This is a genomic window from Alteromonas sp. DYW1 (assembly GCF_059752595.1).
In genome coordinates this window covers 1,095,757-1,180,000 of sequence record NZ_CM186038.1, presented here as the reverse complement: position 1 = coordinate 1,180,000, position 84,244 = coordinate 1,095,757, and the positions used below count along the sequence as shown (strand labels likewise).

General features: G+C 45.8%; 77 protein-coding genes and 1 rRNA gene (2 of these 78 running past the window's edge). 23 read left to right on the top strand and 55 right to left on the bottom strand.

The window, feature by feature from the left end; all coding sequences use genetic code 11:
• Together AC121Z_RS05265 and pssA are read right to left on the bottom strand one after the other, a co-directional pair.
• Nucleotides 1–401 (bottom strand): 16S ribosomal RNA (locus AC121Z_RS05265); it reaches 1,132 nt to the left of the window's first position.
• A gap of 382 nt (nt 402–783) precedes the next feature.
• Nucleotides 784–1,608 (bottom strand): CDP-diacylglycerol--serine O-phosphatidyltransferase, encoded by an 825-nt coding sequence (gene pssA, locus AC121Z_RS05260; protein ID WP_498127243.1) that lies wholly within the window; start codon nt 1,606–1,608, stop codon nt 784–786.
• Nucleotides 1,609–1,904: 296 nt separating this feature from the next.
• Between pssA and xdp1 the strand changes: the two genes are divergently transcribed.
• Together xdp1 and AC121Z_RS05250 are read left to right on the top strand one after the other, a co-directional pair.
• Nucleotides 1,905–2,720 (top strand): exosortase-dependent surface protein XDP1, encoded by an 816-nt coding sequence (gene xdp1 / locus AC121Z_RS05255; protein WP_498127242.1) that lies wholly within the window; start codon nt 1,905–1,907, stop codon nt 2,718–2,720.
• Between the two features lie 103 nt (nt 2,721–2,823).
• Nucleotides 2,824–5,613 carry a tetratricopeptide repeat protein gene (locus tag AC121Z_RS05250; protein ID WP_498127241.1) on the top strand — a complete coding sequence of 930 codons (2,790 nt, stop codon included), beginning with the start codon at nt 2,824–2,826 and terminating at the stop codon, nt 5,611–5,613.
• Between the two features lie 8 nt (nt 5,614–5,621).
• Here the strand turns inward: AC121Z_RS05250 and clpB are convergent, their stop codons facing one another.
• The 3 genes from clpB to rluD all read right to left on the bottom strand — a co-directional run bounded on the left by clpB (nt 5,622) and on the right by rluD (nt 10,001).
• Nucleotides 5,622–8,204, bottom strand: a complete 2,583-nt coding sequence (gene clpB, locus AC121Z_RS05245) for an ATP-dependent chaperone ClpB (protein ID WP_498127240.1) — start codon at nt 8,202–8,204, stop codon at nt 5,622–5,624.
• A gap of 80 nt (nt 8,205–8,284) precedes the next feature.
• Nucleotides 8,285–9,028 carry a peptidoglycan editing factor PgeF gene (gene pgeF, locus AC121Z_RS05240; protein ID WP_498127239.1) on the bottom strand — a complete coding sequence of 248 codons (744 nt, stop codon included), beginning with the start codon at nt 9,026–9,028 and terminating at the stop codon, nt 8,285–8,287.
• Nucleotides 9,021–10,001, bottom strand: coding sequence for a 23S rRNA pseudouridine(1911/1915/1917) synthase RluD (rluD, locus tag AC121Z_RS05235; protein ID WP_498127238.1), 981 nt, complete (start codon nt 9,999–10,001; stop codon nt 9,021–9,023). The genes pgeF and rluD overlap by 8 nt, the downstream gene beginning before the upstream one ends.
• Nucleotides 10,002–10,148: 147 nt before the next feature.
• Here rluD and AC121Z_RS05230 point away from each other — a divergent pair, with 147 nt between their 5' ends.
• The gene (locus AC121Z_RS05230; protein ID WP_498127237.1) at nt 10,149–10,910 is read left to right on the top strand and encodes an outer membrane protein assembly factor BamD; all 762 of its coding nucleotides are present in this window, start codon (nt 10,149–10,151) and stop codon (nt 10,908–10,910) included.
• 183 nt (nt 10,911–11,093) lie between these two features.
• Here the strand turns inward: AC121Z_RS05230 and AC121Z_RS05225 are convergent, their stop codons facing one another.
• Genes AC121Z_RS05225 through AC121Z_RS05215 form a run of 3 tightly spaced genes read right to left on the bottom strand, consistent with a single transcriptional unit; the run spans nt 11,094 to nt 12,986 of the window.
• Nucleotides 11,094–11,756 (bottom strand): ChrR family anti-sigma-E factor, encoded by a 663-nt coding sequence (locus AC121Z_RS05225; protein ID WP_498127236.1) that lies wholly within the window; start codon nt 11,754–11,756, stop codon nt 11,094–11,096.
• Nucleotides 11,749–12,363 carry a sigma-70 family RNA polymerase sigma factor gene (locus AC121Z_RS05220; protein ID WP_498127235.1) on the bottom strand — a complete coding sequence of 205 codons (615 nt, stop codon included), beginning with the start codon at nt 12,361–12,363 and terminating at the stop codon, nt 11,749–11,751. The genes AC121Z_RS05225 and AC121Z_RS05220 overlap by 8 nt, the downstream gene beginning before the upstream one ends.
• Before the next feature lie 53 nt (nt 12,364–12,416).
• Nucleotides 12,417–12,986: an LON peptidase substrate-binding domain-containing protein gene (locus tag AC121Z_RS05215; RefSeq protein ID WP_498127234.1), complete on the bottom strand. Its 570-nt coding sequence runs from the start codon at nt 12,984–12,986 to the stop codon at nt 12,417–12,419.
• A gap of 154 nt (nt 12,987–13,140) precedes the next feature.
• Here AC121Z_RS05215 and AC121Z_RS05210 point away from each other — a divergent pair, with 154 nt between their 5' ends.
• From AC121Z_RS05210 to AC121Z_RS05185, 6 genes are read left to right on the top strand one after another with little or no spacing between them, the layout of a single operon-like run.
• Complete coding sequence (locus tag AC121Z_RS05210) at nt 13,141–13,560, top strand: nuclear transport factor 2 family protein (protein ID WP_498127233.1); 420 nt, start codon at nt 13,141–13,143, stop codon at nt 13,558–13,560.
• Nucleotides 13,557–14,297 carry an SDR family NAD(P)-dependent oxidoreductase gene (locus AC121Z_RS05205; protein WP_498127232.1) on the top strand — a complete coding sequence of 247 codons (741 nt, stop codon included), beginning with the start codon at nt 13,557–13,559 and terminating at the stop codon, nt 14,295–14,297. The genes AC121Z_RS05210 and AC121Z_RS05205 overlap by 4 nt, the downstream gene beginning before the upstream one ends.
• Nucleotides 14,294–15,559, top strand: coding sequence for an NAD(P)/FAD-dependent oxidoreductase (locus AC121Z_RS05200; protein ID WP_498127231.1), 1,266 nt, complete (start codon nt 14,294–14,296; stop codon nt 15,557–15,559). The genes AC121Z_RS05205 and AC121Z_RS05200 overlap by 4 nt, the downstream gene beginning before the upstream one ends.
• A gap of 10 nt (nt 15,560–15,569) precedes the next feature.
• Complete coding sequence (locus AC121Z_RS05195) at nt 15,570–16,298, top strand: DUF1365 domain-containing protein (RefSeq protein WP_498127230.1); 729 nt, start codon at nt 15,570–15,572, stop codon at nt 16,296–16,298.
• 5 nt (nt 16,299–16,303) lie between these two features.
• Complete coding sequence (locus AC121Z_RS05190) at nt 16,304–17,566, top strand: class I SAM-dependent methyltransferase (RefSeq protein ID WP_498127229.1); 1,263 nt, start codon at nt 16,304–16,306, stop codon at nt 17,564–17,566.
• Nucleotides 17,563–18,024, top strand: coding sequence for an EVE domain-containing protein (locus tag AC121Z_RS05185; RefSeq protein ID WP_498127228.1), 462 nt, complete (start codon nt 17,563–17,565; stop codon nt 18,022–18,024). The genes AC121Z_RS05190 and AC121Z_RS05185 overlap by 4 nt, the downstream gene beginning before the upstream one ends.
• A gap of 20 nt (nt 18,025–18,044) precedes the next feature.
• Here the strand turns inward: AC121Z_RS05185 and AC121Z_RS05180 are convergent, their stop codons facing one another.
• Entirely contained in the window at nt 18,045–18,995 is a 951-nt protein-coding gene (locus tag AC121Z_RS05180; RefSeq protein WP_498127227.1) for a flagellar motor protein MotB, read from the bottom strand.
• A gap of 2 nt (nt 18,996–18,997) precedes the next feature.
• On the bottom strand, nt 18,998–19,762 hold the full coding sequence (gene pomA, locus AC121Z_RS05175; RefSeq protein ID WP_498127226.1) for a flagellar motor protein PomA: 765 nt from the start codon (nt 19,760–19,762) through the stop codon (nt 18,998–19,000).
• Between the two features lie 253 nt (nt 19,763–20,015).
• Between pomA and AC121Z_RS05170 the strand changes: the two genes are divergently transcribed.
• The 3 genes from AC121Z_RS05170 to dxs are packed head-to-tail and all read left to right on the top strand — an operon-like array spanning nt 20,016 to nt 23,056.
• Nucleotides 20,016–20,300, top strand: a complete 285-nt coding sequence (locus AC121Z_RS05170) for an exodeoxyribonuclease VII small subunit (protein WP_498127225.1) — start codon at nt 20,016–20,018, stop codon at nt 20,298–20,300.
• A complete protein-coding gene (locus tag AC121Z_RS05165) occupies nt 20,293–21,189 on the top strand; it encodes a polyprenyl synthetase family protein (protein WP_498127224.1) in 897 nt (298 codons plus the stop codon). The genes AC121Z_RS05170 and AC121Z_RS05165 overlap by 8 nt, the downstream gene beginning before the upstream one ends.
• Before the next feature lie 4 nt (nt 21,190–21,193).
• Nucleotides 21,194–23,056, top strand: coding sequence for a 1-deoxy-D-xylulose-5-phosphate synthase (dxs, locus tag AC121Z_RS05160; RefSeq protein ID WP_498127223.1), 1,863 nt, complete (start codon nt 21,194–21,196; stop codon nt 23,054–23,056).
• Here the strand turns inward: dxs and AC121Z_RS05155 are convergent.
• From AC121Z_RS05155 to lpxD, 10 genes are all read right to left on the bottom strand, one after another.
• Nucleotides 23,045–23,530, bottom strand: coding sequence for a phosphatidylglycerophosphatase A family protein (locus AC121Z_RS05155; protein ID WP_498127222.1), 486 nt, complete (start codon nt 23,528–23,530; stop codon nt 23,045–23,047). The two genes, dxs and AC121Z_RS05155, sit on opposite strands and share 12 nt — an antisense overlap.
• A complete protein-coding gene (gene thiL / locus AC121Z_RS05150; RefSeq protein WP_498127221.1) occupies nt 23,520–24,491 on the bottom strand; it encodes a thiamine-phosphate kinase in 972 nt (323 codons plus the stop codon). The genes AC121Z_RS05155 and thiL overlap by 11 nt, the downstream gene beginning before the upstream one ends.
• A gap of 4 nt (nt 24,492–24,495) precedes the next feature.
• On the bottom strand, nt 24,496–24,918 hold the full coding sequence (gene nusB / locus AC121Z_RS05145) for a transcription antitermination factor NusB (protein ID WP_498127220.1): 423 nt from the start codon (nt 24,916–24,918) through the stop codon (nt 24,496–24,498).
• A gap of 1 nt (nt 24,919) precedes the next feature.
• Nucleotides 24,920–25,402, bottom strand: coding sequence for a 6,7-dimethyl-8-ribityllumazine synthase (gene ribH / locus AC121Z_RS05140; protein WP_498127219.1), 483 nt, complete (start codon nt 25,400–25,402; stop codon nt 24,920–24,922).
• Nucleotides 25,403–25,472: 70 nt separating this feature from the next.
• Nucleotides 25,473–26,573 (bottom strand): bifunctional 3,4-dihydroxy-2-butanone-4-phosphate synthase/GTP cyclohydrolase II, encoded by a 1,101-nt coding sequence (gene ribBA / locus AC121Z_RS05135; protein WP_498127218.1) that lies wholly within the window; start codon nt 26,571–26,573, stop codon nt 25,473–25,475.
• A gap of 36 nt (nt 26,574–26,609) precedes the next feature.
• Complete coding sequence (locus AC121Z_RS05130) at nt 26,610–27,272, bottom strand: riboflavin synthase (RefSeq protein ID WP_498127217.1); 663 nt, start codon at nt 27,270–27,272, stop codon at nt 26,610–26,612.
• A gap of 15 nt (nt 27,273–27,287) precedes the next feature.
• Nucleotides 27,288–28,415, bottom strand: coding sequence for a bifunctional diaminohydroxyphosphoribosylaminopyrimidine deaminase/5-amino-6-(5-phosphoribosylamino)uracil reductase RibD (gene ribD / locus AC121Z_RS05125; RefSeq protein WP_498127216.1), 1,128 nt, complete (start codon nt 28,413–28,415; stop codon nt 27,288–27,290).
• 18 nt (nt 28,416–28,433) lie between these two features.
• On the bottom strand, nt 28,434–28,883 hold the full coding sequence (gene nrdR, locus AC121Z_RS05120) for a transcriptional regulator NrdR (protein ID WP_498127215.1): 450 nt from the start codon (nt 28,881–28,883) through the stop codon (nt 28,434–28,436).
• 4 nt (nt 28,884–28,887) lie between these two features.
• On the bottom strand, nt 28,888–30,147 hold the full coding sequence (glyA, locus tag AC121Z_RS05115) for a serine hydroxymethyltransferase (RefSeq protein WP_498127214.1): 1,260 nt from the start codon (nt 30,145–30,147) through the stop codon (nt 28,888–28,890).
• A gap of 136 nt (nt 30,148–30,283) precedes the next feature.
• A complete protein-coding gene (gene lpxD, locus AC121Z_RS05110) occupies nt 30,284–31,312 on the bottom strand; it encodes a UDP-3-O-(3-hydroxymyristoyl)glucosamine N-acyltransferase (protein WP_498127213.1) in 1,029 nt (342 codons plus the stop codon).
• 631 nt (nt 31,313–31,943) lie between these two features.
• Here lpxD and ettA point away from each other — a divergent pair.
• The gene (gene ettA, locus AC121Z_RS05105) at nt 31,944–33,611 is read left to right on the top strand and encodes an energy-dependent translational throttle protein EttA (RefSeq protein ID WP_498127212.1); all 1,668 of its coding nucleotides are present in this window, start codon (nt 31,944–31,946) and stop codon (nt 33,609–33,611) included.
• 65 nt (nt 33,612–33,676) lie between these two features.
• Here ettA and AC121Z_RS05100 read toward each other — a convergent pair whose 3' ends face one another.
• Both AC121Z_RS05100 and radA read right to left on the bottom strand, forming a co-directional pair.
• Nucleotides 33,677–36,010, bottom strand: coding sequence for a fatty acid cis/trans isomerase (locus AC121Z_RS05100; protein ID WP_498127211.1), 2,334 nt, complete (start codon nt 36,008–36,010; stop codon nt 33,677–33,679).
• Nucleotides 36,011–36,031: 21 nt separating this feature from the next.
• On the bottom strand, nt 36,032–37,399 hold the full coding sequence (radA, locus tag AC121Z_RS05095) for a DNA repair protein RadA (RefSeq protein ID WP_498127210.1): 1,368 nt from the start codon (nt 37,397–37,399) through the stop codon (nt 36,032–36,034).
• Nucleotides 37,400–37,542: 143 nt separating this feature from the next.
• On the opposite strand from radA, the gene AC121Z_RS05090 reads away from it, so the two are divergent.
• Complete coding sequence (locus tag AC121Z_RS05090) at nt 37,543–40,050, top strand: PilZ domain-containing protein (protein WP_498127209.1); 2,508 nt, start codon at nt 37,543–37,545, stop codon at nt 40,048–40,050.
• Here the strand turns inward: AC121Z_RS05090 and serB are convergent.
• Nucleotides 40,044–41,150 carry a phosphoserine phosphatase SerB gene (gene serB / locus AC121Z_RS05085; protein ID WP_498127208.1) on the bottom strand — a complete coding sequence of 369 codons (1,107 nt, stop codon included), beginning with the start codon at nt 41,148–41,150 and terminating at the stop codon, nt 40,044–40,046. The two genes, AC121Z_RS05090 and serB, sit on opposite strands and share 7 nt — an antisense overlap.
• 68 nt (nt 41,151–41,218) lie before the next feature.
• On the opposite strand from serB, the gene AC121Z_RS05080 reads away from it, so the two are divergent.
• Nucleotides 41,219–41,869 carry an AhpA/YtjB family protein gene (locus tag AC121Z_RS05080; RefSeq protein ID WP_498127207.1) on the top strand — a complete coding sequence of 217 codons (651 nt, stop codon included), beginning with the start codon at nt 41,219–41,221 and terminating at the stop codon, nt 41,867–41,869.
• Here the strand turns inward: AC121Z_RS05080 and AC121Z_RS05075 are convergent.
• The 10 genes from AC121Z_RS05075 to rpoE form a co-directional block, all read right to left on the bottom strand.
• Nucleotides 41,852–42,643: a TatD family hydrolase gene (locus tag AC121Z_RS05075; RefSeq protein ID WP_498127206.1), complete on the bottom strand. Its 792-nt coding sequence runs from the start codon at nt 42,641–42,643 to the stop codon at nt 41,852–41,854. The genes AC121Z_RS05080 and AC121Z_RS05075 overlap by 18 nt on opposite strands.
• Entirely contained in the window at nt 42,616–43,257 is a 642-nt protein-coding gene (gene pdxH, locus AC121Z_RS05070; RefSeq protein WP_498127205.1) for a pyridoxamine 5'-phosphate oxidase, read from the bottom strand. Before pdxH ends, AC121Z_RS05075 begins: the two co-directional genes overlap by 28 nt.
• A 14-nt stretch (nt 43,258–43,271) precedes the next feature.
• Nucleotides 43,272–44,174, bottom strand: a complete 903-nt coding sequence (gene era, locus AC121Z_RS05065; protein WP_498127204.1) for a GTPase Era — start codon at nt 44,172–44,174, stop codon at nt 43,272–43,274.
• The gene (gene rnc / locus AC121Z_RS05060) at nt 44,171–44,857 is read right to left on the bottom strand and encodes a ribonuclease III (protein ID WP_498128154.1); all 687 of its coding nucleotides are present in this window, start codon (nt 44,855–44,857) and stop codon (nt 44,171–44,173) included. Before rnc ends, era begins: the two co-directional genes overlap by 4 nt.
• A gap of 42 nt (nt 44,858–44,899) precedes the next feature.
• Nucleotides 44,900–45,808 (bottom strand): signal peptidase I, encoded by a 909-nt coding sequence (gene lepB / locus AC121Z_RS05055; protein ID WP_498127203.1) that lies wholly within the window; start codon nt 45,806–45,808, stop codon nt 44,900–44,902.
• Nucleotides 45,808–47,604, bottom strand: a complete 1,797-nt coding sequence (gene lepA, locus AC121Z_RS05050; protein WP_498127202.1) for a translation elongation factor 4 — start codon at nt 47,602–47,604, stop codon at nt 45,808–45,810. Before lepA ends, lepB begins: the two co-directional genes overlap by 1 nt.
• A gap of 85 nt (nt 47,605–47,689) precedes the next feature.
• Nucleotides 47,690–48,172, bottom strand: a complete 483-nt coding sequence (locus AC121Z_RS05045) for a SoxR reducing system RseC family protein (protein ID WP_498127201.1) — start codon at nt 48,170–48,172, stop codon at nt 47,690–47,692.
• A gap of 4 nt (nt 48,173–48,176) precedes the next feature.
• Nucleotides 48,177–49,178: a MucB/RseB C-terminal domain-containing protein gene (locus AC121Z_RS05040; protein ID WP_498127200.1), complete on the bottom strand. Its 1,002-nt coding sequence runs from the start codon at nt 49,176–49,178 to the stop codon at nt 48,177–48,179.
• Between the two features lie 16 nt (nt 49,179–49,194).
• Entirely contained in the window at nt 49,195–49,794 is a 600-nt protein-coding gene (locus AC121Z_RS05035) for a sigma-E factor negative regulatory protein (RefSeq protein WP_498127199.1), read from the bottom strand.
• A 53-nt stretch (nt 49,795–49,847) separates the two neighbouring features.
• Nucleotides 49,848–50,426: an RNA polymerase sigma factor RpoE gene (gene rpoE, locus AC121Z_RS05030; RefSeq protein WP_498127198.1), complete on the bottom strand. Its 579-nt coding sequence runs from the start codon at nt 50,424–50,426 to the stop codon at nt 49,848–49,850.
• Nucleotides 50,427–50,802: 376 nt separating this feature from the next.
• On the opposite strand from rpoE, the gene nadB reads away from it, so the two are divergent.
• Nucleotides 50,803–52,491 (top strand): L-aspartate oxidase, encoded by a 1,689-nt coding sequence (gene nadB, locus AC121Z_RS05025; RefSeq protein ID WP_498127197.1) that lies wholly within the window; start codon nt 50,803–50,805, stop codon nt 52,489–52,491.
• Nucleotides 52,492–52,589: 98 nt separating this feature from the next.
• On the opposite strand, the gene AC121Z_RS05020 is transcribed toward nadB, so the two are convergent.
• From AC121Z_RS05020 to AC121Z_RS05005, 4 genes are all read right to left on the bottom strand, one after another.
• Nucleotides 52,590–53,489: a MaoC/PaaZ C-terminal domain-containing protein gene (locus tag AC121Z_RS05020; protein ID WP_498127196.1), complete on the bottom strand. Its 900-nt coding sequence runs from the start codon at nt 53,487–53,489 to the stop codon at nt 52,590–52,592.
• 2 nt (nt 53,490–53,491) lie between these two features.
• The gene (locus AC121Z_RS05015) at nt 53,492–53,920 is read right to left on the bottom strand and encodes a hypothetical protein (protein ID WP_498127195.1); all 429 of its coding nucleotides are present in this window, start codon (nt 53,918–53,920) and stop codon (nt 53,492–53,494) included.
• Entirely contained in the window at nt 53,907–54,158 is a 252-nt protein-coding gene (locus AC121Z_RS05010) for an FAD assembly factor SdhE (protein ID WP_498127194.1), read from the bottom strand. The genes AC121Z_RS05015 and AC121Z_RS05010 overlap by 14 nt, the downstream gene beginning before the upstream one ends.
• A 78-nt stretch (nt 54,159–54,236) precedes the next feature.
• Nucleotides 54,237–55,106 (bottom strand): substrate-binding periplasmic protein, encoded by an 870-nt coding sequence (locus AC121Z_RS05005; RefSeq protein WP_498127193.1) that lies wholly within the window; start codon nt 55,104–55,106, stop codon nt 54,237–54,239.
• Nucleotides 55,107–55,298: 192 nt separating this feature from the next.
• On the opposite strand from AC121Z_RS05005, the gene ygfZ reads away from it, so the two are divergent.
• Together ygfZ and AC121Z_RS04995 are read left to right on the top strand one after the other, a co-directional pair.
• On the top strand, nt 55,299–56,264 hold the full coding sequence (gene ygfZ, locus AC121Z_RS05000) for a tRNA-modifying protein YgfZ (protein ID WP_498127192.1): 966 nt from the start codon (nt 55,299–55,301) through the stop codon (nt 56,262–56,264).
• 11 nt (nt 56,265–56,275) lie between these two features.
• Entirely contained in the window at nt 56,276–56,758 is a 483-nt protein-coding gene (locus AC121Z_RS04995) for an FKBP-type peptidyl-prolyl cis-trans isomerase (RefSeq protein ID WP_498127191.1), read from the top strand.
• 27 nt (nt 56,759–56,785) lie between these two features.
• On the opposite strand, the gene AC121Z_RS04990 is transcribed toward AC121Z_RS04995, so the two are convergent.
• Entirely contained in the window at nt 56,786–57,331 is a 546-nt protein-coding gene (locus AC121Z_RS04990; protein WP_498127190.1) for a GspH/FimT family pseudopilin, read from the bottom strand.
• A gap of 149 nt (nt 57,332–57,480) precedes the next feature.
• Here AC121Z_RS04990 and nadE point away from each other — a divergent pair, with 149 nt between their 5' ends.
• Together nadE and AC121Z_RS04980 are read left to right on the top strand one after the other, a co-directional pair.
• Nucleotides 57,481–58,317 carry an NAD(+) synthase gene (gene nadE / locus AC121Z_RS04985; RefSeq protein WP_498127189.1) on the top strand — a complete coding sequence of 279 codons (837 nt, stop codon included), beginning with the start codon at nt 57,481–57,483 and terminating at the stop codon, nt 58,315–58,317.
• Complete coding sequence (locus tag AC121Z_RS04980; protein WP_498127188.1) at nt 58,318–58,656, top strand: P-II family nitrogen regulator; 339 nt, start codon at nt 58,318–58,320, stop codon at nt 58,654–58,656.
• 137 nt (nt 58,657–58,793) lie between these two features.
• On the opposite strand, the gene AC121Z_RS04975 is transcribed toward AC121Z_RS04980, so the two are convergent.
• From AC121Z_RS04975 to AC121Z_RS04920, 12 genes are all read right to left on the bottom strand, one after another.
• On the bottom strand, nt 58,794–59,279 hold the full coding sequence (locus tag AC121Z_RS04975; RefSeq protein ID WP_498127187.1) for a type IV pilin protein: 486 nt from the start codon (nt 59,277–59,279) through the stop codon (nt 58,794–58,796).
• A gap of 1 nt (nt 59,280) precedes the next feature.
• Nucleotides 59,281–63,372, bottom strand: a complete 4,092-nt coding sequence (locus AC121Z_RS04970; RefSeq protein ID WP_498127186.1) for a PilC/PilY family type IV pilus protein — start codon at nt 63,370–63,372, stop codon at nt 59,281–59,283.
• A 16-nt stretch (nt 63,373–63,388) separates the two neighbouring features.
• Nucleotides 63,389–63,952 carry a PilX N-terminal domain-containing pilus assembly protein gene (locus AC121Z_RS04965; RefSeq protein WP_498127185.1) on the bottom strand — a complete coding sequence of 188 codons (564 nt, stop codon included), beginning with the start codon at nt 63,950–63,952 and terminating at the stop codon, nt 63,389–63,391.
• Entirely contained in the window at nt 63,949–64,806 is an 858-nt protein-coding gene (locus tag AC121Z_RS04960; protein ID WP_498127184.1) for a PilW family protein, read from the bottom strand. The genes AC121Z_RS04965 and AC121Z_RS04960 overlap by 4 nt, the downstream gene beginning before the upstream one ends.
• Entirely contained in the window at nt 64,803–65,438 is a 636-nt protein-coding gene (gene pilV, locus AC121Z_RS04955) for a type IV pilus modification protein PilV (RefSeq protein ID WP_498127183.1), read from the bottom strand. The genes AC121Z_RS04960 and pilV overlap by 4 nt, the downstream gene beginning before the upstream one ends.
• A gap of 169 nt (nt 65,439–65,607) precedes the next feature.
• Entirely contained in the window at nt 65,608–66,552 is a 945-nt protein-coding gene (gene ispH, locus AC121Z_RS04950; protein ID WP_498127182.1) for a 4-hydroxy-3-methylbut-2-enyl diphosphate reductase, read from the bottom strand.
• A gap of 17 nt (nt 66,553–66,569) precedes the next feature.
• Nucleotides 66,570–67,031: an FKBP-type peptidyl-prolyl cis-trans isomerase gene (fkpB, locus tag AC121Z_RS04945; RefSeq protein ID WP_498127181.1), complete on the bottom strand. Its 462-nt coding sequence runs from the start codon at nt 67,029–67,031 to the stop codon at nt 66,570–66,572.
• Nucleotides 67,024–67,533: a signal peptidase II gene (gene lspA, locus AC121Z_RS04940; RefSeq protein ID WP_498127179.1), complete on the bottom strand. Its 510-nt coding sequence runs from the start codon at nt 67,531–67,533 to the stop codon at nt 67,024–67,026. The genes fkpB and lspA overlap by 8 nt, the downstream gene beginning before the upstream one ends.
• A complete protein-coding gene (gene ileS, locus AC121Z_RS04935) occupies nt 67,526–70,336 on the bottom strand; it encodes an isoleucine--tRNA ligase (RefSeq protein ID WP_498127177.1) in 2,811 nt (936 codons plus the stop codon). Before ileS ends, lspA begins: the two co-directional genes overlap by 8 nt.
• A gap of 23 nt (nt 70,337–70,359) precedes the next feature.
• On the bottom strand, nt 70,360–71,289 hold the full coding sequence (gene ribF, locus AC121Z_RS04930; RefSeq protein ID WP_498127175.1) for a bifunctional riboflavin kinase/FAD synthetase: 930 nt from the start codon (nt 71,287–71,289) through the stop codon (nt 70,360–70,362).
• 257 nt (nt 71,290–71,546) lie between these two features.
• Entirely contained in the window at nt 71,547–73,100 is a 1,554-nt protein-coding gene (murJ, locus tag AC121Z_RS04925) for a murein biosynthesis integral membrane protein MurJ (protein ID WP_498127173.1), read from the bottom strand.
• 39 nt (nt 73,101–73,139) lie between these two features.
• Complete coding sequence (locus AC121Z_RS04920) at nt 73,140–73,565, bottom strand: CBS domain-containing protein (RefSeq protein ID WP_498127171.1); 426 nt, start codon at nt 73,563–73,565, stop codon at nt 73,140–73,142.
• A gap of 199 nt (nt 73,566–73,764) precedes the next feature.
• Between AC121Z_RS04920 and rpsT the strand changes: the two genes are divergently transcribed.
• From rpsT to AC121Z_RS04905, 3 genes are all read left to right on the top strand, one after another.
• On the top strand, nt 73,765–74,028 hold the full coding sequence (gene rpsT / locus AC121Z_RS04915; protein ID WP_100643291.1) for a 30S ribosomal protein S20: 264 nt from the start codon (nt 73,765–73,767) through the stop codon (nt 74,026–74,028).
• 209 nt (nt 74,029–74,237) lie between these two features.
• Nucleotides 74,238–75,641, top strand: coding sequence for a M20/M25/M40 family metallo-hydrolase (locus AC121Z_RS04910; RefSeq protein ID WP_498127170.1), 1,404 nt, complete (start codon nt 74,238–74,240; stop codon nt 75,639–75,641).
• Between the two features lie 108 nt (nt 75,642–75,749).
• The gene (locus tag AC121Z_RS04905) at nt 75,750–75,929 is read left to right on the top strand and encodes a hypothetical protein (protein ID WP_498127168.1); all 180 of its coding nucleotides are present in this window, start codon (nt 75,750–75,752) and stop codon (nt 75,927–75,929) included.
• A 64-nt stretch (nt 75,930–75,993) separates the two neighbouring features.
• Here AC121Z_RS04905 and AC121Z_RS04900 read toward each other — a convergent pair whose 3' ends face one another.
• The 5 genes from AC121Z_RS04900 to clpX all read right to left on the bottom strand — a co-directional run.
• Nucleotides 75,994–77,883: a SurA N-terminal domain-containing protein gene (locus AC121Z_RS04900; RefSeq protein WP_498127166.1), complete on the bottom strand. Its 1,890-nt coding sequence runs from the start codon at nt 77,881–77,883 to the stop codon at nt 75,994–75,996.
• 188 nt (nt 77,884–78,071) lie between these two features.
• Entirely contained in the window at nt 78,072–80,450 is a 2,379-nt protein-coding gene (locus AC121Z_RS04895; protein ID WP_498127164.1) for a PilZ domain-containing protein, read from the bottom strand.
• 132 nt (nt 80,451–80,582) lie between these two features.
• On the bottom strand, nt 80,583–80,855 hold the full coding sequence (hupB, locus tag AC121Z_RS04890; RefSeq protein ID WP_100643286.1) for a nucleoid-associated protein HU-beta: 273 nt from the start codon (nt 80,853–80,855) through the stop codon (nt 80,583–80,585).
• Between the two features lie 319 nt (nt 80,856–81,174).
• Nucleotides 81,175–83,526 (bottom strand): endopeptidase La, encoded by a 2,352-nt coding sequence (gene lon, locus AC121Z_RS04885; RefSeq protein WP_498127162.1) that lies wholly within the window; start codon nt 83,524–83,526, stop codon nt 81,175–81,177.
• A gap of 125 nt (nt 83,527–83,651) precedes the next feature.
• Nucleotides 83,652–84,244, bottom strand: partial view of an ATP-dependent protease ATP-binding subunit ClpX gene (gene clpX / locus AC121Z_RS04880; protein ID WP_498127160.1) — the 3' portion only. The gene runs 682 nt beyond the window's last position; 593 of the gene's 1,275 nt are visible here — the last part of the coding sequence; its start codon lies off the right edge, out of view — the gene reads right to left on this strand; the stop codon is at nt 83,652–83,654.

Below are 84,244 nucleotides of genomic sequence, written 5' to 3'. Positions count from 1 at the left end.
ACACACGCGGCATGGCTGCATCAGGGTTTCCCCCATTGTGCAATATTCCCCACTGCTGCCTCCCGTAGGAGTCTGGACCGTGTCTCAGTTCCAGTGTGGCTGATCTTCCTCTCAGAACAGCTAGAGATCGTTGCCTTGGTGAGCCTTTACCTCACCAACTAGCTAATCTCACTTGGGCTTCTCTATAGGTGGGAGCCGAAGCCCCCTTTGGTCCGTAGACATTATGCGGTATTAGCCACCGTTTCCAGTGGTTATCCCCCTCCTAAAGGCAAATTCCCAAGCATTACTCACCCGTCCGCCACTCGTCAGCAACTAGCAAGCTAGCCCTGTTACCGTTCGACTTGCATGTGTTAGGCCTGCCGCCAGCGTTCAATCTGAGCCATGATCAAACTCTTCAATTGAATACTTGCGTCGTTTCTACGAATAGAAACTAAAAATAAATTGTCGTTGTGACACTCTTAACGAGTGCCCACACAGATTGTCTTGTTATAAATTGTTAAAGAACAAAGCAACTTTCGTTGCGACTTAAGGCGTCTTAGCGACTCTCCTCAAGCGGGATGCGCATTCTACATTGTCGCATCCGGGAGTCAAGCATTTTTTTGAAATTTTATTTTCAGCGATTTGCTTGAAACCCGCTTCAATTAAGGGATTGCGTCAAATCATTGGCGTTGCCGTTGATTTGTTTATTTCGTCTTCCCGTTGAAGCGAGCGCGCATTCTACAGACCTAACTTCTCAGGTCAACCGCTTTTTTTTAAAAAAGTTGAAAAAAAGCAACTGATTGTTCAGTCTTTGTTCTGTTCGTTGCTTTTTTGTGCCGTTTCATCGGTTTCTGCTGGCTTATCTGCACTTTCTAAGAAATCGGCATCTTCCTCGTGATCACCGACTACATCCTCAAGTGTCACTTTATCAACCGTTCTAAACGTGTTGATTGGACCAGCAAGTGCATATAAGGAAAAGACAACAAAAAGTACAAGCGCTGGCTCAGTAGCCACGACCACAAAGATCAACATAATAAGAAGTAGAGCAACGAATGGGACCTTACCGTGCCAATTCACTTCTTTAAAGGAATTATATTTGAAGTTGCTGACCATTAATAATCCACTTAGTCCGGTAATAATAGCAACAATAATCCCATAGTCAGTGCCAACAGCCTGATACTCAACGCCGACCCATACTAGCCCGGCGACAACAGCCGCAGCAGCGGGGCTCGCCAAACCTTGAAAGAAGCGTTTATCAGCAATCCCAACCTGCGTATTAAACCGTGCCAATCGCAGAGCGGCACCAGCAACGTATATAAATGCGGCTAACCATCCAAGCTTTCCCATTTCAGTTAGCCCCCAGTTATACGCAACTAATGCAGGAGCCACACCGAAGGAGACCATATCTGCCATAGAGTCGTACTCTGCGCCGAATTCGCTTTGGGTATTTGTAATCCGCGCAACGCGGCCATCCAGCCCATCAAATATCATGGCCACGAAAATTGCTACTGCCGCAGCTTCAAACCGCCCATTCATTGATGACACAACAGCAAAAAAACCCGAAAACAAACCGGCTGTGGTCAGTAAGTTAGGTAATAAATAAATACCTTTACGCTTGTTTTGAGACATAAACTCCTCTAGAAATACAACATAATTGACTTGAAAAAAATAGCGAGCTTCATCAATAATCAATAAAAAGAATGAGCTGAGCCAATTAGCAGCTAAACTATACCATAGCCAAAGGTGTTACCAATCAAATTGTTGTACTGCTGGGTAATAGCATTGTCAGCTTTCTTTACAAACAAAGATTTCCTCTATAACAGAGAATACCTAACTCTTTGTTTTAAAAGGGATTACCGAAATGGCACATTTATTGCTGTTAATAGAATTAGGTGTAAGTTTAATGATCGTTTTTGTAGGTAAAAATGAATAAATTAGCAAATTTGACAGTAAGTGCGTGTTTGATTTCATTATCTCAGTTCGTTACGGCAGCTGAAACATTGTGGGACTTTCGCACTGCAACTGTAGGTAATATTACTAACTCAATTTCGAATTATGGCAACACGTTTTCTATGTTGGATGCTTCCTCTGGTCTTTCAGTTGAAATCTCTGCTTGGTCTGACACTTGGGAAGTAAGCGGAGAAGACAACGTTCAATCTGCAACTTTAGATAACAACGCTTACGGTCTAATTGCGTATAATCGCAATTCAAATGATCATCATTACATCGATAATCGTCAAGATAGAGACGACACAGACATGATACTGTTCAAGTTTTCTGACGCAGTAAAGCTGTCAACGTTGTTCTTAAGTTCAAAGTACGGTGATTCAGATGTGTCCATTGCGGCGTTCAACGTTCTGCCTTCATTTACTGGCGGTCGTTCATGGTCTGATATTCTAAATGACTCAGTTAACGGGGCTGTTTTCAGTGCTAGCTATGCGGACTTGGCAACCTCAAGTTCATTGGCAGGTAACTCAACAATCACTGCAGCAAGTTCTGGTGCGAATGTACTCCCTGGCGCGTTAGTTGAAGCTAAATATTGGTTAGTTGGCGCATACAAAAGCGTTTTTTCAGCCGATGGTTGGTTCGGATCTCCATTCGGTGAAGGGAATGATGGGTTTAAACTCGCAGGCTTGACGACAACCAAGACAGAGCCAACGACGACTGTTTCTGAACCTGGTACGATTGGTGTTCTATTGCTCAGCTTAGTGTTATTGGGTATGCGCAGAGCCCGCAAATAAATTAATACTCTATTGAAAAAAGCCTCTCTATGAGGCTTTTTTTATGGATAATGAAAGGTATTGAAAAACAATTGATCAATATTTCTTCGTGAGGGACGACTACGTGAGAAAGTGTTTCTACGGTATTTTAATCCTCTTTTTAGCCGTTTTTAAGGTTAATGCACAAGTTGCCGACCTTTATGAAAGCGCGCTTGAAGAGTTTATGCAAAATAATGTAAAGGAAGCCTATATCCTATTGAAGTCTAAACTGCAAAGCGCTCCTGAACACCTCCCAAGCAAACTTCTTATGGGCCGTATTCTTTTGATGGACGGATTGTTTTACGATGCAATCGTCGAATTTGAAGATGTCCTTGCGGCAGGTGCGGATAAAAATCTGGTTTATTCTCCTCTGGCACGCGCCTATCTATTTGTCGGGCAGTATGACAATGTCATTGAACTCTACCGCGATAGATCAATTTCAGAAGTAACAAGATATGATATTGCTCTGGTGACTGGCTTAGCCTACATCCGCACCAATCAGCCGCAAAAAGCTGAACAACTTTACGTGCAATTGCGCCGTAAGTATCCATCTGACATTGAGCCAATTAATGCCTATGCTGCATTTCTTGTGTCAGAAGAACGATTTGACGATGCAGAGCAAATCTTGGCGCAAGCGAAATCATTAGATCCCTCTAATCCCGATACGCTCCATATTGAAGCACAAATCATGTCGAAACAGGACAGACAAAAAGAGGCTCTTATCCTTATCCAGAATGCGATTGACTTAGCTCCAGAAAATCCTGCTTACTTGCGCACTTATTCAGCGCTATTAGCGCAGTTAGAACGTTATGATGAAGCATTAACTATTATCGCTAAAGTGGAATCTGAAACGCCGGGCGATATCCAAAATCAATTGTTGAAAACTCGAATATTGGCGCTAACTAACCAAGTCAGTGAAGCCGATAAGCTGTTATTAGAAATAAGCAGCCAACTCAGTTTGTTGACAGATGAACAATTAAAAGAGCGTAACCATTTAAGCCTAATCACCGGCGTTGTTGCTTATATTAATCGGAACTACAGTTTGGCTAGTGCAGAACTGACTCGTTATACCAAAGAGCACCTACCAACCGCTGAACTACTCGGCATGCTAGCTAATTCTCTCGTAATGTCAGGATATCAAAAGGAAGCTATTCAAACTCTGGAAAGCCATATTGATACCGTTAAAAGTAATTTGGAAGTTGGGGCACTGATTTGCCGTCTGTACATTAACAGTGATCGTGCATTTAAGTGTGAACAACTCCTTACTGAGTTACACGAGATCCATGGCAGCAATGATCTAATCACATTGCTTACCGCACGCACGCTGTTAGCCCGAAATGAATATAAAGAAGCCGAAGAATTACTAAATTTGGGGATTTCCAATACAGCTTTACCGGAAGTCTTAGAGCTCAAAGTTCTACTACTTGCGAATAATCAGCAATATATTGAAGCGAGAGAACTCGCCAAGCAATTAGTTGCACAAGCTCCCACAACTGCCAACCAAAACTTGCTTGTCGATTTACTGCTTAGGACCGGCGCTCGCGATGAAGCTTCCCAAATTGTCGATCAGATACTAGATGCAGATATGCAGAACTTGCCGGCCCTCATAGCTAAAGCAAGGTTGCTGTCTCAACAAGAGCTAATCGATGATGCGATCAAGCATATTCAGCTTGCCCTTGAAATTGATAGGAATAATTTAACCGCCTTGGTGATTAGTGGGCAACTTCACTTTTTAAGCAAGAACTATCAAACAGCTATCGATGATTTGCTCCGTGCAAAGGTTGTGGCTAAAAATGACACCCGCGCAAGCGAACTGTTATTTTCTATTTACATGAGCACAGAGCAATACGACCTGGCATTAAAGGAAATAAACCAACTGTTAGCGAAGTATCGCTTTAACTATGACTATAGAGTGGCTAAAGCACAGTTATTAATTCAGCTGGACGATCTTGAGGAAGCACAAGAGCAACTCAACGTCCTTTACGGCTTGTTGACTGAAGATCCTGATCGATTAATCGCACTCAGCCGTTTGCAAATTGATGCGCTCGACTTTACCGGAGCAGAAAAAAGCTTACGTCGAGCAACCGATATCAATCCTGAAAACCGGCTGAGTGAACTCGAACTAGCTAATTTCTATATTCAACAATCGCGCTTAACCGAAGCAAAAGAAATTCTTAGCAAACCGCAATTTAGTAATAGCAACAGTCCGAATGTCTGGGTGCTTCAGGCCGATATCTTACGGAGTGAAGGTAAAACTGCCGCTGCATTTGATTTGTATAAACAAGCTTTACTTCAAGATCCCAGCTTTAAACGCCCAGCGATAGAAATGTTTGAGTTAAGCCGACAGGGGCAGCTGCGAAAGAGTTTCATTAACAGTATTCAGACTGTTGATAAACAAGCTGCCGACCCTTTTTTGCAGCACCTTCTCGCCGATTCGCATTTCATGGCTCAAGAGTATTCGAACGCTGAAGTCATATACCAGCGCTTAATAGCATCTGATTACCAACAGAACCTAGCTGCAATCTACAATAATTTGGCGTTAATTAAGTTGGAAAGTGACCTTGCGCAAGCCAAGACGTATAGTCAACAAGCAGTGGCTCTCGCCCCTAGAACTGCCGCTATAATTGACACACAAGGGTGGATTTTAAGTCTGCAAGGAAAACATTTAGATGCGCTGGACATGCTGAGAAAAGCGTATACGCTTGACTCTGACGATCCTGCCATCAATTATCATATTGCCGCGACACTCGCTGCAATGGGGCGCACCAGCGAAGCAGTTAGCCAAGTAACCAATGCGAGATTGTTGGAACGCCCTTCAACCTATCGTGAGAAAGCTAAGCAGTTGCATGAGCAACTGCTTAGCCAAACAGATTAGCTAAGTGATTACACACCGGTTGATGTAATAACCAATTCATCCGCTTGCATATCAACCCGTATAGCGCTATCCGGCGCGATGTCGCCGGATAACAATGCTTGCGCAAGCGGGTTTTCAATTTCGGTCTGAATTGCGCGCTTTAAAGGTCGCGCGCCGAAAACAGGGTCAAAACCCGCTTCAGCTATTTTATCCAACGCGGCTCCGGCAATCTCTAGTTTATAGCCTTTATCAACCAAACGCTGACGTAGTCCCGCAAGCTGGATAAGAGCGATAGACTTGATTTGTTCGCGACCCAGCGGATGAAACACCACAATATCGTCTACCCGATTAATAAACTCCGGTCTGAAGTGTTGCCCCACAACAGACATGACCATGGCTTTCATTTCATCATATTGACTCTCTTCATGCTTGTCTTGAATAATGTCAGAACCCAAATTAGACGTCATAATTACAACAGTGTTTTTGAAATCCACAGTGCGTCCTTGCCCGTCAGTGAGACGGCCATCGTCTAGCACTTGCAGAAGAATATTAAATACATCTGGATGCGCTTTCTCTACTTCATCTAGCAAGATGACCGAATATGGCTTGCGTCTCACTGCTTCAGTCAAATAGCCACCTTCTTCATAACCCACATACCCTGGGGGCGCGCCAACCAACCTAGAAACACTGTGTTTTTCCATAAACTCAGACATGTCGATACGCACCATCGCTTGCTCTGAATCAAACATAAAGTTCGCCAGCGATTTGCACAACTCCGTCTTACCCACACCGGTAGGCCCCAGGAACAAAAATGACCCTATCGGTCTGTTGGGATCAGCAAGACCGGCTCTGGAACGACGAATAGCATTCGATACAGCAGTAACCGCCTCATCTTGTCCAACAACGCGATGATGCAATGCCTCTTCCATCCGTAATAATTTGTCTCGTTCACCCTCAAGCATTTTAGACACAGGGATCCCAGTCCAGCGGGACAAGACCTCGGCGATTTCACTGTCTGTAACTTTGTTTTTTAATAGTTGGGTTTCGATACTTTCCTGCTCTGAAGCGCGTTCCAAACGCAACTCCAATTCAGGAATTCGACCATATTGTAACTCTGACATACGGCTCAGATCTGATGCGCGTCGAGCGATTTCCAGATCTAATTTGGCCTGCTCAAGTTCTGACTTGATGGATTGAGTGCCCTGCATGGCATCTTTTTCCTGCTTCCACACTTTATCAAGCTCAGCATACTTAAGTTCTAATTGTTCACGCTCAAGCTCTATCACCTCCAAGCGCTTGTGACTAGCATCATCGGTCTCTTTGGCGAGCGCCTGCTCTTCTAACTTCAATTGAATAATGCGTCGTTCTAAGCGGTCCATCTCCTCGGGTTTAGAATCCATCTGCAAGCGAATACTGGATGCCGCTTCGTCGATCAGATCAATGGCTTTATCCGGTAACTGACGGTCACTAATGTAACGCTGTGATAAGGTTGCAGCTGCGACAATCGCGGGGTCAGTAATATCAACCGAGTGATGCAGTTCGTAACGCTCTTTCAACCCACGCAAAATAGCAATGGTATCTTCCACACTTGGCTGATCAACTAGCACTTTTTGGAAGCGGCGTTCTAAAGCAGCATCTTTTTCTATGTATTGACGATATTCGTCAAGCGTAGTCGCGCCTACGCAATGCAGTTCGCCACGCGCCAATGCCGGTTTCAACATATTTCCTGCGTCCATAGCGCCATCGCCTTTACCCGCTCCGACCATGGTATGCAACTCGTCAATAAACAGAATAACCCGCCCTTCTTCCTTGGAAAGTTCGTTTAGTACTGCTTTCAAACGCTCTTCGAATTCGCCGCGATATTTGGCGCCGGCCACAAGAGCTCCCATATCAAGGGCAAGGACTCGCTTATTTTTTAGTCCTTCCGGAACCTCTCCGTTAACAATACGCTGGGCTAACCCTTCAACAATCGCAGTTTTCCCGACTCCGGGTTCACCAATGAGGACCGGATTATTCTTGGTTCTGCGTTGCAAGACTTGTACAGTGCGGCGAATTTCATCGTCACGCCCAATCACCGGATCTAATTTACCTTGCTCCGCTCGTTCGGTCAGATCTGTGGTATATTTTTCGAGTGCTTGGCGAACATCCTCAGCGTTTGGATCGGTCACTTTCTGTCCGCCACGGATTTTCTCTATGGCTTGATTTATTGCCTGTTCAGAAGCGCCCGCCTCTTTTAACAATTGTCCAAGTTTGCCTTTGTCTTGCAAAGCGGCAAGCACAAAAATCTCAGATGTGATGTATTCATCTTTGCGCTGCTGCGCAATTTTGTCACATAAATTAAGTAGCACTACGCTTTCTTTAGCCAACTGCACATCACCACCGACCCCATCAACGCGGGGTAATCGGTCTACAGCCTCGGAGAGAGCAGAACGCAAACTATTAACATTAACATTGGCATGTTCAAATAACGTGCGCAATACACTGCCCTGTTGGTTCAACAGTGCAGTCATTAAATGTACCGGTTCGATATATTGATGGTCGCGACCCAATGCTAATGACTGCGCATCGGATATCGCCAACTGAAATTTGCTAGTAAATCTATCTAAACGCATATGATATTCCTATAAACGTTTTATCACTTACTATCTATGTGGGTATTTATCTTAGTTTATTCAAGTTATTACTGCTAACTCTATGATTTATCTAATAACATGATAGCACTTACCATTCTACCGCAATTAGTTTGTCCATGGTGTCGGGCACGCCGATAGGAGAAATAGCTCGCTTCATCACAATAAGTACAATCAGAACAGCTGGAAATATTATTAATCCCCATCTCAGTGAGTTGATGGCGGGTAATTATCTCTAGGTCAAGCATCACTTTAGCGGCCATCTTCGATGTGTGCACGGCCCCAGTAATCGGTCTGAAATCACACGCATCTTGTTCATTTACTTCATAGTGACAGACTCGAATATGTGGCCCTATCCAAGCGAATATATCACTAGAGATTGAACTTGCAAACGCTGCTTTTACCGTGTTCTCAATAATCTTAGTGCGCAACCCTTGCAGACCTGCATGCACTGCCGCTACGGTAGTCCCATGCCTATCAGTAAGTAAGATTGGTACACAGTCTGCTGTCATTACTGCACACCCATACCCCGCTGCATGAGTGAAGGATGCATCTGCATTATTCAGTTGTGAAGGTAGCTCCAAAGCACGATTACTGTGCGTTTGTTCAAGCCAATGTAGCTTATCAGCGAAAGGCAATCGCCGCCGATTTTCAACAACTGCCATCGCGTCATCACCCACATGTGCACCTAGATTAAAACTGTGATACTGATTGCTGCTAACGCCATCATTTCGCGTCGAATAGAACGCCATCACGCCCTTGGGTAAGGACCAATTAGGTAGCCGAATAGAAGCCGATTTAATCATCTAAGCCGAAGATCTGGGTGTCAGCATCCAGCAATGCTAATAGTCCGCGCATATCGTCAGGTAGCGGTGATTGCCACGTCATCCATTCTTCAGTGATGGGATGATATAAAGATAATTGAGCTGCATGCAATGCCTGACGCTTAAAGCTGCGCAACCCATGGATCAGGCCATCATCCGCTCCTTTCGGCATCCGTGGGCGACCACCGTAAGCGGGATCTCCCACAATCGGATGTTTAAGATGCGCCATGTGTACACGGATTTGATGCGTGCGCCCAGACTCAAGCTTCAGGCGTAAATGCGTATGGGCACGAAATTTTTTGATTACGCGATAATGCGTGACAGCCGGCTTACCGGTTTCGCGGACGGCCATTAAAGTACGCTTTGTCTGATGGCGACCAATGGGTGCATCTACCATACCCCCCGCGACGAGAGTTCCCACCACTATAGCTTCATATTCTCGACTCATGGTTCGGGATTGTAATTGCTCAACCAAATGCGTCTGTGCTTCTAATGTTTTAGCAACGACCATTAAACCCGTGGTGTCTTTATCAAGGCGATGCACAATCCCGGCTCGCGGCACCGTATTAATTGAAGGTACCCTGGCTAACAGAGCATTTAAGATTGTGCCTGTTGGATTGCCTGCACCGGGATGAACAATTAGATCGGCTGGCTTATCAATAACCAAAATATGCTCGTCTTCAAAGATCACATTTAATGCGATCTCTTGCGCCTTATGAGTAACTTGCACGGCTATTTCTGCGGCAATCTCTATAGACTCGAAGCCTTGCAACTTATGTCGCGGAATGTCACACACTTCACCGTTGATAGTTACACACCCATCGAGGATCCAACTTTTCAGCTTAGAGCGTGAATATTCTGGGAACAAATTCGCAATTGCCTGATCTAAGCGAAGACCATGCACTGATAAATCTGTTTCTGCGGCTAGTTTAACCACAGACGTTTTTTCGTTCATAAAAACCTTAATGATGCCTTTGTTGCAGTATAACAAAAATCATTCTCAGAGAAGTGGGTTTATCGGTAGGAATTATGTGAAGCATTGCGGTAGAATACGTCGCAAAATTAATTGGCATGCTTAGAACATGTCAGATAGGAAGAGTTAATGAAGTATCAACGATTAGTATCGCTTGCATTTATTTCTGCAACGTTATTGCTTGGCGGCTGCAGTTCGTCGGACAACGAAGAGCAAATTATCGCCGCTGATCAGGGAGCCCAAGCCCTATACGATCAAGCTAAACGTCAGATGGATGCAGGTAACTTTGCTGGCGCAGCGACAACGTTAAGCACCTTAGATAGCCGATTCCCGTTTGGGCCATTGTCACATCAAGTGCAGCTTGACCTTATTTACAGTCATTATAAATCGGGTAAAGCCGAGCAGACATTGGCAACCATCGATCGGTTCATTCGGTTAAATCCAAATCACTCAGATATCGATTACGTGCACTACATGCGCGGGCTTACGAATATGGAATCGGACAATAACCTGTTCCAAGATTTATTGAATATTGATCGTACTGACCGAGATCCATCGAAGTCACGCGAGGCGTTTGAAGATTTCCGTCGCCTCATAGAGAAGTATCCAGACAGTAAGTATGCTGCAGACGCGCAAAAGCGGATGCTGTACATTAAGAACCGTTTAGCGAGTTATGAGATTGCAATCGCACGCTTTTATATGCGCCGACAAGCTTATGTAGCAGCCGCCAATCGCGGACGTTACGTCCTGGAACACTACCCAGATTCTAATCAGGTTCAACAGGCGTTAGAAATCATGGTCGCGAGTTATGACCAATTGGGCCTCGATGAATTAAAAGAGAACGCGATTAAAACATTGAAACTCAATTACCCAAACAGTGACTTTATTTAGATTCCGTTACTGATCAGTCGCGCATAGACACCGAAGCGAGCATTTATACTGTTTTGCGGCGTTACACGGGCTATCTGGCGTGTAATGCAATTTCGGTTTCCATATTCAACGAGCAATAAGGTTACAAAAATTCCAAGCCGTGGGTGTTTGGAGAAATAAAAAAAGCGTCTAATGACGCTTTTTTTATTTGAAAAATAATTGACTAAAAGGATTGAGCAAGCGCGCCAGCCCTGAGGTAAAGTGCAAAGGCTTGTCCACGATACTAAATACCAAGCATCCCTCTTCTGCTTCAGAAAATGGCGCATGCGTATGCTCGCCATTCAACGCAATGAAATCTCCCGAGTCATAATGTGAAATCCCGTCACTGAATTCGCCATTTATCACTAGTGTCAACTCAGAGCCTTTGTGTGTGTGTTCTGGCACGCGACCGCCTTTCTCCATATAGATGAAGTTAGCTACACCCATATCCCCTAAGTCCACAGGCGCTTGCCACAACTTACCGACTAATGACGACCAATTACCCGTATTTTTCACGTAGCGCTGCAATGCCCGCGGAAGCTTAAATGAACGACCATCAAGCTCAATCGAATCCACAATCGGCTCATGCGTTACGCGAAAATCACTGACCGGTTGCTCAAGGATGTTTGCCAACATCCGATTGAGTTTAGGATCGTCTTCACTGGCCGCAAACGCCTCATTCGCTAACAAACTATTCTCGTTGCGCGCCAACTCCATACACCGTGGGCACATGTCACAATGCGCAGATACGAGCAATGCATTTGCCGGCGGGAGTACTCCCTCTGCGAACTGGCGGATTTGTTCAAGATTTGGGTGAAAATTAATCATACTGCTTTATCATATCTTTCAAACGTTGTAATGCAAGGCGAGTACGCGATTTCACCGTGCCTAATGGAATATCCAATTCATCGGCAACTTCTTGCTGGGACTTGCCGTCGATATAGATGGCTTCTATAACCACCCGTTGTTTAACTGGTAATGAATCGAATAAATGACCCAGTTGCTCAAGCGTCATTTGCTCTTCTAAAGACGTTTCATTCGCGTCAGCCGTTTGTTCGCATAGCACTGGCCACAAATCATCAGAGCAAATATCTTCTTTGCGGTTTTGCAGCTTGCGCAACATATCGAAACGAATGTTTCGAGCGATAGTGAAAATCCAAGTTGAAGGCGATCCCTTCTCAGCGTTGAAAAGATGAGCTTTTTGCCACACATTCGACATTGTGTCTTGGACCAATTCCATCGCCAAGGCTTCATTCCCCATCTGTTTTAACGCATAAGAACGAAGACGCGGCGCGAAGTAGCCAAATATTTTGGCGAACGCAGTTTTACTGCGAGTGGCTGCTATCTCAACTAAATAGCCAGACATCTCTTCAGCACACTCGATAGGTTTGGAAGGTCTCGCGTCGCTCGATTCCACTGGAATACCAACTAGCATAATGACTCTCTTTTCAGCTTTTTGTATTAATACGCTAAATCAAGAGTAATGGATCAGTCTATTAATTGTCGCAGAAATTCGAGCACTTTGCTGCAATCTTTTTGAGCTAAGAATGCTTGCTTTTGCTCCGCTTCCACTGGCAGTAACTCTAGCCAGCGATGGATAACCCAAACAGGATCATTAAATTGTGGGGTTTGATAAAGGCCGTTGACTTCGGGATACTTGTCAAATATTTCCTTGAGCCGTACGTGCATAGGTTCAATATCTGCTGCTGGAATCTCTTCTTTCCAAAGGTCAATTGATTTGCACTCTCCTATTCGAAGACCGTCGGGTTCTGTGAGTATGTTACTTATCTCGACACATTCGAGTCCTTCGACTGTGATACCGAGCAACCCGTCCTCCAGAACATCAAAATCGATAATTTTGCTCTTCGTTCCAATGGAATATATGTGCGAATTATTATCTTTATCACCCTTTGCGTTGAGCATGCACACAACGAATTCAGAATTGGCTGCACACACCTCTTTTACCATGCGAATGTAGCGTGGTTCAAAAATTCTGAGCGACAAACGGCCTGCCGGAAGCAGATGCGCTGATAAGGGAAACAAAGGTAACGTTTGCAAGCTAGAGATACCTCAATCAAAACTAACTATTGGGCAATACGCAAATTAGGACGGCATGGATCGCATTGGGGATTTGATTAATTTTAATTAATGGCTTGATCTTCTTGGTACGGAATTTGGTAAAAAGAACAATCTTTTTATTTGAGTTTTTCGAATGCAGGCGATAGAAAAATTTTGTAATTTTTATCAACAACTTAAAAGCAGAGATATCTCAGGTTTAGCTGATGTTTACGCTCACAACATCGAATTTATCGACCCCATAGCGACTCACAATGGGTTTGATGCAGTCCAAAATTATTTTGCCAAGTTATTAAGTGGAACACGTTCATGTGACTTCACCATAGTGTCGGTCGACGCTGTGGATCATAATCACTATTACGTTACTTGGGTAATGCAATTTGAGTCAATCAAATTAAAGGGCAAGACAATTCAAGTGGAAGGGCTCACAAATTTAAAAACCGATGCAACTCACGTGACATACCATCGTGACTATTATGATATGGGAGAACTCGTGTATGAGCACATACCTTTTTTGGGTTACTGGATTAGAAAAATTAAAAGGCAACTGAAATGAGTAAAACCATGTTAATCACCGGCGCCACCTCGGGCATCGGCGAAGCGCTTGCAAAGTTAGCGGCCCGAAGTGGATACTCAGTGATCGCTTGTGGTAGAAACGAATCGAAGCTCACTGAACTGGCTCAATTAAACAACATTTCGACGCTTCAGTTTGACGTTACCGACGCCGCTCAAGCGCAAGAAAAGTTACATGCAATTAATTGCGACATTGCGGTGTTAAATGCCGGCACATGCGAATATGTAGACGTCGATGCGATCGAACCAGATATGTTTCATCGCGTCTTCGAACCTAATTTTTTTGGCGTTGTTAATTGCGTTGCTGCACTGCGCCCCAATTTGATGCGCGATGACCAATTGGTTATCGTCGACTCACTGGCTCGCTTGTTGCCTTTCACACGCAGTGAAGCCTATGGTGCTAGTAAAGCTGCTCTGCATTATTTCACCAAAAGTCTCGCCGTTGATCTTTCTCGTTCGGGCGTTTTTGTACAGTCAGTGTCACCCGGTTTCGTTGAGACGCCACTCACTGATAAGAATGACTTCGACATGCCAATGAAAATCAGTGTTGAAGAGGCTGTTGAAGACCTATTGCAAGGTATCGAAAAACGTCACGCATCAATCTACTTCCCTACACGATTTAGCCTGATGCTGAGAATGCTTAACCTACTGCCTGCATTTATTAAACATAAACTTTGTGTGGGTATGCAGAAAAACATGCGCCGTGGTGCGAAAAAATGACAAAAAATATCGCAATTATTGGGACCGGTATATCTGGATTGACGTGTGCTTATCTGCTCTCACAAAAGCACACCGTAACTGTCTACGAAGCGAATGATTACATCGGCGGACACACAGCAACCAAACAAGTCAATGTCAATGGTAATAATTACGCCATCGATACAGGATTTATTGTATTCAACGATTGGACTTACCCTAATTTTAACCAATTAATGGCGCGGCTGAAGGTTGAAATGCAGCCTACTGAAATGAGTTTTAGCGTTAAAAACGTTGCCGAAAATTTGGAATACAACGGTAACACCATTAATAGTTTATTTGCTCAGCGACGGAATATTGTGCGTCCAAAATTTATCGGTATGGTGCGCGACATTCTAACTTTTAATAAAGCCTGTAAAGCGCTTGATATAGATGCCGTCAGCAATACAACTACACTTTTCGAATTCATCGCGCAGCTGGGTCTAGGCAAAACGTTTACCGACAATTACATTTTGCCAATGTGTGCAGCCATTTGGTCGGCGTCAATAGAGCAAACCAAACAGTTTCCGTTGCGTTTCTTTTTGCAGTTTTTTAACAATCATGGTCTTTTGAATATTACTAACCGACCGCAGTGGTATACCCTAGTTGGGGGTTCAAGTCGTTACATCGAACCATTAATCAGCGGTTTCAAAGAGCGGATCTTACTCAACACGCCTGTAACGTCAGTTAGGCCTTGCACGCAGGGCGTTGAGATTATGACGGCAGGAGGCGAAATTGCAGTTTATGATGACGTTATCTTTGCTTGCCACAGCGATCAAGCCCTACAAATGTTATCAGCGCCAACGCAGCAGCAAACCAACATTCTTGGGGCAATTCCTTATGCAATGAACGAAGTGGTGCTGCATACCGACACTGCACTTCTGCCAAAACGTGAATTAGCGTGGGCTAGCTGGAACTATCTTATAAAAGGGACGCACAACGAAAGCGATAAACCTGCATCGGTTACCTATAATATGAATATTCTGCAGCGTATTCATACTGCGCCGGAAACGTTTTGTGTGACGCTGAACAACACCGCAGATATTGATCCAGCCAAAATACTTGGAACCTATCATTATGCACACCCGCAATTTGGTACAGATATGGTAAAAGCGCAACAACAGCGCAACGAAATCTGTGGTGTTAACGGTATGCATTTCTGCGGTGCCTACTGGTATAACGGTTTTCATGAGGACGGAGTGCGCAGTGCGTTGGACGTATGCGCTCGTTTTGGACTCACATTGTGAGGTTAGGCTAATGGAAAGCGCACTCTATGTTGGTGAGGTATTGCATCAACGTGTAATCCCTAAGCATCATGCCTTTAACTACCGAATATATCTATTCTGGTTAAAGTTGGACGAAGTCGACCTCGTTGCTCGGTCAGTCACTGGCTTTTCAGCCCGGCGCTTTGCTCCTGTTCAGTTTCGACGGAGTGACTATTTAGGCGACCCCACGATAACGTTGCGTCAAGCCGTGCTAAACCAATGCAGTGAAATCAGTGATGAACCCATCGAAGGCGACGTGTTTATGCTTGGCCAACTCCGTACCTTTGGTTTTTATTTTAGCCCAGTCAACTTTTACTTCATCCGAGCCCAGAGCGGTGAATTTACTCATATGTTGGCTGAAGTCAGTAACACCCCCTGGAATAAACGCCATCATTACTTGGTCGATCTAAAGACTCAACAGCCAACCAACAAGGCTTTTCATGTTTCCCCATTTAATCCCATGGATATGGTTTATCATTGGTCAGTATGTCAACCAGATAACGAGTTAAAGCTAAGCTTATCTTGCTTTAAGCAACAGCGACATTTCACCGCCGCTTTAAACATGAAAAAAATGTCATTGAACTCAAACAGTTTAATGCGCGTATTAGTCTCAATACCAAGCATGGCGTTAAAGACAGTGTTTGGCATTTATTGGCAAGCAATAAAATTGTTTGTTAAGCGAGTACCGTTTTATCCCTATCCCAAAAGTACGAAGGAATAACAAGCATGACTCATGGTGAACAGACCCTAGTTTTCGAAGATCAAATGAGTTGGGTAGACCGCATAGCAAAAAGTCTCTTTTTAGATGTGTTGAAGTCCCTACCACACGGACAAATTACGATTAAAGAGCGCGGAGTAGCGGTAATAACCTGTGGAGATAAAGCAAGTTCTCTGCATGCTGAAGTCAACATTGTTGACCCCAAGGCCTACCGGCATCTATTAATTGGGGGGAGCGTAGCATCCGGAGAAACGTTTACCGATGGCTTGTGGGAAACACCTAATCTAACTGATGTCATTCGGATTTTTGCACGTAACCTCGACACTTTAGATCAGTGGGAAGCAAAGTTCAGATGGCTAAGCTTACCGATGCTTAAAATAAAACATATGTTGCGCAAGAACTCTCAAACGCAAGCGAAAAAGAACATTGCCGCGCATTACGATTTAGGCAACAAACTGTACACCCGTTTTCTCGACGAAAGCATGATGTACTCAGCGGCGATTTATCCCGATGATGCTTGCTCACTAGCCTTAGCACAGCAGCACAAATTAAAGACTATTTGCGACAAACTACAATTAACAGAGTCCGATCACTTGCTAGAAATCGGTACCGGTTGGGGGGGCCTAGCGGTATTTGCGGCTAAACATTATGGCTGCAAAGTTACAACAACAACCATTTCAGAAGAACAATACGCTTATGCGCAAGCTTGGGTGGCTAAAGAAAACTTAGCGAGTCAGATAACGCTATTGAAAAAAGACTATCGTTTACTGGAGGGTCAATACGATAAGCTGGTTTCAATTGAAATGATTGAAGCGGTCGGCAAAGAATATTTAAATAACTTTTTTGCCAAATGCGCCGCTTTGCTAAAACGCGATGGCTTAATGGTGCTTCAGGCCATTACTATCGACGATAGACGTTATGACGACTACGCCCAAGGCGTTGATTTTATACAGAAACACATTTTCCCAGGTGGTTTTTTACCTTCACAATACATAATGAATAAGGCTTTGAAGGAGCATACTGACCTCATGATCCGAGACCTTCACGACATTGGTTTGGATTATGCTCGCACATTGAAAGACTGGTACCACGCCTTTCAGCGCAATCGCGAGGTGCTCCTGCATGATGGTTATGATGATCGGTTCATGCGTTTATGGCAATACTACATGAATTATTGTGAAGGTGGCTTTCTGGAGCGCACGATAAGCACTGTCCAATTAGTGCTGTCTAAACCCGCTTTTCAGCAAGGGATAACCCGTCAAGCACTATGAGATATTGGTTGTTTAAAACTGAACCTGACGCATTTGGGATCCAAGATCTAGCAACACAAACTGGCGGGAAGGCGACGTGGGATGGAGTGCGTAATTATCAAGCGCGCAATTTCTTGCGTGATGAGGTTAATGTTGGTGATACCGTATTTATTTACCACTCCAGTTGTAAAGAGGTTGGTATTGCGGGGCTAGCAAAAGTAACCCGTGTAGGATTGGTTGACGAATCGCAATTTGATCCTGAGTCAAAATATTACGATCCCAAAGCCACAACAGACAACCCACGCTGGTACATGGTAGAAGTGCAACACGTCAAAACACTGCAACAAGTGCTAGCCTTGCGCACGATTAAAGCAATGCCACACATCACAGAGCTGCCGCTAGTAAAAGCGGGGCATCGATTGTCCGTCATGCCGGTGAGTCAATCTGAAGCGCAACAGCTCTTGAACGCTATTAACTAGCCGATAGGTTTCCTTGCCAATTACCCGCTATTGTCTTCGCCTTCCAATACAGAAATAGGTTGCGACATGATGGGCTTACCTTGATTAATCACTATTTCTACACGCCGATTGCGAGAACGAGCATCGGCTTCATCGCCCTCAAGCAATGGCGCGGTATCTGCTTTCCCCACCACTGACATACGCGATTCATCAAACCCATTAGCCCGGCGTAATTCTTCAGCAACCGCTACCGCGCGTTGCGCCGATAAGTCCCAATTTGATCGATACAGCTCATTGGAAATCTGCTGACTATCACTGTGACCTGACACCTCAATTTCTCCTGGCATATCTGCCAACAATTCACCGATACTGCGAATAATCGGTATAAATTGCGGTTGAAGGAATGCTGAACCGGCAGAAAAGGAACCGTTCTCACGGATCCGAATGGTGATTTGCTGACCCAGCGATTCCATTTCTATAGATCCATCAACAATTTGTTTTTCTAATTGTTGTGCGACCTTCTTGAGCATTTCATTGACTTGTTCTTGACTGGCTTGCTGAGTTTGCTGTGCTGCCGATTGATCGGTTGCTGTTTGTTGCGCTTGCCCGCCGCGTTGTGTACCTCGCTGTTTCTGACGGCCACCTGCAGAATCTTCGTCACCTGCTTGAAACTCAAGCATTTGTTGAGTCATTTCAATGGTTTGCTGTTGAATATTTTCAATCGGCGTTGGGTCCGGACGTCCAGGTCTAAACTCCATTGCGATCACGCTGGTACCTTTTGGAATATCTTTAACTTCGATTTTATTTTGTACCCCAAAAGCAAACTTCATCGAACCTGCGATTTGCTTGAACTTGAGCACGTCCATTTCCGAGAACGCCAATAACAAGACAAAGAAACACATCAACAACGACATCAAGTCGGCAAACGTGCCCATCCACGGGGGCAGTCCCTCTGGGGGGCATTTGGGACATTCTTCTTCTTGGCTAGCCATACTTAATCTTCTTCACTTGGCTCAGAACGTTTGCTTGCTGCAAGGTAATTTTTCAGGATCCCCTCGATAACCCTGGGGTTTTGACCATCCGCTATGCCGACAATACCGTCAAGCACCAGCGATTGATTAAGCTTTTCTTCTTCAGCCCGGTTGCCGAGTTTTATTGCAATAGGTAAACAAATCACGTTGGCAAAAAACGCTCCGTACAATGTTGTCAACAAAGCTACCGCCATCGCAGGACCAATGGCTTTGGGATCATCCATATTACTTAACATCGCAACCAATCCTATCAAAGTACCGATCATTCCCATTGCCGGCGCCACATCTCCCATACCTTTGAAAATTCCCGCCCCAAACTCATGCCGCTGGGTTGTCATACTGATATCTTTGGCTAGCGTCTCACGGACCACATCAATGTCGTGGCCATCTACCAGCATATCTACCCCTTTCTGCATAAAGCTATTTTCTATTTCTGCTTCCTCGAGCGCTAAGAATCCGCCTTTACGTGCAGCATCAGCCATTTCGACAATCTTTTGAATGAGGTCTTCGGGCGCTTCGATTTTAAACATGAAGGCTTTGCCTGCGATTTTCCCTGCACCAAAAAACTGGCCCAAGGTAAATTGTGAGAGCACAACAAAGATAGTGCCGCCGAACACGATAAGTATTGAGGGGACATTGATAAACATACCCATATCGCCGCCCAGCACCATCGCCATAACAACGAAACCTATCGCGCCAATAATGCCTATGACGGTTGCTAAATCCACTTGCGACTCCTATGTTGCAACACTGATATAAGATTCTATGCTAGCCATTGTATCGACCAGTACAATAATTTCTATACTCCACTTGCTTAGGGCTTGGAGTTTGGTTCATTTGCACCTTCAGCTACCCCACATTTATACAATATAGCAGAGCCGCAGAACACTGGTTTTATTGTTGTTACTTTACCTTAGATGGCTAGTTTGCCCATGCGTCATCAAGTGGTTAGCAAGGATGGTTTAGATCAGCGTAAAAACGTTGACCCGCTATGTCTCGTTCGGTAAGGTTCGCCAATATTTTCAGACACGTGTGGATGACAAGTTGAGCAACTTTGAACAAACCATCGCAGAACTTGAACAAATTGTGAAAGATATGGAACAAGGTGACCTTCCCTTGCAAACAGCGTTGGAAAAATTCGAGCGCGGCGTGCAATTGACTAAAGAAGGGCAAGCCACGCTAGAAGCTGCAGAACAAAAAGTTAAAGTGCTGATGAACCAAAATGGCAATCAAGAACTCGGTGACCTAAATAGCAGCGATGAATAGCTCCCTTTCTGATTTCCATCATGCTGTGAGGCATGAAGTTGACGAATTTTTAAATCAGCAAATCGCTCAATTGCCCGAGCATGCACCGCAACTTAAAGCCGCGATGCAATATGCTCTGCTAGTTGGTGGTAAACGCATGCGACCATTGCTACATGGTATTATTGCAGATTGCATTCATGCCCCGCGGGCATGTGCAATTGCAGTTTCCGCAGCCATTGAGTGTATTCACGCATATTCGTTAGTGCATGACGACCTGCCAGCAATGGACGATGATGAATTACGCCGAGGTCAACCTACTTGTCATATCAAGTTTGATGAGGCTACCGCTATTTTAACCGGTGATGCATTACAAACGTTAGCCTTCGAAATACTTTCAGGGCCTGCAACTGCCCAATTATCGGATGCTCAACGTATCGATATCATTCGTTGTCTAAGTCAAGCATCAGGTTATCAAGGTATGTGCGGTGGTCAGGCGATGGACTTGGCGGCAACCAACACACGTGTTTCTACGGATTATTTAATCAAACTCCACCAGTTGAAAACGGGCGCTTTACTTAAAGCCTGTGCTATTACAGCAACGATGTTAGATGCTAATTTGGCGGAACGTGAACAGCAGGCGTTTGCCGCATATGCTGAAGCCATCGGTCTAGCTTTCCAAATTCAAGATGACATTTTAGATGTCACTGCCAGTAGTGAAACCTTGGGCAAACCCGCGGGATCCGACGAGCGTGCTAATAAATCAACATTCCCCGCCTTGCTTGGCCTTGCACAATCAAAGGTACAACTACAGGAATATCACACACTAGCGCTTCAAGCCTTGGACACTTTGCCTTACAATACCCAGCTATTACGGCAATTTGCCGACTTAATGCTAAGTAGAACCCATTAATCGCATGACATTAGATATCAACCAGTATCCAACGTTGGCTTTGGCTAACGACCCTGCCGCCCTGCGGACCTTGCCGCAAGACAAATTAAAGGTTTTAGCTGGTGAGTTACGCCAGTATCTATTGGCTTGCGTTAGCCAAAGCAGTGGTCACTTCGCTTCAGGATTAGGAACGGTTGAACTAACCGTTGCGTTGCACTATGTCTATCAAACGCCTTTCGATCGTCTGATATGGGATGTCGGTCATCAAGCTTACCCACATAAAATTCTTACCGGTCGCCGTGAGCGAATGCGCACTATTCGACAAAAAGGTGGTCTCCACCCTTTCCCATGGCCGCCAGAGAGTGAGTTTGATACCTTTGCCGTAGGGCATTCCTCTACTTCTATTAGCGCTGCGCTTGGTATGGCAATCGCTGCAGAGAAAGAACAAAGAGACAGAAAAATCGTCGCAGTTATCGGTGACGGTGCTATGACTGCAGGGATGGCATTTGAAGCACTCAATCATGGCGGTGATATCGATAAAGATCTGGTCGTTGTCTTAAACGACAATGAAATGTCAATTTCTGAAAATGTTGGTGCTCTCAACAGCCACCTTGCTCGTCTACTTACAGGAAATTTGTTTAATAGTATCCGTGATGGCGGTAAAAAACTCTTAAGCAACGTTCCGCCGATCAAGGAATTTGCTAGTCGCGCCGAAGAGCATATCAAAGGCATGGTTGTGCCAGGTACCATTTTCGAAGAACTAGGTTTTAAATACATCGGCCCTATCGATGGCCACGACGTCAATGGTATGGTCGATACCTTACGCAATATGCGCAAAATGAAAGGCCCGCAAATACTCCATGTAGTCACGCGCAAAGGTAAGGGCTACGACGTTGCCGAGAAAGATCCAATCAAATATCACGCCGTACCAAAATTTAATCCGGCTGATAACGCATTACCCGTAAGTAAACCCAGTGGCCCTACCTACTCCAAAGTATTTGGCGATTGGCTTTGTGACATGGCGGCTCAGGATCCGAAACTAGTAGCAGTAACTCCAGCTATGCGCGAAGGTTCAGGTATGGTCCGCTTCTCTCAAGAGTACCCGCAACAATACTTTGACGTTGCCATCGCCGAACAACATGCGGTTACCTTAGCCGCGGGTATGGCGCGTGAAGGGTTGAATGCGATTGTGGCGATTTATTCGACGTTTTTACAGCGTGCCTATGACCAGTTGATCCACGATGTTGCCATTCAAAATTTACCTGTTTTGTTTGCAATTGACCGAGCCGGGATAGTGGGCGCTGATGGCCCTACTCACCAAGGTGCTTTCGATATCAGCTTTCTGCGTTGTATACCGAATATGATGATCATGACGCCCAGTGATGAAAATGAATGTCGACAGATGCTTTATACTGGACACAAAGCGCAGGTTCCAGTGGCGGTTCGTTATCCTAGAGGTACTGGTACTGGTGCGGAAATAAATACTGAAATGACAGAGCTCCCACTTGGCAAAGCACGTTTGTTGCGGGAAGGTAAATCTATTGCAATATTGAACTTCGGGACCCTAATCAACTATGCCGAAGCGGCCGCTACGGAAGCCGACGCCACCTTGGTTGATATGCGCTTTGTTAAGCCGTTAGATACTGACATGATAGAACGTATTGCCGCACAACACGATGCGATTGTCACCGTTGAAGATGGGGCTATTATGGGCGGCGCAGGCAGTGCTGTCGGTGAATACTTGCATGCACAAGGACTCCATGTTCGCTTGCGTAAGGTGGGGTTACCGGATCAATTTATACTGCAGGGTACTCAACAAGAAATGTATGCCGAACTCGGCATGGATACCCAAGGCATACTAAACCAGATCGCTGCGCTAAAACAATAAGGGCAGAACCATCCAATGGAGGCAGGCGCAAGTCATTAGGCCTGCCACAATATCATCCAACATGATCCCGAGACCGCCATGTAAGTGTTTATCAAGAAAACTGATTGGCCATGGCTTGAGAATGTCAAAAATTCGGAATAGTACAAATCCCGCGATTAATGTGGCAGGTGTTATAGGGATGAATAAAAAAGCGACCAACATACCCGCGACTTCATCCCAGACAATCGAGCCGTGATCATGCACCCCCATATCGACGGCAGTTTTATCACAGATCCAGATACCAACAACGCTTGCAAGGCAGGCACAAAGCACCAGCCACTCCATACTGAGCATGGACAATGCGGCCAGCACAGGAATGGCAGCAAGCGATCCCATAGTTCCGGGCATAAATGGAATTAATCCGCTGCCAAATCCCAATGCTAGGAAATGCACCGGATTGCGCATGGATACTTTAGCGCGCAGCTCAGCTTCCATTGAAATGTTCGAAACCTTTGCGACCAGTAAACGCAAAGGGCTTATCGTTTTGGCGCAACTCGATCTTATCGACCAGCCCCGTGATTTGACCAATACAGGTTGTCTTAATACCGAATGTTGTTAGCGCAGTTTCCACTTTACTCTTATATTCTTCACCAATGGTATACAAGAGCTCGTAATCATCGCCTGCCGTTAAACCGTATTGGATGGCTTGAGTAGGGGTTACCACATTGCTCAGCTCTTGTGACAGCGGTAAACGATCAACATGCACGAGAGCTCCACACTTAGAGGCTTTCAAAATGTGCGATAAATCGGCCAACAAGCCATCACTGATATCAATACAGGCACTCGCGCAACGGCGCAGTGCAGTCCCTGCGACCACCTGCGGGCTGGGGTAACGATGACGCTTAATTAAGTAATCGGCGTCAGCACCCGTTGCCTCTAACGCATGCTTCAGGATATCAAGCCCAGCGCCTGCATCGCCTACATGCCCCGTCACATAGATCCAATCTCCTGGCTTAGCACCAGATCGCTTTAACGCTGAGTCTTCGGGTACAAAACCTTGCGCAGTTATGGTTAAAGAAAGTGGACCTGAAACCGTATCACCGCCTATCAATTGCACGTGGTAATACTCAAGCAACTCATAAATACCTTGGCTGAACGCGTCCAGCCATGCTTCTTCAGTTGCAGGGATCGATAAAGACAAGCTTACCCAAGCGGGTTCTGCCCCCATTGCTGCCAAATCACTAAGATTCGCAGCCATTGCCTTGTGCGCAACCGCATGAGCGGGAGCGTCCGGAAGAAAGTGTACGCCGCTAACCAAGGTATCAGTGGTGGTTGCCAAGCACTGCTTGTCAGGCACTTGTGTGACTGCGGCATCATCGCCAATGCCGATTAATACGTCTTTACGCGTGTAGCCACCGCGTTTAAAAAAACGCTCAATTAAATCGAATTCCTTCACGTGACTAACTACGCTCGTGCTTACGCAGTGTTTTTACCGCTTTGTCTAAAACACCATTGATGAATTTATGGCTGTCTTGCGCGCCAAAACTTTTGGCTAACTCAATTGCCTCATTGATGATGACTTTATAGGGTGTCTCTATGCAATGTACGAGTTCGAACGTAGCGATGCGCAAGGTTGCCTTTTCTATCGGATCAAGCTCTTCAGGCAAGCGACCCAAGTAGGGCTTGATTTGCTCATCTAATTGGTCAGTGTGCTCAGCGCAACCACGCAACAAACGCTGAAACAGTGTCATATCGACCTGCTTCATATCGTTACTTGTGGCTAACATCAACTCCACTTGTTCAATCGCATTATTCGACATTTGCCAAGAGTAGACGCCTTGCAATGCCAGTTCGCGCGCTCTATGGCGAGGTGATACTTTCACGTTATTCACCCAGTTGCTGCTCGATGTTTGCCATGACGTTGACCATTTCCAGCGCGCCCATGGCGGCCTCGGCACCTTTATTGCCTGCCTTGGTACCAGAACGCTCAATCGCCTGTTCAATGCTGTCAGTGGTAATAACGCCAAAAGAAACTGGAATAGCAAAATCCAGTGAAACCTGCGCCAGTCCTTTGTTGCATTCGCCTGCAACAAAGTCAAAATGTGGAGTTCCACCACGGATAACCGCGCCCAAGGCGATAATGGCATCAAATTTCTGACTGGCCGCTAGCTTCTTGGCTGCAATGGGTAATTCGTATGCGCCTGGTACACGCACAACGGTAATATCTGCATCATTAACTTCGCCGAAACGCTCCAAGGTGTCGAGCGCCCCTTCTAACAAACTCTCTACAACGAAGCTATTAAACCGCGAAACCACAATAGCAAACCGCTTACCCGTTGCTCTGACATTACCTTCAATTACATTCATTTCACAACCCCTAAAAATTTCGGCGCGCATTATAGCACAGCTTTTCGCCAGTCTAGCTAAAGAAAACTAATTATTCGTGTATATATTCGACTACTTCCAGTCCGTAACCCGATAGAGCGTGGTATTTGACTGGCTTGCTTAACAATCGCATCTGCTTAACCCCCAATGAGGCTAAAATTTGGCTACCTACCCCAACAGTTCGCGAGGATCCTTTCCAATCCGCTGCGGGTGGTGTTTCACCGCGATCTTCCATTTCAAATTGATGCACTTGTTGCGCGATATCTTCTTCTTTACCCAACAACACGAGTACCCCACCGTCATTCGCGATCCGTTGCATCGCTTGTGGTAAAGTCATAGAGCGACTGAGCGAACGCGTGGATCCCAGCAGGTCAGAAAAAGTATTATGCAAATGCACACGCACTAATGTTGGTTTATCAGCCACAATATCGCCCTTCTTCAAGGCGAAATGCAGTTGATTATCAATAATGTCGCGGAAGGTAAAAAGTTCAAATTCACCGTATTGCGTAGGTAAGTGGCACTGGGCTACTCGCTCAATCGTCGTCTCATTGATGTTGCGGTATTCGATAAGGTCTGCAATGGTGCCCATTTTCAGGTTATGCTTCTGCGCAAACGCTTCTAATTCTGGGCGCCTTGCCATAGTGCCGTCGTCATTCAAAATTTCGACAATCACTGCTGCTGGCTCACAGCCTGCCAAGCGCGCTAAATCTACCCCCGCCTCGGTATGTCCAGCTCGATTTAAGACTCCACCTTGCTTAGCGATTAATGGAAAAATGTGCCCCGGCTGAACGATGTCTGATGCTTTTGCATCAGGTGCCGTTGCTGCCAGTATGGTTTTTGCCCTGTCGGCCGCTGAAATACCGGTGGTTACGCCCTCTGCGGCCTCAATTGAAACAGTAAAGTTAGTCGAAAACTGGGCGCCATTATTGTTGACCATTAGCGGCAGGTTTAGGCGCTGGCAGCGCTCAGCGGTCATGGGTAAACACACCAGTCCGCGCGCATGCTTCACCATAAAGTTAATTGCTTCTGGCGTAACATGCTGGGCTGCCATGATCAAATCGCCTTCATTCTCGCGATCTTCATCGTCCATCAAAATGACCATACGACCATTACGAATATCTTCAATAATTTCTTGTGGTGTGTTCAGTGCCATCGTGCTCTCTGTAAGGTAAAGATTAAGCGATTATTTTTATTGTTTTAAAAATCCGTGTTCGGCCAAAAACGCCATGTCGAGCTTACTTGTTGAAGCCTTCGCTGCGTCAGCGCCCATTAGTAGCCGCTCTAAATAGCGGGCGACCAAGTCAACTTCTAGGTTTATGCGAGAACCAACCTGATAATCCGCCATAACAGTTTCTTGCAACGTATGCGGAATGATCCAGAGCATAAAATCGGTACCGTTGACCTCATTAACGGTCAGACTGATACCATCCACCGTTATCGAGCCTTTGTGCGCAATATACTTGGCAAGCGATGCTGGTGCAGTCACCCAAAACTCTATGTACTTGCTATGGTGATTGATTTTGCTAATGGTACCAATCCCATCAACATGTCCAGAAACGATATGCCCACCCAAGCGGTCACTGACTGCCAAGGCCTTTTCTAAGTTGACTCGGGTACCTACCGCATATTGGCCAAAACCGGTGTATTTGAGGGTCTCTGCAGACACATCGGCACTGAACGAATGCTGGTCAAAAGCAACAACCGTTAAACAAACACCATTGGTAGCGATACTATCGCCCAGCGCCACATCTGCCATATCGAGTTTGCCAACATTGACCGTGATACGCATATCATCGCCCTTGTGTTGCAGTGCGGTTAGCGTACCCACGGCACTTATAATTCCTGTGAACATCTCGACTCCAGTCAGTTACGTTTGTGGTCTAAGCACCAATTTAAGGTCATTCCCAAGCCTTTCAACCGTTGTAAGACTGAATGCAGGGACCTGTTGCATCGACTCATAAGTCGGCAACATGATCAGTGGCTTTGCCGTATCTCCCATCAACTTGGGGGCTTGATAAACAATAATTTCATCGACTAAACCCGCATTCAGCATAGCGCCACCCAGTCGATGGCCACATTCCAACCAGACGGAATTAAAAGCGGCTTGCCCCATCCGTATAAGCAGCGCGGGCAAATCAATAAAACCCTGTGTTTTGGCTATCTGCCATTGTAGCACTTGTGCCGCAGGCAAGTGCGCTAATGCATTATTTTCTGCCTCATTGACCACAATCGTCTGCCCTTCTTGCGCCATGATTTGCAACTCACTATGCAGGCGATTTTTGCTATCAATAATGACTCGTGCAGGTTGTCGCACGGCTTGTTGCTGCAATTCTTGAGGATAAAACTCATCTGCAGACAAGCGCACTGTTAATTGTGGGTTATCCAATAACACGGTGTCGGCGCCAGTTAGAATGGCGCAATGTTTAGCCCGCTCGATATGTACATCGCGGCGCGCCTCAGAGCCTGTAATCCATTGACTTTGTCCGTTATGCAGTGCGGTTCTGCCATCCAAACTCGCGGCGAGTTTAAGCGTTACAAAGGGTCGCCCCGTTAACATGCGCTTGATAAACCCGCGGTTTATTTCGCTTGCCTCTGCCTGTGCAATCCCCAGCGATACATTTATGCCTGCCGCTTGCAATTTCGCAATTCCTTGCCCTGCGACTAATGGGTTTGGATCTTGCACAGCGACTACTACACGGCTGATACCGGCTTGAATCAATGCATCCGCGCAAGGGCCAGTGCGGCCATGGTGACTACAAGGTTCGAGGGTGACGTAAGCAGTTGCACCTAGCGCATGCGCTCCGGCGGCCCTCAGGGCGTGTACTTCGGCATGCGGAGTTCCGGCTTGCTGATGAAAGCCCTCTCCGACTATGGTTCCCTGTGCATTTACAATGACGCAACCCACACATGGATTGGGTGTCGTTGTATATTGACCTCGGCGCGCGAGCTCGATAGCCCGTAACATAAAGCTAGTATCGACAACGCGACTATGCATAGAGGTGCCTTGATTCAACTAATCGCCAAGCTTGGCAATCTCTTCACCAAACTCACGAATATCTTCAAATGAACGATACACCGAGGCAAAGCGCACATATGCGACTTTATCCAACTCTTTCAGTGCGTCCATAATTAAGTTGCCGACCATTTCACTACTGACCTCTCGTTCACCAGTCGCGCGTAAAGCCGATTTTATTTTTACAATGCACTGTTCAATTTGTTCAGTACTGACGGGGCGTTTCTCAAGTGCGCGCAACATTCCGGCGCGTAACTTTTCTTCATTGAATGGATCGCGGCTACCGTCCCTTTTGATTACGCGGGGTAAAACCAATTCCGCTAATTCAAAGGTAGTGAAACGTTCATGGCAATCCACACACTCACGGCGCCGTCTAATTTGATGACCCTCGGCGACCAGCCGAGAGTCGATCACTTTAGTATCTTGTGCCGTACAGAAAGGGCAATGCATTCGCTTAGTTCGCGTACACTGGGAAGCGAGTGCACAGCGCAACAACTTCGTCGCGTACACGTGCAATTACAGTTTCATCACCCATATTATCGAGCACATCACAAATCCAAGTTGCCACCTGCTCTGCTTCAGCTTCTTTAAAGCCTCGCCGAGTGATTGCTGGCGTACCTATGCGTAAACCACTGGTGACAAAAGGAGAGCGAGGGTCCTTAGGAACCGAATTTTTATTTACCGTAATATTTGCATTACCCAACGCAGCATCGGCATCTTTCCCGGTGATATCTTTGTCAATAAGGTCTAGCAAGAAAAGATGGTTATCCGTGCCATTTGACACAATCTTATAGCCGCGCTGTTGCATCACAGCAACCATTGCCTTGGCATTCGCCAACACTTGCTGTTGATAAACTTTGAATTCTGGCTCAAGGGCTTCTTTAAACGCTACAGCTTTTGCTGCAATGACATGGCACAGTGGACCACCTTGATTGCCGGGGAATACTGAACTGTTTAATTTCTTATATAAGGTTTCATCGCCACACGATGACAAGATCAAACCACCGCGCGGTCCTGCTAAGGTTTTGTGTGTCGTTGTCGTTACCACGTGCGCATGCGGTAGTGGATTCGGATAGAGACCAGCCGCAACCAAACCGGCAACGTGTGCCATATCAACAAGCAAATAGGCCCCTACCTTGTCAGCAATTGCACGGAACCGTTGCCAATCGACAATCCCTGAATAGGCAGAGAAGCCGCCGATGATCATTTTAGGTTTATGCTCTTCTGCCAACGCCTCAACCTGTGCATAATCGATTTCGCCGGTTTCCTCATTCAAGCCATACTGCACTGCATGATAAGTTTTACCGGAAAAATTAACATGTGAACCATGCGTAAGGTGACCACCATCGGCTAAGCTCATCCCCAGAACCGTATCGTTAGCATCCAGCAGAGCCATAAAAACGGCAGTATTTGCTTGAGAGCCAGAATGCGGTTGTACGTTGGCGTACTCAGCACCAAAGAGCTGTTTTGCGCGTTCTATGGCCAATTCTTCTGCGATATCAACATACTCACAGCCACCATAGTAGCGCTTCCCAGGATAGCCTTCGGCGTATTTATTGGTTAACTGAGAACCTTGCGCTTCAAGTACACGCGGACTGCAATAGTTTTCAGATGCAATCAACTCAATATGGTGTTCTTGGCGTGTATTTTCATTTTCAATGGCTTTGGCGAGTTCCGGATCAAAATCAGCAATTGTCATGTTGCGTGAAAGCATAAAGGCTCCTTAACAGCGAGGTACGGTTACGCGATGTTATTGAACATGCGCTGCGGAAAAATTACGAGCGCATATTCTAGTCATTTTGTTCGCTAAGTATACCGATTTTGTTAGATAGTTGTGGTCTAGTGTAGATTTATTTTTGCAGTTGTTTCTCGAGCTGTTTGACGCGCGCGAACAAATCATCAAGTTGGCGTGCACGCACTGCATTTTTGCGCCATTCGCGATTCGGCATAGCGGGTTGCCCCGAAGAATAGACACCCGCCTCGGTAATGTCACTGGTAATCATCGAGAAACCCGTGATCTGAACCTTGTCAGCAATACTCAAATGCCCATTAATGACAACACTACCGGCAATTACCACGTACTTGCCGATAGTCACGCTGCCTGCCATGCCTGTTTTACCGCAGATACATGAGTGGTCACCGATACGACAGTTGTGTCCAATATGCACCTGATCATCGATAATTACGTTGGTCCCGATAACAGTATCTTCGAGCGCGCCGCGGTCGATGGTCGTGCCAGCACCAATTTGACTGCGGTCACCTACAATCACCGTCCCGGTCTGCGGGATTGCTAACCATTCGCCTTTTTCATTCGCATAACCGAAACCGTCCGATCCAATCACAGTTTGACTATGTACAGTAACCGCTTGACCGAGTTGCACGCCATGATAAATCGTCACGTTAGGATAGATGACCGAATCATTACTGATCTCGGCACCTTCACCAATCACAGTATTCGCACCTATTTGCACGTTATCCCCCACATAAACACCAGCTGCAATCACCGCATTTGGCCCGATACTGACGTTTTCTCCTAACCTTGCAGAGGCCGCTATTGTTGCAGATTGGGCAATGCCGTTAGCCACCCGAGGGGTGTTATCAAATAACTGCGCGATTTTAGCAAACGCCGCATGTGGATTGCTGACAACTAATGCACGTTCAGGGAGGAGGTTTTGATGCTCTTCTGATACTAATACAACACCCGCATTGGTCTCGGCGAGCTCACCTTTGTATTTACTATTGGTGAAAAATGAAACTTGTTGATCATTGGCCGACATCAATGTGTTGACGCCCGTTATTACCTTGCTGTTTAAAACATCATCGGCAACCGATTGTCCGCCCACATGGAGTACCAATTCACTCACGCTGAATTGCGGCATAACTTTTCCTATTCGTGCTTTTATGCCGGGCATTTTAGGCCAATTAGCCTGCGGTTGCTAATTGAAATCAATTCCCAGATGCTGGATTAAGGCACCGCGCAGATTTTATTTACATTTTTATTACAAAAAGCAATCCGATTATTTATCCGCAACGTATTTCCAAAGTATTACAGTGATTCATGCGAACAAAATTCCATGGTGTGAATTTCGTTTCGCCGACAAACATGCGGTCTGCTTAGCCCTGGTATTGCAGAGACTTGGAGGTATATTGTGATTTCTTTTTTGTTTTCGCTATTACTGATCGTAGGCACTGGTGTCGCTGTGTACTTTTTGGGTATTGCCGAACCATCGAACTGGTTATTAATACCCCCTGTGATTGCAGCATGCTTTTTCCTGCTGCTGGGTCGTCTGCCGCGTCCACGGAATTGGCGCCCAGAGACTGCAATTAGGCATTACAATACCGCCAAACATTATTAGCGATTCTGATTTCTCCCTCCTATTGAGCGCCACTATGGCGCTTTTTTTATGTTCCTAGCCGTTTTCGTTTCTGCAACTTTACTGCGGTAAGTGTAGCCATAGTTATGCAATTTTATTTACAATACGCTTTTTACTTAACGTAACGAGAATTTAAATGGCACAGTACGTGTACAGTATGCACCGAGTGGGCAAAATAGTCCCACCTAGCAGGCATATCCTAAAGAATATTTCGCTCAGCTTTTTTCCCGGTGCAAAAATCGGCGTTCTGGGTCTCAATGGCGCAGGTAAATCAACCTTGCTCCGCATCATGGCTGGGGTTGATACTGATATTGAGGGTGAGGCTCGCCCTCAACCGGGGATCAAAATTGGCTACCTACCCCAAGAACCTAAGCTTGATGAAAGCAAAGATGTACGCGGCAATATTGAAGATGCCGTTGCAGACGTAGTTCATGCACTTAAGCGCATTGAGGAAGTCTATGCTGCTTACGCAGAAGAAGGCGCCGATTTTGATGCCTTAGCCAAAGAGCAAGGTGAACTTGAGGCAATCATTCAGGCCAAAGATGGGCATAATCTGGACAATGCCCTAGAGCGAGCGGCTGATGCTCTACGTCTGCCTCCATGGGATGCAGATGTAAGTAAACTATCGGGTGGTGAACGTCGCCGTGTGGCGTTATGTCGCCTATTGCTTGAAAAGCCTGACATGTTATTGCTCGATGAACCAACCAACCACCTAGATGCAGAGTCTGTGGCCTGGTTAGAGCGATTTTTACACGATTATGAAGGGACTGTCGTTGCGATTACCCACGACCGTTATTTCTTGGATAACGTGGCCGGTTGGATCTTGGAATTGGACCGTGGCGAAGGTATTCCTTGGGAAGGCAACTATTCATCGTGGCTTGAACAGAAAGAAGCACGGCTTGAACAGGAAGAACGCACCGAGTCCGCAAGGCAGAAGTCAATAAAGCAAGAACTCGAATGGGTTCGCACCAACCCTAAAGGTCGTCAGGCCAAGAGCAAAGCACGGATGGCGCGCTTCGAAGAGCTTAGTACAGGTGAGTATCAAAAACGCAATGAAACCAACGAGTTATTCATCCCGCCGGGGGAAAGACTCGGGGATAAAGTGCTTGATATTAGCGGCCTAAAGAAGTCCTACGGTGACCGTGTCCTGATTGATAATATGGAGCTCAGCGTTCCGAAAGGCGCTATCGTCGGGATTATTGGTCCTAACGGTGCAGGTAAGTCAACCTTGTTCCGTATGATCAGTGGTCAAGAGCAACCAGATTCAGGGCAGATTGAACTAGGCGAGACCGTACAAATCGCCAGTGTTGAACAATTCCGTGATCATATGAACGGCAACAATACCGTTTGGAAAGAAATTTCTGATGACCAAGATATCATTCGTATTGGTAATTTTGAGATCAATAGTCGCGCGTATTGCAGTCGCTTCAACTTTAAGGGCACCGACCAACAAAAGTTCATCAAAGACTTATCCGGGGGGGAACGTAATCGTGTACACCTCGCAAAATTACTAAAAGCCGGCGGTAATATGTTACTACTGGATGAGCCGACCAACGATCTTGACGTTGAAACCTTGCGCGCATTAGAGAACGCATTGCTGGAATTTCCGGGATGCGCCATGGTTATCTCGCACGACCGCTGGTTCCTCGATCGGGTAGCCACGCACATCCTTGATTATCGCGATGAAGGTAAAACCAATTTCTTTGAAGGCAACTACAGTGACTATGAGCGCTGGTTGAAGGAAAACTTCGGTCAGGATGTGGTAGAGCCGCATCGTCTCAAATACAAACGGATCAGCAAGTAAATCCAAATACAAAACGGCGACCTTAGGTCGCCGTTTTGCAAGTCACTGGATATACCAATCTAACCCTAATGGTCTTCCAATCGATTAAAATCGAAGTAACCAAAACGCACAGGGTCGCGCTGCTGATAATAATCGTGCAAGTCATCGGCGTAAGACCAAAACTGCTCAGATGTGCGCCGGATACCAAAGCGATCAAATAATTGTTCCCTATCCTGTTCGGTTGCAAGCTTTTCAATGGCCTGCACAAAGTCTGGTACTTCGCTAGCCGCAACATCGAAAAATGCATTCGGATGTGAGCTTAAAAAACCGTACCCAACAGTGAGTGAGTCTTCTTCCGGTATTCGCCGTGCTTGCTCTGCAAAGATATGCGAAATGTTACTGTAAGCATTATTGCGAAGTAACGAATAAAAATGGCGTTGCTGCGACTTCTTATCATGTATGCGTATAAAGCTGACCTGCGGTAATAAAGCAGCATGGCGCCCTATTTGGCCGTCCAATTGCAGCAAGGCATCCAGCTGTGTAAACCCGTTGGCAAGTGCATGTTCATTATTCACCGCAGCCGCAACATGATCGGACAACAACTGCAATAGCTCATCGAGTGGTTGCTCTGTGACATAGTTCAATTGAGTCTCACCGGTTAAAATATTGGCTGAGGCAACGTACTCCTCAACGGGTGAAATAATCCCTCGATACCACTTTTCCCAAGTGGCTTTTCGACTCGTTTTTGGCAATAAGGAAAGAAAATTAAATTCACCTTCCATGCGCAAAAAGTCCATGTACATCCGGCTGTTCAGTTGGTGCCCAACATTGCCGTAGACGTCGTATCCGGCGACCAGCAAATAATGGATCCGTTCGAATAACGGGTATGTGATAATCCACGCAGTTTGCGGTTTCTCACCCACTAACCCTTTCACGACCGTAGCAGCATCAAAGTGGCGAAAAACCGTTAACGCCACATTATCATTGCTCCCCTCACCGTCCCAAATCAGCGACAAGTCCAACGGCAACGTTTGATTAATTGTTTGGTTTAAATATTCGCTACGTGCTGCGATATAGTCTTTTTCTTGCTCAGCATAGGTAATCCAATTCGTTGGTAGCGCATTACTATCGGCCGCAGCGGGCAATTCAATCTTGTCACGTGCTTGACTCAAGAAGTCAGCTTCATGCTCAAGAATTGATAGCGACGGTTCAGCAAAAAACACCCAAAAATGGTCATTAATCACATTCAATGCAATCTGACCACGGCATACCGGTCCTTTGATAAACTGCATGATGGTGTATTGAGCCTCACTCAGCATAAACCGATAGCGCGCATTGATAGGAATTTGCTTAAAGGTAACAAAAGGATTGGATGCACTTTCAGTTGCGTAGCCCGGTAGGCTAGTAACTTCATAATCAGCGTCGATAAACCATTGTTGGTAATGCTGCATACGCTGACTATCGAGTCGAAATGGCATATGGGTCTTATCAACAATGGTTTCTCGCACTGGCGCAAAGCGATAGTACACTCGCACTACGCCGGGATCAGAAAATGGCCGCCGTGTCGCAATAATTTCGATCGGCTCACCCGGTGGCGTTTTTGACCTAAATAACCGAAAAAATATAGGCCGCTGATCGGTGTTACTATTAGCGAAATATAAATGAGCGATGAAAAAGTGCTCATACATGTAGCGGGCCATTAACTGGTGTTTGAGCGAATCTCCATTTAAAAACCCTTCCCATTGCGCGATCTGTTGCTGTTCGTATTGGGGTACTGGTGGCATAGGCTCGGTTGCAGCACCTTGTTCTACCCATTGTGTAATGGTTATATGTTCGTCTGCGCTTAGTTGCGGCAGACCATAAGGCATTCCCCATTTGGGGTACTCTTTTTGATAGTCGGCATGTTCCGCAAAGGTTGGACACTGCCACTCGCGGTTAATATCTAAATTAAATTCTTTACCGAGCTGCTTCTGGTCGTTAAGAGGATACTGACGCTTTTGCTCTAACATTTTGATCAGTAGACTGCGCTCGACATTCTGTGCTGGCGACTGTTCCCCTTCATTTAATACCGCAAAAAAGTCTTTATTGCGCCAGTCACTCACGCTATGTGCATCAATGAATAAGCGGCTGGGGTCGGCTGCCAGTAGGCGATCACCTTTGTATACTGGTGCCTTTGAGGCGCCACGGGCTACGCCGTTGAAGGATCCCAGTTTTAACTGACATGGCGCGTCATAGCAGGCATGACAAACAACGCAGCGGCGATCCATTACGGGCTTAACATCGCGCTCGAAGACAACGTCCGCGTGCGTCAAGGGGGTATCGTAGATACTCGGAGTTGGTTCATGTGTTGACCGCGGGTACAAATATACGCCAACCAAGAATGCGATGATAACGCTTGCAGCAACAACATTTCTGAGCATACAAATTCCTGTGAGTAAGTGTTAATTGAGCGCCTCAAGCGCCTCCTCTAATCGCTTGACTCCCAATACACTCAACCCTGGGATCGTCTGTTTTGGCTGATTCGCAAGCGGGACTATAGCCCGCTTAAAACCATGCTTGGCTGCTTCAGTCAAACGTTCCGTACCATTCGGAACCGGGCGAATTTCTCCGGCAAGCCCTACCTCACCAAAAACGATAAGGTCACGGGGTAATGGCTTATTGCGAAAACTCGATACCATCGCCACCAATAACGCTAAATCGGCACCCGTCTCATTGATCCGCACGCCACCAACAACGTTTGCAAAGACGTCTTGGTCATTCATCTGAATGTTGCCATGTCGGTGCAGTACAGCCAATAACATCGCTAAGCGGTTCTGCTCCAACCCCACCGCCACCCTGCGTGGATTATTCAATTGAGTGTAATCAACCAGTGCTTGCAACTCTACCAACAGTGGACGAGTGCCTTCCCAAACCACCATCACACTGCTGCCCGGTGATTCAGTGTCATGTCGGTTCAAAAATATTGCCGATGGATTTTTTACTTCCCTTAGACCCTTTTCGGTCATCGCAAAAACACCCAGTTCATTAACGGCGCCGAAGCGATTTTTATGGCTCCGTAATGTTCGATAACGATTGTCGCTGTCGCCATCTAACATCATTGAACTGTCGATACAATGCTCGAGTACCTTTGGCCCAGCCAAGTGCCCCTCTTTCGTCACATGGCCAACAATAAACATAGCAATATGGTGTTGCTTGGCGAATCGCGTGAGATACGCTGCGCTCTCGCGAACCTGCGAGACACTGCCTGGTGCTGACTGCACGTCCGCCACATGCATAACCTGAATGGAATCGATCACCATGACCTGTGGCTTATGTTGCTGTGCTAGTTCGCATATCGTATCAACATTAGTTTCTGACAGCAGCGCAAGTTTTTGTTTTGGTAATCCCAGCCGATCGGCACGCAACGCAACTTGTTGTAACGATTCTTCGCCGGTGACATACAAAGTATTCATTGTTTGCGATAAGGCGCACATGACCTGCAACAGCAAGGTACTTTTACCGGCTCCGGGTGAGCCTCCAATAAGCATCGCTGCGCCTGGCACAATACCACCGCCTAGCACTCTATCAAGCTCTTGAAAGGTCGATGAGAAACGCGGCAAGTCACTCAAGACGATTTCATCTAAACGAGTAATTTTCGCTTGGGTTTGCCCTGCATATCCACTGAGATTGCGAGTTCTTCCTGCATTTGCCGGAGCGAGTACAACTTCAGACACGGTATTCCATGCCCCACAATCATTACACTGACCTTGCCAGCGCGGATACTCTGCACCGCAGTCAGAACATACATATGCAGTTTTTCGTTTTGCCATAGGTTCTTTAATTCAGTTATATTGCCTTAATGGCAATTTCGCTATCTTACTGGTGGATAATAAAAATTTGCCGATACAGGTTACAGGATTTAGTCTCATTGCTCTATGGCAATTATTTTTACACGCACCTATAACAGCCCAAAATGAGTCCAGAAATAAACGAATATAGCGACCTGATTGAGCGCCTCAAACCGATGGTTAATGAACCTGAGTTTAATCAGGTCCTTAACCAAGTGGCGAGTCACCTAACGCGTGACCGTCGGTTTTTATTAAAAATGGAGCTCAAACGCCTGGCTCGCCCTTGCATTCGCGTGATCGATCTACGCGGTAAAGTTGATGGTGAATGTGAAGTTTTTGAGCACGACGGTCGTCAACACTTTCTTGATTCAATTGCGCGTGAAACGTTTGAGCAGCAAGTACGCATATTTGGTCAATACACACTAGGTGTGTACGAGGCAGTCCATAGGACAGAAAATAATCTTAAGCTCATGCGCGAAGAAGCCAAGAACGCAAAGAATGAGCAAGATGAGGAAGACGACGTGCAGCCATTGGAGCGTTTCATGGCTCCTTTAACTTCCCTCATGGCCTATCCAAAGCGTGACGATGAGCGTATGAATTATGCCGTCGCGCTGGAATTGTTTACTGAACACAACAATAGTGTACTCGCAACCAGCATTGATATTTCGCGTTCTGGTATGCGCGTAAAACTGAATTCTGACTATTTGTTCAAACCAAATGAAAAGTTATCAGTCTATTTTCGTGGGATGGAAGCCGAATATGCATTGGATAAAAAGCATGGCATTAATTATCAGATTGTGGAGATTGCGCGCGAACAAAAAGAACAACGGCTGCGCTTAAAACGCCTATCTGAAGATAAAAATCCACAGTTTGATGACTTCCTAGAAAAATTCATTCATGGCAATAAGCGTCGCTATAAAGTGAATATGGATAACACCTTAGCGGCCATAAAAAGTAAAACCTGTGAGCAGTATTATACGCCACGCTTTCCCTCGCTACCGGTGTTTGTGGACTATGTTGATGGGCTATACGTCCCTCGCTATGCGATGCTGAATGATGCGAATCGGAATACGGTGCAATACTGGACAGACGAAGCGGATAATTTTCGTATTGGTTATCTATGCAGTCATTCACGAATTGCGAAAATGGCCACTGCACCTGCGGGTCAGCGTAACTGCTTTGTATTTGTGTTTACGCATGTAAAAGACGGTAAAATCTATTACTACTCTTGCACCATGGATGAACTAGAGCATCATCCGACCTTGCGTTCTGTTTACCTTGGTTTTGGCGCGCGAAAGGTCAGTTGGCGGGTTTTCAAGCTGCAACTGACGGATGTAGTTCCAGAGCAGGCACATGTTCCTCTATCGATACCTGACTCGGTCAGCGAAGCAGTAAAAAGACAAAATCATCCACCTGCCCCGCGTTTAATGGCACGTTTAAAGAACCTTAAACACATTCTCATCGTTACTGATGTCACTTCGGAATGGGGCCAACAATGCTACGAGAAACAGCCGATCAAACGATCTGAGCTCGCTAAGCTGAAAGTGTTTGGTCATCCGCGTAATAAGCCTCCAGTGGATATAAAGACTTTTCGCTTTAAGTATTTGGAACAACGCGTTGAAACTCGCTATCAGTTGCGCTCCAAGATTGAACTTCAGTTTGACGACATTACCCTGGCTGGCATCAGTGAAGATGTTTCGGTGCAAGGCTTACGCATAGAGTTAGACAGCTTCTTTCATGGTGAGGTCAACAGCCAGGTTGTGTTGAGTTTTCCACATTTACAAAAAATCACCAAAAAATACCGCTTAGAAAATCTGAAGTATCGAGTAATTAATCTCAGCAATGACCGCAACGTTTTACATTTAAAGGTCATCAATGAAGAAGGGAATGTAGCTAAGTTGTTCTTTGATGACCTCATTAAACACAACAAGAGTCGTTTAAAAGCCTATGCCGACGAAGAAGAAATTCCAGGAATTGGCCATGCGTTGCGCTGTATGTACGCAAAAAATGTAGAAAATATCGCCTTTTTTATCCGCAAAGAGAAGAATCAGTACATCCCAGACACGGTAATCAATCACGGCCAGAATTCTCGGATTGCCCATCTTGGTGAACAATTTGCCGAGCCCGGACAATTCAATCTCGAATTTCTATATCGTGACCGGTCGAAAGAATACAGTTTTATCCATGAGGCTATTAGCCAACTGCGAATAGAGCCCAATCCGCTGCATCGAGAACTGTTTATTGCATTTAACCCCTCTGCTACTGAATTGACTGAAGCGATTAAACCGCGTTTTTCAGAGCAGTTTCTTGACGATGAACAACGCGAGACGTTTATCCATAATGCGTTAAAGCAGGGGCAATTTATCGCGATACACGTGTACATGTCACTGACTGGCCGCCCAGACTTAGAATTACTTCAATCTGAATTTAATTACGTTAGCGTTTACGCGATCCATCGCGCCAAGGAGCTCGAAGAACAACTATGGAGCATTGGCGCTATGGGGAATTTAATCGATATTACTGACGAAGTTATGTACCGCTATGGCTTTGATAGCCAGCGTATACGAGACAATTATAGGCCGCCCAACCATGTGGTGGAAACAGACAACATTGAAGCCTTACTGCGTCAATAACGCATATACAGCAATAGTGTATCTAGTCCGGTAAACTGAATTGCAACGTCTGCTTGCTGTTCAACCACTGGCTTAGCTTTAAACGCCACGCCCAAACTCGCTACTTTCATCATCGCGAGATCGTTCGCACCATCACCCATAGCGATAGTTTGTGTTTGAGCGATCTGAAATTGCTGAGCCAGTTGTAGGACTGTGTCAGCTTTTACCTGTGCATCAACGATATTACCGTTCACTTGCCCTGACAATTGCGCATCTTCAACGGCTAACTCATTGGCAACAGCAGCATCCAAACCTAACCGATGCTGGAGATGCTCAGCAAAAAACGTAAACCCCCCAGACGCAATCGCTATACGCCAATTCATCGCCTGTAATTGCGCAACAAGCCTGATCAAACCCGGCATCAACGGTAAGCGCCGACGAACTGTGTTCAGCGTACTTACCGGCAAGCCTTGCAAACATGCCACCCGAGAGCGCAGACTGTCGGCAAAATCTAACTCTCCTCGCATCGCCCGCTCAGTCACCTCAGATACTGCATCACCAACACCGGCCAACTTGGCGATTTCATCAATGCACTCACACGCAATAACCGTGCTGTCCATATCCATAACGAGTAAGCCCGGTTGACTGGATGCCGGGGCATTTTGAGTGACAACAACTTCAACACCTAACAACTCACGTAAACGCGATATTTCAGCCTCCGGCTGTGCACATTTAAGCGCACGCATGGGGAACACTAAGCCGATCGTTGCGGTGACAAAATCACTCTTGGGATGAATAAAGAAACCGTCAAAATCAGCTAATTGACGTAATTCTGTATACACCTCTTCAATTAACGTCCAAGTAGGTGCAACAATTACGACATGTAGCCATTGAGCATAGTCTTGATAATTATCGCTTGGATAATACTGCCATTGCCCACTGCCAATAAAACTAAAACAAACTGATCCCAAGCACTGTTGAGCTATCGGCTGAAAAGCCGCATAGGTATCTTTTTCATGTTGGGTAACACAAGCAAACTGAATCGGATCCGAGATTTCCAAAATAATGATTTCACAGCTGCAAAAATAGGACATAAAGTCTACCGAATGCTTTTCGAACATGAAACTACCCTTGGCAATTATTCTGGAATAACATAATGTGACGGTTTTAATTGCAAAGGTTCGACGCAGTGGCAATAGCAACGCACAGTACATACACCGTGTATAAGCGCATCGCGAATCTGATTTTGATCTTGATCGGGATCGCCGTCGGAGCCAATTTATGGTGGGTCAATAAAACCCAAACCACACAGTTTTATCGCGTTCAAGCTGAACAATTAGGGCGTAGTCTAAGCCAGCAGAAAGCCCTTGATTTAGCCAACTATGTGGCCACTGATAATGACGCGCAATTACAGGTTGCATTGCACCAACTCGTTTCTGATCCACATGTTGTGAGTGCCGTCGTCTATGATTTCCGCGGTCGCATTTTAGCTCAAGAAGGTGTGTCAGGCGCTTTTGTTGACGACTTTAAAACTCATCAAAAAGCCCCACTGACGTTCGTCGCTGACATCAGTCGTGCAGCAGATATTGGGTTTACCGAGGCTGTCAGTGATGCGTCAGAAAGACCAACGCAGGTAATCGGTTATTTACAAGTCCAACTAGATGCTGAACAAGTGATGGCCCATCACACTACCTACCAAAAGCAACTCAACCAGCAGCGAATAGTATTCATGATAATGGCTGCACTGGTGGCGCTGTATATTACCCGAGCGTTTTATAAATTACGCTTTCGCTTGCATAGACAAATACGCGCAAAACAGCGACTAGGCAAACAGCGCTAAATAATTTTGCGTTGTCCGGCGACAGACTTCAGTAGCAGGTAAATTCAGAGTTTGCGCAACACAGGCGGCTATTTCCGCTGTCTGCGCTGGCGTATTTCTTGCCCCCTGATAGCCATGCAAGGGCATATCAGGTGAGTCTGTCTCTAGTACGATTGCATCCAGTCCTACAGCTTGAATAGTGTCACGTGTTCTGTTGCCACGGGGATACGTAATGGTGCCACCAATACCCAATAGAAATCCACGCTCGAGATAACTCATGGCTAGTTCGACACCGCCTGAAAATCCATGGATTATCCCGCCACATTCAAAACTATGGGTTGTTAAACGTTGAGCAATGAGGTGGTGTGTTCTACGCGCATGAATAATGAGGGGTTTGTTAACTTCTTTTGCGAGTTGAATGTGTGCATCAAAAACTTCCACTTGCGTAGCCATTGGACATTCTATGGCCGCATCTAGCCCACATTCACCAACAGCACGTATGGCAGCCAATTGTTGAAACACGAGTGTACGTAACTGATTGAGAGATTCACGATGCTCAGCGATTGAGTGCGGCATTAAAAAATAAGGATGTAATCCAAGCGCAATGTCAATCTGCGGATGTTGACCTAACGTTAATAGTGCGGACCAGCGACTTGCCTCAGTACCAGGCACCATAAAACGTTCAACCCCTGCAGCAATTGCGCACTGAATAACGTCTTCGCGATCGGCATCAAAAGCCGCAAAGTCCAAATGACAATGACTATCGACTAAGGCATTAAACGCTGAATTTTCCATGTCGCATCAGCTTGCCGAGTGTATTCAAAGCGATCATGCATGCGATGCTCGCCACCTTGCCAAAACTCGATAAGCGCAGGTTTAACTAGATATCCCCCCCAAAAATCAGGCACAGGAACCTCTCCGCTAGCAAACTTTTGCTTCAACTGTGAGAATTGCGTCATCAATAATTCTCGAGTAGAAATCGGTTGGCTTTGTTTCGACGCCCATGCCGCTACTTGGCTCTCTTTGGGACGTGACAGAAAATATTTCGCCACGGCTGTACGCGAAAGTAATTGAGCTTCGCCACACACTCTGACTTGCCGCTCGAGCAAATACCATGGGAAATGCAAAGAGATTTTGGGATTCTGCGTTAATTCTTGCGCCTTGCGACTGCCTAAATTGGTAAAAAACACAAACCCTTCGGCATTCACATCCTTTAACAACACAATACGTTGTGACGGTTGCCCATCAGCCGCAACAGTTGCCACCGTCATTGCCGTAGGATCAGGAATTTGGCTATCCACAACATCTTGTAACCAACGATTAAACAGCACCATAGGGTCAGCATCCAGTTGGTCTTCCGTCAAACGTCCTTTGGTATAACTGCGTCGAATATCTGCCAAATCAGTCATGCGTGACCTCTTAATCAGTTGTCGGTGTAACCCAACGAGCGCAGTGCTCGCTCATCATCAGCCCAGCCACTTTTTACTTTTACCCACAGTTCTAAAAATACCTTGCTATCAAATAAGGCTTCCATGTCCTTGCGCGCTTCGGCACCTATCTTCTTCAGGTGTGAGCCGCCTTTGCCAATCACCATGCGTTTTTGCGATTCTCGCTCAACTAAAATTAAACCACCGATCCTCAGCATCCCTGTGTCAGTTTGTAAAAATTGTTCTATTTCAACCGTGACCGAATAAGGTAGTTCATCGCCTGTAAAGCGCATGAGTTTTTCGCGAATAATCTCCGCAGCCATAAAACGGCTGGAACGATCGGTGATATAGTCTTCTGGAAAATAGTATTCACTTTCTGGCTGGGCGGCGATAACCAGTTGCCGTAACCGATCGACATTCTTACCGGTTTTACTGCACACTGGGATCAATTCAGCAAAATCAAACTTTTCATTGAGTCGCTGTAATTGCGCAATCAGTTCGCTCTCTTCATTTATTTTGTCAATTTTATTGACCACTAACCAACAGGGTAACCGCGAATTACGGATTTTGTTCAGCACCATCTCATCATCGTCATTCCAACGGGTGCCTTCTACCACGAACAGTACCAAGTTGACTTCGCCCAAAGAACTCGATGCAGCTCGATTCATGACTCGGTTAATCGCTCGCTTTTCTTCGCTGTGCAATCCCGGAGTATCAACATAGATGGTTTGACAGTTGTCACGTGTATCAATACCCAAGATGCGATGTCTCGTTGTTTGCGGTTTACGCGAGGTAATACTCACCTTTTGTTCTAGTAACTGGTTGAGTAGCGTTGATTTACCTACATTGGGGCGCCCAACGATGGCCACCATGCCACATCGAGTTTGCAATTCTGTCATGCTGTTGGATTTTCCTGTACGTGCTTCAGCATCAGTTGTGCTGCATGCTGCTCTGCTTTGCGCCGACTGGCTCCTATCCCTTGGGTGGTAAGTGCTCGATGCGAGACCTTGCAATCCACATAAAAGGTTTGCGCGTGATCCTTACCTTGAATATTGGTCACACTATAGTCTGGTAAGGGTAATTGTCGTGACTGTAAGAACTCTTGCAATTGGGTTTTGGGATCTTTGGGATGCGCATTAGGATCCAGCTGTTTGATACGCTCATTGAGCAAGGTCAAAATCACGCCCTGACATTGTTGTTCGTCAGAATCTAAATAAATCGCCCCCAAAATTGCTTCAACCGCATCAGCTAAAATCGAGCTACGTCGGTGACCGCCGCTTTTCATTTCACCTGGCCCTAAGCGTAACCAATCACCCAGTTCACAGTCCTTAGCTATTTGGGCTAATGTCTCACCTTTAACCAAACTTGCGCGCATGCGCGTGAGCTTGCCTTCAGGAACATCTGGGTAGTGGTCAAACAGTGCACGAGCCACTACCATGCCCAATATCGCATCACCTAGAAACTCTAAGCGCTCGTTGTGATGTTTATCAGCACTTCGGTGCGTAAGCGCCTGCTGCAATAAGCTAAGATCAGTGAACTGATAGCCTAAGTGTTTATAAATATGTCTGGCTGACGCCTGAATATCAGTCACTCAATTGCCTCGATTTGTGCACCGACAGGGTAACTAGTTAATTCCACCTACGCGACTAAAACGCACGCCGGTCGGCACCCATTGCGGTAATAAGCTATCTTGCGGCCGTTCAAATTCAAAACTAATCCATATGGCAACCGCTTTGCCAACCAGATGATCATCATGGACGAATCCCCAGAATCGGCTATCTGTGCTATTCTCGCGATTATCGCCAAGCACAAAATAGGAATCAGCGGGCACGATCCATTGATTCATGCGTGTACCAGGCTGCTGATAAAATCGCGATGGGTGGATCATGCGTGCAGGATTACGCAAGATATCATGGGTAACCTCGCCTAGCTGCTCCTGATATTTCTCTAATCGAGTCATGTCTTGGACAAATTCATCGTTACTCACATAAGTCAACGGAACCGCGTACTTTTCTGCACAAGTTTTACCAGCAGCACATGCAGGTGTAATAAAAATTTGCTTATTGCGGTACTCAATCGTATCGCCAGGTAAACCCACGACTCGCTTAATGTAGTCAATCCGAGTGTCTTCAGGGTATTTAAATACAACCACATCACCACGCTCAGGCTTGCCTGTCTCAACAAACTTGTGCCGCGCGACCGGATCTTTTAACCCATAAGCAAACTTTTCTACCAATATGAAGTCACCCACCAACAAGGTTGGCATCATTGAACCTGACGGAATTTGAAAAGGTTCGTAAATAAACGAACGCAATACCAAAACGAAGGCTATCACTGGAAAAATCTGCTTCGCGGTATCAACCACATAGGGATCTTTTGCAGGATCTTCGATAACACCCGATCCGGATACGGACACATTGCCGGTGGCTACTTGCATTTGACGCTTTTTGGCAAAAAACAATGCATCTAATAACCAGATCAGACCCGATAGCACAGTGACTACTACTAGGATCAATGAAAAATAATTTGCCATTATTTACCCACTTTTAGTACTGCGAGGAAAGCGTCTTGTGGCAACTCAACATTGCCGACTTGCTTCATCCGCTTTTTACCTTCCTTCTGCTTTTGCAAAAGCTTTTTCTTACGGCTAACATCGCCGCCGTAACACTTAGCAATAACGTTCTTACGCAACTGCTTGACCGTACTTCTTGCGATAACATGATTGCCAATTGCCGCTTGGATTGCAATGTCAAACATTTGCCTTGGGATGAGTTCACGAAGTTTATCGACCAATTCACGACCGCGGTGCTGAGCATTGTCACGGTGTGTAATAACAGCTAACGCATCAACGCGTTCGCCGTTAATTAGAATGTCCAAACGAACCATGTCAGCAGCGCTAAAACGCTTGAAATTATAATCCAATGAAGCAAAGCCGCGACTGGTCGACTTGAGGCGATCAAAGAAATCCAAAACAACTTCTGCCATCGGCAATTCATAGGTTAGCGCGACTTGTTTACCGTGATAGGTCATATTGGTTTGCGAACCACGCTTCTCAACGCACAAGGTAATAACGTTACCCAAATATTCCTGCGGTACCAGTATATTTGCCTCAACGATAGGTTCGCGGATCTCTTCGATATCATTAACCGCAGGTAGCTTTGAAGGGTTATCGACCTGCAATGTCTCGCCTTTGGTTGTAACGACTTCATAGACTACGGTTGGTGCAGTAGTGATCAGATCGAGGTCATATTCTCGCTCCAGTCGCTCTTGGATAATTTCCATATGCAACATACCAAGGAAACCAATCCTGAAGCCAAAGCCTAAAGCGGCAGAACTTTCTGGTTCATAAAACAATGATGCATCATTTAGACTAAGCTTGGCTAATGCATCACGGAAATCCTCATAATCATCGGAGCTCACTGGAAATAGTCCCGCATACACTTGAGGTTTAACTTTCTTGAATCCTGGTAATGGCTTTTCAGCAGGTTTGCGGGCTAAGGTTATCGTATCCCCCACCGGCGCGCCGTGGATTTCTTTAATCCCCGCGATGACAAAGCCAACTTCTCCCGCTTTCAGTTCTTCTGTTTCCAATGCTTTCGGAGTGAAAACTCCGATTTTGTCAACTTGGTGTACTTGGCCATTTGACATAATCTGAATTTTGTCTTTTTTCGACAATGAACCTTCTACGATCCTAACCAGAGACACAACACCTTGATAATTATCAAACCAAGAATCAACAATTAGGGCTTTTAATGGCGCATCTCGATCGCCCTCTGGCGGAGGAATTTTCTTTACAATCTCTTCTAAAACCTCATTAATCCCTACACCCGTTTTTGCAGAACAGCGCACCGCGTCAATCGCGTCAATACCAACAATATCTTCAATTTCTTCAGCGACACGCTCAGGCTCAGCTTGCGGCAAGTCGATCTTATTCAGGATCGGTACCACTTCCATATCCATATCAATTGCCGTATAGCAATTGGCTAGCGTTTGCGCCTCAACGCCCTGGCCAGCATCAACCACCAAAAGAGCGCCTTCACAAGCGGCTAATGAGCGCGAGACTTCGTAAGTAAAATCTACGTGCCCTGGCGTGTCGATAAAATTTAATTGATAGGTTTCACCATCATTGGCTTTATAATTCAAAGTAACACTTTGTGCCTTTATCGTTATCCCGCGTTCGCGTTCAAGATCCATTGAGTCAAGAACTTGTGCCGCCATTTCGCGCTCGCTGAGACCGCCACAGGTTTGAATTAGCCGGTCAGACAAGGTGGATTTACCGTGGTCGATATGGGCGATGATACTGAAATTACGTATATGCTTATGCTGCATTGCGATGGAAACTACCTGATAAAATTGAAAAGGATGTTGAGAGACCCCAAAACCGTGCGATTTTACTCGTTACTGGCTTAGAAAGCTAGGGTGTGTTGAGTTCTGCGGGCCGATTTTGCGGTTCTTCTAATACGACTCCCAAAAGCCTTGGATGATATTGCGCTTGTTCGCGTCTTTTCAGTAAACCGGATAGCCACACAAATCCACCCAAAGCACTACAAACACTCGCACCAAACACCCACAATTCGTGGTTCACCCCCAAAACCGCGAAGAGCCGATCAAACATCACTGCCGCGCCAATAAAAAGTAATAGTGGCGCAACATAAAGGAGAAACGAAGCACTAAGCAATGCCTCTTCAGCAATTCCAATTCTTACACGGCTGCCTACGCGAACCGGCAAATCTGTTTTAAAGTGCAGCGTTTCACGCTTGGGTGCTAGCGCTTTTGCCACTACCCCGGTACCACAGTCATTATTGGCATGACAGGCATTGCAGGTAGATTTAATTTGGGTTTCAACGGTTATCCAATCACCTTCTACCGCAGTGACTTTGGCTATTTCTTCGACCATTGCTCTATTCGACTCGTGGCACAATAGACATGGCGATTTTATTTGCCGTTTGCGGCGGGACTTCACCAATTACAGACACTTGCAACTGGCCATCTGTGCGCGTTAACACCGTCTCTGAGTCATGCCGATAGACGTGATTTTGCAGCGGCGTAGCATTGGCTGGCATCACATAAATTGAAACATCCACCAAGCCATCACTTAACATCGCATATTCTACCACTTGCCCAGTCACTTGCAGGCGATGGGTATTGCGCTTGACCTCAACCATTCCCAAAGGCATGTACGCAAGTTGCCAATTATGTTGATGATAACGAGCAGGTACTGCTGTGACGTCGGGTAATGCCTCATGATTTATGCGTGAGAAGAATTCATTCGGCTGCTCACTGATTTCCAGCTGCGTCACTTGGACCTGCTTAAGTAATTGACCGTTTTGCTCAAGCATATTCATTTTCAATGGTATACCACTACTTTCGTCAATCCAAAGTTGATAAGCAAAGCGAGAGTTATCACGGCTGACAATACGGATTTGTTGCGCGGCGCGCCCGGATACCCGACCTCTTCCCACTGCAATAAAATCATAGCCCTTTTGTAATGCCAGCGGTGCAGTTAATAATTGATTAGGAAAGGGGCCATCAATAATATGGCCTGACAAGCTGTACGGCGCCTCGTCGGGTTCAAATACACTGATCACTCGATTGACTCGAATAAATTCCTTACCGGGCCCATTGAGAATACTCAATTGCTCCATACTGATACCGTCAGCAAAAACACCATGCCGCCATACATAAGGAACAGTATCCTGGCCGAGTAAATTAACCACCATTGAAATCTGATAATTTTGTCTTGCCAACGCTTCAGACATGCCTAGCAGCCATTCGGCGCCGGTCTGTTTAACAGTCCCCGCTGTTTCCGTCACGGCTTCTTGTGCCAATGCATAGTTAGAAAATAGAAAAACCGCTACAAGCGCGAGCCTCGCAGCGGTCTTTTTGAGGTTAGAAGAAAGCATTTTGCCCGATATAACCTTACGGCTGTGCCGAATTATCTGTACTATCTGCTTCTTGCTCAGTTTGTTTTTGCAACTGTGCCTGTTTCAATTGCATCTGCCGTTGATGATCAGCGATGAGAGCATTGAGTTGGCGACGTTGTTCTAACAACGCTTGCATATCATTACGCTGCACCGTCCGCGTTTGCTCCAGGCTCACTGGCGCTAACCCGCCCTGCGCACCAGCAATTGGGGGAGCTGTCATAAATGGCTGCTCTTCAACGGGTGCGTTGTAATTTTGCACACCTAATATGGCCACGGCTGCAACCGACGCTGCCACTAAAAACTGGCCTGATTGACGCACTAATGGAATTACCCCGCCAATAACCGGGATATCAGACCAACGCCGCTTACGAGGTGCAAGAACCGTTGGTTCTGTTGCAATTGCTTCGGCAATCTGGGCAGAGAGATCGAGTGAGGGATAAGTCATTTCACCGCGGAGCGCATCACCAATAGCGTGATATCGCTGCCACTTTGCCTGCATTTCTGCATCTTGACTAATTGAATCAATCAGTTCACCCGAGTTATCAATGAACTCACCATCGACTAAAGCGGACAAATTTTCTTGCTTTTGGGTCATAAAACTCTCTTTTTTGACTCACGTCTGTATATTAACGCCTGTCGAAACAATCATCAATTCTGCATTAATGGTTGAATCACTTTATCTATCGCTTCGCGCGCCCTAAAAATTCGCGAACGAACGGTGCCTACGGGACATTCCATCACTTCAGCAATTTCTTCATAGCTCAAACCTTCTAATTCACGCAAGGTAATTGCCATACGCAAATCTTCCGGTAATCGTTCTACCACCCGATGCAGGGTTGTTTCAATTTCATTCGACAACAACGCGCGCTCAGGTGTACTGTTGTCATGCAAGGCCTCGCCACCGTCGTAATAATCAGCTTCTTGCGCATCAATATCACTGCCTGGTGGCTTTCGTCCCTGCGACACTAAATAATTCTTAGCAGTATTTACCGCAATCCGATAGAGCCACGTGTAGAAGGCACTATCTCCCCTAAAACTAGGCAACGCTCGATAAGCCTTTATAAATGCCTCTTGCGTTACATCTGCCACGTCACCGGTGTTCTTAACGTAACGACTCACCAAATGCATGACTTTATGTTGGTATCTCACAACCAAAAGGTTGTAGGCGTTCTTGTCACCACGCTGTACTTTTTCTACCAACTGTTGGTCTGTTATTTGCTCACTCATTTGAGCCATTTCTCCTTACTACATTACTGCACGGCTCATGCAAGCAGTTAAATAGACTTTGGCGGATCACAAAAGTTCGATAATATTTTAAAAAACTTAATGCACACTGAATAAAGCCACGTTTCAGCGCTAATAATAACTGCCAGGCTATGGCTTTAACAGTGCTTTGAGCTCAAATTTTGTCGAATACTCCGGTGCCTTCCCAACATGCGTCTTTTCCACTGCAATAACCATCCGCCACAATAAAATATTCACTACCGTCAACCCGTTAGCATGTATACTGCATAGTCTGATTCGCAACAGGTTTAAGTTTGACCTAGAGAGTATCCTCAAACGTATGACCAAAGTAATAGATAAACAAGGCTAAGGGCTCGGTATGCCTGAAAAAAAAATCGCTGCGCAAGAATGTCGCACCAACGAAGAAAGTAATATTCAGCACCAGTGTGACGTACTAATAATTGGCAGCGGAGCTGCAGGGTTAAGTTTGGCTTTGTCACTGGCTGATTATTGCCATGTAATCGTGCTCAGCAAAAGTGATCGGAATGAAGGTGCAACCCGTTACGCGCAAGGTGGAATAGCCGCCGTTTTTGATGCCGACGATAGCATTGACGCGCATGTGCGCGACACGTTAGACGCTGGCGCTGGGCTTTGTGATGAAGCCGTTGTGAGATATACCGCAGAACGCGGTAAAGCCGCAATGGAATGGCTAATCAATTTTGGTATGCCGTTTGACACCGAAACCGGTGCGGATGGAGAGACCCGTTATCACCTTACGCGTGAAGGTGGACACAGTCACCGGCGCATCTTACATGCCGCCGATGCGACCGGACAGGCCGTGCAGTTAACATTAAATGAAGCCGCAAATCAGCACCCTAACATTCACATTTTTGAACGCTATAACGCCATTGATCTGATTATTAATCGAGAAAATCCGCAACAATGCCTCGGTGCCTACGTATGGTCACGTAATAACGAACATGTTGAAGTTATCCGCTGTCGGTTTGCAGCATTAGCGTCAGGTGGTGCCAGCAAAGTCTATCAGTATACGTCTAACCCCGATGTATCGAGTGGCGATGGCATTGCACTGGCATGGCGTGCAGGTTGTCGAGTGGCAAATATGGAATTTAATCAATTTCATCCAACCTGCTTATACCATCCAGAGGCTGGCAACTTCCTGATCACCGAGGCACTGCGTGGCGAAGGCGCATTTTTGTGTCATGCCGATGGTACTCGTTTTATGCACAAATTTGATCCGCGCGCTGATCTGGCGCCACGCGATATTGTCGCGCGTGCCATTGACTTTGAAATGAAACGTTTAGGCGCGGACTGCATGTATTTGGATATCAGCCACAAACCGGCTGACTTTATCGTCAAACATTTTCCGAATATTTATCGTAAGTGTCGCTCACTCGGTATTGATATTACACGCCAGCCCATCCCAGTGGTGCCAGCTGCACACTATAGTTGTGGCGGAGTCGTCACTGACCTGCAGGCAAAAACCGATCTCGATAATTTGTATGCGATTGGAGAAGTCGCCTATACCGGCCTGCATGGTGCTAATCGCATGGCTAGCAATTCATTGCTGGAATGCATCGTCTTCGCGCATGCGGCTGCGGCTGATATTAAACAAAAGTTATCATTGCCAATGCCAAGCCCAGAGATTGCTGCATGGGACGAAAGCCGCGTCACAAATTCTGACGAAGAGGTGATTATTCAGCATAATTGGCATGAACTACGCCTGTTTATGTGGGATTACGTGGGCATTGTGCGCACAGACAAACGGCTAGAGCGGGCGCTGCGACGCATCCAATTATTAGAACAGGAAATCGACGAGTATTACGCCAATTTCCGGATCAGTAACAACTTACTCGAACTGCGAAACCTAGTAATGGTTGCCGAATTGATCGTGCGCTGCGCCATAGAGCGCAAAGAAAGTCGTGGGTTACACTATAATATTGACTATCCAGAACAGGCTGCGCAAACCCAACCGACTATTCTGGTGCCAAACCCCAAACGCCCATTAGCCAGCGGTACATTACAAACCTATACTGACGCCAGCCAATAAGCTTAGCGCGAGGCGTTACAGCGATGTAAACAAATGATTGAGCACCACAGAAGGTAGTGCGCTGGGGGTGGAATTTAAATGCTTTTTGGGGGGTTCAGTTAACCGCAACTGGCAGCAGCTGATACTGCCCCCTGCAGGATAGGTTTGCTGTAAAAATCCGGCTTTCCATCGTCCAGTCGAAACAATTGAAATTCTCGCGTAGTGATCGAATTGGGGCCTGTGCCTTTAAGATAAAGTGCTCCCGCACTTGGCAGCATTGCCGGTTGAATAAACTGGTTGCTTACGGTAAATGAGTTGGTCATTAGTCCCTGCGCACGCAACGTTGATAAAGATAACGATAGACTGTGCATGCCATGCACAATCGGGTGGTCAAAACCAAACAATTTAGCGCTCAATGGCCATAAATGAATAGGGTTATAGTCACCACTGATTTTGGCGTACTGGCGTCCTATCGAAGCAGAGAATGTATATTGCTGCAATTCTTGCATTCGACTTGTTGTTGCAGGTTCATCCCTTTCTATTATCGTCTGCGTTTGTTGTTTGGCCCGCAAACGGTACAGGTAATCGCTGCGAGCTTCATATACGCATTGAGAGCCCTGCTCAGCTGTCGTGGTTATGCTCAGCATGAGTCCCTTACGATGCCTATTGACAGCTGTAATTTGTGCATTCAGTGTGTAACTGTCTGCGCACAAGCGCGTGGGACAAGTAATTTGATTGCCTACATGCACTAAGCCCAAGGCTGGGAATGGGGACGACTGATCAAGAATGCACTGTAATTGCAGAGGAAGACTTTTGACTTGCAGCAAAGCCGGATGCAAATCGGGGTCCTGCCAGCCATGCAGAGCATTAAAGCTGTCGAGCCAAGGGCTGCCAGCGCCGATTGAATGGTGCGCAGTGAAGCGCGGGAACCTAGCCTGCGTGGCGACCGGATTATCGGCTAAAAATTGCATCCGCTCTCGGTTCGAGCGCTTGAGGAGTGCCTGTAACAAAAACTGCATTGTTAAGGTTTACCACTAGAGGTTTTTTGAGTTTTAATTATCCACGCACCAAGGGTGCGCTTATTTTGCTCACTTAATTTAGCGCAATTGAATACTAACATTTTACGCTGAATACCCCGCTCTCGGGTCGCTGATTGTAATGCTAGCCACACCAACCATAGGCTCAACCGAGAATCAGACGTTATTCTCCAATGCTGATCGGTGCCTGAAACGAGTACCTCACCGCTATCATTTATGTCTAGCTGGATCTTTTTCCGCTGGGCAAGCTGCCAGCTTAAATACATTGCAGCAACAATGTAGATAACCGCTACCGCCGCATTGCCAATAACTGAAATACTAGCGCACAATGGCAATGCTACTGCTAATAAAGCAAATCCAATCGCTACCGCAGGAGAAAAACCTGTGGTGTAGGTAAAACTACACCTTAACACGCGACAGTATATGCTGGATCATCGCGTTCAAGGCTGGATCACTGCATTGTTGATGCCCCATAAACCAAGCGAACAGATCCGGGTCGTCAGACGTTAAAAGTCGCTCAAACTCTTCTTGTTGTTCTGCGTTTAACTCATGAAAACCAGTTTCAACAAAGGGCATTAGCAAAACATCTAACTCCAGCATGCCGCGGCGGCACGCCCACTTCAATCGCGCATACCTTTTTTCAGAAAACATATATCTGCTCACAACTATTTTTACGCAGACTATAGCATGCTTCCAAGCCCTTGTTGACTGCTCTATGGTTCACTTTAATCAGCGCTTATATTTGTCTACTAAGTGCGCAAAAGTGCCGTCCTCGCGCAGTCCTTTAAGCTGCTCGTTTATTTGCTCTACTGTAGTCTCTGCAACACTTTCCTTGCTAAACATAACGTAAATTTCTCCGGTTTGGATCGTATAACCATGAGCTTTAACGTAGTTCTTTAGGCCTTTGCGCCATAGCATAGAGGCGCCAACCAGACTGTCTTCCAAATAGCCATCAATATCCTGATCGAGCAATCTTGCGATATTCATTTCGCCAATAATTGCTGGCACAAAATAGCTTGCGGTTGATTCATTATCTAATAACGCTGAGACTTCCGGGCCGTAAAAATATTCACCCACAATCCCAATTCGGCTCTCGTTCAGAATAAACTCGTCGATGTTTGTGTAATTTGAGCGTTGCTCATCATCGTTACGAATATACAGCGCGAACTCCTCCATGCGGTAAGGAAGGCTAAAGTATGCATATTCCTCTCGAGCCGGCGTCTTTGAAGCGCCCAGCAGCACGTCGACCGCGCCGGTTTTTAACTCATTCAAAAGTGAAACCCATGGCCCTTGCACAACTTCAATTGCGCATCCAATATTACGCATTGCCGTAGTTACAAGCTCAACATCCATTCCCATAATTTCATTATTTACGTCAACGTATTGATAGGGTTCCCACACATCAATACCCAAACGTAAGATGCAAGCACTTGCAGCAACCTCCTCTGACTTAGCTTGAACTTCTCTGGTATCAGTTGGGTCGGCATTTGCGTTATTGGAGGGAGATGTGAGTGGTGCTGATTCTTGCGCTGGGCTACAGGCAAATAACCAGACGCAGCAAGATAAAAGTAGTAACTTAGCAATTGTTTTCATGGTCATGCACTCGTGTAGTGTACTTGATTAAGTCTAAGCCACATTGAAAATTTTGCTAACGTTTGCGTCGCACAATAGTTTTTTAACTGTTTTATCCTAGCCGATTGATCCTGCGCTATTGGTCCCCATATTCACTTCAATAAACATTGATAAACTAAACGCTGTTAAGTGTTAGAGAGCAACAGGTCACTTATTGTTATGAACCAATCATCAATCCCAAGCAGTTTTGTCTGTTCGTTGAGTTATTTAGCGGTGATTTCAGTTTCGGGGGAGCAAGCTATCGACTACTTGCAGGGGCAATTAACCTGCAACCTTAAACAAGGTTCACAAGACCAGGTTCAACGTTACTGTCATTGCGACTTTAAAGGTAAAATGTGGGCGAATGGGTTGGTGTTTACCACTGGTGCTAACACAAATTTGATCTGTTCTGCGGACGTTATACCGCAGAGTATTGCTGAACTTAAAAAGTACGGCGTATTTTCTAAAGTATCAATCGAGCAACGTGAAAACCTGTGGTTATTCAGTGGCTGGGTGGGCACTGATGCAGCCAAGTGGCTTACTGAGCGTTGGGGAAAACTCCCGCCAACGCCATCAAGCGCTTTAGCATTACCAAACAACCTAGGGTGGATACTAAACTTGTCCACCGACGCCTGCGAAAGATATCTGGTTTGTACAACCGAAGCTCTCTTAGCTACCGCTTCGGAACTGAGCTCACTAGTGACGTCTGAAGAATGTTGGCAAGCACTGGAGATATTGCAGGGTATGCCATGGATTACTGCGAACACGCAGCAAGAATATGTACCGCAAATGCTAAATATGCAGTGCCTGGATGCTATAGACTTTAAGAAAGGCTGTTACATGGGGCAAGAGGTCGTGGCGCGTACCAAATATTTAGGTAAAAACAAGCGTGCAACATACCTACTAATGGGGCCGGCGGACGAATCGAATTCGATCCGTATTGATTCAGGTGATATGCTTGAAAAATCAGTGGGTGATAACTGGCGCCGAGGCGGCACAATTCTGAACGCCGCAAGTTATGCTGGTCAGTGGTATTTACTTGCTGTTTTGAGCAATGACAGTGCAGTGGGCGAACAGTTGCGGTTAAAGGCTAACCCCGATGTAATACTTGAGATACGCCCTCTGCCCTACTCGATCGACAATTAATTGGAAATTAAATGATTGAAAAAAATAATGTAGTAACAATGCATTACACCGTCAGTACCGCTGATTCTGTAGAAATAGACTCGTCTCGCAAAGGCGATCCCTTAGAGTTCCTTTATGGTAACGGTTTTTTGGTCGCAGGTTTAGAAGAAGCGCTTGCAGGTAAGCAGCAAGGGGATACATTCGAAATTACGTTAGCGCCAGAGAAAGCCTATGGTGAACGCTTTGATAATCTGGTGCAGGCAGTCCCTAAGAGTATGTTTGAAGGTATGGACGTTGCGGTTGGAATGTCATTTCGAGCAACGACCGACCATGGTGACCAGTCGGTAATGATTATCGATGTTACTGACGACGAAGTTATTGTTGACGGCAATCATCCACTCGCCGGGGTGGAGCTGCATTTTGATGTCGAAGTTATTAATGTACGTGAAGCCACTAGCGAGGAAATTGCGCATGGTCATGTGCACAGCGCAGGTGGCTGCGGACACAATCACTGATAAATTCGAGCCTGGAATCACTTCGTATTAGGCACAACTCAGCGCGGTACCTGAAGCATTCTCGTATACTCCGTCCTGATTTGTGTCTGCACTCGCCTTTATCCTTCCCTGCATACTTAAAGATAAGCCTCTTGCGAATTTGACTTGTTTGCTTTGATGACACAAGACAAACTCGGCAGCAATCGAAACCGCGCCACTTGGAAGAAAAACGAGTGGATTCGCGGGGCCTTCGAGTTGATTGACCTGACTATTACCGCCAATAGAAACGATCAATTCTTCAGTGCCGCCTCGACTGCCATCTCCATTCGCGTCAGCGAAAACCATTTTGGGATCATCCCAATCGGCACTACAAGAAGTGAAATTAGTCGTAGGGCATACGATAGTCTCGACCTGTTCATCTATCGCAGTATGTCTAGCGTATTGAATAATGCTACTTAACTCATTTATTTCAGCGACAATTCGATTCTGCGTAAGTATGCTCTGAATGTTCGGTGCAACAGCCGTAACTAGGATAGCGACTATCGCTAGGGTAATCATCATTTCAAACAATGTGACGCCACGCTGCTTAAGCATTTGAACTCTTCGATTATCTATGTCGTAATGTCAGTATACACTAGGCTAACTAAATAACGGTATTTTCACTGTAACCTATGGTGATAATAATATACCCAACAACCCACAAAAATCGCGAACAAGGCAATTAAGCAAATATGGTTGATCAAATGCTAAAACAACGTGTCATCGAAGAAATGCAGGTATTACCGCATATCGATGTTGAATATGAAGTTACACGTCGAGTAAATTTTATCAAAAGGCGACTCAGACAGTCCGGTTTAAATAGTTTGGTACTGGGTATTAGTGGCGGTATCGATTCCTGTACTCTTGGGAGGTTGGCACAAATAGCAGTGGATGAACTCAACCAAGAGCATCAAGAACGTTATCAATTCATCGCTGTAAGATTACCTTATGATAAACAAGCTGATGAGGTTGATGCGCAGCATTCCATTGATTTTATCAGGCCTACTCACGCAGTGAGCGTCAACGTTCAGCCGGGCGCGGATGCGATTCATAATACAACGGCTGCTGCCCTGAGAGACTGTGACTTGTTACCAAACAATGCGGCCAAGCAAGACTTTGTAAAGGGCAACGTAAAAGCGCGCACCCGCATGGTTATCCAATACGAAATAGCAGGAATGCTCGATGGCTTGGTGCTTGGCACCGACCACAGCGCAGAAAATATTACCGGTTTTTACACCAAATATGGCGATGGCGCCTGTGATTTGGCGCCACTATTTGGTTTGAGTAAACGTCAAGTAAGACAAGTAGCCAAACACTTAGGCGCGCCAGAGAAGATTATTAATAAAGCGCCGACTGCAGATCTCGAGACCTTATCTCCGCAAAAGGCCGATGAAGATGCTCTTGGACTATCATACGATCAGATTGATGACTTTCTAGAGGGAAAGCCTGTAGACAATGCCGTCTCTGAGCGTTTGTTATATATTTATACAATTACGCAACATAAGCGTTTGCCTATCCCTACAATCTACGATGGTGAATAAATGAAAAAAGTCGAAGCGATTATAAAACCATTTAAATTGGATGACGTCCGTGAGGCTCTTTCTGCAATCGGAATCAGCGGGCTTACTGTGACAGAAGTGAAAGGGTTTGGACGCCAAAAAGGACACACCGAAATGTATCGTGGTGCCGAATATCAGGTTGATTTTTTACCCAAAATGAAACTAGAACTGGTTATCCCCGACGAGCTGCTTGATCAGACGATTGAAGTTATAGCTGCAGCAGCGAAAACGGGCAAAATTGGTGATGGTAAAGTATTTGTTACGCATGTAGAGCGGGCTATTCGCATTCGTACCGGAGAAGAAGATAACGAAGCAATATGAATACTCATTTGCGCTGAACAACGGCGAACAATTTTAAGACGGCAATTCGCCGCAGTTCAGCACTTCTTTAACACGTAACAAAGACCGCGAATTGTCTGTCTCGTTTATACTCTTTCGCGGGGTCCAAAGGCAATAAACTAACAGCCCCAACAATACTCGGATGCCGAGATACTGCCACTATTGTCTTTATCCCAAGCCTTACGTCCATCACTGAAAACAAACAGCGAACCGTCTGCCGCTTGCGGCCCCCCAGAAACCGGTGTCGCTCTAATCCGGTAACTAATTCCATTCGCTGCGACTTGCTCGATTGTCAAATCATAGCGTTTTTTCGCTGCTGGCTCTGTGGCGGGTGAGTGCGATTGAAAAATAGCTGGAGCCCCAGTATTCCCCCCCCCTGAAGCTGCGCCTTCATAAGTAAAATTAGCGGCCTTATGACGTTCCATTGCAGCCGCTAATGCCATTAAATCAGCCTGAGCTGTGCCTCTATAGCTACTCACCATCATACTCTGGTAACTCGGATAAGCGATTGCAGCTATAATCCCGACAATTGCCACCACTATCATTAACTCCACCATAGTAAAACCCTTGGCTTGAGCGTCGAGTTTTACTCGCTTATATAGCATACTATTCCCTCTCTATCTCGGTTTGCCAACTACCCTTTTGTACTCGCTCAAAGCGACCGTATATATTACGCGCTAAACACTCGAAATCAGAATTACAGGCTTGTGCATTACCGTTGTTATCCAATTTAATTACAGCTGATACACACTCTGTACCTAAACATACAACAGGTTGAACAATGTCTTCTATGAGAATTTTTGTATCCGGAGCAATTCCCGTTTGTTTAAGTTGTGCAAACCGATCCCCCTTATCCAAATCTCCAGTCCGGTTTAAATCATCAACAGCGTTAGCATTAAAGAGGTTGACCAAATAAGCTCGGCTATTTCCAGTGGGTGGTGCACAGCTACTGGTACTAGAACTAGCTGGTACGTAGGTCGTAAAGAAAATTTTGTAATCCAGTATTAGTGGGGAAGAAAGCACTTTCTCGCCATCCGTTGTTAACCGTAACAACCATCCTTTTTTACTTGCCAACGTAGTATTCGCGATATCTCGTGTAGTCTGATTCGCATCTGTCAATAAATGATCAGTTGCATCATAGAGATCAGATTCTACATAGGGGGTACTTGGCATGACATAATCTCCATTTGCATCTATATTGAAGACCCCATCATCCTTGATCATATAGAACCGATCATCGATCTGTGTATCCAAAGGGCCTGCTCGGTAACCACTGCCAACCGCTACGGCGTAATACAAATCATCGCCTAAGCTTATTTCAGATACATCTGGACCATAGTAGAAGCGTCGATTATCAGCCGCAGAAACTCCACCGAAGTCGGCTAGCAGCCCCCCCTTAATGAAGTTTGCACCAACTTGCCCCTGGTATATGTCAAAACGGAATAGTTGGCCGCCCATGTCAGCTGCATACATATGATCAGCAAGCCCATCATTATCACGGTCGATTACAGAAATACGCGCGGGGATACTGTACTGCATTTCTGGAACATTAAGATCTGCGCCCGACAAACTGGCTTTCCATAATAACTGTCCATTGTCAGCGTCAACCATAAATATAGCGTTACCGACGGAGTCCGGTGAACGTACAGTCTTAGTATCTTGGTCCTCATCATAACCACCACCAAAAATCATTACGTTTTTGGTAGAACCACCGATATCGACTTTAGTAATTGTAGGACGTGACCACGTTTGACTCAATTCCTCAAAACCAGGCGAGCCGCCGGTAATTTGGAAAACCAGTTGTGGCGAATTCTTACTCGAAACATCAAAGACGTAGTAGTTACTTCCTCCCCGACGCATGCCCAAATAGAGGTATGTTTTACCATTAGTTGTACGCAATACCATGTCACCGTCAAGACCATAGATATGATTAAACGTTGAAGTATCTCGGTACAACGGGTGTAAATTTGATAACAAATCTTGCGGAATAATGGCGTAATTTTCGGTGCCTGTCGCGGCGTCAATCGAGTGTAAGAAGCCATGGTTAGTCGCAACAAAAATTGCGCTATCGGTCGCTGAATAATTGACGATAACAGGTTGACTATGGATTGGATCGCCCATCTGTAAACGCACATCAGTGGTATCTCCGTCACCATCATCATCACGGACGTCAACACCTCGCGCCCATTTCAACACATTTTCGCGGACTAACACAGGATTAGTTTCGGTATCCACTCCCATCATAGTGGTAGTAATACTGTTATTCGATTCATGTAGCGCATTGCTGCTAGTCGCGATATTCCCAGCACCAGAGAACGTATAAATGTTTCGGCTTAGTGAAACTTTGCTCGCAGCCCCTCCATCACGCACATCATTGCCATCAGCCAAAGTTGACCAGTATGAGTGGCTATTGTCGGCAAAAAAACCTGTTACTGTGTCGACGGCGTCTAGGCCATTTTTATCTAGCACTTTATCACCATCAATCTTGTACTTTTTCAAATTACCCGGCCAAAGTGTGCCTTCAGACGGCTTAAACAAGGCGAAATACAGTTCATCACGATGCGTTAGACGGTTTAACTGATTGACCGCAACGCCGGGAGAAACGAAGGTTGCATTGACGTCTTTAACCGAACGTAAAATCGTTTGAAACGCATCGACTAATTGTGCACTGTTATTCGCAGTATAAAAACCACCACCGCTTTGCAGAGCCAGATTGTTTAAAAACGTATTGGCTTTATTATTTGCGGCAAAACCGATCGTGTGAGTAATTATCCGCGCATCAATTGCTGACTGATTGGCTTTACTTAAATTACTCACCAAATCAATACCGCATTTTTCTCCACCTGAGCCACTGCACGACTGTCCAAGCAAGGTCTCTATTTCATTCACACTATGGTTATTGTTCGCTTCACCGTCAGACAGTAAGACAATGTGGTTATTCGTTTGACATTGCAGGTCAACAATGGGCGAGATGTAGGTAGAGCCGCTTGGAATATATTCGTTAATACAGTTAGAACTACTTAAGTTATCATCTGTACAACCGCTCGGACGCACTGCATCAGGGCCAATATAAGAGGCTCGATGGCTTACCCGTGTATTTCTGCGAACAGTACTGCTGACTGACCCATCACCGCGGCGTAAGCCGTAATACACATCGCGCCCACCATAGTATTGAGAGGCTTCATACAGAGTATCCACAATGGGTGTAAAACCGCTTGCACTTAAGTCATCCACTTGGCTAATCAAATGTTGGCGAACAGTTGCTGTTGTTCCAGGTACTGCATTCCCTTGATATTTAATCACAAGAACTGGGGAGCCTGAAGGTTTACCTCGATAGCTGTATGCTCCTCGTTTACCGGAAAAGTTAGAAAAAATGAACATCATGTCATTATTAGGTTCCCAACCGCTCCGATTGACGATTTGTTGCACGATTGGTGTTAATGATGGTGTTTTATAAACTGAGTTTTTATAAAACGCTGGAATATTCGACCAAGTAACCCCGACGGTTTTGGCCTTGTCGCGCAAGGTGTAACGCTTATAATTACTGAAACTTTTGGGATCATCTTCGTCAGCTCCTTGAATTAGCATTGAAGCACCGCCACCGGTATCAGTCTGATAGGCAGTAAATTCAATGTAAGCATCCGAAATCGTAGCGCCTTGAGGTAAATTCACATTCCGAAACCGAGCGCCAATAAACGCGTTATTGCTGCTCCTGAAAGTTAACTCACTCCCCGTTGACTGGTAGCCATCATTGCGTTCCTCGGCATTATTTCGATTCGAACTCACTTGATAAGCTAGCTGCCCGGTGACGCAGCCCGTAGCGGTGGTATCATCATAAGTGACGACCAGTTGAGGCGAACGGCCCGTCCCCTCTTCCGTAGCTAACGCGCGACGAGCGCTCGACGCATCGCTGCTACTACCCTGAATAATTAAATTCAATGCACTACCACCGCACCACGTCGTTTGATCAACAACCTCTTGGATCACCCCGATTAAACTCGGTGTATTAATGGTTTCACCAGACACAGGGAAATCATTGTTTGCAGCCCAAATTACAGAACTACTGGTGACAGGTCGGTTACTAATGTCATTCGTCGAACTCGTAAACGCTTGCGCATCGCCGCTAAGTTCTCCCCGAATAGTTATTATTGACGACGCAGTATTAAGCTGCCCTGAAGTGAAGCGTAAAAATGCGTTAGTAATGGTAGCGCCACGCGGAATATTGAGCTGAGTAAAACGCAAACCTGTCGTTACCGTGTTAGTCCCTTGGGTAAGCACCAGTTGATTGTTAGTTATATTAACTGAACCACTGACTTCATAGGCATCGTTGTCACCCGCACTGGTTGAAGTAATGATTTCTGGCTGTACAGCCTCATCGATATCACGTATAGGGTAAAGCACTGGCCCGCCAAGGTCAGAAAAACGCATTAATCCAGCATTAATATTTGTGGCTGAACTAAGAGCATCTTTCAGCGCATTCTGCACTCGTAGCATTCGAGATTCGGATGTGCCATCCATTGCTGTCATACTGCCAGAGGTATCCATGATAAACAGTACGTTGGGATTATACGTAACAGCGTTAGTACCTGACCCCAGATAAATATCCAAATCATCGCCCATAGCGGTGGCACTGATAAACACGCTTAACACAAAGCTTATCAGCGAAACCCGTGCTAGTTTGTAAAGATTACGTTGCATAATAGACTCCTCTCGACTACTGCGAGGCCGGTGCAAATACGGATGCAGTTAAACTATTTGCGACCGCAAAGGGTTTACCGTTGACCTGACCACAGCCACGGACAATAAATACATGGCAATTGATATTGCTGCCACCTATAACATTACTTGAGCCTCGACACGCTTGTTCACGAACAAAGGCCGTACGTGACCAGCTGTCGGTTATTGGACGGTCATCGAAGTTGCCAATGCCGGTATGATTAGTACCTGTAGTAAGCCCCCCCTGAGTCACAGACCGATTCGTCCAAGTTGCATTCTCAAAACAACTCAGGATCTGAACGCTGGGATCAAGAACATTGCCCTGACGGGCATCGGATAAAGGGTCACTTAAATTGGGATCGGTTAAAAGAACTTCATCTTCTGACTCAAATAAAACTCCGGCGATTGCAGCTTCGGCAGCATCGAAGGCGACCGAAGAGGTTTCCATTGACGTAGCCATTTTGCTTTGCATTAAGCTACTCGAAACTGCAGCAACGCCTAAAATAGTCAGCGATAAAAGAATTAACAGGGCAAAAACCAACACCAAACCTTGCTGTCTCATATCCCAATACTCCTGACAAAATTCTTCATGTTTCGTAACGCAATAGTCACCTCAAACGGCTTGTATATATGCTCGTCGCCAAGCGTAAGCGGCGCTTCATCAAGTAGCACATAGGACGGAGAGCCATTCAATTGCACGCGTCCATCACCTCTTACCAACACAGCCAAACGCACTGCGACGACTTGGCCCCCATTAGCAATTGCAGCAGCCAGGTTATCTGCGGTAATAAACTGCACTGGCCGTGCAGATGTATCACCGGCTAAATCTGCATCAGCGATACCATACAGAGCCTGAAAGCTTTCTACGTCGTCAAGTAAGGTAAGCGCGGTATGACCGTTATGTCCGACGGCATTCTTCAAGCCGCGCAGATAACGCCCATCAAAGCCGCGACATTTGAGCTCGGTACCATCTAAAAAATATTCATTGACCACATGAAACTCTGCATTGTTGTAACCCAGAGTGTAACCCCGGCAGTCCCGATCACTTTGCAAGCTAATAACTAAAGTGTCACTGTCTGTAGGCCCCGGCCCCTCAAGCGCTCCTAATGCAGGTCGCGAGACAAAGTCACCGGGTAATGGAATAGGATGGTTCTGCACGAAGGCTGCTTCAACAACAATATCAACAGAGCGGTCAAGTTGCGCTGACAGTGGGTCATACCGCCCCGCCATGATGACATCTGAGCGAAAACGATTAACAATAAAACGCCCGCTTTCTTGCGCTGAAGCAACGGCTCGATTTAGGCGATCTGTGACTGAATTACTGACCATCACTTGAATAATTGCACCTGAGATAATTAAGCCCAGCGTAAGTGCAATCATTACCTCAATAAGCGTAAAACCTTGTTGATGTCTCATAGAACGACCTCGACGATGACACAGTCATGGTCGCTAGTTTTATTAATCATGCAATCAGGATTTAACTCGCGATTATTACCCTGCCAGCTTTCCACCGGCCAAGAAAGTATTACGCTGTGGCGTGAACCTACGCTACAAGCATCCGTGTCACCCAAATTATTGTCGACGCATGTCAATTCTATTTCGATGGCTGGATTAGAATTGACTGCAGCGCACGACATTTCGTAGGCATCAAAGGCCGCGATTTGAGCGGCCGTGCAACTGTTCTGTCGACAATCAGGTATGGTCGCAGGAAACGCCAAACAATGACAGTCATAGGGTTTAGCCGCTGTACCACAACTTAAATTATTAAAATTATAGAGTCCGTTATTAAAGTATTCATTATGCACTACTAAGCCATCACCTTGATCAGATGAAATTGCACTGGCACGCAATCGCTCGCTCATTTGCTGTGCTACCAGAACGGCTTGAGTTCGATTAAGTGCATCTGCATTGGCAAATGAGCCGATAAACTGCAGTGAGGCAACGCCCAATAATCCCACCGCCAGTATGAACAAGGTAATTAATACCTCGACCATGCCGACTCCGTGTTGGAAAGCTAAACGTTGAATTACCCGCCTATAATCACTCATAACATTGTCCCGACTCTCTCTTTTGCAGTAAAAAACGAAACCTTTATGGCATTGTTCACTGCATAAGAGGATAGCTCATTTAATCGAAGGGATAGTTATTTTGGGGGATTAAAAGGTATAAAAAAAGCGTACCTGTACCGAAACATCTCCTCAGTACAGGGCAACAAGACTAGACTACTTGCTTAATTCTAAGTTCCTTGGGGACTGCAAACTCCACATTTTCTTCCCTCCCCTGGCGCTCAGTTGCAGATGTTGCTCCTAGCGCTTGCAAGCGTTCAATCACCGCTTGCACCAACACTTCAGGCGCTGATGCTCCGGCTGTGACGCCAATATTAGTTGCACTAGATAACCATTCGGTTTGAATACAATCCGCACCGTCGATTAAATATGCGGTGGAACCAATTTTTGCCGCCAATTCCCGCAATCGATTTGAGTTTGAGCTGTTCTGTGCGCCTACTACCAATACGACATCGCATTCGGCAGCAAGTTCACGAACCGCATCTTGACGATTCTGCGTTGCATAACAAATATCATCCTTGCGTGGCCCTTCAATCTGCGGGAAGCGCTCACGTAAAGCATCGATCACTTCTGCCGTGTCATCGACGGACAGCGTAGTTTGACTGCAATAATAGAGATTACTTTCGTCTTTCACCTGCAAATTTGCGACATCTTCAATGGACTCAACCAAATAGATACCGCCTTTAGGGTTATGGTATTGCCCCATTGTTCCCTCAACCTCAGGGTGTCCAGCATGACCAATCAGAATGCACTCTGTCCCCCTTTTGCTTGCTCGGGTAACTTCCATGTGCACTTTGGTCACCAAAGGACAAGTCGCATCAAAGACCTTTAGACCACGCTCAGCCGCTTGTTGTCGGACTTTTTGCGAAACTCCATGCGCACTAAATATGACGATACTATCATCAGGTACTTCAGCTACTTCATCAACAAACACTGCGCCCCGAGCCTTTAGCCCATCAACCACGAAACGATTATGCACAACTTCATGACGTACATAGATTGGCGGTTGGAATAACTCGAGTGCACGCTCAACAATAGTGATTGCCCGGTCTACACCAGCACAAAAACCGCGCGGATTAGCCAAATGAATTTGCATAGATTCGTCCAAATAATTTAGTGCATCGATTTTGCTTCGGGGTTACGTACCGCCAAAATTTCCACATCAAAGATAACAGTTTGACCTGCTAACGGATGATTAAAATCAACCGTAACGGAATCTCCGGCAACACTGCGGATAATTCCTGGTATTTCAGAACCATCAGGTTGCGCGAACCCGATAATCATACCTTCCTGGACACCTTCTTCCAACTCAAATCGACTGCGCTCCAGGTGATAAATATTATCTGGATTCGGCATGCCAAATGCGTCATTTGCAGCCAACGTAAACGACTTGCGCTCTCCCTCTTGCATGCCCAGTAAACAGGCCTCAAAGTTAGGGGTTAAACTGCCATCCCCCATCACAAGCTTTGCTGGCTTATTGTTAACTCGGGTACTGTCAGCCGCAGAACCATCTTCTAACTTTAAATCAAAGTGCATCAGCACTTCGCTTTTTTCGTGGATTATATTGTTACTCATTTAGGGTTTTAGATTCCTGATTGTCTTTGCTTAGCAACATATCGAGAATTAACAGGGCCGCGCCGATAAAAATTGCACTATCCGCAATATTAAATGCTGGCCAGTGCCACTGCTGATAATAAAAATCTAGGAAATCTATTACGTATCCGTGCACCAAACGATCATATACGTTACCCAGCGCGCCCCCTAAAATAAAGGTAAAGGCCACAGGTAGTCGAACTTGCTGTTTGGGGACTTGCCGCAACCAATACAATAATAATGCACTGACGCCAATAGCGATTGCGGTAAAGAACCAACGTTGCCAACCACCTGCATCGTGTAAAAAACTAAATGCTGCACCATAGTTATGCACGTAGGTCAGGTTAAACAAAGGCATCACTTCAATCGACTGATACAGTTTCATTTCTTGCACGACAGTCAACTTGGTCCATTGGTCAACAATAAAAACCAACACACTGATCCACAAAAAACGCAAACCGCTATTCTTGAGTGCGTTAAGCATAATGACGCGCCTCACCTGCTCCCGCAACGTTAGTCACACAACGACCGCACAACTCTGGATGTTCACTATGCGAGCCGACATCATCGGTGTAGTGCCAACAACGAACACACTTATTATCATGAGTCTTGCTTACTTGCACTTGCAAGCCTTCAATATCAGTTGCGCTGGCATCATCACTGGTCCCTACAACCACGTTGACCTTTGAGCAGATAAGTACAAAGCGTAATTCATTTTCTAACTTCGCTAATACTTGCGCTAGTTGCTCATTCGCGTACAGCGTTACATTCGCTTCCAGTGAACCACCTAAGACACCATCCTTACGGGCAGCTTCTAGGCATCGATTAACAGCAGTCTTTACTTTCATTACTGTTTGCCAAAAACGATTGTCATACACAGGTGCGACATTTTCAAAGCCCGTGTACCAAGTTTCGGTAAATACAAATTGACTGCGCTGACCGGGTAATGCTTCCCAGACTTCTTGCGCAGTGAAACTCATCACTGGCGCCATCCAACGCACCAGAGCCTCAGCGATATGATACAACGCGGTTTGGCATGACCGACGCGCATGTCCGTCAGCTTTGGCGGTATACTGACGATCCTTGATGATATCTAAATAGAAACTTCCCATTTCAATCGAGCAGAATTGCATCAGTGCCTGCGTGACTTCGAGTAAGTCATATCGACGGTAAGCGTCTTCGATATCCGCTTGTACTTCCTGTGCACGTTGCACAGCCCATTGATCCAGTGCCACCATATCAGCGCTGGCAACTTTGTGCTCTGTGGGATCGAAGCCGTTTAAGTTGGCGAGTAAGAAGCGCGCGGTATTGCGGATCCGCCTATAGGCGTCAGCCGAACGTTTTAAAATTTCGTCCGAAACCGCAATTTCACTGCGGTAATCAGTAGACGCTACCCATAAACGTAAAATGTCCGCTCCCAGTTTGTTGGTTACCTCTTGCGGAGATACCACATTACCCAACGACTTCGACATTTTCTTGCCATCTGCATCTACGGTAAATCCGTGCGTTAGTACCTGTTTATAAGGGGCATGACCGTGCATCGCGACTGAGGTCATCAATGATGACATAAACCATCCACGATGTTGATCTGAGCCTTCAAGGTAGAGGTCTGGCGCTGCAGGCAAATCATCCCGTCGCTCAACCACAAAGTAATGGGTTACGCCAGAGTCAAACCACACATCCAAAGTATCAGTGACTTTCTCATAGTCTGAACTATCTGCTCCTAGTAACTCTTCGTCACTGAAATCCCACCATGCTTGGATCCCTTTTTGCTCAACGGCCTGAGCAACCCGCTCCATAATGGCCGTCGACTGAGGATGAATGTCACCACTGACTTTATGGATGAACAACGGAATTGGTACACCCCAGGTACGCTGGCGTGAAATACACCAATCAGGACGCCCTTCGACCATACTCTCAATGCGGCTTTCGCCCCATGCTGGGATCCATTCAGTTTTATGGATTTCCTCGATAGAAGTCGCACGCAGATTATTTTTATCCATGCTAATAAACCATTGCGGAGTCGCACGGAAAATAATTGGGGTCTTATGACGCCAGCAATGCGGATAACTGTGCTCGTACTTGACATGCAAGATGAGATTACCGACTTCCGCTAATGCTGCAATAATAGCGTCATTAGCTTTAAATACGTGTTGCCCCTCAAAATTTGCCGTGCCAGCAACATAAACACCGTTACTCGCAACCGGGTTATACACTTCGATGCCATAACGTTTGCCAACATTAAAGTCATCCACACCGTGCGCTGGCGCTGTGTGTACACAACCCGTGCCTGATTCTGTTGTCACGTGTTCACCAAGAATGACCGGCACTTGGATTGGATCTAAAGGATGCTGGAGCATTAGCTGCTCAAGTGCTTGCCCGGTAGCCACTGCAAGGTTTTCTATATCTTTAGCGTCATACCGAGACACGCAACTCTCCACCAAGTCCGCAGCCAAAATTAACGTCTTGGCTTGCCCTTCGATGGTCATTCGAACCAATGCATAGTGTAGCTCTGGATGCAATGAAACCGCACGGTTTGCTGGAATGGTCCAAGGTGTCGTTGTCCAGATCACCATGGCGGCGTCTTCCAACAATGCTGGCTCTACCTTAAATGCATTAGCGAAGCCGGCAGAGTCAGCAACTGGAAAGGCAACATCAATGGCGGGCGATACCTTATCTTTATATTCAACTTCAGCTTCAGCGAGCGCTGAACCACAATCGGTGCACCAATGTACCGGCTTAAACCCCTTCTCAACATGACCGTTGTCAACAATTTTGCTCAACGCGCGAATGATATTAGCTTCAGAGCTAAAATCCATGGTCTTGTAGGGGTTTTGCCAATCACCAAAAACCCCAAGCCGGACAAAGTCAGCTAACTGACCATCGATTTGCTTTTGCGCGTATTCACGACATTTTTGCCGAAATTCCGCAGTCGTTACTTTATGCCCGGGTTTACCGACCTTTTTCTCCACCATCAACTCAATCGGTAATCCATGGCAATCCCAACCAGGCACATAAGGTGCATCATAGTCAGCTAAAGTTTTAGACTTAACGATAATATCCTTAAGAATTTTATTGACCGCATGACCAATATGGATATTGCCATTCGCGTACGGTGGGCCATCGTGCAATATAAAGGGTTTCTTACCTGCTTTGGCTGCACGGATCTTGCTATATAGATCTTGCTGCTGCCATTGCTTAAGCATTTGCGGCTCACGCTGTGCAAGGTTCCCGCGCATAGGAAAGGCAGTATCAGGTAAGTTCAAGGTGGCTTTGTAGTCACTCATGCGGTTGTCGTTCCAGTCGTAAGTTAAATAGTCGATGCAATTACACTTTTAGCGCGCTCTGCATCTTCAATGATTTGTTCTTTTAAATCTTCAAATGAGTCAAACTTTTGCTCATCACGTAATTTCGCTACAGGGGTTACTCGTATTCTTTGCCCATATAAATTTTCGTTAAACTCGAAAACATGCACTTCCAATTGCGCTCGAGCGCCATTAACTGTCGGTCGATGGCCAATATTAGCAACCCCATAATATACTCGCTCTGACACAGTCACATGCACTGCAAACACCCCAGAGATAGGGGCTTTTAAACGTTTTAACAACACATTCGCCGTTGGGAAACCAATCGTTCGCCCGCGTTTTTCACCATGCACCACTTTACCTGCGATACTAAAAGGCCGGCCTAGCATTGCGGCGGCATTGGTAAAGTTACCACGTTCAAGCGATTCTCTGACCGCCGTTGAACTGACGCGGCAATTTGCCATCAATAGACTCTGCGTATTGACTACAGAAAAACGGTTAGCTTGGCCGGCGCGCTTTAACATTGCAAAATCACCCGCTCGCGCCTTACCAAAACGAAAATCGTCACCGATTACTAAGAATTGAACCCCGAGCTTGGCAACCAGTAATTCTTGCGTAAAGGTTTCTGGCGATTGACTGGCAAACTTCGAATTGAATTTCACGCAAATTAACCGGTCAATACCGAGTTCTCGCAAGGCGATATACTTATCTCGCAAAGTACTCAAGCGCGCGGGTGCCGAATCAGGCATAAACACTTCTTCTGGTTGCGGCTCAAACACCATGACCACTGCCGGCAGATTCCGTTTGCGTGCTTGTGCAATTAATTGTGTCAACACCGCTTGGTGACCCAGATGCACGCCGTCAAATTTGCCAATGGTTAATACACACCCTTTGTGCCGTTCGCGCAAGTTGTGTAAACCGTGCACTAATTCCACGTAATGCCCTCTGTGACTGCTAGTGTAAGCGGAAGTTGAAACAAAGCTCGCGATTATAAACGACCTTGAATTGAATACCAATTATTGCTCAATTTTTATTTGGCCAGAGTGCAAATCATGTGCGCGCTGTAATACGGTAATGCAGCAATGTCAAATCCTGTGGCACTTTAGGATTCGGTTTGCGCTTAACTTCGCTGCGTTTGGCGGAACAGAAGAAGCATTTTCGAATTGACGGGTATAAACTGCAAGCGGCTAGCTTAAGCGCTATTGCGAAGTTGAGAAGGTCGGATCCCGAGAACCAACGCGCTAAGGGCGAAAACGCCGAAAGCCAAAAGGATTAAAATAGCTAATTCAATCACCCGCGTTAATTCAGCCAGTTCTGACCATGTAGGCTGGGGATACCCGATTACGAATCCCGCCATAATCGCCGCGGCGGCAGTAACGCGCAACACAAACCCAACGGTTTGCAGCGTCAATTTAAACACGCCCTGCTGAGCGAGAGCCCAGTATAATAAGCCGGCGTTTAACGTTGCCGACAGACTGGTGGCAATTGCTAAACCAATATAACCATATGGAATCGCTAACAGGACATTGAAAACCATATTAGCAACCATACTCCATATCCCAAATTTCACCGGAGTTTTAGTGTCATGGCGCGAAAAAAAGCCTGGGGCTAATACTTTAACTAACATGAAACTTAATAGCCCAACGGAATAGGCCATTAGGCTCAACGACGCCATATACGCAGTCTCTGCTGTAAATGCCCCGCGTTCAAAAATAACCGTGAGAATGGGTTCTGCAAGTACAAACAAGCCGGTTGCCGCGGGTATTCCAAGTAAACAGACCATCCTAAATGCCCAATCCATATTACTGGCGAATTGACGACTATTCTTACTCACGTGATCGCGCGATAAAGCTGGCAAAATTACGGTTGCAATCGCAATCCCAAATAAGCCTAAAGGAAACTCTAATAATCGGTCAGAGTAATACAGCCAGCTGATCGAACCGGTAACCAAAAAACTTGCAATTAATGTGTCAAACAACAGGTTGATCTGACTCACGCTAACCCCAAAAAGGGCTGGGATCATCAGCCGCCGCACCTTAACGACTCCGGGATCATTCCACCCCCACCGAGGTCTTACCAGAAACCCAGCACGATAAAGAAAGGGCAATTGAAACAATAGCTGCACGATGCCACCAATAAACACCCCCCAAGCCAGGGCAAACGCCGGTTGCGCCAAGTGGGGCGATAAGTACCAAGCACACGCAATGATGCTAATATTCAAGAGGACTGGTGTAAACGCTGCAACAGCGAAACGATTGAGGGTATTCAGTACAGCGCCTGAAACTCCCACCAAAGAGATAAATGCGATGTAAGGAAAGGTTATTTTCAGCATTAACGAAGCCAACTCAAATTTCGCTCCGTCTGGCTGGTTATTTACATAATCAATGAACCACCCTGTACCAAACAGAGCGGCGATAACTGGTGAACCAACAACCCCGACAATTGCAAGCACAAACACGATCGCACCCAATGTTCCGGATACTTGGGCTACGAATTCGCGTTGTCGTGCCAAGGACTCGTTGTGATTGACTTCTGTTAGTACGGGTACAAAAGCCTGAGAAAAAGCGCCTTCAGCAAATAAACGCCGTAAAAAATTAGGAATTTTATTGGCAAAAAAGAAGACATCTGCCGCAGCGCCATCGCCCATCAGCAAAGCAACCACTGCATCACGAATAAGCCCTAATACGCGGGAAATGAGAGTCATTGCGCTAACGACAAGACCGGATTTTAATAATTTTGAAGCCAAGAAGAGCGCCTTGAATACACGCGCAAAGCTAGCGCAGAGTTATTGTTCTAATAATTTTATCGCGAGTTTAACAAAATCAGACGAGGTTAAAATCCCAATTACCCTAAATTCATCATCAACGACTGGCAAACATCCATGCTTGTTATTAAGAAAAAAGCTGGCGACTTGGGTGACATCATTGTCTGCTTTTACGGTATCAAAATCAGTAAGTGCAACCTCCATGATATTGGTATTCGCTTCGCGTTCGGCCAACGCTGCACTGCCATAAGTGGCAACTAAGCCGAAGACTTTGGCAATTAACGCTTTCTGCGTCACGATGCCTATCAACTTATCAGTCTGTGGATCAACGATGGGTAAATGACGAATACCTTTTGCTTTGGTCACGCTATGCGCATGATGCAGTGACGTTTCAGGCGACAAAGAAAATACCGGCGTTGTCATAACATCTGCGACGTAAATCGTCATATTGCCCCCTTCAGTGTGGTAAACATTTTCGCTAATAACCTACCCCAGTTATTAGATTACTCCAACTTAGGCGATCCTGCCATTACTGTATCCGCGAGCATTGGGTAAGATGGTATTAAGCGCAAAAAGAGTTGACTTTACGCGTCGATATAGGCACAATCCGCACCCTTAATTTTTACCTCTTTTTGGGAGTTACACCTTGGCTAACATTAAGTCTGCTAAGAAACGTGCCATTCAGGCCGAAAAGCGTCGCCAGCACAACGCCAGTCGTCGCTCCATGACTCGCACCAGCTTAAAGAAAGTTGTTGCGGCAATTGAAGCTGGCGATAAAGCCGCTGCTCAAACTGCGTTCGTTGCGGCTCAGCCGATTCTAGACCGCATGGCTGCACGTGGTTTGATCCATAAGAATAAAGCAGCGCGTCATAAGAGCCGCCTTGCTGCACAAATTAAAGCGCTTGCTTAATCGCAACCTTATTTTGTTACAAAAAGCGCCTTAGGGCGCTTTTTTTATATCCCGATAATGATTGCATGCCGCTTAGTTCCATTCCTCTCGGTTGCAACCTACATTTACCCTAATAATTAATCGATTAGCCGCGCACTAACAGGGTAATACTTCATCCTATTTAGGACTTCAGTTAGACTAACCCAAATACACTTTATCAAGGATCTTTCATGCTCGTTTCCCTACCGCGTTCGCTCGCCTTTTGCTTTGCATTAACTTTAACCGCTTGCGCTAATCAACCACAACACGCAGGAACTGGTGTATCCCAAGCACCAGAGTTAATCCAAACGGCAACAAGCTCAAACCTTGCCTTTGATATTGTCAAATCATTAACCGTTGAAGTTGGCCCAAGGATCCCTGGCAGTGAAGGTGACAAAAGAGCGGTTGCATGGGCCCAGGCTAAATTTGAGTCCTTAGGCTTCGACCGTATTACCACGCAACCGGTAAGAGTGAGAAATTGGTCTCGCGGTCTTGCCGACGCAAAAGTCGTCGCGCCATTCGAGCAAGCACTGGTAATAACGGCTTTAGGCGGCTCAATCGCTACCCCTGACGGTGGCTTGCAAGCTGAAATGGTCATGGTTGGTTCTTTAGATGAGCTAAAAACACTAACGCCCGACAGTGTGCAAGACAAGATAGTATTTATTAATCATCGGATGGAACGGGATCGCGCTGGACGGGGCTATGGCCCAGTTGTAAGCGGTCGAGTACAAGGCGCGGTGGAGGCTGCAAAACTTGGTGCCAGCGCCGTGTTAATCCGCTCAGTGGGTACTGACAATTCACGCTTTGCCCACACCGGCATCATGCGCTATAGCGATGACGTTGAGAAGATTCCCGCTGGTGCAGTTTCAAACGCAGACGCAGACATCCTTGAAGCCATGGTGAATGGCGGTCATACCGTGTCACTGGATGTTAATCTAAAAGCCAAAGAACTCGGTTGGCAAACCTCTTACAATGTCATTGGCGAGTTTATTGGCAGTGAGAGACCCGATGAAATTGTTCTCATTTCTGCCCATTTAGATTCATGGGACGAGGGTACAGGCGCACTTGATGATGGTGCTGGCGTTGGCATTGTCATGGCCGCAGCCAAGCTAATTAAAGAGGTGGTAGGTCAACCCAAGCGCACGATTCGAGTGGTACTGTATGCGGCTGAAGAAATTGGTCTAGTGGGCGCCTATGAATATACACGACTTGAAAAGGACAACCTGGATAAACTCATCGTCGCGGCTGAAAGTGATTTTGGCGCTGGTCGCATTTATCAAATGGACACCCGTTTCAACTCAGCTGCTTTACCAGCAACAGAACCTCTATACTCCAGTCTGGCTAGTTTGGGTGTAGCTAAAGGCGACAATACTGCAACGGGTGGCCCAGACGTATCAATGCTGCCCAAGTATGGTGTGCCGGTCGTGAATTTACGTCAAGATGGCACCTATTATTTTGATTATCATCACACGCCGAATGATACATTGGATAAAATTAACCCTGTGGATTTGCAACAGAACTTGGCGGTATGGAGCGTGTTTACCCACTTTATGGCAAATACAAACATAGAGCCACGCCCTGCGCCTGAGCTGTAATCTGCGCATTCACGATCGACGGTTAAAGCCAGATACTGGGCTCTTTTTAAGTATCTGGCGTATAACCTAACGCAACCGTTAAATGGTAGAAATTTTAAGGATTAAGCTGTGCTACGTCTTTTATTTTTGGTTCCTCTGGTTTTATGCATTGCATGGACACTCTACTTAAAATCACAGGGGTACACATTGCGCCAAGGTAAACAAGGCTTTAAATATATTTTAGTCTTTTCATCTGCTATCGCAGTGGCCTACACCGCATTATTGTTCATGACTCAAGCGCAATATTAAAAAAGAAATAAAAAAGGCCCAGTGGCAATTGCCTACTGGGCCTTTCTATAGATACTGCTTGCGCTTAACGGATCAGAACTTGTATATCAGCCTCACTGCGCAGCGCGTCAATGAAGGCTTGATAATTCGTTTGGCTAGTGGTGGATAATACGCGTTGCTTTATCGCCTCTGCCAATTCGTTAGTATCCACTTCTGGCGTGTTAACCGCAGTAAGCTTAACTAAGGCGACATTACCATCAGCCTTGGCAACCGTCGTCAGGTTTTGTCCTTCTTGCAAACCTAAAGTAAATGCTTGCTCTACCACGTTCATTCCCGGCGTAGCCATACCTCTTGTCAGATCAGAGAATGTCTCCCATGCCAATTCGCGTTGCGCTAACGTTGTGTCAATCGCCTCACCGCTTTGCAGGGTTGTCATTAACTCATTTGCAAAGGCCAGAGCAGCTTGTTGTGCGCGCTCTTGACGCAAAGTCGCTTCGATACCGTCACGCACTTCAGTCAGTGACTTGGTGCGCTGCGGCTCATGCTCAGCGACCCGGATGACCATGACATGATTTTCATCGATTTCAATAACATCAGAATTAACGCGATCCTCAATTAACTCAGGCGTAAATGCTATCGCTGTCACTTGAGGGTAGTTAACACCAACTGGCGCGCTAGTCGCATTGAATAGTGCGGTTTCTTGAACAGGCATACCTGCAGCACCGGCAACATCCTCTAGAGCGTCAGGAATTTCAAACGCTAACTGCGCCATATCTTGTTGTCGTGCATAAAACAATTCTGTTGCCTTGTCGGTTTGCACAATAGTGCGAATATCTGCAGCAACTTCTTCGAGCGGTGTTACTTGTTCAGGCTTGATATCGGTTAGTTTGATGATGTGAAAGCCAAATTCACTTTGCACTACATCCGTTGTATCGCCGACTTGTGCCAAGGCAAAAGCCGCTTGTTCAAATGCAGGATCCATAATATCGCGACCAAAAAAGTCAAGGTCACCACCATTTTCGGCACTAAACGTGTCATCTGACTCAGCTTTAGCTAATTCTGCAAAATCTTCACCAGCCTTAATGCGAGCAACTAATGCTTCCGCCTTGGCTTGAGCCGCAGCTTCATCATCACCAAACTCAAGCAGGATGTGCGAAACTCTGCGTTCTTCTTCAGTCATGTAAGAGCGCTTATTTAGTGTGTAATATTCAGCAATCTCATCATCTGAAACAGTCACATCGTCGAGTAAATCATCGACTCTTAACTCGACGTAGCGCAATGCAACACGTTCCTGAGTGTCATAGCGTTCCACGTTTGCCTCATAGTAGCCCTGAATATCCTGTTCAGTGATCTCGATATCATCAGCAAATGGGGTTGCCGCGATATTAATCACATCAATATCACGCTGCTGACTTTGCAAATTATTTAAGCGTTGCGCTTCTGCATCTAAAACAAATTCACTGCCTGCAAGGGCCCGAGCAAGCTGGTCCCGGGTCATTTCAGCACGCATATAATCGCGGAAGGTATTGGCTTTAAAACCGGCCTGTTGAATGATTGCCTGATAACGCTCGTTATTAAACTGTCCACCCACTTGAAACTCAGGCATTGCTAATAGTGTTTCTCGGATCTGTTGATCACTCACGCGCAAGCCAAGTTCCTGGGCTTTTTGCTCAACCAACTGCTCGCCAATCAAACGTTCTAACACGCCAAGACGGAACTCCTGCAGATACTCAGGGTTTGCAAATAATGCTGCAACACCTTCACCAAATTGGCTTTCAATTCTCGCACGTTCGTTTTGGTAGGCCCGTTCTAAGGTGTTTTGCTGGATCTCAACACCGTTGACTTTGGCCACGGCTGTCTCTGTCGAGCCGGTCAAATAACTCCCCACCCCAGCAAATACGAAACTTAAAACGATCAGGGCTATGATAACCATCGCCCAAGGCCCCTGAGCCCCTTCTCTTATTTTTTCTAACATGGCTTAGCAACTCTCCATAACACCATTAGCTTTGAATTTTTTAGCGCAAAGCTCTTTTCATTTTAGGGCGCGAATTATACCGCATTGAGAAAATATCTCGACTGCTTATTTCGTCGAGTTTTAGCTGGTTTAGCGAAAAAAAAGGTTAAATAGGCCAAATCTAAAATTTAATCTATTCCTTAAGCTATTTATTCGGTCGTGGCGCTCGAAGAATTTGCCGAATTTGTCTTCTTGGGGTGGATACCAAACTTTAGCAATATATTGTGAAACGCTGAAACATTGGTGAGATACAACACATGGGTATAACCGTTTTGCATAGCGACTAATTTTTCATACATTTCGATGTTAATTTTCGACAGCTGTGCTAATCGCTTAGCAGTTAAGGGCGTATCGGCTGAGGTACAACGAATTGCACTGATGTGTGTTACACATACTTGGGCTAATTTATCTGCCACAAATTTGCTGAGTTGATGTCTTACTTTGCCAAATAAATAATCCCCCAAATCAATAAAGATAATCCGCTTATCTTTAATTTTTATCGCATGTACCACATGCACATCGCGAAGATTGGTCTTGAGCATTTTTTCAAGCAGCTCCGAACGTGGTGTAGGAGCCTCTTTATCGGCAAAAAAACCATGCAATGGAACTTTGTTCAACGTTGCATTGAATGGCTTTAAATCATAACAATTTTGCTTGTGGTAAACAGTCTTAAGACGATCGATAGCAAATCGATTGTTAGTAATCAGAATTGAAGCACAAGGCATATTGCGAATACATAACTCCCATAAGAATCGATGCGTATGTGATTGTTTGATGGCCAGGTTACGTTGGGAGAAATATTCCGCGTTATTGCGAAATAGCCGATGCAAGCGCCCGCCTTCTTGTTTAGCCGTATTCTCATCCAAACATAAACGTAATATACCGCTGTCTGGCTCGTAAACTACGACTCGGTACTTCTGATTGGTTAATTGTAAATCATTGACCGAAACCTTAACTTCATCCCCAATCTCTGCATTCCCAGGCTGCAATACTGTCAGCTTTAAACCATTTTCAGATAAGTCATCTAATGTCGCTTTTAGCTGCGAGAAAAAACCGAGTTTGATTGTGGCCGGCTTATTCATTGCGTAACGAGGTTGCGATCGTCTATCCGCACCTGATTCCATTACAATGTCACAATGAGTAGGACGCTCTTGATTGATTATGGATTTGGGAAAGGGCTTAAACGGTTCTGGCTCGGCAACTTCTAACTCACCTATCCATTCAGTAACATCTTTACAATATAGAATATGACTGACTTGCGTTAATTCAGGGTAATCGTTTGCGGTCAAATCATGAATAGAAAACGCTTGCTGCTTGTGAGTTTCTTCTATTTCACTTAATCGACACTGTAATATTTTAAACTCTTCAATTTGTTCAGCTTGTTCAACGAATTGCTTTATCATGTTATGCGTTGCCAATTCGCGATGGGTAACAAACACTACCACAGAGCCTGCTTTCGTCTTGAAACGCCCTTTTAGTAAAAAGGTTTCGTCAAAGCGCTGTAATTCCTTGATTAAGCGTTGCAAAATTGTCTTACCGGGTAAATCCTCGCTAGCACTAAAATCCTGATTGTATTCACTGTTTTTTGGTGTCACCAATTGATATACGGTTGAGTAGATATCTTTCACCGAGCGCAGAAAAACTGGGATCCAAGGGCTATGTGCAAAGATCCGGTCTCGCTCTAAATCCTGCATCGACCGCTCTACTTCCAAATCAAACTGCAGCGGAAACTGATGCACAGCTCCCTGAATATACTCACGCAGGCGCTGTTTTAATTTCTGGGGGACCGGATCTACCAACTTAAAACGAGACTCAAATACCGATAGTTGCTTATTAAAATGACTCTCTAGCAGCTCATACTTAAGCTTCGTTGTCTTTGGAGTAAACCCCGTGACTTGAGGAAATGTAAACTCTAAAATCGACTCCTCTGTATCAATTTGCGGAGCACGCTTTGTTTCCACCACCATTTCAGTAAACGACAATGATGCCAAGGGACAATGCTTGCCCTTTTCAAATTCGGTACAAGTGACGGTAAAGTTAGGTCTAATTGCTAAATCTTCAGCAAAATCAATATCCTCAAAAGACTGTGATTCAGTACTAAAACTATCGGCAATTTTGCTTAATTGTTCCTGACGAACCTTGGCCTGATAATGCTCTGAGTTCATTACTGACTCAAACACACCCACCGTATACCGATCGAGATACTTCGCAGTTTCCTTCTCTAAAATATCCTTACCGACCTTATCCAAGCGCATGGGGATACCAAAATGCTTGAACTTCATAACCGGAAAGTTAGCAAATTCTGAGTTATCTGCAGACGCATCTGTCAGAGAAGTCAATCGTATGACTTCATTTTTGATGATATTGCGAACACGACTGTTTAAACGGCCAGAAAACTTGTTCAGCCCTTCCAATAACCGGTTCTCTTGTTGCAACGGAATCAGTTTATCGATAAGCGCTTTATACTGTTTAATTACCAGTGCTTCGTCGCTAATTTGCTGGGGTTTATTATCTGCAGAATTCGGCATCCATGATTACCCTAGAGACCACATTGAGCAAAACTAAAGCACATAGCATTGCACATTCAGTTCGTCAAAGACATAAAAAAACCCCTGACAAGGTCAGAGGTTTTTCATACTAATCATGATGATTATATCAAATTAGTTACAAGCGTCTTTAAGTGCTTTACCAGCTTTGAAAGAAGGAACTTTCGCTGCTGCAATTTGAATTGTTTGGCCAGTTTGTGGGTTACGGCCGCTACGCGCTGCACGCTCGCGAACTGAGAAAGTACCAAAACCAACAAGTGCTACTTGATCACCATCTTTAAGAGCTGCAGTAACTGCGTCAGTGAAAGCGTCTAGAGCACGTCCAGCTGCTGCTTTAGAAATATCTGCGCTTGCAGCGATGGTATCAATGAGTTGAGACTTGTTCACAATAAGATCCCCTTCGGTTGTTATTATTTGTGTGGCAAAACCGTTTTTTGCCAAGTGGTTATAGCAAGCTTGAATAATAACATCAAGCGTCCATTTACAATTTATTAACTTCTAGTGAATCGCTGCCACCCCTTTGGTGGCAAAGGCTTGAAGCGAATACCCATTAAAGGTATCACAACTATTTCCAGTTTGAAGCCATAATCGTTAAAAAAGTGAAAAAAAAAGCGATTATTTGTTCATTTTTTAACCTGCCGCGCAAGTTTTTGCGCTCAAACCCACGCACTGCCTGCTTTTTCGCCGACAGTGGAGGCTTCAACTCTTATGCTTTTTCGACTTTAAATGATTCAACCGGATGCTCTAATGCCAAATCCAGCACCTCATCAATCCACTTGACTGGGTGAATAGATAAGTCCTTTTTCACATTCTCTGGGATCTCTTCTAAATCCCGTTCATTCTCATGCGGAATAATCACCGTTTTTATTCCACCACGATGCGCTGCAAGCAACTTTTCTTTTAAGCCACCGATAGCCAACACTTCGCCGCGCAGTGTGATTTCACCCGTCATAGCGACATCACACTTCACTGGATTACCGGTTAAACAAGACACTAACGCGGTGCACATACCGATACCTGCACTTGGTCCATCCTTCGGCGTAGCGCCCTCGGGCACATGCACATGAATATCTCGCTTTTCATGGAAGTCACTATTAATGCGCAATTTTTCAGCTCGACTGCGGACAACCGTCATTGCGGTTTTAATCGACTCTTGCATCACGTCACCTAATGATCCGGTGAACGTCATCTTGCCTTTACCCACTACCGCTGTCGTTTCAATCGTGAGTAAGTCACCGCCCACCTGTGTCCACGCGAGTCCTGTCACCTGACCGACTTGATTTTGTTTATCCGCTTTGCCGTAATCAAAACGTTGTACGCCCAAATAGTCCTTCAAGTTGTCTTGAGTCACAACAACCTTTTCAGCTTTTGGCGTTAACAATATGTGCTTAACCGCTTTGCGACAAACTTTGGAAATCTCACGCTCCAGACTTCGCACGCCGGCCTCACGGGTGTAATACCGGATCATACCTAAAACTGCAGAATCTGTGATCTCGAGTTCATCTTCTTTAAGTCCATTGCGCTCGATTTGTTTAGAAATCAAATGTCGCTGGGCAATGTTAAGCTTTTCATCCTCGGTATAGCCGGATAAACGGATGACTTCCATCCGATCCAACAATGGCCCCGGAATATTCATACTATTAGACGTTGCGACGAACATAACGTCAGACAAGTCATAATCAACTTCTAAATAATGATCGCTGAAGGTACTATTCTGCTCAGGATCGAGCACCTCGAGAAGCGCAGAAGAGGGATCACCGCGCATATCCGACGACATTTTGTCGATTTCATCGAGTAAAAACAGCGGATTCTTCACTCCAACCTTGGACATCTTCTGGATCAATTTGCCCGGCATCGAACCAATATAGGTTCGACGGTGGCCTCGGATCTCAGCCTCGTCACGAACGCCGCCTAACGCCATCCGCACATACTTACGCCCCGTTGCTTTGGCAATCGATTGGCCGAGTGACGTTTTACCTACGCCCGGCGGCCCTACTAAGCAAAGGATTGGCCCTTTTAGCTTCTTCACGCGCTGTTGAACAGCTAAATATTCAATGATGCGCTCTTTCACCTTCTCTAGACCATAATGGTCAGCATCAAGGATTTTTTCAGCTTTTGCTAAGTCTTTCTTCACTGCCGAGCGTTTATGCCATGGAACCCCTGTGAGCCAATCAATATAACTTCTGACTACTGTTGCTTCAGCCGACATTGGTGACATCATCTTGAGTTTCTTAAGCTCTGCGGAAGCCTTATCTTTCGCCTCTTCTGGCATTTTGGCTTCATCAATCTTTTTGCTTAGAGCGTCAAATTCATCAGGCGCCTCATCCATTTCGCCGAGTTCTTTTTGAATCGCTTTCATTTGCTCATTCAAATAATACTCGCGCTGGCTTTTTTCCATTTGCTTTTTGACCCGCGTGCGAATTTTTTTCTCCACTTGGAGCACGTCTATTTCGCCTTCCATCAGTGCCATTAAGTATTCAACCCGCTCGTTGACACTGGCCATCTCGAGAACTTTTTGTTTCTCGGCCAATTTCAATGGCATATGTGCAGCCATGGTATCCGCAAGACGAGCAGCGTCTTCAATACCATTTAACGAGGTCAGAACTTCTGGTGGTATCTTTTTGTTGAGTTTTACATAGCCTTCAAATTGGGAAACTGCCGAGCGTGTCAGTACGTCTTGTTCACTATCGCTAATAGGCTCATCTTGGATACGTTCAACATTGGCAGCAAAATACGGCTCAGTCTGAGCTAGGCCGTCAACCTTACCGCGCACATTACCCTCAACCAAAACCTTTACTGTGCCGTCAGGCAGCTTTAACAGCTGTAAAATCGTAGCGATAGTGCCAACATGATAAATGTCATCTTGCTGCGGTTCGTCAACGCCTGCATCTTTCTGGGCAACTAAAAATATTTGTTTGTTATTAGCCATAGCCGCATCTAGGCAGCGGATCGACTTTTCCCGTCCGACAAACAAAGGGATAACCATATGCGGATAAACGACAACATCTCGTAACGCCAGTACGGGCATTTCCACACGTTGTGATTGGTCTTTAGACATGCTTTCTCTCTTAAACTACTTATCGGTCTTATATGGGGTTAGGGTCAGAAAGTTCAATCACTGTATCAAGATTCCCATCACAATGGATATAAAAAAAGGCTCTTAGATGAGCCTTTTTTCGATTTCTATTCAGATGCCGCCTTCTTATCCTGTGAATCGTAAATCAAGATAGGCTTTGATTCTCCGCGGATAACTGATTCATCAATAACCACTTTACTTACGTTTTCCATTGAAGGTAACTCATACATGGTATCTAACAACACGGCCTCAACGATTGAGCGCAATCCACGCGCTCCGGTTTTACGTTGCATGGCTTTTTGCGCAATCGCTTGTAGCGCGTCATCACGAAACTCAAGCTCAGTATCTTCAATCGCAAACAATGCAGCATACTGCTTTGTAATCGCATTTTTAGGTTCACGTAAAATTTGAATTAAAGCGTCTTCATTGAGTTCTTCCAGACTCGTTACGACCGGCAAACGCCCGATAAACTCTGGGATAAGACCATATTTAACCAAATCTTCGGGTTCGACTTGACGGAATAACTCGGTTAGTAACTTCTTATTCTGTGAATCTTTGACTTTAGCACCAAACCCGATACCGGTGCCCGTGTGTGCGCGTTGCTCAATAACTTTATCTAAGCCAGCAAAAGCACCACCACAAATAAATAAGATTTTTGAAGTGTCAACCTGTAAAAACTCTTGTTGCGGGTGCTTACGAC

Bases quoted from the DNA above. Each gene is read 5' to 3' on its own strand.
- pssA (WP_498127243.1), bottom strand. From the start codon at position 1,608: ATGTCTCAAAACAAGCGTAAAGGTATTTATTTATTACCTAACTTACTG.
- xdp1 (WP_498127242.1), top strand. From the start codon at position 1,905: ATGAATAAATTAGCAAATTTGACAGTAAGTGCGTGTTTGATTTCATTA.
- clpB (WP_498127240.1), bottom strand. From the start codon at position 8,204: ATGCGTTTAGATAGATTTACTAGCAAATTTCAGTTGGCGATATCCGAT.
- pgeF (WP_498127239.1), bottom strand. From the start codon at position 9,028: ATGATTAAATCGGCTTCTATTCGGCTACCTAATTGGTCCTTACCCAAG.
- rluD (WP_498127238.1), bottom strand. From the start codon at position 10,001: ATGAACGAAAAAACGTCTGTGGTTAAACTAGCCGCAGAAACAGATTTA.
- AC121Z_RS05230 (WP_498127237.1), top strand. From the start codon at position 10,149: ATGAAGTATCAACGATTAGTATCGCTTGCATTTATTTCTGCAACGTTA.
- AC121Z_RS05225 (WP_498127236.1), bottom strand. From the start codon at position 11,756: ATGATTAATTTTCACCCAAATCTTGAACAAATCCGCCAGTTCGCAGAG.
- AC121Z_RS05220 (WP_498127235.1), bottom strand. From the start codon at position 12,363: ATGCTAGTTGGTATTCCAGTGGAATCGAGCGACGCGAGACCTTCCAAA.
- AC121Z_RS05210 (WP_498127233.1), top strand. From the start codon at position 13,141: ATGCAGGCGATAGAAAAATTTTGTAATTTTTATCAACAACTTAAAAGC.
- AC121Z_RS05205 (WP_498127232.1), top strand. From the start codon at position 13,557: ATGAGTAAAACCATGTTAATCACCGGCGCCACCTCGGGCATCGGCGAA.
- AC121Z_RS05200 (WP_498127231.1), top strand. From the start codon at position 14,294: ATGACAAAAAATATCGCAATTATTGGGACCGGTATATCTGGATTGACG.
- AC121Z_RS05195 (WP_498127230.1), top strand. From the start codon at position 15,570: ATGGAAAGCGCACTCTATGTTGGTGAGGTATTGCATCAACGTGTAATC.
- AC121Z_RS05190 (WP_498127229.1), top strand. From the start codon at position 16,304: ATGACTCATGGTGAACAGACCCTAGTTTTCGAAGATCAAATGAGTTGG.
- AC121Z_RS05185 (WP_498127228.1), top strand. From the start codon at position 17,563: ATGAGATATTGGTTGTTTAAAACTGAACCTGACGCATTTGGGATCCAA.
- AC121Z_RS05180 (WP_498127227.1), bottom strand. From the start codon at position 18,995: ATGGCTAGCCAAGAAGAAGAATGTCCCAAATGCCCCCCAGAGGGACTG.
- AC121Z_RS05165 (WP_498127224.1), top strand. From the start codon at position 20,293: ATGAATAGCTCCCTTTCTGATTTCCATCATGCTGTGAGGCATGAAGTT.
- dxs (WP_498127223.1), top strand. From the start codon at position 21,194: ATGACATTAGATATCAACCAGTATCCAACGTTGGCTTTGGCTAACGAC.
- AC121Z_RS05155 (WP_498127222.1), bottom strand. From the start codon at position 23,530: ATGGAAGCTGAGCTGCGCGCTAAAGTATCCATGCGCAATCCGGTGCAT.
- ribH (WP_498127219.1), bottom strand. From the start codon at position 25,402: ATGAATGTAATTGAAGGTAATGTCAGAGCAACGGGTAAGCGGTTTGCT.
- ribBA (WP_498127218.1), bottom strand. From the start codon at position 26,573: ATGGCACTGAACACACCACAAGAAATTATTGAAGATATTCGTAATGGT.
- AC121Z_RS05130 (WP_498127217.1), bottom strand. From the start codon at position 27,272: ATGTTCACAGGAATTATAAGTGCCGTGGGTACGCTAACCGCACTGCAA.
- ribD (WP_498127216.1), bottom strand. From the start codon at position 28,415: ATGCATAGTCGCGTTGTCGATACTAGCTTTATGTTACGGGCTATCGAG.
- nrdR (WP_498127215.1), bottom strand. From the start codon at position 28,883: ATGCATTGCCCTTTCTGTACGGCACAAGATACTAAAGTGATCGACTCT.
- glyA (WP_498127214.1), bottom strand. From the start codon at position 30,147: ATGCTTTCACGCAACATGACAATTGCTGATTTTGATCCGGAACTCGCC.
- lpxD (WP_498127213.1), bottom strand. From the start codon at position 31,312: ATGCCGCAATTCAGCGTGAGTGAATTGGTACTCCATGTGGGCGGACAA.
- ettA (WP_498127212.1), top strand. From the start codon at position 31,944: ATGGCACAGTACGTGTACAGTATGCACCGAGTGGGCAAAATAGTCCCA.
- AC121Z_RS05100 (WP_498127211.1), bottom strand. From the start codon at position 36,010: ATGCTCAGAAATGTTGTTGCTGCAAGCGTTATCATCGCATTCTTGGTT.
- radA (WP_498127210.1), bottom strand. From the start codon at position 37,399: ATGGCAAAACGAAAAACTGCATATGTATGTTCTGACTGCGGTGCAGAG.
- AC121Z_RS05090 (WP_498127209.1), top strand. From the start codon at position 37,543: ATGAGTCCAGAAATAAACGAATATAGCGACCTGATTGAGCGCCTCAAA.
- serB (WP_498127208.1), bottom strand. From the start codon at position 41,150: ATGTTCGAAAAGCATTCGGTAGACTTTATGTCCTATTTTTGCAGCTGT.
- AC121Z_RS05075 (WP_498127206.1), bottom strand. From the start codon at position 42,643: ATGGAAAATTCAGCGTTTAATGCCTTAGTCGATAGTCATTGTCATTTG.
- pdxH (WP_498127205.1), bottom strand. From the start codon at position 43,257: ATGACTGATTTGGCAGATATTCGACGCAGTTATACCAAAGGACGTTTG.
- era (WP_498127204.1), bottom strand. From the start codon at position 44,174: ATGACAGAATTGCAAACTCGATGTGGCATGGTGGCCATCGTTGGGCGC.
- lepB (WP_498127203.1), bottom strand. From the start codon at position 45,808: ATGGCAAATTATTTTTCATTGATCCTAGTAGTAGTCACTGTGCTATCG.
- lepA (WP_498127202.1), bottom strand. From the start codon at position 47,604: ATGCAGCATAAGCATATACGTAATTTCAGTATCATCGCCCATATCGAC.
- AC121Z_RS05045 (WP_498127201.1), bottom strand. From the start codon at position 48,172: ATGGTCGAAGAAATAGCCAAAGTCACTGCGGTAGAAGGTGATTGGATA.
- AC121Z_RS05040 (WP_498127200.1), bottom strand. From the start codon at position 49,178: ATGCTTTCTTCTAACCTCAAAAAGACCGCTGCGAGGCTCGCGCTTGTA.
- AC121Z_RS05035 (WP_498127199.1), bottom strand. From the start codon at position 49,794: ATGACCCAAAAGCAAGAAAATTTGTCCGCTTTAGTCGATGGTGAGTTC.
- rpoE (WP_498127198.1), bottom strand. From the start codon at position 50,426: ATGAGTGAGCAAATAACAGACCAACAGTTGGTAGAAAAAGTACAGCGT.
- nadB (WP_498127197.1), top strand. From the start codon at position 50,803: ATGCCTGAAAAAAAAATCGCTGCGCAAGAATGTCGCACCAACGAAGAA.
- AC121Z_RS05020 (WP_498127196.1), bottom strand. From the start codon at position 53,489: ATGCAGTTTTTGTTACAGGCACTCCTCAAGCGCTCGAACCGAGAGCGG.
- AC121Z_RS05010 (WP_498127194.1), bottom strand. From the start codon at position 54,158: ATGTTTTCTGAAAAAAGGTATGCGCGATTGAAGTGGGCGTGCCGCCGC.
- AC121Z_RS05005 (WP_498127193.1), bottom strand. From the start codon at position 55,106: ATGACCATGAAAACAATTGCTAAGTTACTACTTTTATCTTGCTGCGTC.
- ygfZ (WP_498127192.1), top strand. From the start codon at position 55,299: ATGAACCAATCATCAATCCCAAGCAGTTTTGTCTGTTCGTTGAGTTAT.
- AC121Z_RS04995 (WP_498127191.1), top strand. From the start codon at position 56,276: ATGATTGAAAAAAATAATGTAGTAACAATGCATTACACCGTCAGTACC.
- AC121Z_RS04990 (WP_498127190.1), bottom strand. From the start codon at position 57,331: ATGCTTAAGCAGCGTGGCGTCACATTGTTTGAAATGATGATTACCCTA.
- nadE (WP_498127189.1), top strand. From the start codon at position 57,481: ATGCTAAAACAACGTGTCATCGAAGAAATGCAGGTATTACCGCATATC.
- AC121Z_RS04980 (WP_498127188.1), top strand. From the start codon at position 58,318: ATGAAAAAAGTCGAAGCGATTATAAAACCATTTAAATTGGATGACGTC.
- AC121Z_RS04975 (WP_498127187.1), bottom strand. From the start codon at position 59,279: ATGCTATATAAGCGAGTAAAACTCGACGCTCAAGCCAAGGGTTTTACT.
- AC121Z_RS04970 (WP_498127186.1), bottom strand. From the start codon at position 63,372: ATGCAACGTAATCTTTACAAACTAGCACGGGTTTCGCTGATAAGCTTT.
- AC121Z_RS04965 (WP_498127185.1), bottom strand. From the start codon at position 63,952: ATGAGACAGCAAGGTTTGGTGTTGGTTTTTGCCCTGTTAATTCTTTTA.
- AC121Z_RS04960 (WP_498127184.1), bottom strand. From the start codon at position 64,806: ATGAGACATCAACAAGGTTTTACGCTTATTGAGGTAATGATTGCACTT.
- pilV (WP_498127183.1), bottom strand. From the start codon at position 65,438: ATGAGTGATTATAGGCGGGTAATTCAACGTTTAGCTTTCCAACACGGA.
- ispH (WP_498127182.1), bottom strand. From the start codon at position 66,552: ATGCAAATTCATTTGGCTAATCCGCGCGGTTTTTGTGCTGGTGTAGAC.
- fkpB (WP_498127181.1), bottom strand. From the start codon at position 67,031: ATGAGTAACAATATAATCCACGAAAAAAGCGAAGTGCTGATGCACTTT.
- lspA (WP_498127179.1), bottom strand. From the start codon at position 67,533: ATGCTTAACGCACTCAAGAATAGCGGTTTGCGTTTTTTGTGGATCAGT.
- ileS (WP_498127177.1), bottom strand. From the start codon at position 70,336: ATGAGTGACTACAAAGCCACCTTGAACTTACCTGATACTGCCTTTCCT.
- AC121Z_RS04920 (WP_498127171.1), bottom strand. From the start codon at position 73,565: ATGACGATTTACGTCGCAGATGTTATGACAACGCCGGTATTTTCTTTG.
- AC121Z_RS04910 (WP_498127170.1), top strand. From the start codon at position 74,238: ATGCTCGTTTCCCTACCGCGTTCGCTCGCCTTTTGCTTTGCATTAACT.
- AC121Z_RS04900 (WP_498127166.1), bottom strand. From the start codon at position 77,883: ATGTTAGAAAAAATAAGAGAAGGGGCTCAGGGGCCTTGGGCGATGGTT.
- AC121Z_RS04895 (WP_498127164.1), bottom strand. From the start codon at position 80,450: ATGCCGAATTCTGCAGATAATAAACCCCAGCAAATTAGCGACGAAGCA.
- lon (WP_498127162.1), bottom strand. From the start codon at position 83,526: ATGTCTAAAGACCAATCACAACGTGTGGAAATGCCCGTACTGGCGTTA.